This window comes from Ruania albidiflava DSM 18029 (assembly GCF_000421225.1).
In the GTDB taxonomy this organism is placed as follows: domain Bacteria; phylum Actinomycetota; class Actinomycetes; order Actinomycetales; family Beutenbergiaceae; genus Ruania; species Ruania albidiflava.
Genome location: NZ_ATWL01000005.1, coordinates 1 through 113,058, shown reverse-complemented (window position 1 = coordinate 113,058; position 113,058 = coordinate 1). Strand labels below are relative to the sequence as shown.

The window sequence follows — 113,058 nt, the reverse complement described above, 5'->3', positions numbered from 1 at the left end:
ACCCAGGCAGTGCTCCGTGGTGGAGGCCATCACCAGGGTGCGCATCGGCCGTCCGGCCGAGTCCACGTGCCAGGTCATCGCGAACTCGCGGGCCACCGGCTCCAGCGCCTGGCGCAGCGTGTCCTCGGTGGCCCGGGCCTGCACCTGCACCCGCATGAAGAACAGGCCGGTCTGCGGATCGCCGAACTGCTGCGACTCGGTGATGTTGCCGCCGGTGGCAGCGATCGCACCGGCCACCGCGTGCACGATGCCGGGCCGGTCGGGACAGGAGAGGGTGAGCACCCAGTGCGGGGCGTCGTCGAGCTCGTTCGTCACCCTGGTGAGGGTAGCCGCAACGGTGACCGCCGCGTTTCGTGTGCACCGCCGCGCCCCAGGATGGGAAGATGGAGTCATGGAAGAGCTGAGGATCGACGTCGTCGATGCCACGGGGGCCGGCGAGCTGCTGACCGTGCGCCGGGCCGCGTTCGTGACCGAGGCGCAGCTCTACGGTGATCCGAACATCCCGGCGCTCACCCAGACCCTGGACGAGCTGGTCGAGGACATCGGCCGCCCCGACGTGGTCACCATCGGCGCCTGGATCGGGCCCCGGCTGGTCGGCTCCATCCGGGTGGGCCTGGAGGCCAACCGTGCGCTCCTCGGCCGTCTCGCCGTGGTGCCGGACCAGCAGGGTCAGGGCATCGGCACCAAGCTGATCATGGCCGTGCTGCAGTACCTGCCGGAGCAGACCGAAGAGGTCTGGGTGTTCACCGGGCAGGACTCCAAGCAGAACCTCTCCCTGTACGCCAAGCACGGGTTCGAGCACCAGTACGACCAGAACGCCGGCGACCTCACCTACGCCTACCTGCGCAAGATCCTGGGCGACATGGGTGAGGTAGGCGAGGCTCCGCCGTCCCCGGCCGACGACGGCGCCTCCGCCTGACCCGACCGCCCCACGCAGCCCCACACGCCCCTCGAGGGTGCACCTATGGTTGCGATCTGCCCGATCTACAACCACAACGGCACCCTCGTCGACGGCGGGGCCTCCGGGGTCTGGTCAGGTTCCGGTGCGGTGTTGCTAGGCTGGTGCCTATCGCGACTGGCGCAGGTGGATCACCACCGGGGAGCGATGCAGCACACGTACCTCGCGGTCGCCCGCCTGGGCCACGAGGATCACCCGATGATGCATCGCCCAGTGGAGGATCCATGACCCAGCCAACGACCGACGTGAACATCCAGGACCAGCCCCTGGCCGACGTCGACCCAGAGATCGCCGCCGTGCTCGAGGGGGAGCTTGGCCGCCAGCGAGACACCCTGGAGATGATCGCCAGCGAGAACTTCGTGCCCCGCGCCGTGCTCCAGGCCGCCGGCTCGGTGCTGACGAACAAGTACGCCGAGGGCTACCCGGGCAAGCGCTACTACGGCGGCTGCGAGCAGGTGGACATCGCCGAGAACCTGGCCATCGACCGGGCCAAGTCCCTGTTCGGCGCCGCCTACGCCAACGTGCAGCCGCACTCCGGTGCCACCGCGAACGCGGCCGTGCTGCACGCGTTGGCCACCCCAGGGGACACCATCCTGGGCCTGCAGCTTGCCCACGGCGGGCACCTCACCCACGGGATGAAGATCAACTTCTCCGGCAAGCTGTACGACGTCGCCGCCTATGGCGTGGACGAGACCACCCACCGGATCGACATGGACACCGTCCGGGCTGCTGCGTTGGAGCATCGGCCCAAGGTGATCATCGCCGGCTGGTCGGCCTACCCGCGCCAGCTGGACTTCGCCGCGTTCCGCGAGATCGCCGACGAGGTCGGTGCCTACCTGTGGACCGACATGGCGCACTTCGCCGGCCTGGTCGCCGCCGGGCTGCACCCCAGCCCGGTGCCGCACTCCGACGTGGTCTCCACTACGGTGCACAAGACCCTCGGCGGGCCCCGGTCCGGGCTGCTCCTCTCCCGCGATGCGGAGACGCTCGGCAAGAAGCTCAACTCCGCAGTGTTCCCCGGCCAGCAGGGTGGGCCGCTGATGCACGTCGTGGCCGCCAAGGCGGTGGCGCTGAAGGTCGCCGCCAGCGAGGGGTTCGCCGACCGGCAACGCCGCACCATCGAGGGCGCCCAGATCATCGCCGAACGGCTCACCGCTGCCGATGTGCGCGAGGCGGGGGTCTCGGTGCTCACCGGCGGCACCGACGTGCACCTGGTGCTGGTGGACCTGCGCCACTCCACCCTGGACGGCCAGCAGGCCGAGGACCTGCTGCACGAGGCGGACATCACCGTCAACCGCAACGCGGTGCCGTTCGACCCGCGCCCGCCGCGGGTCACCTCCGGCCTGCGGATCGGCACCCCGGCGCTGGCCACCCGCGGCTTCGGCGCCGCCGAGTTCACCGAGGTCGCCGACATCATCGCCGGACTGCTGGTCGACGGCTCCGGCGCCGATGTGCAGGCGGCGCGTGCCCGGGTGCAGGCGCTGACCGAGTCCTTCCCGCTCTACCCGGGCCTGCAGCAGTGACCGCGCGGATGCTGCCGGGCAAGCCGGTCGCCGAGGCGGTGCTGGCCGACCTGGCACCCCGGATCGAGGCGCTGGTGGCTGCCGGGCACACACCCGGTCTGGGCACCATCCTGGTCGGCGACGATTCCGCCTCGGCCGGTTACATCCGGATGAAGCAGGAGAAGGCCGCCGAGCTCGGTTTCACCTCCCCGCACATCCACCTGGGGCAGGACGCCACCCAGGCGGACGTGCTGGCCGCAGTGGCGGAGATGAACGCGGCGGACGACGTGGACGCCGTGCTGATCCAGCACCCGACCCCGCCGCAGATCGACTTCGACGCCGCCCTGCTCGCCCTGGACCCGGACAAGGACGTGGACGGGCTGCACCCGGTGAACATGGGCCGCCTGGCGCTGGGCATGCCCGGCCCGGTCCCCTGCACCCCGGCCGGGATCGAGGCGCTGCTGGCGCACTACGAGATCCCGATCGCCGGCCGCGAGGTGTGCATCCTCGGCCGGGGCACCACCCTCGGTCGCCCGCTGGCGCTGCTGCTGAGCCAGAAGCGGCCGACGGCGAACGCCGCGGTGACCGTGGTGCACACCGGGGTCCCGGACTGGGCGACCTACACCCGCCGCGCCGAGGTGGTCATCGCCGCCGCCGGGGTGCCCGGCATCCTGCAGCCCGAGCACCTCACCCCGGGCGTCACGGTGATCGGCGGGGGAGTGCGCTACGAGGGCCGCAAGCTGCTGCCGGACGTGGACACCTCCTGCGAGGCCGTGGCCGGGGCGATCACCCCACGGATCGGGGGCGTCGGCCCGACCACGATCGCCATGCTGTTCCGCAACGCGGTCGAAGCAGCCGAGCGCCGCGCCGGTCTGGCCGCGCGCTGACTCACCGCCACCAACCCCGACCCGGCCCAGCCCGGGTTGAACCGATGCATGCGATACTTCCTGCGCCGAATCGTGCTCTGCGGTATCGCCCCGGCGCAGGAAGTGCCGACCTCGGCGCGGGTGGCCTTGGGCCCGGCGGCGGAGCTGCTCAGCCGAGGAACCGGAGCAGCAGCCCGCGCAGGTCGGCCAGCTCGGCGTCGCTGAGGTCGTGGCCCACCAGGGAGTCGATCGCGTCGCGCAGGTTCAGCTCGCGCAGCGCCCGCCGGCCGGTCGCCGTGATCTGCACGGTGTGCCGCCGTCGGTCAGCGGTGTCGCGAGACCGTTGTACATACCCGCTGCGCTCCAACCCCGCCACCATCCGGCTCATGCTCTGCTCGGTCACCCCCAGGTGGGCGGCGATCTCCCGCTGCGACAGCTCACCACCGACCAGCACCGCCAGCACCGGCAGCGACGCGTGGCTCAGCGACCAGCGCGCCAGGTAGGCGTCCCAGGCGCGCTCCACCCGCCGGGCCGCCGCGGACAGCAACCGCCCGGTGGGCCAGTCCTCCGGCGCGTCGCCCACACCCGGACCTGTCGCCCGCATCGCTCCGCCTGGGCTGGTAGGGGCCGGTGACGGCGAAACATCCGCTGGTCGGACCCGCTCGCGTGCCGGTGCGGGTCGGGCAGGCGAGGACGCGCTGCCCGCTGAAGCTCCGCCATCGCCATGATCTGCCACCACAGCGCACATCGTGGCACGACCAACCGCGCCCGGGGGAGGTCCACGCTGCCGAGTTGCGCTCACCATGGCAACAGCCCGAAAATACTCAACGTGCTGAGTAAACACTCTGCGGGCCGCGCCCGCACGATCCCGCGCGCGATCCTGGTCGCACTCGCGCTGCTCGCCTGGCTGGCGGTCGGCGGGTTCGGTGGCATCGCCCAGGGGAAGCTGTCCCAGGTGCAGGAGAACGACCAGGCCGCGTTCCTGCCCAGTAGCGCCGAGTCCACCCAGGCCAGCCAGGTGATCGAGCAGTTCTCCGTGGACGATGCGCTGCCCGCGCTGCTGGTGGTCACCGCCGATGACGGCGGGCAGCTCACCCAGGAGCAGATCGGCGCGGTCGGGCAGTGGGCCGAGGGAGTCCCGGACCTGGAGCTGCCCGGCGGCACCCCGATGACCGAGGTGCTCAGCAGCGAGGAGGTACCGGTCATCCCCAGCGAGGACGGGCTAGCAGTGCTGGTACCGGTGTCCCTGGCCGCGGACCAGGCGGACGAGCAGGTTGGCGGGGAACGGGCCGCGCTCGCCCTGGTGGACACGCTCCGCGAGCAGGCCGAGGCACCGCTGGCCGACGCCGGCCTGACCGGGTGGGTCACCGGCCCGGCCGCGGGGGTGGCGGACCTTGTCTCCGCGTTCGCCGGGATCGACGGCATCCTGCTCGCCGTGGCGCTCGTGGTGGTGCTGATCATCCTGGCCGTGGTCTACCGGTCTCCGATCCTGCCGATCGTGGTGATCGCCACCGCCCTGTTCGCCCTCTGCCTGGCCGCGCTGGTGATCGTGCCCCTGGCCGGCTCGGGGACGCTGCTGCTGAACGGGCAGAGCCAGGGCATCTTGTCCATCCTGGTGATCGGCGCCGCCACCGACTACTCGCTGCTGCTGGTGGCCCGTTACCGCGAGGAGCTCGGCAGGCACGAGCATCCCGCCGCGGCGATGCGGGTGGCCTGGCGGGCCACGCTGGAGCCGATCGCGGCCAGCGCCGGGACCGTGATCGTCGGCCTGCTCTGCCTGCTGCTCTCGGACCTACGGTCGAACTCCAGCCTCGGCCCGGTCGCCGCGATCGGCATCGCCTCGGCGCTGCTCGGTGCGCTGACCTTCCTCCCGGCGGTGCTGCTGGTCGCCGGCCGGCGCTCCCGGGCGATGTTCTGGCCCAGCCGGCCGAAGTACCAGGTCGCGCAGACCGATGCCGAGCCGGCCCGGCGGGGTCTGTGGCACCGGGTCGCCGACCTGGTCACCCGCCGCGCGCGTCCGGTGTGGGTCAGCACGGCGATCGTGCTCGCCATCGTCGCCGGGTTCGCCACCACGCTGCAGGCGCACGGCACCAGCGACAACGACGTGTTCCTCGGTGAGGTCGAGTCGGTGGACGGGCAGGAGGTGCTCGCCGAGCACTTCGACGTGGGCACGGTGGAACCGGTGGAGATCGTCACCACTGCCGAGGCCGGCGAGGACGTGGTCGCGGCCGCCGAGGACGTGCCCGGGGTGACCTCTGCCTCGCTGGTCACCGACGATGACGACCAGGTGCGTGAGGTCGACGGTCACGTGCTGGTGGAGGCGATCACCGCGGACGCCGCAGAGAGCCAGGAGGTGCTCAGCGTGGTCACCGACCTGCGTGAGACGGTCCGCGAGGTGGACCCCGGCGCGCTGGTCGGCGGCACCGCCGCAGAACGCCTGGACACCCAGGACACTGCCGCCCGCGACCTGCGGGTGATCGTGCCGGTGGTGCTGATCGTGATCGCGCTGATGCTCATGCTGCTGCTGCGCGCCCTGGTCGCGCCGCTGGTGCTGCTGGCCGCGAACGTGCTCTCCTTCGCCACTGCGATGGGGCTGAGCGCCATCATGTTCAACCACGTGTTCGGCTTCCCCGGTGCGGACGCGACCGTGCCGCTGTACGGGTTCGTGTTCCTCGTGGCCCTCGGGATCGACTACTCGATCTTCCTGATGACCCGGGTGCGGGAGGAGTCGCTGCGCCTGGGCACCCGCCCCGGGGTGGGCCACGGCCTGGCCACCACCGGTGGCGTGATCACCTCCGCCGGGCTGGTGCTGGCTGCCACGTTCTCGGCGCTGTGGGTGATCCCGCTGCTGTTCCTGGCCCAGCTCGCGTTCATCGTGGCCGCCGGTGTGCTCATCGACACCTTCATCGTGCGCAGCCTGCTGGTACCCGGGATCGTGCACGACCTGGGCCGGCGCACCTGGTGGCCCTGGGCGCGGCGCATCCCACAGGACAGCTGACCGGCCCAGCGTCCAGTGACCTGACACCCCAAGCCGTCCTGGGCAAGGATGGTCCGATGCGCAGCACTGCTTCCCGACGGCGTTCCTCGCCTCGGGAGCACCCGTTGCCCTGGGCAGTGCTCGCGGTGGTGCTGGTGGTGGCCGGGGTGCTGGCCGCTCCGCCGCGGCCGCAGCCGGTCACCGACCCGTGGGGATATGTCCCGACCCTGGGGGACGAGCCGGAGGAAGCGTGGGCCCTGCCCGGGTCGTTCGAAAACCTGTGGGTGTTCGCCCGGGCTGTCGTGGTTGCTGGACCTGGTGGGATCACCGCGCCAGCAACCCACTCCGGCCGGGAGCTGTGGACCATCGAGGCGGACGAGCCGCGCTGCACCTCCGGCGGCCTCCAGCTCACCTGCGTCACGGGCGCCGATCTGGTGCAGACCATCGACCCGCGTACCGGCAGCACCGAGGACTGGAGCGTGCCGACAGCGGTGGCCGCAGCAGCGGTCGGCGGTGGCCTGGTCGCAGTCACCGCCCGCGACATCCGCCGGATCGCCGCCGATGGCCAGGTGCAGTGGGCCTCGGAGGCGGTCTTCGCCCGCACGCTCCAGGCCGGCCCGGCCGTGCTCGACGGCGCTGTGCTCGCCTCGGCCATCGGCCAGTCCGCGCCCGGGGTTCTCCTGGACGCGGACACCGGCGCGGAGCTCGTACCAGAGGGGGCACGGGCCGCAGTGACACCTGTACGAGAGGGCCTTTGGCGCGCACAGCACGCCGACACCACCCGGCTCTACAGCCGCGGCCAGGACGTCCGCTCCGTCCGCGGTCCTGTCTCCTGGATGGTGACTGCCGCCGACCCCGATGACATCCGCGAGCTCGAACCCAAAGAAGACCGACGCTGGCTCCCGTTCGCGTTCCTGCCGAGTGCGACCCTCGGGTTCGAAGCCAGCCGGGAGCACGGACCGGGCGTGCTGATCGCCGAAGATCCTGCGTCGCGAGCCGAGCAGTGGCGCCTGGCCGACGTGCAGCTGTTCGGCGCCCCGATTCTTGGACCGCACACGCTGCTGTACTCCGACACCACGCAGCTGCGCGCGGTGGACCTGGACACCGGCCGTCTCGCGTGGGCGATCGACCCCGGCGCCCCGATCCTGAAGCTCACCAGCGACGGTGACCGGCTCTACCTGCTCACCGAGAACGGGATCAGCACCTGGACCTGGTGACCACCGACGCTACGGCCCACGCTGTCGGTGGGCTGAGGCAGGATGGAAGCATGTTCAGCATCGCCACCGTCAACGTCAACGGCATCCGGGCCGCCTTCCGCCGCGGCATGGATGCCTGGATCACCGAGCAGCAGCCGGACGTGATCCTGCTGCAGGAGGTCCGCGCCAACGACGACATCCTGAACGGCTTCTTCGACTCCGACTGGCACCTGGTGCACGAGGAGGGCGCCGCCAAGGGTCGTGCTGGGGTGGCGATCGCCTCCCGGCTGCCACTGCAGGGCGTGCGCATCGGCATCGGCCCGGAGGCAGGCCGCGCCGAGGACCAGATCGGCCGTTGGGTGGAGGCCGACCTGGACGTGGCGGGCACACCGCTGACCGTGGTGAGCACCTACATCCACTCCGGCACTGCCGGCACGCCCTCGATGGACCTGAAGTACGCGTTCCTGGACCAGGTGACCACCCGGCTGGGTGAGCTCAGAGACCAGGGGGGCTGTGCCGTCGTCGGCGGGGACGTGAACATCGCACACCGCGAGCTGGACATCAAGAACTGGAAGGGGAACCGGAAGAACTCCGGTTTCCTGCCGGAGGAGCGGGCCTACCTGGACCGCTGGCTCGGCGAGCTCGGCTGGGTGGACCTGGCCCGCCACTTCGCCGGTGAGGTGGACGGCCCCTACACCTGGTGGTCCTGGCGCGGGAAGGCGTTCGACAACGACTCTGGCTGGCGCATCGACTACCAGCTCGCCACCGCTGAGCTCGCCGAGCGGGCCAAGGACGCGGTGGTGGACCGTGCGCCAGCCTACGACCAGCGGTTCTCCGACCACGCCCCGCTGCGGGTCACCTACGACCTGTGAGCTGTCGCTGACCCGCAGACCGGCTACCGGGCGGTGGCCCGCTTCCCGGTGATCGCCGTGTACACGAACAGCACGATGATCGACCCGGCCAGCGCCAGCAGCCACGTCTTGATGTCCCAGAAGCTGCCCAGCTCGGCATCCAGCAGCACGCCACCGAGCCAGCCACCGACGAACGCGCCGATCACCCCGATGATCAGGCTGGCCAGCCAGCCACCGACCGCACGGTCCTTGAGGATGGCCTTGGCGATGGTGCCGCAGATCAGGCCGACGATGAGGAATCCGAGGAAGCCCATGGGTCAACTCCTTGTCCGGTGAATTGCGCAGGATGCTGCGCACGGACCATTGAACCGGTTCTGGCCGATCCTGCCACTCGAGAGCCACGCTGCCGGGCTCTGCCACACTGGCCCGGTGACCAGCGATGCCACCTCCTTCGGCCAGGCGGTCGACCACTACGACCGGGCGCGTCCCGGCTACCCGAGCGACGCCGTCGAGCTGGTGCTCACCCACCAGCCCCGCCAGGTGGTGGACGTGGGTGCCGGCACCGGCAAGCTGACCGCGGCGCTGCTCGGCGCCGGCCGCGAGGTGGTTGCCGTGGACCCGGACGAAGCGATGCTGGCCCGGTTGCAGCAGCGGCTCCCCGGCGTGCGCACGCTGGTCGGCACTGGTGAGTCGGTCCCGCTGCCGGACGCCAACGCGGACCTGGTCACCTTCGGCCAGTCCTGGCACTGGGTGGACGTACCCGCGGCGTCGGCCGAGGTGGCCCGCGTGCTGCGGCCCGGGGGAGTGCTCGGTCTGGTCTGGAACGTGCGCGACACCAGCCAGCCGTGGGTGGCCGAGCTGGGCGAGATCATGGGCGCCAGCAACGCTGAGCGGCTCATCGAGGCTGACGCCGTCCGGCTGGAGGGGCCGTTCGGTCCGCTCGCCGAGCACGTGGTCACCTGGCAGTACCCGCTCGACGGCGAAAGGTTGGTGGCGTTGGCCGCCTCCCGGTCCTACGTGATCACTGCCGCACCGCAGCGGCGGGAGGAGATCCTCACCCAGGTCCGCGAGCTCGCCGCACGTGTGGCCGACCCGGACGGGCAGATCAGCATGCCGTACCGCACGCACACCTTCCAGGCTGTGCGAGACTGACCCGCTGTGGACTTCCAGACCCGGTTCGCCGCCTACGGCCTGATGATCGACGACCGCGACCGCATCCTGCTCGCCCTGTGGAACGAGGCCTCCCGGCCCCGCTGGACCATGCCCGGTGGGGGAGCCGAGCTCACCGAGACCCCCGAGCAGACGATGGTCCGGGAGGTGGCCGAGGAGACCGGCTACACCACGGAACCGGTCCGCCTGCTCGGGCTGGACACGCTCTGGATCCCGGCCGAGGACCGGCTCAGCGGAACGGGCCCGATGAAGGCGGTGCGCGCGGTCTACCAGGCGAGGATCACCGGCGGGGCGCTGCGCGCCGAGACCGACGGCTCCACCGACGAGGCCCGCTGGATCCCGCTGGCCGACGTGCCCACCCTGGACCGGGTGGAGCTGGTGGACGCCGCGATCGGCATGTGGCGGGTGGCTAGAAACCCAACCCGGTCAACCAGCTGAGCAGCTCGCCCTCCCGGTCCCGGGCGGTGGCCGGGCGCCACGGGCCGAGCGTGCGTTCGGCGTCCAGGCGCCCGTCGCGCAGGTAGACCACCCGCTCCGCCCGCGCGGCACAGGTCGGGTCGTGGGTGACCAGCACCAGGGTGGTGCCATCGGCGTGCACCTCGGTGAGCGCATCCATCACCTCCCGGGTCGTCTGGCTGTTCAACGACCCGGTCGGCTCGTCGGCGAACACGATCTCCGGCTCGCAGACCAGCGCCCGGCAGATGGAGGCCCGCTGCAGCTGGCCGCCGGAGACCTCGGTGATCGCCCGGTCGGCGAGGTCAGCGATCCCGAACCGGGCCATCAGCGCCTCCACCCGGGCCAGCACCTGCACCTTCCGCCGCGGGGTGGCCTTCAGCGCGGGCAGCAGGATGTTGTCCCGGATGCTCAGGTTGCGCAGGAAGTACGCCTGCTGGAAGACGAAGCCGATCGTGGTCAGCCGCAGCCGGCTGGCCTGGTCATCACCCAGTGCAGTGAGGTCGTGCCCGCTGATCTGCACCTGCCCGCCGGTGGGGTGGTCCATCCCGCTGATCACCTGCAGCAACGTGGACTTCCCCGACCCGGAAGCGCCCATCACCGCGAGGAACTCCCGGGCTGCGACCTGCAGGTCCACCCCGGTGATGCCCGGTGTGGGCGGATCGGTGCTCGGGTACTCCTTCGTCACGTTGCTGGCCTGCAGCACAGTGTCGGTCGCGGTCATCATCGCTCCTCATCCTCGTAACCATCTGCTCATCTGGGCACTGCGTATCCGGGCGGTGGTCAGCACGGACACGCCGAGCCCGACCCCGACCAGGAGCGCCGGGTACACGCCGTAGACCAACCACGCCTGGGGGAAGAGCCGCAGCTCGGTGATGCCCAGCCCGGCGGCCACCAGCACCCCGTCGACCAGGTGCTGGCCGCCGGCCGCGGCCGCCACCGTGCCGCCGAGCACGCCGACGGCGACCGCCGCTAGTGCCTTCGTCCGCATCTGCGTGACGATCTCTCGCCGGGAGAAGCCGACGGCGAAGAGCACACCCATGCGTTGCCGCTCCCGCTTGAGCTGCAGGGAGAGGAACAGGGCGCTGATCAGCGCGGCCACCACCAGGGCGAACGCCAGTGCCAGCCCGGCGGCGACCCGGAAGCTGCTGGTCACGAAGGACATCGTCTGGTCCAGGTACTCCGCCATCTGGATCACCGAGGCGGTCGGGTAGCGGTCGGCATACTCGGCGGCCAGGTCGGCAGGGTCGGTGGCTTCGGTCACACGGGCGTAGATCGCATAGCCGGCGGCCCGGGGGTTCGGCTCGCCGGGCAGCTTCGCGGTGTAGCCGCCCATCGTCAGGTCCTGGTAGACACCGCTCACGACGGCGGGACTCGCCTGGTCTGTGGAGCTCACCGGGCCGGCGGGGCGCACCGGGAGCGTGTCGCCGACGGCGAGCTGGTAGCGCTGGGCGTTCAGCACGGACAGGGCGACCTGCCCCGGGCCGGGCGGGCGGCCGTGCAGGTACTGCACCGCAGCGTCGTGGTGGTCGCCGACCTGGACCCGTAGCGTCTCCCAGCCGTCTTCTCCCGGGACCTCCCGCAGCTCGGTGGCCAGCACGCTCACCTCGGTCACCCGGTCGTCCCTCTCCAGGTCGGCGAGGAGTCCGGTCCGGGTGTCTTCGAGGTCCGGCGAGAACTGAAGGTCAACCAGCAGATCTGCCTCCGGAGCGCCCATCGCAGTGCCGAACCGGGGGCTCTGGAACGTGCTGAGCAGGTTCATCGGCAGGATCATCAGCACGCTGAGCAGCGCGAACACCACCGGGACCAGGGCCCACTGCCGCAGATCGGCGCGCAGGTCCAGCCGGGCCAGGAACGTATTGACGCGGGTGCCGGAGTAGGCCGCCAGGCGGTGCCGCCGCGCCCGGGCTGCTCCGCGGCGTGCGCGGCGGGCGGTCTGCCGCTCGCTGAGCATGCTGCCACCCACCAGGGCACCGACCACCGGCGCTTTCCCCACCCGGCGCAACGCCTGCCGGCAGAGCAGCAGGACCAGCGTGCCCAACAGGCCGAGCGCGGCCACGGGCACCAGCACGGTGGCCGCCCCGGCCGGGGCGGCGGCATAGTTCACCTGCATCGCCTGGGTCAGCCCCGCGGTGGCAGGTACCGCCAGGGCCCCACCGGCCGCGCAGGCCAGGAGGGTCAGGGTCGCGTACTTGCCCAGGTAGAGCGCGCTGATCTGCCGGTGGCTGATGCCGATCGCGCGCAGCGCGCCGATCTCACGGACCTCGTCCTCGAGGGTGCCCCGGACCACGAACCGTAGGTTGATCACTGCGACCGCCACCAGGACCAGGCTGCCCAGCACCAGGGCCACGGCCACCAGGCCGTCACCGAGCGCGTTCAGCAGGCGGATCATCCCGATGGTGACCGCTTGTCCGTTCTTCGGCAGGTCCGGGTCCGCCTCGTAGGCCCGCTGCAGGTCCCCGGCCGAGGCGCCGTCGGTGAGCCGGTACTCCAGGATGTGCTCCGGCGCGCCGCCGCCAGCGGCCTCCAGGTCCTCGAAGTCCTGCTCGGAGACGAGGAACCGGGTGGCCGAGGACATCGACGAGGCCATCTGGGCATCCCGGACGAACCCGGCCACCTGCAGCTGGTGTGGGCCGGTGTCCGTGCGAACGGTGAGCCGGTCCCCGACCGCCAGGTCGTAGCTCTGCTGGTAGGCCACCGGCACGTACACCTGCCCCGGAGCGGGCTGCGGGACCGCGCCCTCGGCGTCCAGGAGGAAGTCGAACTCCTGGTTCTGGGTGACGAACAGGTTGTCCATCACGCTGTCGGCGAGGTCTCCGCTCGCCCCGGTGGCGGCGTGCTGCCAGCCCACGGCGGCGCCGTCGAACCCGAGCATCTCCTCGATCAGCCACGCCTCGATCTCCGGGTGCTCGGCGGCGAAGGCGTCCAGTGCCGCGTGGTCGAGGTCTCCGCGGTGCATCTGCAGGAAGTCCGGCGGCTCGGCGATCTCGAACAGCCGGTCGATGGAGCCCACCAGCCGCTCGGCGACCATCGCCCCGGTGGCCATCAGGAACGCACTGAGCAGCAGCAGCGCGGTCAGCGCGAGGTGCGCACCCGGGTTGGTGTGCAGGTCGCTGCGCACGTACCGGACAGCCAGGCCTGCGTTGGACATGACCAGCAACGTAGGGCCGACTCAGCCGCGGTCACATCGGGGGACCCCCTGGTTCTTCCCCGGAGCCAGCCCCTGAGCGGGCCCTTGCCGGCCCCTGAGCGGGCACCGGCGGGGCTACCCGTTCGGCAGCTCCTCCGTGGGGGCGATACCGCAGAGCACGACCTCGCGTGCCAGGTATCGCCTGAATTGATTCAACAGCGGGGTGGGTGGTGGGTCAGTGCGCGGGCGGACCGGCTGTCGCGACCAGGAACACCGGCGCGGTGAACCCCTCGGCGGCGAACGCGCCCGTGACCGCCTCGGCCACTGCCGGGCTAGCGCCGGCGGGCACCAGCGCGATCGCCGACCCGCCGAAACCGCCGCCGGTCATCCGGGCCCCGAGCGCCCCGGCCTGCCGGGCAGCACGCACTGCTACGTCCAGCTCAGCGGCCGAGACCTCGTAGTCTCCTGCCAGCGAGGTGTGCGAGGCATCCATCAGCGGACCCACCTCCCTGAGCCGGCCAGCGCGCAGCAGGTCCACGAACTGCTCCACCCGGGCGATCTCGGTAACCACGTGCCGCACCCGCCGGCGCGGCTCGTCACCGTCCAGCTGCGCCAGCGCGGCGTCCAGACCGGACGGGGTGATCTCCCGCAGCGTGGGCACCTCGAGCGCGGCAGCGGCCGCCTCACAGGTGGCCCGCCGCTGGGCGTACTGCCCGTCCACCAGGGCGTGCTCGGCGCGGGTGTCGATCACCAGCAGCTCGAGCCCCGCCTCGGTCAGGTCGAACGGGATGTGCTCCACGTGCCCGTCCCGGGTGTCCAGCAGCAGAGCGCGCCCGGCGCGGCTGCGCAACGAGGCTGCCTGGTCCATCCCGCCGGTGTTCGCCCCGGCGATCTCGTTCTCCGCGCGCACGCACGCGGCGGCCAGCGCGGCCCGGCCCGCATCGGTGCCCGGGTCGGGGCCGGCCCAGCCCGGCGCTGCGGTGAAAGCCATGGCGAACGCACACTCCAGCGCGGCCGAGGAGCTCAGCCCGGCACCGTAGGGCACGCAGGAGACGACGGCGGCGTCGAACCCGCCGGTCGGGTGGCCGAGCTGGTCGAGCGCCCAGGCGACCCCGGCCGGGTAGGCGCCCCAGCCGGAGACCGCCCCCGGTGCGACATCGGCCAGCGCGGTCTGCCAGCTGCTGCCCTCCCGCTCGGAGACCAGGTGCACCCGGTCGTCCGGCCGCCGCCGCAGCGCCACGAAGGTGCGGTGCTCGAGGGCGATCGGCAGGCACAGCCCGCCGTTGTAGTCCGTGTGCTCGCCGATGAGGTTCACCCGGCCGGGTGCGGACCACACCCCGTCCGGTGCGCCGTCGAACGTCTCGGCGAACAGGGCGCGGGCACGGCGGGTGCCCTCAGTCTCGTCCCAGGCCTCCAGCATGGGCACAGCGGTCACGGTGCCTCCACCTCGTTCAGCCGGTCGGCGATCTGCTCCGGGCTGGTGTCGGAGATCCAGGCTCCCATCCCGGACTCCGACCCGGCCAGGTACTTCAGCTTGCCCGGTGCGCGCCGGATGGAGAACAGCTGCAGGTGCAGCCGCAGGTCGTCCCGGCCGGTACGCACCGGTGCCTGGTGCCAGCCGGAGATGTACGGCAACGGCATCGGGCTGCCGTCGGCGGCCACGAAGAAGCGGTCCAGCCGGCGCAGCAGGCTCAGGTACAGCTCGGCGAAGTCGGTGCGTTCGGCGTCGGTGGTGGCCGGCAGGTCCGCTACGTCCCGGCGCGGGGCCACGTGCACCTCGACCGGCCAGCGGGCCGCAGCCGGTACGTAGGCCACCCAGTGCTCGGACTGCCCGACGATCCGCCGCCCGGAGGCCAGCTCGGCCTCGAGCACGTCCCGCAGCAGGTTGCGCCCGGTGTGCTGCCGGTGCGCGACTGCCTGGCGGAGCATCTGCTCGGTGCGCGGGGTGACCATCGGGTAGGCGTAGATCTGCCCGTGGGGGTGGTGCAGCGTCACCCCGATCTCCTCGCCCCGGTTCTCGAAGCAGTACACCTGCTCCACACCAGGGATGCTGCCCAGTGCGCGGGTCCGGTCCGCCCACGCCTCCACGATCGTGCGCATCCGCTGCGGGGTGACCGTGCTCAACGAGGCGGCGGGGTCCGGGGAGAAGCAGATCACCTCGCACCGCCCGACGGCGGGTCGCACCGGCCACAGCTCGGTGTCGTCGACGTAGCCGGTCACCTCCTCGGTCCCGGGCACCCGCAGCAGCGAGGGGAACCGGTTCTCGAACACCACCACGTCGTAGTCGGTGTCCGGGATCTCCCCGTCGGTGTAGGCGCTGCCCGGCCGGGCCGGTGCGAGGGGGTTGGTGTCCGGACCGGGCAGGAACGTGCGGTTCATCCGGTGCGTGGCCATCGGGATCCATTCCCCGGTGAGCACGTCGTAGCGCATCTGCGGCCCGGTGACCGGCTGCTCGGTGCCGTCGGCGGCGGTCACCGGGGCGAACCGGTCCGGCAGCGGGCGCGGGTCGTCCAGCCGGCGGGTGGCCCCGCCGGAGACGTACGGCTCGGAGTCGTCGTAGTAGAACAGCTCTCGACCGTCGGCCAGGTGGGTGCGGGTGCGTCGCACAGCGTGGGTGGTCAGCTCAGTCTCGTCAGACACCACGCCAGTATGTCACAACTTCGCACGTAAACGATCAGTTCTTAACAGTGGGAGCGTACCCAGAAGAGCCGGTGGTGAGGCACAATACGACGATGGAGTACCCGCAGACCCAGGCGCGTGGCCGAGGGTGCCGATGACCCAGCTGCGGCAGGGGGCCGTCCGTACCCAGCGCGAGACCGGGGGCGCTGTGCTCGTCGGCGTCTCCATCCCGATCCCGGAGCCATATGCGGCTCGACTCACCCGTGCCCGGGTGGAGGCCGGTGACCCGCTCGCGCACGCCGTGCCCCCGCACATCACCCTGCTGCCGCCCACCGAGGTCCGCGACCAGGACGTCGCCCGGGTCGAGGCGCACCTCGGTGAGGTCGCGGCGGCACACAGCCCGTTCATCATCGAGCTCGCCGGCACCGACTCCTTCCGCCCGGTCTCCCCGGTGGTCTTCGTCCGGCTGCAGGCCGGGGCGCAGGACTGCAGCCGTCTGCAGCGTGCCGTCAACGACGACGTCCTCGCCCAGGAGCTGCGCTTCCCCTACCACCCGCACGTGACCATCGCCCACGAGCTGGACGAGGACACCCTGGACCGCGCGGCACGGTCGATGGACGACTTCGACGCCGTGTTCCCGGTAGTGCACTTCTCCCTGTACTTCCGCGGCGCCGACGGGGTGTGGCGAGACACCGTGGACTTCGCGCTCACCTCCTGAAGACGCGCCGGTGACGTGCGCTCCGGGCCCGGTTTCGACATATTGGAGGCCATGGGAGACCGGATCAAAGCACTGATGGACTGGTGGAAACGCACCCGGGTGGCCCGCATGCTCGCCCGCTACGGGGTGGCCAACGGTGCCATGCTCTCCGGCGGCATCGCGTTCTCCGCGCTGTTCTCCATCTTCGCGGCCCTGGTGATCGGGTTCTCCGCGTTCATGCTGGTGATCGGGAACAACCTCGAGCTGCGCGACCAGGTGATCGACACCATCAACGGCGCCATGCCGATGGACCTGATCGGCGACGGCCCCGGTGAGATCCCGCCGGAGAAGCTCAAGCCCACCGGTGGCACGGGCATCGCCGGGATCCTCGCCGTGCTGGTGCTGCTGAACACCGCCACCCGGGTACCGCGCAACCTGCGCAACGCGGTGCGGGCGATGTTCGGTCTGCTGGCTCCGGACGTGAGCCCGGTGATGGGCAAGGTGCGCGACTTCCTCGGCTTCATCGGCCTGGCGATCTCCGTGCTGCTGACCACAGTGCTCGGGGTGGCCGCCGGCACCGCAGGGGAGTGGGTGCTGTCCCTGGTCGACCTGGACAACAGCACCGGCGGTCGATGGTTGCTGCGCATCCTCGGGCTGCTGGTCGCCCTGGCCGTGGACACGCTGGTGTTCGTGTGGATCTACCGGGTGCTCAGCGGGGTGCGCCCGCCGAGCCGGGACCTCTGGCTGGGAGCCCTGCTGGCCGGGATCGGGTCCGGTGTGCTGCGCTACCTGGGTACCAGCGCTGTCGGCAGCGTCTCGGACAACCCGCTGTTCCAAGGATCGGCCGCGCTCGGCGTGCTGCTGCTCTGGGTGAACTTCCTGGTGCGGATCGCGCTGATGACGGCGGCCTGGATCGCCAACCCGCCGGGTCGCCCGGTGGTGGCCGAGGACTGGATCACGCACAGCGACGAGACGCCGAACTACGTGACCCTCTCCGAACCGGAGACCCTGGACTGGCAGCACGACCCGATCACCGGTCAGGTGCAGCCGGAGGAACCACCGCCACCGCCGCCGTACTGGGGCGGGCTGATCGGTTGGGTCCGTCGCAAGTGGGTCGGTGCCCGGGAGGCCTGACCTGGCCCCGCAGCAGCAGCGGGCTGGCTACGCTGGCCCGATGCAGCAGTCCTTCTACGCCGTGATCCCCGCCGGTGGCGCCGGCACCCGGCTGTGGCCCCTGTCCCGGCGCAGCTCGCCCAAGTTCCTGCACGACCTCACCGGTCGCGGCCGCACCCTGCTGCAGGACACCTGGGAGCGGCTGGCCGGCCTGACCGATGACCAGCTGGTGGTCACCGGCACCGCGCACGCCGCCGCCGTGGTCGACCAGCTGCCGGACCTGGGGCGTGCGAACCTGCTCACGGAACCCTCTCCGCGGGACTCGATGGCAGCCATCGGCCTGGCTGCTGCCGTGCTCGAGACCAGGCACCCGGACCAGGACGTGGTGATCGGCTCCTTCGCCGCCGACCACGTGATCACCCGCACCGACGCGTTCGCCACCGCAGTGCGCACCGCAGTGCAGGTCGCCCGCGCCGACTACGTGGCCACCATCGGCATCGAGCCCACGGGCCCCGCCACCGCGTTCGGCTACATCCACCAGGGCGAGGAGCTGGCCGGTGTTCCCGGCGCGCACCAGGTGCTCGGCTTCACCGAGAAGCCCGACGGCGAGACCGCTGCGGCGTACCTGGCCACCGGCGCCTACCGGTGGAACGCAGGCATGTTCGTGGTCCGTACCCGGGTGCTGCTCGCACACCTGGACCACCTGCAGCCGGCGCTGGCCACCGGGCTGCGCACCATCGCCGCCGCCTGGGACACTCCCGACCGGGCGGAGGTGCTGGACCGGGAGTGGCCGGCACTGACCCGGATCGCCATCGACCACGCGATCGCCGAACCGGTCGCCGCGGCCGGCGGGGTCGCCGTGGTGCCTGCGGACCTCGGCTGGGACGACGTGGGCGACTGGCGTTCCCTGGCCCAGCTGCTGCCGGTCGCACCCGGCCAGGAGCCGGACGGCGCCCGCGTGCTCGGCGAGCAGGAGCTCGCCCTGGTCACCGGCTCGCCCGGGGCGCTCGTGGTGACCGGCACGGCCCGGCGCGTGGTGCTGCTCGGGCTGCCCGGCGCCGTCGTCGTGGACACCCCGGACGCGCTGCTGGTGACCAGCACCGAGTCCGCCCAGCAGGTCAAGGACGTGGTGGCGGCACTGGCTGACGACCCAGACGGCGCCCACCTGCTCTGATGCCTCGGCCTCCACCAGCCTGAGGCGCTGCTGGTGCACCGAGGTGAGACAAGAACACCTCCATGCACCACGAGTGCCTCGATCGATGCGTGGCGGGCCCTACGCCGTCGGCGAAAAACGATGGCCGATCCCGTGCAGACCGTGTTCTGCTAGTTCCCTGCTGCCGCGCACTCCTGCCGCGGCACGGCCCCACCGACCACGCCGCCGGAGAGGACCACGCATGGGCGTGCCCGAGATCGCCATCGAGACTTCAGGACTGGTGAAGACCTTCGGGTCCACCCGCGCCGTCGACGGGGTGGACCTGACCGTGCGCCGCGGCGGCATCTACGGCTTCCTCGGCCCTAACGGCGCCGGGAAGACGACCGTCATCCGGATGCTGGCCACGCTGCTGCGCCCGGACGCCGGCGAGGCACACGTGCTCGGCCACGACGTGCTCACCGAGGCGAAGGTGATCCGGGAGAAGATCGCCCTCACCGGCCAGTTCGCCTCCCTGGACGAGGACCTCACCGGCATCGAGAACCTCATCATGCTCGGTCGGCTGCTCGGGCTCTCCTCGCGTGCGGCACGCTCCCGCGGCCTGGACCTGCTCGCGGCGTTCGGGCTGTCGGAGGCCGCAGAGAAGCAGGTGAAGAAGTACTCCGGCGGGATGCGCCGCCGGCTGGACATCGCCGGCTCGCTGATCGTCACCCCGGAGCTGATGTTCCTGGACGAGCCGACCACCGGGATCGACCCACGCAGCCGGAACCAGGTGTGGGACATCATCCGCACCCTGGTGTCCGGCGGCACCACCATCCTGCTCACCACGCAGTACCTGGAGGAGGCCGACCAGCTGGCCGACCGGCTCGCCGTGATCGACCACGGCACCGTGATCGCCGAGGGCACCCCGGGTCAGCTCAAGGCCCAGGTCGGGTCCGGAGCACTGACCGTGCGGGTGCTCGACGAAGCCGACCGCGAGGACGCCGCCCGGGTGCTCGGTGAAGTGATCGGCGCCGATGTGCACCGGGAGTCCGACCCGACCGCGCTGACCGTCCGGGTCGACCAGACCGCCCGGGCAGCGGCTGCGTTGACCGCCCTGGAGGCCGAGGACCTGGGCATCGAGACGTTCTCCCTGGGTCAGCCCAGCCTGGACGAGGTGTTCCTCACCCTTACCGGCAGCCCCGCCGACGACAGTGCCCAAGGCACCCCGGACGAGACGAAAGCAGGTGCCCGATGAGCGCCGTGGAGACCACTGAGGAACCGGGTGGCACCGCCGCAGTGCACACCGACAAGATCGCTGGCGTGTTGATGCCGACCGGGGCGCGCCCGCGCCGGGCCGGTCCGCTGTCGGCGTCGTTGACCTACGGGTGGCGGGCGCTGCTGAAGATCAAGCACGTCCCCGAGCAGCTCTTCGACGTGACCGTCTTCCCGATCATGATGACGGTGATGTTCACCTACATCTTCGGCGGCGCGATCGCCGGCAGCGTGGACGGGTACGTACAGTGGCTGATCCCCGGGATCTTCGTGCAGACGCTGATCATGATCACCATGTACACCGGTCTGACGCTGAACCGGGACATCTCCAAGGGCGTCTTCGACCGGTTCCGGTCCCTGCCCACCTGGCGGCCGGCGCAGCTGGTCGGCGCGCTGCTGGGGGATCAGGTGCGGTACACCCTGGCCGGGGTGATCATCCTGACCGTCGGGTTCGTGATGGGCTTCCGGCCGGACGGCGGAGCCTTGGGTGTGCTGGTCGCATTCGCCCTGCTCCTGGTGTTCAGCTTCAGCCTGTCCTGGGTGTGGACGGTGATCTCCCTGGCGGTACGTACCGAGCAGGCCGCGATGGGCATCTCCATGTTCATCCTGATGCCGCTGACGTTCGCCTCGAACATCTTCGTCGACCCGCGGACGATGCCGAGCTGGCTGGAGCCGGCGGTGGACGTGAACCCGGTCTCGGTGGTGGTCACCAGCATCCGCGAGCTGATGGCCGGCTCCTTCCAGGCCGGCTCGGTGGCCACGGTGCTGCTGTACTGCGTGGTGCTGGTGGCGCTGTTCGGACCGATCTCGATGTTCATCTACAACCGGAAGAGCTGACCTCGCCGCGGCGGTGCCGCGGCCAGCGGTAACCTCACAGGGTGCTCACCTCCTCCGCCCTGACCGACCAGATCCACACGCTGACCGACGGCCTGCTCGCCGAGCTGGTCGACTTCCGGCGGGACCTGCACGCCCATCCGGAGCTGGGTTTCAACGAGCACCGCACCACGGCCAAGGTCGCCGAACGGCTGGAGGCCGCAGGTCTGAAGGTGCGCCGGTTCTCCCCGACCGGGCTGGCCGCCGACATCGACCCGGCCACCGAGCCGGGCCCGGCCACCCGCCGGCTGCGCCGGGTGGCGCTGCGTGCCGACCTGGACGCCCTGCCGCTGCAGGAGGACACCGGGCTGCCGTTCTCCTCCACCGTGCCAGGGGTGAGCCACGCCTGCGGGCACGACGTGCACACCACCGTGGTGCTGGGCGCCGGGCTGGTGCTGGCCGAGCTCGCCCGCCAGGGCGCCTTGCACTCGGCGGTGCGATTGATCTTCCAGCCGGCCGAGGAGATCCAGCCCGGTGGGGCGCTGGACCTGCTGGACACCGGGGTGCTGGAGGACGTCGACCGCATCTTCGCCGTGCACTGCGACCCGAAGGTGCCGGTCGGGCAGGTGGGGACCCGGATCGGGCCGATCACCTCCGCATCCGACACTGTCACCGTCACGTTGACCTCAGACGGCGGGCACACCTCCCGCCCGCACCTGACCGGTGACGTCGTGTACGCGCTCGGTCTGGTGGCCACCACCACGCCGGCGCTGCTCGGCCGCCGGCTGGACCCGCGCGCCGGGGTGAACCTCACCTGGGGCAGCGTGCGTGCCGGGTCCGCGCCGAACGCGATACCGACCACCGGCACCATCACCGGCACGCTGCGCTGCCTGGACGCGCGCACCCGGGAGAAGGCGGAGAACCTGCTGCAGGAGCTGATCACCCAGGTGGTCGCCCCCACCGGGGTGGAGACCGAGGTCAGCCTGGTGCGCGGGGTGCCGCCGGTGGACAACGACGAGGTCTGCACTCGGATCCTGGACGAGGCGGCCCGTGCGGTCCTCGGGCCGGACGCGCTCGTGCTCACCGAGCAGTCCCTCGGTGGGGAGGACTTCGGCTGGTACCTGACCGCCGCCGTCGGGGCGATGGCCCGGCTCGGGGTGCGCACCCCGGGTGGGCGCGCCTACGACCTGCACCGCCCGGACCTGGTCGTCGACGAGGACGCCATCGGGGTCGGTGCACGGTTCCTCGCCCAGGTCGCCGCCGGCGCCGGCCGCGACCTGCATACCTGAGAACTGCGGCCGACGTACCAGCCAGGTACCAGTTCGGTAACAACTCGCGCGTCTGTCTCAGCATGCGACACAGACGGGGCGAGGAAGGTTTAGTGTCACTGTCAGCCGACGACGGCACCAAGACCTGAGGAGTGCGACGTGAAGAAGTCGATCCCCGCGGCCCTCGTGGCCGCAGCAGCACTGACACTGGCAGCGTGCGGATCTGCGCCCGACGAGGAGCCTGCCGACTCCGGTGCCCAGACCGGTGCGGAGGGCAGCGCCGAGGGGGGCGACAACAGCGACTTCCTCGCCTGCATGGTCTCCGACGAGGGCGGCTGGGACGACGCCTCCTTCAACGAGTCCGGATACAACGGGCTGATGCGGGCCAAGGACGAGCTGGGCATCTCCGAACGGGACGCGGAGTCCACCGACCCCGGCCAGTACACCGGCAACGTGGACGCGATGGTGCAGGCGGGCTGCTCGCTGACCATCGGGGTGGGCTTCAACCTGGAGGACACCATCCAGGCCGCTGCCGAGGACAACCCGGACATGCACTTCGCCCTCATCGACTCCGCATTCACCGACGCCGACTTCAGCCCGGTGACCTACGACAACGCCAAGCCGCTGCTGTTCAACACCCAGGAGGCTGCGTTCCTCGCCGGGTACCTCGCCGCCGGGATGACCGAGACCGGAACGGTAGCCACCTACGGCGGCCAGGCGCTGCCGTCGGTGACGATCTTCATGGACGGGTTCGTCGACGGCGTCGCCGCCTACAACGACGCCCACGACGCCGACGTGGAGGCACTCGGCTGGGACAAGGACGCCCAGGACGGATCCTTCACCGGTGACTTCTCCAACACCGAGGCCGGCTACAGCACCAGCCAGCAGTTCATCGCCGACGGTGCGGACATCATCCTGCCCGTCGCTGGTCCGGTCGGGGCCGGGTCGCTGCGCGCCGCCTCGGAGAACGACGGTGTGTCGGTCATCTGGGTGGACTCCGACGGGTACGAGCAGCCGGCGAACGACGAGTTCAAGGACCTGATCCTCACCTCGGTGATGAAGGGCATCGCGAACTCCGTGTTCGACACCATCGAGGCCTCCGTGAACGGGGAGTTCACCTCCGACCCGTACGTGGGCACCCTGGAGAACGGCGGTGTGTCCCTGGCGCCGTACCACGACTTCGAGGACGAGGTGCCGGACGAGCTGAACAGCGAGATCGAGGACCTGCAGGCGCAGATCATCGCCGGCGACCTGGTCGTCGACTCGCCCAGCGCGAACTGACCGAGCGCAGTGAAGCTCGAGCTACGCGGAATCACCAAGCGGTTCGGTGACCTGGTCGCGAACGACCGGATCGACCTGCTCGTCGAACCCGGCCGCATCCACGCGCTGCTCGGGGAGAACGGGGCCGGCAAGTCCACGTTGATGAACGTGCTCTACGGCCTGTACACCCCGGACGAGGGCCAGATCCTCATCGACGACACCGCGGTGGAGTTCACCGGGCCGGGTGAGGCGATGGCCGCCGGGATCGGCATGGTGCACCAGCACTTCATGCTCGTGCCGGTGTTCACCGTGGCGGAGAACGTGGTGCTCGGGCACGAACCGGCCGGGCCGCTGGGCATCATCAACCTCAGCCAGGCACGCGAGCTGGTGCGCTCCCTGTCGGAGAAGTTCGGCTTCGACGTGGACCCGGACGCCCGGGTGGAGGACCTGCCCGTGGGCGTGCAGCAGCGGGTGGAGATCATCAAGGCCCTCTCCCGGCAGGCCGAGGTGCTCATCCTGGACGAGCCGACGGCGGTGCTCACCCCGCAGGAGACCGACGAGCTGATGACCATCATGCGCAGCCTCGCCGAGGCAGGCACCGCCGTCGTGTTCATCACGCACAAGCTCCGCGAGGTGCAGGCCGTGGCGGACGAGATCACCGTGATCCGCCGCGGGAAGGTGGTCGCCACTGCGGAGCCGACCGCCTCCCAGGCCGAGCTCGCCTCGCTGATGGTCGGCCGGGACGTGGTGCTCGGCGTGCAGAAGAACCCCGCCGAACCGAACGAGCACCGCCTCGAGGTCAACGGCCTGACCGTGCTGGACGCCGCCGGCACCAAGGTGGTCGACGACGTCAGCCTCACCGTCCGCGGTGGGGAGGTGCTCGCCATCGCCGGGGTGCAGGGCAACGGCCAGTCCGAGCTCGCCGAGGCGATCCTCGGGCTGCGGGAGGTGGGCACCGGATCGGTGCAGCTGGACGGCACCGAGCTGGTCGGGCGCAGCGTGCGGGACGTGCTCGGCGCCGGGGTGGGCTTCGTCCCGGAGGACCGCAGCAAGGACGGGCTGATCTCCTCCTTCACCATCCTGGAGAACTTCCTCCTGGACCAGCACGACCGGCCTCCGTACGCCCGCGGCCTCGCCCTGCAGCTCGACCACGCCCGCGCCAAGGCGGAAGAGTTCGCCGGTGCCTTCGACGTGCGCGCCACCTCGGTGGACACCCTCGCCGGCAACCTCTCCGGCGGGAATCAGCAGAAGGTGGTGCTCGCCCGGGAGATGTCCCGCTCGCTGCGGCTGCTGATCGCCTCCCAGCCCACCCGCGGGCTGGACGTGGGCTCGATCGAGTTCGTGCACCGGCGGATCATCGAGGAACGCGACGCCGGCATCCCGGTGCTCATCGTCTCCACCGAGCTGGACGAGGTGATGGGGCTGGCCGACCGGATCGCGGTGATGTACCGCGGGCAGGTGGTCGGCATCGTCGACGCCGACACCGACCGGGACACCCTGGGGATGATGATGGCCGGCGTCACTGATGACCCTGGCGAGGAGGCAGGCGATGACTGACACCCCGCAGCGGCCCACCGAGACTCCGACCCGGCCCCGGATCACCTGGGACGAGATCGCCCGCTCCTCTGCGCTGCTGACCTTCCTGGCCATCCTCGCCGCCCTGGTGATCTCCGCGATCCTCATCGTCGCCGCAGACCCGCAGGTGCGCGGCAGCGTCAGCTACTTCTTCGAGCGCCCCGGGGACACCCTCGGTGCCGCGTGGAGCGCGGTCTCCGGCGCCTACACCAGCCTGTTCCGCGGCGCGATCTTCGACTACGAGGCGTCCGGCGCCCGGACGATCCGACCGATCACCGAGACGATGGTCGCTGCCACCCCGCTGCTGTTCGCAGCGCTGGGCCTGGGTATCGGCTTCCGCGCCGGCCTGTTCAACATCGGTGCTCAGGGGCAGGTGCTGATGGGCGGTGCGATGGCCGCGTGGATCGGTTTCGCGCTGGAACTGCCGATCGTGCTGCACGTGATCGTCGCGTTGCTGGGCGCTGCCGTGGTCGGCGGACTGTGGGCCGCGATCGCCGGTGTGCTCAAGGCCCGCACCGGTGCCAACGAGGTGATCGTGACGATCATGCTCAACTGGATCGCCACCTGGCTGATCACCTGGCTGCTGACCACCAGCATCCTCGCCCGGGCCCCGAACCGGCCGATCAGCCCGGAGGTGGACCCCAGCGCGAGGCTGCCGCTGATGCTCGGGTCGCAGTTCCGGCTGCACTGGGGCTTCGTGCTGGCGCTGCTGGCCGCCGTGGGCGTGTGGTGGCTGATGGAACGCTCCACCATCGGCTTCAAGTTCCGGGCGGTGGGCGCGAACATGGACGCCGCCCGCACTGCGGGCATCAACGTCAACCTGGTGTTCGTCATGGTGATGGTCACCGCTGGGCTCCTCGCTGGCCTGGGCGGTGCCGCGCAGATCCTCGGCGCCGACCACACGCTGCGTGCCAGCTCGGCCGGCTCGATCGGCTTCGACGCGATCACCGTGGCGCTGCTCGGCCGGAACCGGCCCGCCGGGATCGTCGGCGCCTCCGTGCTGTTCGGGGCGCTGCGCGCCGGATCTCCGCTGATGCAGACCGCCTCGCAGACCCCGATCGACATCGTACTGGTGATCCAGGCGGTGATCGTGCTGTTCATCGCCGCCCCGCCGTTGGTGCGCACCATGTTCCACCTGCCCGGCAGACCCGGCAGCCGACGCGCTGTGGAGGTGGCCTCATGACGGCCCCGATGATGGCCGGCACCCCGGGTCCGGTCGAACCGGGTGCGACGCTGCGCGCGGACGTGCTCGGCACCGTCTCCTGGCGCACCCCGATCACCCTGGCGGTGATCAGCATCGCCGCCCTGTTCGCGTTCGTGCTGTTCACCCCCTCGACGGCACTCGCCCAGTTCGCGTTCACCGAACCGGACGCGTCCTGGCAGTGGCCGGTGTGGCACGCACCCGCCCGACTGGTGCTCATCCTGTGCGCCGTCGGCACCTTCGCGCTGACCGCCGCTGCCTTCATCGCCGCAGCGGCGCGCAAGCCGCGCCGCTGGTACCTGGTGGTCTTCGGTGCCTTGGTGCTGGTGATGTTCCTGGTCTGGGTGATGTCCGCCAGCACCGGCACCCTGCGGCTGCCGTTCCTGCTCGGGCTGACGATGACCTGGGCGGTGCCGCTGGTCTTCGGTGCCTTCGCCGGGGTGCTGTGCGAACGCGCCGGCGTGATCAACATCGCCATCGAGGGCCAGCTGCTCGGCGGTGCGTTCCTGTGCGCCATCGCCGCCTCGATCACCGGGAGCCCCTACATCGGCCTTGTGGCCGCCCCGATCGCCGGTGCCCTGGTCGGGCTGATCCTTGCCGTCTTCTCCATCACCTACAAGGTGGACCAGATCATCGTCGGCGTGGTGGTCAACGTGCTGGTCCTCGGTCTGACGAACTACCTGTTCTCCACCGTGCTCAGCGAGAACCCGCAGGAGTTCAACTCCCCGCCGCCGCTGCCCACCTGGCGCATCCCCGTCCTGGCGGACATCCCGGTGCTCGGTGACGCCCTGTTCAACCAGACGGTGATCGTCTACGCCATGTACGTGGCCGTGTTCGTGCTGCAGTACATGCTCTTCCGCAGCCGGTGGGGGCTGCGGCTGCGGTCCGTAGGTGAGCACCCGAAGGCCGCCGACACTGTCGGCATCAAGGTGAACCGCACCCGGTACCGGGCCGTGGTGCTCGGTTCGGCCGTGGCCGGTTTCGGTGGCGCCTCGTTCCTGGCCGCCGGGTTGGCGTTCACCAAGGAGGTCTCCGTCGGGCGCGGGTACATCGCCCTGGCCGCGATGATCCTTGGCCGCTGGTCGCCCAGGGGAGCGCTCGCTGCCGCGGTGCTGTTCGGCTTCACCGACGCGCTGAACCGGGTGCTGCGCAACATCGGCTCCCCGGTGGACTACGAGCTGATGTCGATGCTGCCGTACCTGGCCACCATCTTCGCCGTTGCCGGACTGGTCGGGCGGGTCCGGCCCCCGGCCGCTGACGGCAAACCGTACCCATGAGCCTGACCTACCCGTGAGACGGTGGTGCGATGAGCAACCCCACCCCGCCCTCCGCCGTCGACTGGACCACGCTGCGCACCGCAGCGACGGACGCGATGGGCAACGCCTACGTGCCCTACTCCCACTACCCCGTGGGGGCGGCCGCGCTGACCGACCGCGGGGACGTCGTCGTCGGCTGCAACGTGGAGAACGCCTCCTACGGGGTGACCCTGTGCGCGGAGTGCTCGCTGGTCTCGGCGCTGATCGGCTCCGGCGGCGGGCGCCTGGTCGCCTTCACCTGCTGCGACGGCCAGGGCCAGGTGCTGATGCCGTGCGGACGGTGCCGGCAGCTGCTCTGGGAGCACGGTGGCCCCACGCTGCTGGTGGAGACCCCGCAGGGAGTGCTGCCGATGACCGAGGTGCTCCCGCAGGCGTTCGGCCCGGACAACCTGCCCGGTTAGTGTGGGCAGCATGAGCGAAGCCTTCGACGCCACGGACGTCATCATCGCCAAGCGTGACGGCGCCGCCCTCACCCCGGAGCAGATCGACTGGGTCGTGGACGCCTACACCCGCGGGGTGGTGGCCGAGGAGCAGATGTCTGCCCTGGCGATGGCGATCCTGCTGCGCGGTATGGACCGGGCGGAGATCTCCCGGTGGACCGCAGCGATGATCGCCTCCGGGGAACGGATGGACTTCTCCGACCTGGGCCGCCCCAGCGTGGACAAGCACTCGACCGGCGGGGTGGGGGACAAGATCACCCTGCCGCTGGCTCCTCTGGTCGCCTCCTTCGGGCTCGCTGTGCCGCAGCTCTCCGGCCGCGGCCTGGGGCACACCGGCGGCACCCTGGACAAGCTGGAGTCCATCCCCGGGTGGCGGGCCGCGCTCAGCAACGCCGAGATGCGAGAGCAGCTGCAGACCGTGGGCGCGGTGATCTGCCAGGCGGGGTCGGGCCTCGCCCCGGCAGACCGCAAGCTGTACGCGCTGCGGGACGTGACCGGCACCGTGGAGTCCATCCCGATGATCGCCGCCTCGATCATGAGCAAGAAGATCGCTGAAGGCACCGGGGCGCTGGTGCTGGACGTGAAGGTCGGGTCGGGTGCGTTCATGAAGGAGATCGACGACGCCCGCGAGCTGGCCCGCACCATGGTCGACCTGGGCAGTGATGCCGGGTTGCGTACCACCGCCCTGATCACGGATATGTCCACCCCGCTCGGTCTGACCGCCGGGAACGCCCTGGAGGTGGCCGAGTCCCTCGAGGTGCTCGCCGGTGGTGGACCACCGGACGTGGTGGAGCTGACCGTCGCGCTGGCCGCGGAGATGCTCGCCGCAGGAGGGCTCACCGACGTGGACCCGGCCGAGCACCTGACCGGTGGCCAGGCGATGGACACCTGGAAGGCGATGATCCGAGCCCAGGACGGCGACCCGGACGCCCCGTTGCCCACCGCCAGGCACACCGACGAGGTGCTCGCACCGGCAGACGGTGTGCTGGTCGGTCTGGACGCCTACGCGGTGGGGCTGGCCGCCTGGCGCCTCGGTGCCGGCCGCACCCGACGCGACGAGCCGGTGCAGGCCGGTGCCGGGGTGCAGCTGCACGCCAAGCCGGGCGCCCCGGTGCGCGCCGGACAGGTGCTGATGACGTTGCACACCGACACCCCGGACCGGTTCGAGCGGGCCCGCGAGGCGCTCGCCGATGCGGTGACCATCGCCCCCGAGGGTGCCCGGCCGGCCACCGGGTCGGTGCTGCTGGACCGGGTGGAGGCCCGGTGAGCGAGGCCGCAGAAGCACCCCAGGGGGAGGAGCGGCGGCCACGTTCGGTGTACGGGGTCGGTACCGAACCGGACGCCCGGTTCTCCCTGGCGAACGAACGCACCGCCCTGGCCTGGTTGCGCACCGGGCTGGCGCTGGTAGCCGGCGGGGTGGCGCTGACCACGCTGGCCTCCTTCGGTGCCGGCAACATGTTCCTGGACCTGGTCGCCGCCCTGGCGTGCGTCGGTGGTGGTGTGCTCGCGCTCGCCGCCCTGTCCGGATGGCGCCGCCGGGAACGGGCGCTGCGGCTGGGTGAACCGTTGCCCGCACCCCGCATCCTGCCCGCGCTGGTGGTCGCCGTCGCACTGTTCGCGCTGCTGATGGTCGCGTACGTGATCGTGCAGCTGGTCACCGGCTAGACGAGCGATGACCACCGGCCTCGACGGCGACCCCGGCGCACAGCCGCAGCGCACCATGCTCTCCTGGCACCGCACCGTGCTCGCGGTGACGATGGGTGCGCTGGTCGCCTCGATGACCGCGCAACGGCTGGGTCACCCGGTGCTCTCCGGTCTGGCGGCGCTCGCAGCCGTAGCGGGTCTCGGTGGGGCGTTGCGCAGGCTGCGGTACTGGCAGCCGACCGCCGCCTCCCGCTGGTCGGTGCTGCGGCAGGCGGCCACCGCCGTGGTGGCGCTGGCCGTGATCGGTGCGGCGCTCGCCGTGGCGAACATCCTCGATACGCTGAATCCATGAGCCTGACCCGCGAGACGATCGCCGCGCTGCCCAAGGTCCTGCTGCACGACCACCTCGACGGTGGCCTCCGGCCGGCCACGATCATCGAGCTGGCCGCCCAGGTGGACCACCAGCTGCCGGCCACGGAGCCGGAGGCGCTCGGGGAGTGGTTCGTCGCCGCCGCAGACTCCGGCTCCCTGGAGCGCTACCTGGAGACCTTCGAGCACACGATCGCAGTGATGCAGACCACCGACGCGCTCGCCCGGGTGGCCCGTGAGGCGGTGGTCGACCTGGCCGCGGACGGGGTGGTCTACGCCGAGCTGCGCTATGCCCCCGAGCAGCACCAGCGCCACGGGCTGACCCTGCAGCAGGTGGTGGACGCCGTGCACGCCGGCATCGCCGAGGGCAAGGCCGAGGCTGCCCGCGCCGGGCACACCATCGAGGCTGGCACGTTGCTGTCCGCGATGCGGCAGAACGACCGCGCCGACGAGATCGCCGAGCTCACCCTGGCCAACCGGGACCGGGGCGCGGTCGGCTTCGACATCGCCGGCCCGGAGGACGGGTTCCCGCCCAGCCGGCAGCGGACCGCGTTCCAGACGCTGCGAGAGGCGAACTTCCCCTACACGATCCACGCCGGGGAGGCGGCCGGTCCGGAGAGCATCTGGGAGGCGCTGCAGCTGTGCGGGGCGCTCCGGCTCGGGCACGGCGTGCGGATCATCGAGGACATCGAGCTGGGCCCCGCCGGTGACGCCGCGGGAGCAGGCACCCAGGCCACCTTCGGCCGGCTGGCCTCCTGGGTGCTGGACCGGCAGGTCCCGCTCGAGGTGTGCCCCTGCTCCAACCTGCAGACCGGGATCGCCGCCAGCGTCGCGAACCACCCGATCAGCACCCTGTGGCACCTGGGTTTCGCGGTGACGATCAACACCGACAACCGGCTGATGTCCGGCACGTCGATGAGTCGCGAGATGGAGCTGCTGGTCACCGAGGCCGGGTGGACGCTGGACGACCTGGAGGAGGCCACCCTGCTGGCGGCGTGGAACTCCTTCGCCCCGCACCACATCAAGCAGCAGATCGTCACCCGGCAGGTGGAACCGGGCTTCGCCGCCGCCCGGGCCTGAAGCACAGCGCTTCCGCGGAAGCGCCCCTATCGTGGAGCCGTGACCAGGTATGCGGTGGTCGGCGGTGGCATCCTCGGCTGCGCTGTGGCGCGCGAGCTCCAGCGCAGCCGTCCTGGTGCTCAGGTCACCCTCGTGGAGAAGGAGGACCACCTCGCCGCTCACCAGTCCGGGCACAGCTCCGGGGTGGTGCACGCCGGCCTGTACTACACGCCCGGTTCGCTGAAGGCTCGGCTGTGCCGGCGCGGGGTGCAGCTGCTGGGCGAGTACTGCGCCGACCGCGCCCTGCCCTACCTGCAGTGCGGCAAGGTGCTCATCGCCCGCGACCAGGCCGAGCACACCCGGCTGCGGGACATCGCCGATCGGGCCCGCGCGAACGGGGTGCCCGGGGTGCGGCTGGTCGGCCCGGCCGGGCTCGCAGAGGTGGAACCGGAGGCGGTCGGCGTGGCCGCCCTGGTCTCCCCGGGCACAGCAGTGGTGGACTACGCGGCCATCACCCGCGCCTTGGCGCAGGATGTGCAGGCCGCCGGCGGTCGGGTGCTGCTCGGTCACCGGGTGCGCACCCTGGTGCCGCTGGCCCGTGGGGTGCGGGTGGTGGCGGAGCCGCAACCGCACTCCGCCTGGGGCGCCGCGGAGCTGACCGACCTGTTCGACGCGGTCGTGGTCTGCGCGGGTCTGTCCTCCGATCGGCTCGCCCGCGCCTCCGGCGGCAGCGCGGATCCGGCGATCATCCCGTTCTTCGGCCAGTACTACCGGATCGACGACGCGCACGCTGGCCTCACCCGGGGGCTGGTCTACCCGGTGCCGGACCCGCGCTACCCGTTCCTCGGGATGCACCTGACCCGCCGGGTGGACGGGACCCTGACCATCGGGCCGAACGCGTTCCTGTCCGCGGCCCGGGAGGGGTACCGCGGGCAGGTGCGCCTGCGTGACCTCATCGAGGTCGCCTGCTGGCCCGGGTTCTGGCGGTTTGCCGCCCGCAACGTGCCGACGGCGGTACGTGAGCTGGCTGGGGTGCTCTCACCCGGGCAGTTCCTCACCGAGGCGCGCAGCTATGTGCCAGCGCTGGAGGGAGCCCGGCTCACCCCGGTAGGCCGGGGCATCCGCGCCCAGGCGATGACCCGCGACGGCCGGCTGCTGGACGACTTCGCGATCGAACGCCGTGGTCCGGTGACCCTGGTGCGCAACGCCCCCTCACCTGGGGCGACCGCCTCGTTGGCGATCGCCGAGCACATCGTCGCCGCAGTCGCCTGAGCACCTCCTACGCCGCCTGATCGTCCTGCTCGGCGGCGAGCTCCCGCCGTCGGGCCCAGTTCGTGACCACGGTGGACACGGCATAGTCCAGGTGCAGCGGACCGCCGTCGGCCGCGGCCAACGACCGCCCGTCTGCGTGGGCCGCGACACCGGAGGCGGTGTCTCCTGGGGCAGCGCGCTCCGGTTCGTCCCAGCTGCGCAGCACTGGCACCGGTGCCCCGTGGTCATCGAACACCTCGAGAGTGCCGTCGGGACTGCGACGCATCCGGTAGCCGCCCTCGTGCAGCCGCCGATGGTGCTCGCCGCAGAGCAGCACCATGTTGTCCAGGTCGGTGCGCCCGCCGAAGACCCAGTGCACGAGGTGATGACCGTGCAGGTATCGGCGGCGGCCACAGCCGGGGAAGACGCAGCCGTGGTCGCGGTCCCACATCGCCCGGAACAGTGCGGAGCTGGGGAGTCGTCGCCGTCGGCCCAGGTCCACGGTGCGGCCCGGGCGCGGGTTCGGCCGGACCCAGTCGGCCGCCGGCGCGGCGCCGTCCTCGTGCAGGTGCACCACCAGGCCCGAGTCGCACGCCAGCCGGCGCGCCGTCTCGGGGTGCAGCGCCGCTCCGGACTCCAACCGCGGTCCGATCAATGCGTGCGGGTCGCCGGTGCAAGGCTCGTCGTCCACGCCATGCTCCGGTTCGGTCGTGCCCACCACTGGGGTGGTCGCCAGGTCCTCCAGCGTGGTGTGCAGCACCGTCTCCGCGCGCCGGGACCCGCGGGTCCGACTGGCCTCGGCCCGGGAGGTGCTGCGCTCTGTTCCGGTGCCGGTCTCGGACTGTTCACAGACCAGCACGAGCGCATCCAGCAGGGAACAGCCAGCCTCGGCTTCGTCAGCGGCGGTGCGTCTCAGGTACTCCTGGACCTCCTGCAACCGGTCGACGATGATCGCGCCCTGCTCCGGAGAGCACCGCACGGATACGCCGATCGACCCGTCGGCCAAGGTCCGGTGCACCAGCGAGCCGCGCTCGTTCCGCTCGTTCACCTCGGTCAACGACCCGGCAGCAGCACGCACCCCGGCGCAGAACCGCTGCACCTGGTCCGCCGTCCCTGCCCTGGCGACCTGCAGCAGCTCTTCTTCGTTGTCAGCTGCCGCCACGCGCGTCAGGGCCCGCACCTTGGAATAGCTGAGTCGCCCCGCTGCAAACGCGGCGGTGATCGAGGGCAGAGAGCGCAGTGCTCGCGCCACCCGGACCTGTTCTCGTGCGGTCACGCGTGCGACGCCGCACTGCCAGGAGAGCCAGTGCGTCGTGGACGTGACGCCGACATAGTGCCCCCACCCCTCGCGTGCGTCGAACTCCCCGAGCAGCACGAGGAACCGGCACGTGCTCGCTGCGATCCCCGCTGCCAGCGAACCTAGCTCCGCCGCCAGGTCCCAGACCGTGCGGCCGGCCAGGTCCGGTGCATCCTCGATGCTGCCGCTCGTACCCACTGTGCTCGTCGTCATCGCCCATCACCGTCCTCGTCGCATCTTTGTGCGACAGTACGATCGATCACTGACACCTGCCCGGTGCCGGCCCGCCCAGACCGCTTCAGCGGAAGCGCTCCGCCGCGCCAGGCGCCCCGCCGGTCGGCCGTGTGAGTCCGATCACCTCTGTGTCGCGCCAGGGCCGACCGCTCGAGCAGTGCTTTACAGTTCAGGTAACGATCACTGTCCCCGGAAAGGTCCAGACCGTGCGCCGTCGTGCCCTGCTCCTGACTACCACTGCGCTGGCGCTGGCGCTGACCGCCTGCTCCAGCCCGGACGAGTCCGGCACCGATGCCGACCAGCCGAGCACGGCAACGACTGCCAGCTGCGAGCCGGGTGCCCTGGACACTCTCACCGACGGCACGCTCACCGTCGGCACCTCCACACCGTACGAGCCCTGGTACGTGGGCGAGGACCCCAGCGCCGGTGAGGGCTTCGAGTCCGCGCTGGTGTACGCCGTCGCCGAGCAGCTCGGCTACGCCGAGGACGCGGTGACCTGGGAGAACGTCACCTTCGAGCAGATCATCGCACCGAACATCAAGCCGTTCGACTTCGCCGCCTACCAGACCACCATCACCTCCGAGCGCGCGGAGGTGGTGGACTTTTCCGCCCCCTACCTGGACACCTACCAGGGGGTGGTGGTCGCCGACTCCGGCGACTACTCCGGTGCCACGGCGCTCGCCGACTTCGAGGGTGCCCGGATCGGCGTGACAGCCGGGCAGACCTCCTTGCCGGATTCCGAGGCTGCCTGGGAGGACGCTGTCGAGCTGGTGCCCTATGACGACGCCGGGATGGCGATGCAGGCGCTGAGCAGCGGGCAGGTCGACGCGGTGGTGATGGACGTCAGCCAAGCGGTGGCCGCCTCCACGGTGTACTTCCCGGACACCTCCGTGGTCGGCACCCTGCCCGCCTCCGGTGAGGTGGCACAGCTCGGGTTCGTGCTGGACAAGGACTCACCGCTCACAGACTGCGTCTCCGATGCCGTGGAGGCGCTGCGGGTTGACGGCACGTTGGACGAGCTCGCGTCGGAGTGGCTGAACACCGACGGAATCCCCGAGCTGGTCTGACCGGGGCGCCGATGGTCGCCGAGCCGAACGCGGTACCAGACCAGAGACCCTGGCAGCCCAGCGAGAAGGCGCTCGCCCGCACCGTCTACCGGGCTCGCCGTCGGCGCCGCTCGTTCCTGGTGGCACTGGCCTCCACGGTGGTGGTGGCGGGGCTGGCCTGGTGGGTGCTGGTCAGCTCACCGGGGTGGGAGCGTACTCGGGAAGCGTTCTTCGACCCGGCCCGGTTCGTGGAGATGCTGCCCGCGCTGGCCGGAGGGTTGTGGCTGAACCTGCGGGTGTGGGTGATCGCCGGCCTGGTCTCGCTGGTGCTGGGGCTGCTGCTGGCGATCGCGCGCACCACCACTGCTCCGGCGCTGTTCCCGCTGCGCGCGGCCGTGGTGGTGTTCGTGGACGTCTTCCGCGGCGTGCCGGTGCTGCTGGTGCTGCTGCTGGTCGGCTTCGGCCTGCCGGCGCTGCGCCTGTCCTGGCTGCCGGTCCAGGCCGCGTTCCTGGGGACCCTCGCCCTGGTGCTCACCTACAGCGCCTACCTGGCGGAGATCTTCCGCGCCGGTATCGAGGCGGTGCACCCGGCGCAGGTGGCCGCGGCCCGCGCGCTCGGTCTGACCCGGGCGCAGACCACCCGCCGGATCGTGGTGCCGCAGGCGGTGCGCAACGTGGTGCCGGCGCTGCTGAACATCGTGGTGGCGCTGCAGAAGGACTCCGGGCTGATCTCCATCCTCGGTGCGGTGGACGCGATCCGGGTGGCGCAGATCTCGGTGACCGGCGACTACAACTTCACCCCGTACGTGGCGGCCGGGTTCCTGTTCCTGGTGGTCTCCATCCCGCTGACCCGCGCAGTGGATGCCTACAACGCCCGCCGCGGCTGGCGGGGTACCCGCGGTGTCGGGGGAGCGATCCGATGACGGCGGAGCTCACCTCGGGCAGTCCTCTCGCCCCGCTGCTGGCCTTGCGTGGGGTGCGCAAGTCCTTCGGGGAGCACCTGGTGCTGGGCGGTGTCGATCTGGAGGTGGCCGAGCACTCCTGCGTGGTGCTGATCGGCGCGTCGGGGTCGGGCAAGTCCACGTTGCTGCGTGCGGTGGACCTGCTCGAGGACATCGACGACGGGTCGATCCAGCTGCGCGGGGTGGACATCGCCGACCCGTGGGTGGACGCGGACGCGGTGCGCGCCCGGCTGGGCATGGTGTTCCAGGCCTACAACCTGTTCGCGCACCTGCGCGTGCTGGACAACCTCACCCTCGCCCAGCGGCTGGTGCACAAGCAGGGCAAGGACGAGGCCGAGGCGGCCGCGATCGAGATGCTCGCCCGGGTCGGCCTGGCGGACAAGGCCACCGCCTACCCGGACCAGCTCTCCGGCGGCCAGGCGCAGCGGGCCGCGATCGCCCGCGCGCTGGTGAACGAACCCGAGCTGCTGCTGCTGGACGAGGTGACCTCGGCCCTGGACCCAGAGCTGGTCGGGGAGGTGCTCGACCTGCTGGTGGGTCTGCGCGAGGAGGGGATGACGATGCTGGTGGCCACGCACGAGATGGGCTTCGCCCGCCGGGTGGCCGACCAGGTGTGCTTCCTCGACGGTGGCCGGGTGCTGGAGGCGGGGACGCCGGAGCAGGTGCTCGAGGATCCGCAGCAGCCCCGCACCAGGGAGTTCCTCGCCCGTCTGCAGGTGTGACACGCGCAGTCGGCTGCAGGTATCGCCGTCATGCGGATCGGGCGCTCAGGGCCCGAGGCATCCGATCGGGATGACGTGGACGCCGTCGTCACGAAGGCCGCCCGCTCCGGTGCTGGTGATGACGCCGAGGCATGATGGCTCGCCGTGCCGGGAGGTATCCACGCTCTTCGCGAAGCGGAGCAAGGACGCTGCCGCCTGGTCTACCGCGTCGGGGTTGAGCTTGATCTCAAAGGCGCCCCATGTGTTCGGGCCGGCGGAGACGATCGCGTCAACCTCGTTGCCGTTGGCGTCGCGCCATGAGGTGACTTGGGCGTCCAGCGGCTGGCTGTAGATCCGAAGGTCCCGGACGACGAGGGCTTCAAAGTGAAAGCCGGTAGCGTTGAGATCCGACAACAGGTCGCGGCTGCCTACACCGAGGGACGCCGTGCCGAGGGACGGATCTACGAAATAGCGCACCGGTGCCGAGCGTAACCGCGTCCGCGAGCGCATGTGCGGGAGCCAAGCCTCGGAATCGTCGATCAGGTGAAGCCGGCTGAGCGCACTCAGGTAGGCGGCCAATGTGTCCCGGGCGATGGGACCATCCGCGCCGCCAACGTCCCTCGCCAGCTCACTGCCCTTGGTTGCCTGGCCGACGGAACGCCCCAGGGCCTCCAGAAGTCGTCGCAGGTTGCGGGGGTCACGACGGGTACCAAGCTTGTGGATGTCTACCTCGACAATGTTGGTGAGGTAGTCGCGTAGCCATCGGCGGGCCTCAGTCTCCTTGGCGTTGACGAGCTCTGGCCAGCCTCCGATCACGATCCGTTGGAGAAGTTCGTTGAACGTCAGGTGCGTTCCAAGCCCATCCTGTCGCTCGCCCTGGAGAAGGGTGGCGAGCGACATCTCACCAGTCGATTGACCCGACTCGAAGAGACTCATGGGGCGCATCTTCATGACTGAGAACCGTCCGGCTCCGGAGTGCCGTGAAGCGTCGTCGGTCGGAGTCGCTGAGCCGGTGAGGATGAAGAGTCCCTTGCCGTCGCGATCGTCCACCTGACGACGAACCTTGTTCCAGATCGTCGGCTCGACCTGCCACTCGTCGAAGAGGATCGGGGTGGGATGTGCGAATAGCCGGTCGGGCGAGAGTCGGATGAGGCTCCGTGCATTGTCGTCTTCGTCCACGCGAAACGTGGACCTGGCATGCCGGGAAGCAGTCACCGTCTTGCCGCAGGCCTTCGGTCCTTCGACCAAGACTGCCCCGATGTAACCGAGACGGCGCTCAAGTTCTCGGTCAGCGATCCGGTGCAGGTAGGTGGGCACGGACTCGACTCTACCCTTTGCCTAAGCAAAGATCGACGTTTTGCCTAGACCACAGTCGCTATATTGCCTACGAGAAGCGGGGGTACAGCGATTCAGATTTGTGCGCGCGCACTCGGCTCTCCCTATCCACAGGTGCGGGACAGACGCAGCGATGGCCCCGAACTAGTGCGACTGAACCTCGGTGTGCCAGTTCGTATGGCACGCTCTCACCATGGCATGGACGGTGGCGACGTCGTGCGCGTCCTGATCACCGGGGCGACGGGCACACTCGGCTCGGCTCTCTGCTCAGCGGGTCGGCGCTTCGGCCACGACATGCTGGGTGTGTCCCGGACCAAGCCGCCAGGCTTCAAGGAGTGTGAATGGCGGCCTCTCGATGTTCGAGACGGGGAGTCTGTCGATCGTCTGATCGCAGAGGTCCGCCCAGACCTTGTCATCAACTCTGCAGCCGTGGTCGGAGACTGGAAGGTGACCGCGGGCGGGGCCGTGAATGTGGCCGTGGCTTGTGCTGAGCGGGGAGTGCGGCAGCTGCTGATGTCGACGGATGCTGTCTTCGTCAGTCGCGACGAGGGGTATCGGGAGGAGGAGCCACCGTCGCCGGTCACTCCTTACGGCGCCGCCAAAGCTGCGGCGGAGACCGCGGTGTCTGCCATCGACCCGGGCGCGGCGATCGTGCGCACGTCGCTGATCGTCGGCGGCGCTGTGTGGGAGATCGCCACGTCGGGGCGGTCTGGAGTGCATCACGTGGCTGGGCCGGAGTCGCTCAGCCAGTACGAGCTGGCGGTCCTGATCGCGCGCCGTGACGGTCTCGATCCCCACCGGCTCGCACCGGTGCTGCGTGGCGCCAGACCAGGCGCTGCTGTGATCCGGCTGGACTGCACCCAGACCCAGACTGCGCTACGAACTACGCTCCGCGGCGCATCCGAGTTCCTTACCGAGGGTGTGGCAGGAGGTTGAAGCCCGTTTTCCACAGACCAGCGAACATGTGCTGCACATGAAACGCTGGAGACATGAAGATGCTTCAGGTACGCAACCTCCCGGACGGGCTGCACGCGGCTCTGAAGGAGCGTGCTCGGAGCGAAGGGATGACCATGTCGGACTATGTGGCCAAGGTGCTGCAGCGCGATCTGGCCAAGCCCACGATGGCGGAGTGGATCGCCGAGCAGACGCGACGCAACGAGCCTCGACGGGAGATCGATACGATCTCCGCCCTTGACGCGGCGCGTGAGGAATATGACCCCGACGAGCGCTTCCCGTCCCGGTGAGGGTCGTTCTCGACGCGAGTGCCGGCGTCGACTCGGTGCTCGCCGGCTATCGCGGTACCCGGGTGCTGGATGCCATGTGTGGGAAAGAGTCCTGGGCTCCGAGTCTCGTCGACTCTGAGGTGCTCTCCGCGTTGGCGCGGCTCGAACGTGCCGGTGTGCTCACCGGAGCAGAGGCCACCCATGCGCTCGGTGCCTGGTCCCGGGTGCCGTGTCAGCGAGTCCCCAGCGAGTTCTCCTGCAGGACGCGTGGTCGCGCCGGGCTGCGCTCCGGGTCTCCGACGCCCAGTACGTGGCGCTCGCAGACCGGCTCGGGGCGCCGCTGCTCACCTGCGACGCCCGGCTGGCACGCGCACCGGTCGGGCAGGTGAAGGTCCAGCTGATCGAGTGAGCACCCGGGCTGGGCGAGCGCTCACATCCCCTTCGGGTGCCAGACCGTCTTCGTCTCGGTGAACGCCAGGATCGCCTCCAGCGACTGGGTATCGAGCCAGTCGCCCTCGGTCTCGCCCGCCGGGCGGCGCACCCGCTTGAGGTTCTCCGCCGCATCGGCCTCCAGCTCGCCCCAGGTGATCCCGTCGGCGCCGAGCGCGCCGGCCAGGTCGATCGCGTTCACGTCCATGTGCGCCGCCAGGTGCGGTGCCACCTCCGCAGTGCGGCCGGTGAGCACGTTCACCACGCCACCGGGCACGTCCGAGGTAGCCAGCACCTCCGACAGCGTGACCGCCGGCAACGGGCGGTCCTGCGAGGACAGCACCACCACGCTGTTCCCACTCACCAGCACCGGCGCCAGCACCGACACCAACCCCAACAACGAGGAGGCCTGCGGCGCCAGCACGGCCACCACCCCGGTCGGCTCCGGCACGGAGAGGTTGAAGTACGGGCCAGCCACCGGGTTGGCGTTCCCGGCCACCTGCGCCACCTTGTCCGTCCAGCCCGCGTACCAGACCCACCGGTCGATCGCGGCGGAGACCAGCTCCTCGGCCTTCTTCGCCGAGACGCCTTCACCGGCGGCGACATCCCCCACGAACTGCGCCCGCCGCCCCTCGAGCAGCTCGGCCACCCGGTAGAGCACCTGCCCCCGGTTGTACGCCGTCGCTCCGGCCCACCCGGGCTGAGCGGCGCGCGCAGCGCGCACCGCGTCTCGCGCATCTTTCCGCGAGGCCAGGGCGGCGTTCGCAGCAAAGGTGCCCTCAGCCGTCGTGATCTCATAGGTGCGCCCGGACTCGCTCCGCGGGAACTTCCCCCCGACGAACAGTTTGTAGGTCTTGCGCACATCGAGCCTGGGTGTGGTCGTCGAGCTCATCGCACCGTCCCTTCCACGAGGTAGGGCGCCAGCCCGTGCCGGCCACCTTCCCGGCCGTACCCGGACTCCTTGTACCCGCCGAACGGGCTGGTCGGGTCGAACCTGTTGAACGTGTTCGCCCACACCACCCCGGCGCGCATCGCATCGGCCATCGCCAGGATCCGCGACCCCTTCTCCGTCCAGATGCCCGCCGAGAGCCCGTAGGGGATGGTGTTCGCCTTCGCGATCGCTTCGGCCGGGGTGCGGAACGTCAGCACGCTCAGCACCGGCCCGAAGATCTCCTCCCGGGCGATCCGGTGCGCGGACGACACGTCGGTGAACACCGTCGGGGCGAACCAGTACCCGGTCTCCGGCAGCGGGCAGTCGCTGGTCCACCGGGTGGCGCCCTCGGCCTGGCCGGCCTGGGTGAGCGTGGTGATCCGCTCCAGCTGCGCTGCGGAGTTGATCGCGCCGACGTCGGTGTTCTTGTCCATCGGGTCGCCCACCCGCAACGTGGAGAGCCGGCCCTTGAGCCGCTCGGTGACCTCCTCGGCGATGGACTCCTGCACCAGCAGCCGGGACCCGGCGCAGCACACCTGCCCCTGGTTGAAGTAGATGCCGTTGACGATGCCTTCGATCGCCTGGTCGACCGGGGCGTCGTCGAAGACGATGTTCGCGGCCTTGCCGCCCAGCTCCAGGGTGGCGTGCTTGCGGGTGCCGGCGATCTGCTTCGCGATCTGCTTGCCGACGGCGGTCGAGCCGGTGAAGGCCACCTTGTCCACTCCCGCATGCCGCACCAGGGCAGAGCCCGTAGGGCCCGCGCCGGTGATGATGTTCACCACCCCCGGGGGCAGCTCGGCCTGGCGGAGCAGGTCGGCGAACAGCAGCGCGGTCAGCGGCGTGGTCTCCGCCGGTTTGAGCACCACGGTGTTCCCGGTGGCCAGTGCCGGGGCGATCTTCCACGCCAGCATCAGCAGCGGGAAGTTCCACGGGATCACCTGCCCGGCGACCCCGTGCGGGCGCGGTTCGCTTCCGTACCCGGCGTAGGAGAGCTTGTCCGCCCAGCCGGCGTAGTAGAAGAAGTGCGCGGCCGCGGTGGGCACGTCCACGTCGCGGGACTCCCGGATCGGCTTGCCGTTGTCCAGGGTCTCCAGCACCGCGAACTCCCGGGAGCGTTCGGCCAGCAACCGGGCGATCCGGAACAGGTACTTGGCCCGCTCCGCCCCGGGCATCGGGCCCCACACCTGCTCCTGGGCGCGGCGGGCAGCGGCCACCGCCCGGTCCACGTCCGCCTCGTCGGCGACGGCGACGTCCGCCAGCACCTCCTCGGTGGCCGGGTTCACGGTCTTCATCGCCGCGCCGGAGCCCTCGACGAACTCCCCGTCGATGAACAGCCCGTAGGAGGAGTCGATGTCCACCACGGAGGCGGACTCCGGTGCCGGCGCGTACTCGAACTTGCTCATCGCTCTAGCCTCAGTCGATCGTCACGTAGTCGGTGCCGGAGTAGACCCCGCTGGTCAGCTTCAGGCGCTGCAGCAGCACGTCGTTGAGCAGCGAGGAGGCGCCGAACCGGAAGAACTCCGGGTCCAGCCACGCCTCGCCGGCCACCTCGTTGACCGCCACCAGGTACTTCAGCGCGTCCTTCGCCGAGCGGATGCCGCCGGCGGGCTTGACCCCCACCTGCACCCCGGTGGCGGCGAGGAAGTCGCGCACCGCCTCCAGCATCAGCACGGTCACCGGCAGCGTGGCGGCGGGGGAGACCTTCCCGGTGGAGGTCTTGATGAAGTCCGCCCCGGCGAGCATCGCCAGCCAGGACGCACGGCGCACGTTGTCGTTCGTGGCCAGCTCCCCGGTCTCCAGGATCACCTTCAGGTGCGCCGGCTCCGCCCGGGACTGGCACACCTCGCGCACGGCCACGATGTCGTCGTACACCTTGCGGTAGTCCCCGGCCAGGAACGCACCCCGGTCGATCACCATGTCGATCTCGTCCGCCCCGGCGTCCACCGCATCCTGGGTGTCCGCCAGCCGCGCCGCCGTCCCGGCCCGGCCGGCCGGGAACCCGGTCGCCACTGCGGCCACCGCGATCGGTGCCCCGCCGAGGGCCTCCTTGGCGATCTGCACCCGGTCCCCGTACACGCAGACGGCGGCCGGTCGCGGGCAGGAGGCATCGCCCGGTTGCGGGGTGAGTGCCTTGGCGACGAGGGAACGTACCTTGCCGGGGGTGTCGGCACCCTCCAGAGTGGTCAGGTCGATCATCGAGATCACCGTGTCCAGCCCCCAGGCCTTCGCGGTCGTCTTGATCGACCGGGAGCCAAGCTGAGCGGCCCGGCCTGCCAGGCCGACCGCATCCACCCCCGGCAGCCCGTGCAGGAAGGTGCGCAGGGCGGCGTTGCTCAGCTGGTCCGAGCCGACGACGCCGCTCGCGTCGGCGCTCACCTGCTGGGCGGATCGGGTGGCCGGGTGGGTGCCGCCGGTGCTCGAGGGCGCCGGTGCGGTCGTGGTGGTGGCCATGGGACGAGTCTAGGCCGGGGAGCCTGGTCAGACGTGGCTGTTCCGCCCGAACGAGGTCAGGTAGCTGGCCCCACCCGCAGCCAGCTCTGCCTCGAAGTCCCGCGCCCAGGCGGCGTAAGGACGGGCAGCGAGGTGCTCGTTGCCGAACCGGGTGTCCTCGGAGACCTCGGTGACGCAGAAGTCCGGGATCACCAGGTCGGTGACCGGTCCGCCGCGTTCGCACTCGGCCACGATCAGCGGTGCGTTCGCCCCGAGGAACTCGTCCAGCACCCAGCCGTCCTCACCGAGCCAGACGGCGTGCCGGAGCTTGAGCACCTTCGCCCCACCACGGCGGACCATCTCCTCGGCCACCAGCGGGTCCAGCTCCCGCTCGGCCTCGTACCGGGTGCCGCCCACCGCCGGACCCTTCGCAGTCAGCGTGCACACCGACCACTCGCCCGCTACCGCGGTGAGGATCCCGGCGATGTCCGCCGACCGACGGAACGGCTCCTGGGGTGCCGGAGCCTGCAGCCGCACCCGCAGTGCGTACCCTTCGCTGGCCAGGTAGTAGCTCTGCACGATCACATCGGGGGTGGCACCGACGAGCAGGTCCGTCGGCAGGGCGCGGACCAGGAACTTGCGCTCGAACTCGAAGTCGCCGTACCCGGGCTCGCTCATGCGGGGAGTTTACCTGCGGGACCGGCCCAGGAGTGGGACCTGGGCCGGTCCCGCAAGCGCGATCAGTCCAGGCCCGCCGACCCGGCAGCCGCCGCCTGCTCCTGAGCGGCGGCGGAGCGCTCGGCGATCCGGTCCTGGATGGACTCGGCGTGGTCGGCTCCGGAGGCCTGCTCGCTGAAGGCCTGCACGGAGAGCTCAGCGGGGGAGTCGTGGTCCCCGATCACCTCTCCGCGGACTCGCACGTTGTCGCCGAGCACCGCCACCGGCTCGTTGTCCTGCAGGCGGAGGTCGCCGTTCACGATCGAGTCGTCGACCACGACCCCGGCGGTGTTGGTGTCGATGCGCAGCGTGTCGCCCCAGTAGCTGGCACCCAGGTCGCAGTCAGCGATCGGGCCGTCCGACCCGATCTGCACCGGGCCGGCGTTCTCCGCCAGCCGGCTGGTGCCCTGCACGGTCACCCCGCAGAGGATGGCTCCCTCCGCGCTGTCGCGCAGCACGAGCCGACCGTCGATGAACGTCCCGAAGATGTCCGTGTAGAGGGTGCCCTGGGAGTTGACCGTGCCGGCGATGCTGCTGTTCTCCACGTAGACCTCTCCGGAGCGGGCCACCAGGTTCGCGCCGAGCGCGGAGTCGAGCGTGTAGACAAAGCTGGCGATCTCCTCCTCGCCGGCCCGGGAGAGGACCCGGTCGGAGACGGTGCTCTCCTCCAGCACAGCCCCGTAGGCACCGTTGAGCGTGACCGCGCCGGCGACCTCGCTGCCGACCAGGTCGAGGTAGGCGTCGGCGGCACCGACGATGTCGCCGGTGACGGTCACGTCCTCGCCGATCAGGTCCGCACCGGCGCGTACCCGCACGTCGCCGTCGACGGTGGTACCGGTCAGGTCGCAGGTCTGCCCCGCTGGGACCACCAGGTCCCCGGGAACGGTGACGTCCCCGGCCGTCCCGCTGCAGCGGGTGACCAGGTCGGCGCTCGCTGACGTGGCGGTGAGCATCCCCGCGGCCGCCACCCCCGCGATCGCCAGTACACCTGTGATGGACTTCCTCATCGAATCTCTCCCATTGTTGTCGCTGATCGCACCTCGAGCAGACAACCGTCCCCCGACGTGCTGGGCACCTACACTATGGGTACTGGCTCCGGAACGACAGCCCCTGTCCAGAAGTCAGGCGAAGAACCGGAACAGCGGGGAGTCCGGTGGGATCGGCTGGTAGCTGAGCCCGGAGGCGTCCATCCGCTCCAGCAGCGGCTGGTAGTCGTCCGCCTTGCCCAGCGTCAGCCCCACGAACGCCGGCCCGGTCTCCCGGCTGGACCGCTTGGTGTACTCGAACAGGGAGATGTCGTCGTCCGGGCCGAGCACAGAGTCCAGGAAGCGGCGCAGCGCGCCAGGCTCCTGGGGGAAGTCGATCACGAAGTAGTGCCGCAGGCCGGTATGCACCAGCGCCCGCTCCTCCACCTCCGCATACCGGGAGATGTCGTTGTTCCCGCCGGAGAGGATGCACACCACCGTGCTGCCCGGGCCCACCTCCACGGTCGCCCCAGAGCCGACCGGTCCGACCGCCGCCAACGCCAGCGCGCCGGCCGGCTCGGCGATGATTCCCTCCACCTGGTACAGGTCCAGCATCTCGGCGCAGATGCGGCCCTCCGCCACCGCCAGCATCGGCACCCCCAGGCGCTGGACCAGCTCGTAGGAACCGTCCCCGACCCGGCGCACCGCCGCGCCGTCCACGAACGTGTCCATCTCGGTGAGGGTCACCGGCTCCCCGGCGGCCAGTGCCGCCGCCATGCTCGCCGCCCCGGCCGGTTCCACCCCGACCACCCGGGTGGAGGGGCACGCCTCGGCGAAGTACGCGGCCATCCCGGCCACCAGACCGCCGCCCCCGACCGGCACCACCACCACGTCCGGCGGTGCGCCGAGCTGGTCGTGCACCTCCTTGGCGACAGTGCCCTGCCCGATGATCGTGCGCGGGTCGTCGAACGGGTGCACCATCACCGCCCCATCGGTCTCGGCGAACGACCGGGCGGCCGCCGAGGCCTCGTCGTAGGTGGAACCCACCTTCACGATCGTCACCTGGTGCCGGCCCAACGTCGCGATCCGGTCCAGCTTCTGCCTCGGCGTGGTGCGCGGCACGAAGATCCGCCCGGCGATACCCAGCTCTGCGCACGCCAGCGCCACCCCCTGGGCGTGGTTCCCTGCGCTGGCGCACACCACTCCGCGCGCCTGCTCCGCCTCGTCCAGCCGCAGCATCAGGTTGAACGCGCCGCGCACCTTGTAGGAGCGCACCGGTTCCAGGTCCTCGCGCTTGATGTGCACCCGGGCGCCGGTGGCTGCGCTCACCCTGGCCCAGGATTGTAGCGGGGTGCGGGTGACCGCGTGCTGGATACGCTGGGCCGCCTCCCGGACGGCGGTCGCGCTGACCTGGCTGGTGTCAAAGCCCATGAGCGGAAGTGTAGGAGCGTGTGTGACAGTGGAGGACATGGAGATCTGGCCCGTGCTGAGATGGATCATCGCCGCAGCGTCCGCAGCAGTCGGTGCACTCCTGGTGCTGCTGGTCGCCAACATCGCCCTGACCAGGGTGGGTCGGCGGCTGCCCCCCGTGCAGCAGGGTTGGCTGAGGCTGCGCCGCCCGCTGGGGGCGCTGCTGCTCAGCGTGGCGTTGCGGATCGCGTTCGCGCAGACCGCCCAGCCGGGCACGTTCCGGGACGTGGGCATGCACGTGCTGCTGATCGCGGTGATCGTCTCGGCAGTGTGGTTGGTCGCCCGACTGGTGCTCGCCTGGCTCATGCACACCCAGCGCCGACTGGTCGCCCGGATGCGCGACGACGACCGTGCCCGCCGCCGGGTGCAGACCCAGATGCTGCTCATCCGCCGGGTGGTCAACGCCGTGTTCGTGGTGATCGGCGGTGCGATGGTGCTGCTCACCTTCCCCGGGGTGGAGCAGATCGGGACGACGATCCTCGCCTCCGCCGGTCTGCTGTCGGTGGTCCTCGGTATCGCCGCACAGTCCTCGTTGGGCAACCTGTTCGCCGGGTTGCAGCTGGCGTTCACCGACGCGATCCGGATCGGGGACATCGTCGAGGTGGACGACACCTGGGCCACCGTGGAGGACATCACCCTCTCCTACGTGGTGGTGAGCATCTGGACCGAGCAGCACAAGGTGCTCCCGTCCACGTACTTCACCACCACCCCGTTCATCAACTGGAGCCGGACCGGTGAGTCGGTGATCGGGCTGATCTACTTCACCCTGGACTGGCGGGTGGACATGGCCGGCTTCCGGGCGGAGTTCGAACGCCTGGTGGATGCCAGCGGGCTGTGGGACGGACGCTCCCGCGCAGTGCGCGTCACCGACTCCACCGGCGACCGGCTCACCGTCCGCGCCCAGGTGAGCACGGCGAACACCGACGACGACTGGTTCCTGCGCTGCGACGTGCGCGAGGGCCTGGCTACCTGGTTGCGCGAGCACAACCCGGAGGCGTTGCCGTTGCAGCGGGTCACCCTCACCGAACCGGTCGAACCGCCGATCACCGCCCCCGGTCTGCTGCACAGCGCCCGCAGCGACAGCGAGGTGCCCGAGGGGCCCGCCGGCGGCGACCACTAGCCGGTCACAGCCCGAGCGCGGCCCCCACCTCGGCGCGCAGCCGGTCCAGCCGGTCGGCGGCACGCTGCCGGCGCGGACCCAGGTCGGCGGCAGCGGGGACCGGTTCGACCACCTCCAGGTAGCACTTCAGCTTCGGTTCGGTGCCGCTGGGGCGCACGATCACCCGGTCCCCGGCCTCGGTGGTCCACACCAGGGCGTCGGTGGGCGGCAGGTCCGCCGTGCCCTCGCTGAGGTCCTCTCGGCCGGTGACGGCGGAGCCCGCCAGGGTCTGCGGCGGTGCGTGGCGTAGGTGGTCCATCAGGCGGGGGATGTCCGCCAGGTCCTCCACCCGCACCGTGACCGGGGCGGTGGCGTGCACCCCGTGCTGGACGGCCAGCTCGTCCAGCAGGGCCTGCAGCGAGCCGCCGTCGGCTTTCACCCGGGCGGCCAGGCGCGCCAGCGCGACCGCCGCGGAGATGCCGTCCTTGTCCCGCACCGCCTCCGGGTCGGTGCAGTAGCCCAGCGCCTCCTCGTACCCGAACGCCAGGTGCGGTACCCGGCTGATCCACTTGAACCCGGTGAGCGTGACCTGGTGCTCCAGACCGTGCGCCGCGGCGATCGCGCCGAGCAGCCGCGAGGAGACGACCGAGCTGGCCAGCACTGTGCGGGCGTCGGTCGGTGTGCTGCCGATGGACAGCTGTCGGGCGGTGTCCTCGCCGAGCAGAGCACCCACCTCGTCCCCGGTGAGCTGCCGCCAGCCGCCCTCGGCCGCCGGGTCCGGGATCGCCGCCGAGCAGCGGTCCGCATCCGGGTCGTTGGCGATCACCAGGTCGGCCGAGACCTGCTGGGCCAGGTGCAGCGCCAGGTCCAGGGCACCGGGCTCCTCCGGGTTCGGGAAGGTCACCGTGGGGAAGTCCGGGTCCGGGTCAGCCTGCTCGGGCACCGGGTGCACATCCGGGAAGCCGGCCCGGCGCAGCGCTTCCAGCGCCACCGCACTGCCGACACCGTGCATCGCGGTGTGCACGATCCGCAGGTCCGCTGCTGCGGCCCCCTGACCGGCCGCGCGGGCCAGGTAGCCCTCGATGATCTCCTCGTCCAGGACCGTACGTACCCCCCTGGAACCTTCCGCGTCCGCGGCCGAACGCGGCACCGCGGCCACCGACTCCACGGCGGCGATCCGGGCGGCGATCTGCTCGTCGTGCGGCGGCACGATCTGCGCGCCCTGCCCGGCGTCGGTGACCACCCGGCCACCCAGGTACACCTTGTACCCGTTGTCCGCGGCCGGGTTGTGCGAGGCGGTGACCATCACCCCGGCGTCGGCGTTCATCACCCGCAGCGCATAGGCGAGCACCGGGGTGGGCAGCGGGCCGGGCAGCAGCCACGCGCGGCCACCGGCCGCGGCGACCACGTCCGCCGTGTCACTGGCGAACTCGGCCGAGCGGTACCGGGCGTCGTAGCCGATCACCACCACCGGCGCCACCCCCTCGCCGAGCACGTCGGTGAGGTAGCGGAGGAGTCCGGCGGCCGCGCGGATGACCACCGCCCGGTTCATCCGGTGCGGTCCGCCGCCCAGCCGGCCGCGCAGCCCGGCGGTGCCGAACGTCAACGGGCCGGAGAACCGGTCCGCGAGCTCGCTGCGGGCCTCCCCGGCCGCCTGCTCGTCGGTGCCGGTGGCGGCCTGCAGCAGCTCGGTGAGCTCAGCGGCGGTGCGCGGGTCCGGGTCGTCGTCGATCCAGGTGCGCACCTGACCCAGCAGGTCAGCCATCGGAGAGCTCCCTGCGGACGATCTCGGCCAGCAGAGCGCTGATCCGCGGCCCGGCGGACTGACCTGCCTCGATCACCTCGGCGTGCGAGAGCGGTTCCGGGGAGATCCCGGCAGCCAGGTTCGTCACCAGCGAGATACCCAGCACCTCCAGGCCCGCGTGCCGGGCGGCGATCGCCTCCAGCGTGGTGGACATGCCCACCAGGTCCCCACCGAGGCGCCGCACCATCTGCACCTCCGCCGGAGTCTCGTAGTGCGGTCCGGGGAGCTGGGTGTACACCCCCTCGGGAAGGTTAGGGTCCACCTGCCGGGCCAGCGCCCGCAGCCGCGGTGAGTACAGGTCGGTCAGGTCCACGAACGTGGCCCCCTCCAGCGGGGAGGTGCCGGTGAGGTTGAGGTGGTCGCCGATCAGCACCGGTGTGCCGGCCGGCCACTCGGTGCGCAGCCCGCCGCAGCCGTTGGTGAGCACCACGACCCCGGCGCCGGCAGCGGCAGCGGTGCGCACCCCGTGCGCGACCGCGCGCACGCCCTTGCCCTCGTAGTAGTGCGTCCGGGCGCCGATGATCAGCGCATGGCGAGCTCCGCCGTCGACCTCGATCCGGATCGACCGGAGCGTACCCGCATGACCAGGAACACCGGAGGCACTGAACCCGGGCACATCGTCGGCGGGTAGCTGCCCCACCTGCTCACCGAGCAGGTCGGCCGCCCCACCCCAGCCGGAGCCGAGCACCAGGGCGATGTCGTGCCGGGGCACACCGGTGCGCTCTGCGATGGTCGCGGCGGCCGCGCGGGCAGCGTCGAACGGGTCAGCAGGAGCATCGAGCAATGTGTTCACACCCGCGAACCTACCTCTGGACTCGCTGCGATGTGGACGGGACCGGCACAATGGCAGCCGTGACCAGCACTCCTTCAGTTCCGGTGACCGCAGACCAGCACACGACCGTCGGCGCTTCCAGCACCCGCGGCGGCTCCCGCGTGGTGATCATCGGCGGCGGGCCCGGCGGGTACGAAGCCGCTCTGGTCGCCGCCCAGCTCGGTGCCGCCGTCACTGTGGTGGAGCGGCAAGGCGTGGGCGGCTCCGCGGTGCTCACCGATGTGGTGCCGTCCAAGACGCTGATCGCCACCGCCGAGTGGATGACGCTCACGGAGAGCGCCGGCGACCTGGGCATCCGGCCCCGTGGGGAGTCCGACGCCTCCTTCGAGGCCGACTTCGCCACGGTCGACGCGCGGGTGCTGCGCCTGGCCCGGGCGCAGAGCCGGGACATCCATGCCAAGCTGGAGCGCGAAGGGGTGCAGGTGATCGACGGCACCGGCCGGCTGGCCAGCCCCGCGCAGGTGGCCGTGCAGACCGCTGACGGCCAGCAGCTGACGCTGGACGCGGACGTGGTGCTGCTGGCCACCGGCGCCCGCCCGCGGGTGATCCCCACCGCCCAGCCGGACGGTGAACGCATCCTGAACTGGACCCAGCTGTATGAGCTGACCGAGATCCCGGAACGTCTGATCGTGGTCGGATCCGGGGTGACCGGGGCGGAGTTCGCCGGCGCCTACCGCGGCCTGGGTGCCGAGGTCGTGCTGGTCTCCAGCCGGGACCGGGTGCTGCCCGGGGAGGACTCCGACGCCGCCGACCTGATCGAAGCAGTGTTCAAGCGCCGCGGCATGCAGGTGCTCTCCCGCTCCCGGGCGGCAGCGGCCCGCCGCACCGAGACCGGGGTGGAGGTCGAGCTCACCGACGGGCGGGTGGTCACCGGCTCGCACTGCCTGATCGCGGTCGGTGGGGTGCCGAACACCGAGGACCTCGGCCTGGCCGAGGCCGGGGTGGCCACCACGGAGTCCGGGCACATCCACACCGACCGGGTCTCCCGCACCACCGTGCGCGGGGTGTACGCCGCCGGCGACTGCACCGGGGTGCACGCACTCGCCTCCGTGGCCGCGATGCAGGGCCGGATCGCGATGTGGCACGCCCTGGGTGACGCGGTCGCCCCGCTGGACCTGAGCCAGGTGTCGGCGAACGTGTTCACCGCCCCGGAGATCGCCACAGTGGGCATCTCGGAGCAACAGATCACCTCCGGGGAGGTGCGCGGTGAGGTCGTCACCCTGCCGCTGGCGCGGAACCCGCGGGCGAAGATGCTCGGCATCCGGGAGGGGTTCATCAAGCTGTTCTCCCACCGCGCCTCCGGGGTGGTGCTCGGTGGGGTGGTGGTGGCCCCGCGCGCCAGCGAGCTGATCTTCCCGATCACCCTGGCGATCAGCAACCGGCTGACCGTGGACCAGGTGTCGAACGCGTTCACCGTGTACCCGTCGCTGTCCGGGTCGATCGCCGAAGCCTCCCGGTTGCTGCACGATGCCCGCGGCTGAACACCCCTTCCCGTGGCCGGTACCGGTGCTCGGGCTGCTCGGCGTGGCCGGTCTGGTGGTCGGCTGGCTGCACGGTGTGGTGCCGTGGTACCTCGGTGCTGTGCTGGTCGGCCTGGCGGGGCTGGTCGCTGCGGCGCGGTGGAGCCGGTGGCTGTACCCGGTGGTGCTCGTGCTGGTGGTGGCGCTCGCGGCGGTGCCCACGTTGCTGGTCCCCCAGTCCGACGCCGGACCGCAGCTGGCTACCGGTGATGTGCGGGTGAGCGTCTCCGACGAGGCACTGGTGACCCTGGAGCAGGACCGGGGTGAGAGCACCCTGACCGCTTGGTCGCGCAGTGACGGACAGCAGCTCTGGACGCTCACCGAGGAGGCCGCCGAGCCCACCGACAGCTCCTTCCCGCTGCCGCTGGTGCTCGACGAGCTGGTGATCGTCGGGGACCTGCGCGCACCCAACCGGGTGGACGGCTGGCCCACGCTGGGGGCGGTGGACCTGACCACCGGGGCACAGCTGTGGCGCTCGGAGGTGACCGGTCAGGTGCTCGGCCACCACGCCGGTGTGCTGGTGGTGGCCACACCGGAGCAGATGATGGACGAGCTGGGCCCGGGCACGGTCCGTGGCCTGGACGCCCGCACCGGGGAGGTGCTCTGGACCGAGGAGGGGGTGCTGCCCACGGCGGGGGTGCCGATGGTCGCCACCGGCTCCGACGGGTTCCGCTGGGGCGCCTACGTCGAGGTGGCGGACCTTCCGCTGCTCGCCCTGCGCGAGGTCACCGACGACGGTCCCGAGCGGGGTGCGCAGCTGCTCGACCCGACCACCGGGGCACGGCTCGCGCAGCTGCCGGTCGCCGCTGCCGGTCGAGTCATGGTGCTGGCCGACCAGGTGGTGCTCGTCCACGACCAGGCGGACAGCTACCAGGTGACCGGTCACGACACCACCGGCCAGCAGCTCTGGCGTACCGAGGTGGACGGTGACGCCCCGGACCTGAGGGGGCTGGATGCCCACCTGTCCGGAGCGGTGCTCACCGCGGGGGAGCGGGTGCTGCTGGACCACGCCGGTGCCGCCCTGGACCTGCGCACCGGCGAGATCGTCGACTACCCGGTGCGGGCGGTACCTGCCAGCACCGAAGACATCCTGGTCGGCGCGCACTACGCGGTGACCACCGCCGTCACCGACTCCGGCTACTTCGCCGTGCTGGACCTGGCCGCCGGGCAGGTGCAGGCGGTGCCGCCGGAGCTGGGCGGCAGCGACCGCCCGGACGCGTTCTACGGCGGCGAGGACGGCGTGCTGCTGTACACCGACGTGCTGGAGCGACCGTTCGGGCGCACCGAGTGCCGGGTGCGGGCACTGGCGGTGAGCACGATGGCGATCACCGAGCACCGGCTGGGCGAGTGCACCGATCCGGCCCCGGTCACGTTCTGGGGCGATGTGCCGATGGTCAGGACCGAGGCCGGCTGGCTGCTGCTCGGCGACCTGTAGGGCGCTCAGCGCAGCCGTGCGGCCAGCTACCCTCTAAGGATGCCCCGACCCCCGACGCTGCCTGACCCGCGTGCGGTGGACGTCGTCGCCCTCACCCGGGCACTGTGCGACCAGCCCAGCGTCAGCGGGCAGGAGCGCACGCTGGCCGACGCGATGGAGGCGCTGCTGCGCAGCGCCGAGCACCTGCAGGTGCACCGGGACGGGGACACGGTGCTGGCGCGCACCGAGCTCGGCCGGGACCGTCGGGTGGTGGTCGCCGGACACCTGGACACGGTGCCGGTGACCGGCAACCTGCCCACCCGGCTGCGCACCGAGGAGCACGGCGAGGTGCTGTGCGGCCGGGGCACCGTGGACATGAAGGGCGGGGTGGCGATGGCGTTGCACACCGCCATCACCCTGCCCGACCCGGCCGTGGACGTCACCTGGGTGTACTACGACAACGAGGAGGTCGAGGCGGACAAGAACGGCCTGGGCCGTATCGCCCGGAACCATCCGGACTGGCTCGCCGGCGACTTCGCCGTGCTCGGTGAACCCACCGCCGGGGGGATCGAGGGCGGCTGCAACGGCACCCTGCGCGCCGAGGTACGCACCTGCGGCACCACCGCCCACTCCGCCCGCGCCTGGATGGGGCACAACGCCATCCACGACGCCGCCGAGGTGCTCACCCGGCTCGCCGGCTACGTCCCCGCCGAGGTGCACGTGGACGGCCTCGGCTACCGCGAGGGGCTGAACGCTGTAGGCATCACCGGCGGGATCGCCACCAACATGATCCCCGACGAGTGCGTGGTCACCGTGAACTACCGGTTCGCCCCCTCGGTCAGCGTGGCCGAGGCGCTGGCGCACGTGCGCGAGGTGTGCCACGGCTTCGACGTCACCCTCATCGACTCCGCTGCCGGCGCCCGGCCCGGGCTGGACGACCCGCTCGCCCAGGAGTTCTCTGCCGCCGTCACCGCGGTGACCGGCGGTCGGCCGGGCCCCAAGTACGGGTGGACCGACGTGGCCCGGTTCGCCGAGCTGGGCATCCCGGCGGTGAACTTCGGCCCCGGCGACCCGTCCCTGGCGCACGCCGACGACGAACGCGTCCCCACCGCACAGATCCGCTCCTGCACGACAGCCCTGCGTGCCTGGCTGGCCGGAGCACGTCCGCAGGCACCCACCGAGGAAGGCGAACGCGATGACCGCTGACGAGAACGGCCGGCCGCCAGCCCGGCGCACCGACTACCTGCGCGGACCGGTGCGCCTGCGCGGCAAGCTCATCCCGGACAAGACCACCGACGAGCAGCTTCTGGAGCCCGGGCAGGCGGCCGACTGGCTGCACTCCGACCCGTGGCGGGTACTGCGCATCCAGTCGGAGTTCGTCGAAGGCTTCGGCGCCCTGGCCGAGCTCGGCCGGGCGATCAGCGTGTTCGGCTCGGCCCGGATCACCGCCGGCGAGCCGGAGTACGAGCAGGCCGTGCAGGTCGCCCGGCACATCGTCGCCCGCGACCACGCGGTGATCACCGGTGGCGGACCGGGCATCATGGAGGCAGCGAACAAGGGGGCCGCCGAGGGCGGCGGGGTGTCCGTGGGCCTGGGCATCGAGCTGCCGTTCGAGCAGGGCATGAACGAGTACGTGGACCTGGGCGTCAACTTCCGTTACTTCTTCGCCCGGAAGACGATGTTCGTCAAGTACGCCCAGGGGTTCATCGTGCTGCCCGGCGGGTACGGCACCCTGGACGAGCTGTTCGAGGCGCTCACCCTGGTGCAGACCCGGAAGGTGAAGGAGTTCCCGATCGTGCTGCTGGGCACCGAGTTCTGGGGCGGCCTGCTGGACTGGCTGCGCAGCACGCTCGCCGGTCGTGGCACCATCTCACCGCACGACCTGGACCTGGTGCACCTGACCGACGACCCGGCCGAGGCGGTGCAGGTGGTCATCGAGGCCAACCGGTCCCGACGTCGGGAGGAGATGGCTGCCGCTGCCGATGCCGCCGCCGAGGCTGGGCGCGGAGGACCGGAGTAGACCGGTGGGCTGGGTCACCGAAGTCACCTGGATGCTGCTCGCGGTGGTGGCCGGTGTGCTGCTGGTCGCCGGCCTGGTCTCCACCGGCCGCATCAGCGCTCATCTGCCACCACCCAGCCGCGCTCGGGCGCGGCGGGAGGAGGCGACTTTGGAACCCTCGCGCGGCTCTGGCATAGAATGGGGCGAGCAGAGCGTCTCAACCGAACAGATCAGGGAGCATGCCCATGGCCGCCATGAAGCCCAGGACGGGTGACGGACCCCTCGAGGTCACCAAGGAGGGCCGTGGGATCATCATGCGCGTGCCGCTCGAAGGTGGCGGACGACTGGTCGTCGAGCTGAACCCGAACGAGGCGAGCGAGCTGAGCACTGCACTGAACGCCGTCGCCGGCTGACCGGCCGCCGGACCGGCTCACATCAGGGACGAGGTCAACCGCATCAGGTTGTCCAACCACTGTTCCCGGCGGGGCCGGTCCAGCCACTCCTGCAGACCGAGCAGCCGGGAGGAGGCACGGTAGTCGTCCTCCACCCGGCGCAGGTCGTCCACGAGCGACCGCCCGACCACCAGCACCATCAGCTCCATGTGCAGGCTCAAGGAGCGCACGTCCATGTTGCTGGTGCCGATGATCGCCACGTCCTCGTCCAGGCTCAGGTGCTTGGCGTGCAGCACCGTGGGTGCCCGGTACAGGTAGATCTTCACCCCGGCACGCAGCAGCTCCTCGTAGTAGGAACGCTGCGCGTGGTAGACCATGAGCTGGTCGCTGGCCTCGGCCACGAACAGCTCCACGTCCAGCCCCCGGGACGCGGCCGTGACCAGCGCCTTCTGCACGGTCTCGTCCGGCACGTAGTACGGGCTGGTCACGCTCACCCGGCGGCGGGCGTTGTGGATCGCCGCGGTGAACAGCTTGAGGTTGTTGTCGTTCTCGAAGCTCGGCCCGCTGGGCAGCACCTGCGCGTCCAACAGGCCGTCGGCCGGTGCGGGCACCGCCGGCGGGGCCAGGCTGAGGAGCTCGTCGGTCTCGCTGTACCAGTCGGTGACGAACACAGCGTCCAGCTCCCGCACCACCGGCCCTTGCACCCGCATCATCAGCTCCCGCCAGTGCAACCCCTGCCGCAGCGCCTTGCGCTTGTGGTAGTGCTCGGCGATCAGGTTCATCGACCCGGTGTGCCCGATCCGCCCGTCCACCACGACCAGCTTGCGGTGGTTGCGCAGGTCTAGCCGCCGACCGGCGCGGACCGGGCTGAGCGGCAGCATGGCGCGCAGCTCGGCACCCATCTGCGCCAGCACGGCGGCCGTCTCCCGGCGGCGCGGGTAGGTGAGCTGGGACAGGTGGTCGACCAGCACCCGGACGGTCACCCCCCGCTGGCGGGCCCGGGCCAGGGCGGCGAAGAACGGGGCGGTGGTCTCGTCGTGCACCAGGATGAAGAACTCCACGTGCACGTAGCTGTGGGCCCGGTCCACGTCAGCGGCCATCCGGGCGATCATCTCCTCGTAGGAGAGCAGCAGCTCGACGGTGTTTCCCGGCACCATCGGCAACGCCCCCAGCTGCCGGTTCATCCGCACCAGCGTGGGCAACCAACCCGGCCAGCTGTCCCGGTCCGGTACGGCGGCCAGGTCCTTGCGGTCGAGCAGGTGGTCGGTGACGAACTGCTGCTTGGCCCGGCGGTCGGCGGGCAGCCGGGCGGTGCCGATCAGCAGGTAGGCCACCACCCCCAGCAGCGGCACGAAGATCATCACCAGCAACCACGCCAGCGCCGCCGTCGGCTTGCGGCCTACAGAGACGGACACCGCCATCGCCGCGACCAGCACCACGTGCACGAGGTACAGCGCGGCGAGGGCGACGTCGGCAGCTGACATCGCCGGTCAGCGGGTGATGGCCACCAGCAGCCCGCCGCCCACCGGTAGCAGCGACGGCACCAGGTTCTCGTCCTCGCGCACGCTGCGGCCCAGCTCGCGCATGGCCACGGTGAGCTCGTCCCGGCGCGCGGGATCGGCCACCCGGTCGTGCCAGAGCGCCTCGGCGACCACCAGCATCCCACCACGGCGCAGCATCCGCACCGCCTGCTCGGCGTAGTCGCTGGTCTCGCTCGGCTCGGCGTCCAGGAACACCAGGTCGTAGGCGGAGTCGGCCAGCCGCGGCAGCACGTCCAGCGCTCGACCGGAGATGGTGCGCGTGCGGGTGGAACGGATCCCTGCGTCGGCGAACGCCTCCTTCGCCGCCCGCTGGTGCTCCACCTCCACGTCGATCGTGGTGAGCACCCCGTCGGGGGCCATCCCCTCCAGCAGCCACAGCGCGGAGACGCCGGTGCCGGTGCCGACCTCGGCCACCGCCCGGGCGTTGCTCGCGGCGGTGAGCATCCGCAGTGCGGCACCCACACCGACCGAGACAGCATCGATGCCGAACTCCTCGGCGCGGGCACGGGCGGTGCGCAGGGCGTCCGGTTCGGTGAGGAACTCTTCGGTGTACGCCCAGCTCAGGGCCTTGTCGGCAGCGATGGTGGGCCTCCAGGTCGGCTCGCAGACGGCGGGACTGCTCCGATGCTAGCGCCCAGGGCGCCGCACCGGGGGCAGGAGAGGTCGCACGACTCCCAGCAACCTCCCAGGTGCGCCGCCTACGATGAAGACCTGATGACTACCTCTGCCGCTGCGAACCACCCGTCTGCCGCCCCGACCTCGGCCGGGGATCCGGTCGCGGGCGACCGGGACTGGCAGCCGCCCAGCTGGGAGCAGATCGTCCGGGAGAACACCGACCGGGTGTACCGGCTCGCCTACCGTCTCACCGGCAACCGGGCCGATGCTGAGGACCTCACCCAGGAGGTGTTCGTGCGGGTGTTCCGATCTTTGGACTCCTACAGCCCGGGCACGTTCGCCGGCTGGTTGCACCGGATCACCACCAACCTGTTCCTGGACGGGCAGCGGCGGAAGAAGCGGATCCGGTTCGACGCGCTCGGCCCGGCGGTGGAACGGATCGCGGCCACCACCGACACCAGCTCCCCGGAGCGGCGCTACGAGCACGACAACCTGGACCGGGACATCCAGGAGGCGCTGGACTCGCTCAAGCCGCAGTACCGGGCCGCTGTGGTGCTCTGCGACATCGAGGGCCTCTCGTACGAGGAGATCGCCGAGGTGCTCGGCATCTCGATGGGCACTGTGCGCTCCCGCATCCACCGCGGGCGGGCCCAGCTGCGCACCAGGCTGGCGCACCGTTCCCCGCGGGTCATCGAGGCCCGCGGGTCCGCCGCCGCGTCTGCGGAGGTCGCCGGGTGAGCCATCTCGGACCGCTCGTCTCCCCGCTCGTGGACGGCCACCTGTCGCCGGCCAAGGCTGAGCGTGCCCGTGCTCACCTGGTGCACTGTGCCGGGTGCCGTGCCCAGGTGCAGGCCGAGCGGGCGCTGCGGGCCGCCGCTGCCCGGTCCACCGGGCAGGTGCGCGCCAGCGATGACCTCACCCGCCGGCTGCTTGCGCTGAACATGCCGGGCCAGTCCTCCGGGCCGCTGTCCAGCGGCTACCTGCCAGAGGAGACCACCCGGCCCCGCCCGCTGCGCAGCACCCGGTTGCGGGTGCTCTCCGGGGCGGTGGCCTCGATGGGGGTGTTCGCCGTGGCGCTGTTCGTGCTCGGTGGGCAGCAGCGCGAGGTGGACGACCTCACCCCGCTGGTCGCTCTCGGTGGGACGGCGGAGGGTGCGGTCGCCCCCAGTGCGGTGATCACCCCGGCATCCACCGGTGGTGAGGACCTCTCCGCGACCGTGCTGGACTGGATGAGCAGCAGCGGCTGGACTGCCCCGGCGCAGCTGCCCGCCGGGTTGTCCGTGCGGGACGTGCTGGTGCTGGACGACCCCGCAGGCCCGATCCTGCAGGTCGACCTGGCCGGCAGCAGCGGCAGCGTGCAGGTGATGGAGGCCCACGGCGTGCTGGACGAGTCGACCACTGCCCCGTTGGAGGCGGTGCGGGTCGCCGGGCACGATGTGTACCGGGTGGCCGACCACTGGTGGGTGTCCCAGTGCGGCACCTCGGTGGTCGCCGTCTCCTCCGGTGCGGATCCCACGGCGGCGCACGAGCTGATCGCCCAGATGCCGGCCGGGGTGGAGGACGGCGTGGTGGACCGGTTCGCGCACGGCCTGGACGTGCTCCTCGGTGGCGGCTGAGGAGGCTGGTAGCGCAGTGAGTACTCCGACCGACCCGGGCCAGGGCCCGTTCGCCCCGCCCTACCAGGTACCCAGCCACCCGCCTCAGGTGAGCGCACCTGCCCAGGAGGCTGCGCCGTCGCCGGACGGTGGAACCCACCCGGGCAGCACCCCTCCCGTGCCCGGTCCGGCCGGCCAGGTGCACCAGACCGGCCGGGAACCACGCCGCATCCTGCTTGCCGTGGCCGTGCCACTGATGGTGGTGTGCCTGCTGGCCGGGCTGCTGCTCGGGGTGCTCGGCTCGCCGTTGCTCACCACGGACCGGTCCGCCGAGCTGCCGCCCACCCAGGTCAGCCCCGGACCGGGCGGCTCCGCCGGGGCGGACCTGGATGAGGACTCGGTGGCGGCGATCGCGGCGGACGTGCTGCCCAGCACTGTCTACATCGAGGTGGCCGCCGGCCAGCAGAGCGGCAGCGGGAGCGGCTTCGTGCTCCGCGAGGACGGCTACATCGTCACCAACCAGCACGTGATCGCCGCTGCGCGCGGCAATGGTGGGCAGATCACTGTGGTGCTGGCCGACGGCAGCGAGGTGGAGGCGGAGGTCGTCGGCGCCAGCATGGACTACGACCTGGCCGTGCTGAAGGTGGACGCCGACGGGCTGCGCCCGCTGGTGCTCGGCGACTCCGACGGCCTGGTCGTCGGTGAACCAGTGGTGGCGATCGGTGCCCCGCTCGGCCTGGAGGGAACCGTCACCTCCGGGATCGTCAGCGCCCTGAACCGGCCGGTGAGCATCCCGGACCAGGCCGGCAGCACCTTCATCAACGCCATCCAGACCGATGCGGCGATCAACCCCGGCAACTCCGGCGGCCCGCTCGTGAACGCGGCCGGCGAGGTGATCGGCGTGAACTCCGCGATCGCCAGCCTCGCCACCGCCGGGCAGGCCGGCAGCGTGGGGCTGGGGTTCGCGATCCCGAGCAGCCAGGTGCGCCGCACCAGCGAGCAGCTGATCGAGACCGGTCAGGCCACCTATCCGGTGATCGGTGCGCTGTTGGACGGCAGCTACACCGGAGAAGGGGTGCAGGTGGTCACCGCGGACGACGCCACCGACACCCCGGCGATCACCCCGGGAGGCCCGGCCGAGGCGGCCGGCCTGCAACCGGGGGACGTGATCGTGGCGATCGACGGTGACCCGGTCACCAACCCGGACGAGCTGATCGTGCGGATCCGGGCCCACTCACCGGGGGACGTGGTCACGTTGACCGTGCGGGACGGGGACGAGGACACCGACGTGCCGGTCACCCTGGGGGAGTCCGAGAGCCGGTGACGGTCCCCGGCACACCCCGGCTCAGATTAGGCTGGGGCGCATGAACGGCGCTGAGATCATCATCATCCTGGTGCTGATCACCATCGTCGTCGGTCCGCAGCGGCTGCCCGAGTACGCCGAACAGCTGGCCCGGCTGGTGCGCACCCTGCGGGACATGGCCCGCGGCGCCACCCAGACGATCAAGGACGAGCTCGGCCCGGAGGCTGCCGACCTGGACTTCTCCAAGCTGGACCCGCGCCAGTACGACCCGCGCCGCATCGTGCGCGACGCGCTCATGGAAGACCTGTCCCCGACGAGCAAGTCCGCCGGTTCTTCCAGACGCAGCAGCAGCACGAAGACCAGCAGCAGCGCCTCGGGTGCGGGTGCCGTCGGTGCCGCAGCGGCCGGTACTGCTGCCGCAGCCGCCTCCGGGCAGACGAGCGGTGCGCAGGATGTAGCGGCCAGCGCGGAGGACACGCCAGCCATCGAGGAGGACCCGCTGGCCCACGGCGCCCCGTTCGACGACGAGGCCACCTGAGGCTCCGCCGTCGAACCGGCGCCGGTGCGGCGGCGCCGCTCAGCCGACCGGGGAGATCGCCAGCTTCTTGCCCGCCAGCCCGCGGGACCGGTGGCCGAGCGTGCTGGCCACCGAACGCAGCACCCGCGCCGCCTCCGAGGTCTCGTCGGCCGTGCTGACCAGCGGCTCACCGGCGTCCGAACCCTCGCGCAGCGCCACCTCCAGCGGCACCTGCCCGAGCAGCGGCACCGGGGTACCCAGCGCCTCGGTGAGAGCATCGGCCACCCGCTGCCCGCCGCCGGAGCCGAACAGCTCCAGCCGGGACCCGTCCGGCTGGGTGAGCCAGGACATGTTCTCGATCACCCCGGCGACCTTCTGGTTCGTGGCCTTGGACATCGACCCGGCCCGCTCGGCCACCTCGGCGGCCGCCAGCTGCGGGGTGGTGACCACCAGCAGCTCCGCGTCCGGGAGCATCTGCGCCACGGAGATCGCGATGTCCCCGGTGCCCGGCGGCAGGTCCAGCAGCAGCACGTCCAGGTCGCCCCAGAACACGTCGGCGAGGAACTGCTGCAGCGCGCGGTGCAGCATCGGTCCCCGCCACACCACAGCCCGGCCCGGATCGGTGAACATCCCGATAGAGATCACCTTCACCTCACCGGCGACCGGCGGGAGGATCATGTCGTCCACCTTGGTCGGCGGCAGGGTGACCCCGAGCATCCGGGGCAGGGAGAAGCCGTACACGTCCGCGTCCACCACACCGACCTTCAGACCGTCGGCGGCCATCGCCGCGGCCAGGTTCGCGGTGACGCTGGACTTGCCCACACCCCCCTTGCCGGAGGCGACGGCGAACACCCGGGTGAGGTTGTCCGGCTGGGTGAACGGGATCACCGGTTCGGCGATGCCGCCGCGCAGCTTGGTGCGCAGCGCTGTACGCTCCTCATCGGTCATCACCGTCATCGAGACTGACGCGCGGGCCACTCCCTCGACCCCCTCGGCGGCCTTGGTCACGTCCCGGGTGATCGTGTCCTTCAACGGACAGCCAGCAGTGGTCAGGGCGATGTTCACGGTCACCACGGCGCCGTCCGGAGAGTCGGCGGCCTCCACACCGCGGACCATGTCCAGGTCGGTGATCGGCCGCCTGATCTCCGGGTCGAGCACTGCGGTCAGCGCTTCGTGCACACGATCGATCAACTCAGCCATGTTCCGAGTCTAAGCCGAGCGGCCAGGCGCGGGCCGGGCGGGGGTTGTGGCCTCGGACACCTACGACTGGCTGGTCGTGGTGGCCGGCTCCTCCGCCCGGTCGGCCTGCAGCTCCTCCAGCAGGGACCGCAGCTCGCTGCGCACGAAGTCGCGGGTGGCCACGTCCCCGATCGCCAACCGTAGCGCCGCGACCTCCCGGGCCAGGTACTCGGTGTCGGCGAGGTTGCGCTCCGCCCGCTGCCGGTCCTGCTCGGCCGCCACCCGGTCCCGGTCGGCCTGCCGGTCCTGGGCGAGCAGGATCAGCGGTGCCGAGTAGGACGCCTGCAGCGACAGCATCAACGTGAGCAACGTGAAGTTCAGCGCCCGCGGGTCGAACTGCACCTCCTGAGGGGCGAGCGTGTTCCAGGCGAGCCAGACGGCGCAGAAGATGGTCATGTAGATGAGGAACCGGGGCGTGCCGATGAACCGGGCGATCGCCTCGGCGAGCTTGCCGAAGGCATCCTTGTTCCTCGGCCTGCGGGGCAGCCATCGGCGGCGGCTGCGCAGGGGGGTGTCGAGCCGGTCAGACACGCTGTGCTCCCATCGCCTGGTCGGTCACCTCGTCGTCCGCCTCCCGCCAGTCCTCCGGCAGCAGGTGGTCGAGCACGTCGTCCACGCTCACCGCCCCCAGCAGCCGGCGCTCGGTGTCCACCACCGGCAGCGCGGTGAGGTTGTAGGTGGCCAGCAGCCGGGTGACCTTGCCGATCACGTCGTGCGGGTCCACTGGTTCCACACCGGAGTCCAGCAGCGTGCCGATCGCCTCGTGCGGTGGTTCGCGCAGCATCCGCTGCAGGTGCACCACACCCAGCAACCGGCCGGTGGGGGTCTCCAGCGGTGGGCGCACCACGAACACCATCGCCGCGAGCGCCGGGGTCACGTCCTTGCGCCGGGCGTGCGCCAGTGCGGTGGCCACCGTGGCCTCCGGCGGCAGGATGACCGGTTCGGTGGTCATCAGCCCGCCGGCGGTGTGCTCGTCGTAGACCAGCAGCCGGCGCACGTCCTCGGCCTCCTCCGGCTCCATCTGCGCGAGCAGCTCGGAGGCCCGCTGCACCGGTAGCTCGGAGACCAGGTCGGCGGCGTCGTCCGGCTGCATCACGTCCAGCACCCGCGCGGCCCGCTCGGTGTCCAGCGAGGAGACGATCATCACCCGGTCCTCCTCACCGAGCTCCTCGAGCACGTCGGCCAGGCGTTCGTCCCGCAGCGCAGCCGCCACCTCCACCCGTCGTTGGGCGGGCAGGTCGTGCAGCACGTCGGCCAGGTCCGCCGGTTTCAGGTCGGTCATCGTGGCCAGCAGCGCGGTCGCTCCCTGTTGGGCGGTGGTCGGTGCCAACCCGAGCGCCTCGCTGACGTCGATGGTCAGGTGCTCGCCGCGGCGCAGCAGCCCGGCACGGGTGCCGGTGCGGCGCACGAACAGCTTGGTCACCAACCAGTCCCGGTTGCGCTGCTGCTCCAGCGCGACGTCCTGGATCGTCGCTGTGCTGCCGTCCTCCCGCAACCGGACCTCCCGGTCCAGCAGCTCGCCGAGCACCAGCGTCTCGGCGGCCCGCTGGGAGAACCGGCGGATGTTCATCAGACCGGTGGTGATCACCGCACCGGCGTCGATCGACGTCACCCGGGACAGCGGCAGGAACACCCGGCGCCGGCCCGGTACCTCCACCACCAGGCCCACAGCCCGTGGTGCCTGCCGCACCCGGAGCAGCACCACCACGTCGTGCACCCGGCCCACCTGGTCACCGAGCGGGTCGAAGACCCCGGTGCCGGCGAGGCGGGCCACGTAGATCCGGCCGGTCGCAGAGCTCACCTGGTCAGCCTATGCCAGCAGCCCGGCCCGCACCCGGGCACCGGGCGGCGGGATGACACCACCCCAGCGGTAGGCAAGAATGGAGCCATGTCAGCGATGCGCCCGACCGACCCGCGCGCGGGGCTGCAGCCCCGCGGTGATGAGATCGCCTCCTACCGCACCTACCTGGAGGCGCAGCGTGCGGTGGACTTCCTCGCCGACAAGGAGTTCGAGGTGAACGCCGTGACCATCGTGGGGACCGAGCTGAAGATGGTGGAACGGATCACCGGTCGGCGCACCTATCCCAGCGTCGCCGGTCGCGGCGCGGCCTCCGGGGCCTATTTCGGGTTCTTCATCGGGCTGCTGCTGTTCCTGATGGGCGGCACGCTGCTCGAGGTGCTGCTGCCGGCGCTGCTCGTCGGTGCTGGCGCCGGCATGCTGTTCGCGGTGATCGCCTATGCGATGAGCGGCGGCAAGCGGGACTTCACCTCCACCTCCCAGGTGGTGGCCGGGGCTTTCTCCGTGCTCTGCCTGACCGAGAAGGCCGACGAGGCCCGGCGGTTGCTCACCGAGCTGCCGGGCGGCCCGAGCCAGCCGGAGGGCTCCGGCGGCTTCGGCGGGTTCGGCCGCTGATCCCGGTCAGCCGGTCCGTTCGGCCACGGCGAACCCGTCCTCGTCGAGCACCTCGATGAACTGTGCTCCGGGGAACTTGTCCGTTGCGTAGTCGACCACGTCCTGTGGCGGGTTCCCGCCGTACACACCAGAGTGGCGGTTGACCACCACGTAGTCCGGGACCGGGTTGCCCTCGTTGCCCACCCAGTACACCTGCGCCCGCGGTGCCAGGTACGCCATCAACGTGATGTCCGTGGCGACCACCCCGCCCTCGGGGACGAGGGCCAACGCCGCGTGCGCTCCGCCGTCCTGCGCGGACGGACGATAGCTGCGCGCCTCGGCCAGGTCCGCCAGCGGGAAGTGCGTGCTCACCGCGAGACTCGTCGCGACCAGACCGGCGGCCACCCAACGCGACCGCGCCCGCAGGACCGGCAGCAGCCGCAGTGCGTCCACGAGCGCGAGGAACACCACCGGCATCAGTACGGCTGAGTAGTGCCACTGCAGCGACCAGTGGTAGGGCACGTCCGAGGTGAGCCGCCAGGCGAACGTGGGCACGGTGATCAGCTCGATCGGGCTGCGCAGCGCGAGGAACCCGGTGATCGCAAGCACCGCCAGCACCAGCAGCAGCTTCGCCCCGGCCCCGGCGAGCAGCACGTTCACCGCCTGTCCCGGGTCGCTGAGCAGCACAGCCAGGATCGAGTCGTCCGCGTACGCCCACACCCCGTCCGGGTTCAACGCCGGCAGGATGACGTTCGTGGTGAGCCAGAAAGCGACCAGCCCACCGGCTACCAGGCTGCCGCCGAGCCGCCGGCTGCCGCGGACCAGCAGCACCACCCCGACGGCGGCGACGGTCAGCCCCATCGTCTCCTTGACCAACACGGTCGGTGCCACCCACAGTGCCGCTGCCCGGTGGTCGTGGCGCACCAGCGCAGCACAGCAGGCGGCCAGCAGCGGCACCGCCAGCGCAACCTCGTGGAACTGCGCGGCCACCGCCGACTGCAACCCCCAGGACAGCCCGTACGCCAGCCCGATGCCCGCCCCGGTGACCGTACTCAGGTGCCGGGCCGCGCAGGCGGTCACGATCACCACGCTGATGCCCACCAGCACGTCCTGGACCACCAGCAGGGTCAGCCCCGAGGGAAACAGCCGGTACACCGGCGCCAGCACCGCCAGCAGCGGGTGGAAGTGGTCGCCGAGGATCATGAAGCCCTCGCCCTTGATCGTCACCACCGGCGCCTGCAGCTCGGAGTACCTGCGCAGCACCTGGGTGAAGATGCCCAGGTCCCAGGACGGCACCTCGAACCGGTGCCACTGCCGCAGCGAGAACACCGTGTACAGGGCGGTCACCAGCGCCCCGACCGCACCAGCGACCACCAGCCGGGTGCGCCGGTCCCCCTCAGGTGCTTGCCACCCAGCGGCCGCAGACCCGACGGTCGGTGACCCGGACCGGGTCACCGGAGCGAGGCCATCCACGCCTCCACGTCCTCCGGGCGGCGGGGGAGTGCAGCCGACAGGTTCTCCACCCCGGTCGCGGTGACCAGCACGTCGTCCTCGATCCGTACCCCGATGCCCCGGTACTCCTCCGGTACGGCCAGGTCGTCGGCCTTGAAGTACAGGCCTGGCTCGATGGTGAACACCATCCCGGGCACCAGCTCGGCGTCCAGGTACATCTCCCGGCGCGCCTGGGCGCAGTCGTGCACGTCCAGGCCGAGGTGGTGGCTGGTGCCGTGCGGCATCCACCGGCGGTGCTGCTGTCCCTCGGGGGAGACCGCCTCCTCGACGCTCACCGGCAGCAGCCCCCAGGAGTGCAACCGCTCGGCGAGCACCCGCAGCGCTGTGGTGTGCACCTCCCGGAACCGCACGCCCGGGCGGGCGAAGGCGAATGCGGCGTCGGCGGCGTCCAGCACGGCGGTGTACACCCGCCGCTGCACCTCGGTGAACGTGCCGTCGACCGGCAGGGTGCGGGTGACGTCCGCGGTGTACAGCGAGTCCACCTCCACCCCGGCGTCCAGCAGCACCAGCTCACCGCGGTGCACCTGCCCGTCGTTGCGGATCCAGTGCAGCGTGGTGGCGTGGTCGCCGGCAGCGGCGATGGTGTCGTAGCCGATGCCATTGCCCTCCTCCCGGGCGCGGGCGCCGAACGCTCCCTCGATCACGCGTTCTCCCCGGGGATGGTCGGCGGCGCGGTCCAGCTCGCGCACGACGTCGGCGAACCCGGCGATCGTGGCCGCCACCGCCTCCCGCAGCTGGGCCACCTCCCAGTCGTCCTTCACCAGGCGCAGCTCCGAGAGGGCCTCGGCCAGGGCTGCGTCCTCCTCCTCGCGGGCACCCTGGCGGATCTCGTCCACGACGGCGCAGATCGCCTCGTCCGCCTCCCGCACCACCCGTAGGGGAACCTGGGGAGCGTCCTTGGCGAGCTCGTCGCGCAGCGAGTCGATGTGCGCACAGCGCAGCCCGGTGCGGGTCTCGATCTCCTCCAGCGTGGGTCGGGCGCCCACCCAGAACTCCCCGTACCGGGCGTCGGCGTAGAACTCCTCGGTGTCCCGGCCGGCCAGGGGCCGGAAGTACAGCACTGCCTCGTGCCCGCCGTCCTCGACCGGGTGCAGCACCAGCACCGCGTCCGGCTCCTCGTCGGTACCCAGCCCGGTCAGGTGAGCGAACGCCGAGTGCGGGCGGAACCGGTAGTCGGTGTCGTTGGAACGCACCTTCAGCGGACCCGCCGGGACCACCAGCCGCTCCCCGGCGAAAGCGGCGCTGATCGCGGCCCGGCGGCGCTCGGTGTGGTCGGCGACCGGCTCACGGGTGGCTGCTGGGCCGCTGCGCGGGGCCCAGTCGGCGGCGATGAAGTCCCGGAACGCCTGGGAGTCCGGGCGCTGGGAGCGGTTCGAACCGCGGTCGGCCAGGTCCTGGGTGTCCTCGGCACCTCCGGCCGCGCCGGCGGCGGGATCGCGGGGTGCAGGAGGCTCAGATGCAGTGGTCACCATGGTCCTATCGTCTCAAACGCTGATCGTCTCAGGAACCGGACACTGCCCGATACCCTGGGTGATCGTGCGCATCGACCTGCACACGCACTCGCGCGTGTCCGACGGAACCCAGACGCCGGCCGAGCTGGTGGCCGAGGCACGCCGCGCGGGCCTGGACGTGCTGGCCCTCACCGACCACGACACCACCGCCGGCTGGGCAGAGGCGGCGGCCGCTGCCCGCAGCGAGGGTGTGGCGCTGGTGCGCGGCACCGAGGTGTCCTGCACCGCCAGCGGGATCAGCGTGCACCTGCTCAGCTATCTGCACGACCCCCACGATGCTGCCCTGGCGGAGCTGCTCACCCGGTCGCGGACCTCCCGGGACGGGCGTGCCCGGGCGATGGTGGACCGGCTGGCGGTCGACTTCGACGTCACCTGGGCGGAGGTCGCTGCGCAGGCCGGTGCGGGGGCCACGATCGGGCGCCCGCACATCGCCGACGTGCTGGTGGCCCGCGGGTACGCCGCAGACCGGGCGGGTGCGTTCGCCACCATGCTCGCCCCTACCGGGCCCTACTACGTGCGCTACCACGCCCCGGAGGTGGCCGAGGCGGTGGGACTGGTGCTGGCTGCCGGCGGAGTGCCGGTGTTCGCGCACCCGCGCGCCAGCTCCCGGGGCCGGGTGGTCAGCGAGCAGGTGATCCGTGACCTGGCCGACGCTGGGCTGGTCGGCCTGGAGGTGGACCACCGGGACCACACCGAGGCGGACAAGGCCTGGCTGCGGGACCTGGCGGCCGGGCTCGGGCTGCTGGTCACCGGCTCCAGCGACTATCACGGTGCCGGCAAGCCGAACCGGCTCGGGGAATACACCACCACGCCGGAGGTGCTGGCCGAGATCGCCGACCGGGGTCGGATCGAGGTGGTGCGCTGATGGCGGCGGTGATCGACGGCACCCTGTTCCTGACCACGTTCCTCACCTTGTTCGTGATCATGGATCCGGCAGGCACGGTACCGGTGTTCCTGGCGCTGACCTCCACGATGACCGCCAAGCAGCGGGCCCGGGCGGCGATCCAGGCGGTCGCGGTGGCGTTCGGGGTGATCGTCGCCTTCGTGCTGTTCGGGAAGTACATCCTGACCTTCCTCGGCATCTCCGTACCGGCGCTGCAGGCCTCCGGCGGTCTGCTCCTGCTGCTGGTGGCCATGGACCTGCTCACCGGCAAGGCCGAAGAGCCCTCCGCGAGCGGGAAGGTGAACGTGGCGCTGGTACCGCTGGGCACACCGCTGCTCGCCGGGCCAGGTGCGATCGTGGCCGCGATGCTCGCCGTGCAGTCCTCCGGCGGCACCGTGGCGGGCTGGGTGGCGATCATCCTGGCGATCGTGGCGGTGCACGTGTGCCTGTTCCTGGCGATGCGGTTCTCGGTGATCGTGCACCGGGTGCTCGGGGAGGGTGGCACCACGCTGGTCACCCGGATCGCTGGTCTGCTGCTGGCTGCGATCGCGGTGCAGCTCATCGCCGACGCGGTGCGCGCCTTCATCCTCGGCGGCTGAGGCGCACCGCACCGCACCGGCAGAGGCCTGTCTGAGGTCGGCGGCGCGGTCTGAGGGCCTCAGCGACAGCCGAGCCCACTGCTCAGAACGCCTGCGCTACCTGAGATGATCGTGCCGCTGCGGTCACTCGCTGCTGGGGCGCTCCACCGGCCTGCCGCCACGGGTGCGGCGACGCCGCCGGCGACGGCGCTGACCGCCGCCCTCGCCGCCCTGTGCGCGGGAGCCAGACCGCTCGCCGGCATCGCGGCCACCGCTGCTGCGACCCCCACCAGCACCGCCGCGGCCACCACGGCCACGGCGTCCGCCACCAGCACCGCCGCGGCCAGCGCGACCACCACCGGTGGATCGCTGCCCGGTCTCGCCGATGTCCTCGATCTCCTCAGCGTCCAGCCCAGCGCGGGTGCGCTCGGACCGGGGCAGCCGACCGGTGACGTTCTCGGCGATGTTCAGGTCCGAGTACACGTGCGGGGAGGAGGAGTAGGTCTCTGCCGGCTCGCCCAGACCGAGGTCCAGGGTGCGGTCGATGAGCAGCCAGCGGGGGACGTCGTCCCAGTCGACGAAGGTGATCGCGGTGCCGGTGTTGCCGGCGCGGCCGGTGCGCCCGATGCGGTGCACGTAGGTCTTCTCGTCCTCCGGGCACTGGTAGTTGATCACGTGCGTGACGTCGTCGATGTCGATGCCGCGGGCGGCGACGTCAGTAGCCACCAGCACGTCCACCTTGCCGTGCCGGAACGCGCGCAACGCTTGCTCTCGAGCCCCTTGACCGAGGTCTCCGTGGATCGCCGCTGCGGCGAACCCGCGATCGTTCAGCTCATCGGCGACCTTCGCGCAGGTGCGCTTGGTACGGGCGAACACGATGGTCAGCCCGCGCCCTGCGGCCTGCAGGATCCGGGAGAGCAGCTCCACCTTGTCCATCGCGTGCGCGCGGTAGGCGAGCTGGCGGGTGGTGGCCAGGGTGGCACCGTCGTCGCCGGGGTCCTGGGCGCGGATGTGGGTGGGCCGGGACATGTAGCGGCGCGCCATCGCTACGACCGGACCCGGCATCGTCGCCGAGAACAGCATCGTGTTCCGACTGCCCGGGGTGGCCGCGAGCAAGGTCTCCACGTCCGGGAGGAACCCGAGGTCGAGCATCTCGTCGGCCTCGTCGAGCACCACGGTGCGCACGTGCCGCAGCTGCAGGTGCCCCTGCTTGAGCAGGTCGATCATCCGACCTGGAGTCCCGACCACGACCTCCACACCGCGCTCCAGCGCTTCGATCTGCGGCTCGTAGGCGCGTCCGCCGTACACCTGCAGCACGCGGACGTTGCGCCGACGGGAGGCGGTGGCCAGGTCCCCAGCCACCTGCACGGCCAGCTCTCGGGTGGGCACCACCACCAGCGCCTGCGGCTTGCCGGCGGTGGGGAAGGCGTCCCAGCCCTCTTCCCCGGGGGCGATGATCTCCTGCAGCAGCGGGATGCCGAAGCCGAGCGTCTTCCCGGTGCCGGTCTTCGCCTGGCCGATGATGTCCCGGCCCTGCAAGGCTACCGGCAGGGTGAGCGCCTGGATCGGGAACGGGTGGGTGATGCCCACGTCTGCCAAGGACTGCACGGTCTCGGCGCGGACTCCGAAGTCCGCGAACGACTGCGGCTCCTCGGCGCGCAGGTCGTCCACCGGTCCGGAGTCGACGGTGTCGGCGACGACGTCGTCGAGCTTCTCGGCAGTAGTCTGTGTCGATTCGGTCACTGAATCCCTGTTCGGTTGCGGCGATGCTGCCGTGCGGCTCCCGCGCACGCGGAGCGGGGCAGGACAGCTCGCCTGGTCGTGGTAGCCGATCGCAGAGATGTCGTTGCCGGCGCGAGCCGACGAGTACCGCGTGATCTACCGTTCCTTCGGGCGACCGGGCAACCGTGTACGGGTCGAGTCTAGCGGGTCCACTGCCACAGACCCGCTAGGACGAGGTGCGGATGCTCAGATCGTGCCGAAGCCCACGGGCCGGGGCGTCTGTGCTCCGATCTCCACGTACGCCAGCGCTGCGGCCGGGACCACCACCTGGCGGCCCTTCTCGTCGGTGAGCGCGAGCACGGCAGCGCCGTTGCCCTTCGCCTGCTCTGCCAGCGCCTCGGTGACCGCCTTGTGCACGGCCTCCGCTTCGCCGTCGAACTCCAGGCTCAGCTCTCGGCTGACGTGCTTCACCCCGATGGTGATCTCCACTACTGCTCCTCAGGTCGGAACCGGTACCGACGACCATCGGTACCGCTGCTGTGTCCCATCGTATGTCCCTGGAGTGACACGATGGACCCATGCGTCGGTTCTTGCTCGCCGTGGCAGCAGTAGGCCTAGGAGTGCTGCTCGGGGTCCTGCTCGCCCCGCTCGTGCTGTCCTCCGAGACCGGAGAACCCCGCCCTACGGCCGTCGACGCCCGCAGCCAGGACGCGGTCAGCCGGAACTCCGAGCGCGACGCGGGCGGCACGGCGGACGCCACCGCTGCGGCAGCACCGGAGGATGCCAGCGCGATGGCTGCCGAGGAGCCCGCAGACGAGGCCACCGAGGAGTCCACCCAGGACCCCACCGAAGAACCGACGGAGGAACCGACGCTGTCCCCGGCAGAGCGTGCCGACGCCCGCGCCGGTGTACGCGACCGGGACATCCCGGACGCCGCGGACGGCACACTGACCGTCGTCCCTGGCGAGCAGGACGCCCCGGCCCCCGACGCCGACCAGGTCCTGCAGATCCGGGTGGAGGTCGAGGACGGGTTGCCCATCGACACCGACGAGTTCACCACATTCGTGATGGAGACCCTCAACGACCGCCGCGGCTGGGGCCACGACGGCTCGGTCTCCTTCGCCCGTACCGACGCCGAGGCGGACATCCGGGTGGTGCTCGCCTCCCCGGACCAGGTGGACGAGATGTGTGCCCCGTTGCGCACCCTGGGGCTGTACTCCTGCGGCTGGAACGGGCACGCTGTGCTGAACGCGATGCGCTATGCGCAGGCGACCGACGAGTTCCTCGAACAGGGTTCGATCACCGCCTACCGGCAGTACCTGATCAACCATGAGGTGGGCCACCTGCTGGGTCACCACCACCGGGAGTGCCCAGGTCCTGGTGAGGTGGCCCCGGTGATGCAGCAGCAGACGATCTCCTTGGACCGCTGCACCCCGAACGGCTGGCCGCTGCACTGACCGTGCGGCCCGTGCGCTCCTCGATGTCGGTGTGGGATGGTGAGATCGGCACATGAGCACCCCGCAGGACGTCTCACGCGCCGTGCAGGACGCGATCCTGGCCGGTGGGCACCACGTGGTGCACGGTGCGCCCGGCACGGGCAAGAGCACGACGGCGGTCCTCACCTTCACCCGCTGGCTCACCGCCACCGGTGGTGCTGGGGTGCTGCTCGTGCCCACCCGCCGCCGGGCTGCCGTGGTGCGTGACCAGGTGGCCGCACAGCTGGCACGGACCACCTCCTCGGTGCTGGTGCGTACCCCCGCGTCGCTCGCCTTCGCCGTGCTGCGGCTCCGGGCGACGCTGCGCGGGGAACCACCACCGACCCTGGTGAGCGGACCGGAGCAGGACCAGATCTTGGCCGAGCTGCTCGCCGGTCATGCGGCTGGGGAGGGGGTGGTGATCGACTGGCCAGCCACGGTACCTGCGCAAGCACTGAGCCTGCGGGCGTTCCGGGACGAGCTGCGGGACCTGCACATGCGCGCGGCCGAAGCCGGTCTGGACGGACAGGGCCTGGCTGCGTGGGGGGAGCGTCACCACCGGCCGGAGTGGGTGGCCGCCGGTGCGCTGCTGACCGAGTACACCCAGGTGATGGCGCTGAGCCAGACCACCCCAGACCGTGGCGCCCGCTACGACGCCGCCACGATCGTCGATGAGGCCACCCACGCCCTGCACAGCTGGGAGCAGGACGTCCCGGGCACTGAGCGGCCCCGCTGGGACCTGGTGCTGCACGACGACTACCAGGACGCCACCCTGGCCACGGCCCGGTTGCTGGATGCGCTGGCCGGTGACGGTGCCCGGCTGGCAGTCTTCGGGGACGCGGACGTGGCGGTCCAGCAGTTCCGCGGCGGGCTCCCCGCCCTGCTGCACACTGCCTCCCTCCCACCCGGGCAGGCCGGCGCCTGGGGGGCCCGCACGCACGTGCTCACCCGCGTGTGGCGGCACGGCCCTGGGCTGCGCGGACCGGTCGCCGAGCTCAGCGGCGGGCTGCCGACGCTGCAGGAGGCCCGGCGCCGGCGGGCTGAGCCGGTGGCCGAGGAGTCGCAGCTGCGCACTGCGCTGCTGGCCAGCGATGCGCAGCAGGTGGCTTACGTTGCGCGGTACCTGCGCGAGCAGCACGTGCACGAGCAGGTGCCCTGGTCGCAGATGGCGGTGGTGGTGCGTTCCGGCGGGTTGGCCGGGGCGATCCGCCGCGGGCTGCGCAGCGCCGGTGTGCCGCTGGAGATGGCGTTGCCGGACCGTCCGCTGCGGGAAGAGCCGGCGGTGGCGGCTCTGCTGCTCGCCCTGCGGGCGGTGCTGGCTGACCGGCTGGATCCCGAGGACGCGGTGGCGCTGCTGTGCTCACCGGTGGGTGGGATGGATGCGGTGACCGTGCGGGCGCTGCGCCGTCGGCTGCGGCAGGCGGAGCGGGACGCCGGTGGCACGCGGCGCTCCGAGGAGCTGCTCGCTGCTCTGCTCTCCGGTGCTGCGGAGCTGGCCGAGGTGGAGCTGCCCGGTCGTCTGGCTCGCGGGGTGCACCAGCTGCTGGCGGTGCTGGCCGCCGGTCGGGAGGCGCTAGCCGCGCAGGCCGCCACAGTGGAGACGGTGCTTTGGGCGATCTGGTCGGCCACCGGCCTGGCCGGGGCCTGGCAGCGGCGGGCGCTGGCCGGTGGTGTCGGCGCCGACCGGGCTGATGAGGACCTGGACGCGGTGATGGCGCTGTTCCGCGCAGCCGAGCAGTTCACCGACCGAGCCACGATGGCCTCTCCGGAGGGGTTCCTGGCCCACCTGGAGGCGCAGGACTTCCCGGCGGACACCCTCGCCGAGCAGGGCCGCCTCGGTGATGCGGTCGCGGTGCACACGCCGGCCGGAGCTGCCGGTGGCGAGTGGGAGGTGGTGGTGGTGGCCGGTGTGCAGGAGGAGGTCTGGCCGGACCTGCGCATCCGGGACTCGCTGCTCGGCGCCGCCGAGCTGGCCGACATCGCCACCGCCCGGCACGTGGCCACCTCCCGCGACCAGGCCGGTGCCGAGACCGACCGGTTCCGTCGAGCCCGGCGGGAGGTGTACGAGGGGGAGCTGCGTGCTTTTGTGGCCGCGTGCTCCCGCGCCCGCCGGGAGGTGCTGGTCACCGCGGTGCTGAACACGGACGCCCGCCCGTCGGTGTTCGTGGAGATGCTGCTGCCCGAGGGGCAGGAGGCGCCCACGATCGCGCAGGTGTCGCACCCGCTGGACCTGCGCGGGCTCGTCGGCCGGCTACGCGCCCAGCTCCGCCCGGTGCTGCAGGACCGACCGGTGCCCGCTGAGGAGCTGGCGCTGGCGTCCGAGGCCGCAGCGCTGCTGACCTACCTGGCCGAGCGGGACGTCCCCGGGGCGGACGCGAGCCAGTGGCCGCCGCTGCTGCCAGCCACCAGCACAGCCATGCTCGCCGGACCGCAGGAGCAGGTGGTGGTGAGCCCGTCCACGATGGAGCTGGTCGCCACCTGCCCGCTGCGCTGGATGCTCACCCGCTCCGGTGGCCGACCCGCGGACAGCGCTGCGCAGAGCCTGGGCAACCTGATCCACGAGATCGCCGCTAGCCACCCGCACGGCACGCGCGAGCAGCTGCGTGCGGACCTGGACGCGCGCTGGCACGAGCTCGACCTGCCCGCCGGCTGGGTGGGTGCGGTGCAGCGCCGCCGCGCCGAGGAGATGGTGGACAAGCTCGCCAGCTATCTCGCTGCCCACCCCGGGCCGGTGGCCACTGAGGTGCCCTTCGAGGTGGACCTGGGCCGGGCGGTGCTCCGCGGCCGGGTGGACCGGGTGGAGCTCACCTCCGAGGGCGTGCGCGTGGTGGACCTGAAGACCGGCACCACGCCGGTCAGCACGGCGGACGCCGCGCGGCACCCGCAGCTGGGCAGCTACCAGGTGGCCGCAGAGCGGGGCGGGTTCGCCGCCGCGTTCGATGCTGGAGAGGCCGGCGGAGAGCGGCTGGACCGCAGCGGTGGCGCCGCTCTGCTCTATGTGGGTACCAAAGCGAAGAACGCCGCGCAGCGCGACCAGCTGCCTCTGGCCGAGGACGCCGCACCCACCTGGGCCGAGGAGCTCGTCCAGGACGGGGCGCAGACGATGGCTGCAGACCACTTCGAGGCCCGGCCGAACGAGACCTGCCGCACCTGCCCGGTGCGCACCTCCTGCCCGGCGCAGCCCGAGGGTGCGCGGGTGGCCCGATGAGCACGAGGAGCGAAGAGACTGCCGGGAGACCGGCGACCACCACCTGGAGCGCGGACGCCATCGCCGACGCCCTCGGCCAGCCCCGCCCCACCCCGGAGCAGACCGCGGTGATCGAGGCGGACCTGGAGCCGATGCTCGTGGTGGCTGGTGCCGGCTCGGGCAAGACCGAGACGATGGCCGCCCGGGTGGTCTACCTGGTCGCCAACCAGCTGGTCCGCCCCAGCGAGATCCTCGGCCTGACGTTCACCCGGAAGGCAGCCTCGGAGCTGTCCGTACGGATCCGCTCCCGGCTGCGCCGGCTTGCCCGCGCCGGGGTGAGCAGACCGGACGCTGTCGAGGACCAGCCCCGGATCGCCACCTACAACTCCTATGCCGCCGGCATCGTCACCGACCACGCCCTGCGCATCGGCGTCGACCCGGATGCCACCCTGATCGGGGACGCCGGCCGTTACCAGCTCGCCGATGACGTGGTCCGCACCTGGCCGGACGACCTGGACACGACCGCCGCGGTGAGCACAGTGGTGGACGCCGTCGCCGCTCTGGCTGCTGAGCTCTCCGAGCACGGCCGCAGCCCCGGGGAGGCGGCCGCTGAGATCGACCGGCTGATCCGCTCGCTGACCGAGAAGGAGGACGAACCGGGGAAGAAGCCCGGGATGCGCGCCGCGGTGCGCCGGGTGGTCGAGTCGCTGAGCACGCGACGCGCGCTGATGGACCTGGTCGCGGCGTTCACCGCCCGCAAGCAGACCGACGGGGTGGTGGACTTCGGCGACCAGGTGCGCCTGGCCGCCACGATCGCCGCCCAGGTGGACGACGTCGGTGCGGGGGAGCAGACCCGGTACCGGGCGGTGCTGCTGGACGAGTACCAGGACACCTCGATCGCCCAGGTGCAGATGCTGCGCGCCCTGTTCGGCGACGGCCACCCGGTGACCGCGGTCGGTGACCCGAACCAGGCGATCTACGGCTGGCGCGGTGCCGCCGCCGGCACCCTGCTGGACTTCCCGGACGCCTTCCCCGGACCCGACGGACCGGCACGCACTGTGAACCTGAGCACCGCCTGGCGCAACGACCTGGCGATCCTGCGAGCCGCGAACCACCTGGCCGCGCCGCTGCGCACCGAGGCGGTCGCGGAGCTGGCTGCGCGTCCGGACGCCGGCGGCGGCAGCGTGCAGGCGCGGTACACCGAGACCCACCTGGAGGAGGCCGAGCAGATCGCCGTCTACCTCGGTCAGCGGTGGGCCAGCGGCGCCTCTGCGGCGGTGCTGTGCCGCAGGCGTGCCCAGTTCGTCGCGATCGAGCAGGCGCTGACCGCTGCCGGCCTGCCCTGCCAGGTGGTCGGGCTGGCCGGGCTGCTGTCCACCCCAGAGGTGGCCGACGTGCGTGCCGCGCTGCAGGTGGCGCACGACCCCTCCCGCGGCGATGCGATGATGCGGCTGCTCACCGGTCCGAGCGTGCACCTGGGCGCGGTGGACCTGCAGGTGCTCGCCGACTGGTCCCGCACCCAGGCCAGCGCCTGGACCCGCCCAGGGGCAGACGAGAGCACGGCGAACCGCGAGGACGCCGAGGGCTCCGGCGCCGAGGAGCTTCCCCAGGTCCGGGAGGCGGTGGAGGAGGCCAGCCTCGTCGAAGCCGTCGACCGGTTGCCCCGGCCAGAGTGGCACAGCCCCCGCGGCCGCTCCCTCAGCGAGGCGGCACGTGCCCGGCTGCAGCGCCTCGCCGAGGCCATCCGCACGGTCCGCGCACTGACCCACCTGTCCGTACCCGAGCTGATCACCGCCACCGAGCAGGCGCTCGAGCTGGACATCGAGGTGCTCGCCGCCACCCCCGGCAGCGCCGGGCACGCCCGCCGGCACCTCGATGCTTTCACCGCCGCAGGCGCCGACTTCGCCGACGGCTCCGGTGCCCCCACGCTCGGCGCGTTCCTGGCCTACCTGGACGTCGCCGAGGACGAGGAACGTGGCCTGGAGGTGCTCGAGGCCGAACCGGACCCGCAGGCGATCCAGATCATGACCGTGCACGCCGCGAAGGGGCTGGAGTGGGACTGCGTGGTGGTGGCAGGGCTGAACATGGGCGACTTCCCGGCCCTGCAGCACACTCCCGCCGAGGACAAGCCTGTGACCAGCGGCGGCTGGCTCACCCCGATCGGTACCCTGCCCTACCCGCTGCGCGGCGACGCCGCCTCCCTGCCGGAGCTGCAGGCCGAAGAAGCAGCGACCCACACCGAGATGGAGTCCGCCCTGGCGCAGTTCCGTCTCGAGGAGGGACAGCGGCTGCTGCAGGAAGAACGCCGCCTCGCCTACGTGGCGCTCACCCGAGCGCGGCACGAGCTGCTGCTCACCGGCTCCTTCTGGGCCGCGCAGACCCGCCCGAAGCGGCCCTCCCCGTTCCTGACCGAGCTGGTCCGCGCCGACCTGGTGGAGACCGCCGGGCTCCCGGACGCCTCCGAGCACGAGCAGAACCCCGCCGGGCCGGCCGGGCAGAACGCCACCTGGCCAGAACCAGCAGCGGCGGTCGGGCAGCAGTGGGACCGGGTCTGGCAGGACGCCGGTGCCGGTGTGCTTCCCGGGGTCAGCGCCCAGGCGCAGCAGTGGTGGCAGGACGCCGAGCTGCTGCTCGCCGAACGTGACCGGGCCGCAGCGCAGACCACGGACCGACCCGCGCACCTGTCCGCCTCCGCTGTGGTCGCCCTGGCCGAGGACCCGGCCGCGTTCCGCAGGAACCGGCGCCGACCGGTGCCACGCCAGCCCAGTGTGCAGGCCCGCCGCGGCACCCGGTTCCACGCCTGGCTGGAGCAGTACTTCGGTTCGCGTGCCCTGCTGGACTGGGAGGCACTGCCCGGTGCGGACGATGACCTGGCCGGGGAGGACGCCGCTCTGGCCGAGCTGCAGCAGGCGTTCCTGGCCAGCGAGTGGGCCCACGCCCACCCGATCGGGGTGGAGGTGGACATCGAGACCCCGGTGCGCTCGGTGATGGTCCGCTGCCGCATCGACGCGGTGTTCGCCACCGACGACGGGGTGCACATCGTCGACTGGAAGACCGGCGCGCCGCCGCAGGACGCTCGCACGCTGCGCAGCCGGCGGATGCAGCTCGCGCTCTACCGGCTCGCCTGGTCCCGGCTGCACCAGGTGCCGCTGGAGAACATCCAGGCCTCGTTCGTCTACGTCGGCGCGAGGGAGACGATCAGCTCCGGGGAGATCACCGAGGCCGAGATCGACGAGGTGCTCGCCACGGTGACCGTCGGTGCTCGGTGAGCTCCGCCGTCGGGCTCGGGATGGGCTGACCGTGACGCAGAACACACCGGCGCACGGAAGATAGTTGAAAACTTGATGGTTCTTTAGGTCATGAGCATCGACACTCTCGCCCATGACCTGCAGATCGCCCCAGAGGTCGCGGACCGGCTGTTCCGCACCGCTCGGACCGCACGTGAGTTCACCGACGAAAGCGTGGACGTGGCCCAGATCGAAGCGGTCTACGACCTGATCAAGTGGGGTCCGACGGCGATGAACATCCTCCCGCTGCGGCTGCTCGTGCTGCGCCGCGGCGAGGCCCGGGACCGGCTGGTGCCGCTGATGGCCGAGGGGAACCAGGAACGGGTCGCTACCGCACCGCTGAGCCTCGTCCTCGCCTACGACCCGGACTTCCACCAACACCTGGGCACGCTGTTCCCGCACGCTCCGCAGATCAAGGAGCAGCTCGGCCGGTCGCCGGAGGCTCGCGACCCGATGGCCCGGACCAACGCGCTGATCCAGGCCGGATACCTGATCGTCGGACTGCGCGCCGCTGGCCTGGGCGCGGGGCCGATGAACGGGATGGACTTCGCGGCCGTGGACGCCGAGTTCTTCGCGGAGTGCGGCTGGCGTTCGCTGATGGTGGTCAACGTCGGGCATGTCGTGGGTGCTGGCACGCCGCTGCCGCGGCTGCCCCGGCTGGAGTTCGCCGACGCCGCAACCGTTCTCTGAGGCGGTCGCTGCGCCGCCGCGGAGGCTGCTCGGTCAGGACTCCAGCAGCCGCCGTGGCCCCGGGCCGCGGGCAGCCAGCGCGTCCCGCGGGTTGGCCAGGCCGCACCGGTCGATGGACAGGCAGCCGCAGCCGATGCAGTCGGTGAAGCTGTCCCGCAGCTGCTGCAGCCGGTGGATCCGCTCGTCCAGCTCCGCCCGCCAGCGCTCGGAGAGCTGCTGCCAGTCCCGCCGGGTCGGGGTGCGCCCGTCCGGCAGCCCCGCCAGGGCACTGCGGATGTCCGCCAACGGGATCCCCACCCGCTGCGCGACCCGGATCAGCGCCACCCGGCGCAGTACGTCCCGCCGGTACCGACGCTGGTTCCCCGAGGTGCGTCGGGCAGCGATCAACCCGCTGCGCTCGTAGAAGTGCAGTGCGGAGACGCTCACCCCGCTGCGCGCGGCCACCTCCCCGACCGTCAGCTCGCCCTGGTGCCAGGCCGGTGTGACAGGCATCTCTCCACCCTCCGTTGACCTCAACCATTGTTGAGGTACAAGGGTGGGTCGGGCAAGAGGCACTTCGACCCAGGAGCAGCGCGATGAGCATGGAATCTGTGGCGTGGCACTCGATGTACACGTCGATGCAGGCCGACGCCGATCGGCGCCCGTTCTCCAGGCGCACGCTGCGCCGGATCGGCGCCTTCGCCCGCCCGCACCGGCGGCGCATCACCGTGTTCGTGAGCGTGGGCGTGGCCGTAGCCGTGGTCACCGTCGCCACCCCGCTGCTCGCCGGGCGGGTGGTGGACGCCATCGTCGGTGGCGCCGCTGCGCGGGTGGTGCTCACTCTGGCCGGGGTGATCGCCCTGGTCGCGCTTGCCGAGGCGGGGTTGAGCCTGGTGCAGCGGTGGTTGTCCGCCACGATCGGCGAGGGCCTCATCCTCGACCTGCGCACCAGCGTCTTCGACCATGTGCAGCAGATGCCGGTGGCATTCTTCAACCGCACCCGCACCGGAGCGCTGGTCAGCCGGCTGAACAGTGACGTGCTCGGTGCCCAGCGCGCGTTCAGCGACACCCTCTCCGGAGTGGTGAGCAATTCCGTGACGCTGCTGCTGGCGTTCCTGGCGATGGTCAGCCTGTCCTGGCAGGTGACGCTGCTGACACTGGTGCTGCTGCCGGTGTTCGTGCTGCCCGCCCGGCTGCTCGGCGCCCGGCTGGCCCGGCTGCGCCGAGAGGCGGCCAACCACAACGCCACGATGACCTCCCGGATGACCGAACGGTTCTCCGCACCGGGGGCCACGCTGGTGAAGCTGTTCGGCCGCCCGGAGCAGGAGTCGGCGGAGTTCGCCGAACGGGCCGCGCGGGTACGGGACATCGGCATCCGCAGCGCGATGCTGCAGCAGGTGTTCCTGATCGCCCTCACCCTGGTCTCGGCGCTCGCGCTGGCGGTCGTGTACGGGGTCGGTGGTGTGCTCGCCCTCAGTGGTGGCCTGGCCGCCGGAGATGTGGTCGCCCTTGCCCTGCTGCTCACCCGGCTGTACGCCCCGCTGACCGCACTGGCCAATGCTCGGGTGGAGGTGATGAGCGCGATGGTCAGCTTCGAGCGGGTCTTCGAGGTCCTCGACCTGCAGCCGCTGGTGGCCGAGCCAGCCGAGGCCCGCGAGCTGCCCGCCGGGCCGCTCTCGGTGGAGCTGGACCAGGTCACCTTCGCCTACCCGGCTGCCGACCGGGTATCGCTGGCATCCCTGGAAGAGGTCGCCACCCTGGACGACCGCGGCGGGGTGGACGTGCTGCACGAGGTGTCCTTCCGCGCCGAACCCGGGCAGATGGTGGCCCTGGTCGGGTCCTCTGGTGCCGGCAAGTCCACCATCGCAGCCCTGTTGCCGCGGTTGTACGACGTGGACGTCGGTGCGGTGCGCCTCGGCGGTGTGGACGTGCGGGAGCTGAGCAGCGCCACGCTGCGCTCCGCCGTCGGGATGGTCACCCAGGACGGTCACCTGTTCCACGACACGATCCGGGCGAACCTGCTGCTGGCCCGGCCGGACGCGAGCGACGAGCAGCTCTGGGACGCCCTCGGCCGGGCGCGGCTGGCAGACCTGGTCCGCGGACTGCCGGACGGGTTGGACACGGTGGCCGGGGAGCGAGGCTACCGCCTCTCCGGTGGCGAGCGGCAGCGGCTGACCATCGCCCGCGTGCTGCTCGCAGCCTCCCCCGTGATCATCCTGGACGAGGCCACCGCGCACCTGGACTCCACCTCGGAGACCGCAGTGCAGGAGGCACTGAGCGAGGCACTGGCCGGACGCACCGCGATAGTCATCGCCCACCGGCTGTCCACTGTGCGTGCCGCCGATACCATCCTGGTGGTCGAGGACGGCCGGATCGTGGAGTCCGGGTCGCACGCGAAGCTGCGTGCCGCAGGTGGACGCTACGCAGAGCTGTACCGGTCGCAGTTCGCCGGTGCGGCGGCCTGAGCGTGACCTCCCCGGGGTCGACGGCGTAGCCCCGTCCGGGCAAGGATGCCGCCAGCGGGTCAGTTCTCCTCGGGGGACTGGGGTGGCAGCTGCACCGTCGGGGTGTCGTCGTGCCCGCGGGGCACGGCACGACGCTGGTAGTCCGGGACGCGCAGCTCGTCGGCACGCAGCTCGGCGGCACGCAGCTCGGCAGTGTCGGAGTCGTCGCCCGGGATGGACTGGGTTGCACCGCCGGTGCTGGCCCGCTGGTCCCGGACACCGTCCGTGGTCGGGTCGTCCGCACCATCGGGGTCGTCCTCGACGTAGACCTCTGCGTAGTCCTCGGCAGCACCCACTGGTTCCACCACCGGTTCCACGTGCCCGATCGGGGTGGCCCCGGCCAGGTCTACCTCGAGCTGGCCCAGCATGGCGATCGCATCGTCGATGATCTGCCCGTCCCGGGCACGTACCCCGTGCATCAGCCACCGCGCCAGCGCCAGCTCTCCGGCCAGCAGCGCCCGGTCGCCGAGGTGGTCGTCCGTGCTCTCTGTGCGGGCCAGGGCGTAGGCCTCCAGGATCGACTCCAGCGCCTCGTCCCCGGCCTCGGCGAACAGCCAGGACAGGTCGTCGGCGGGGTCTGCCACCCGCGCCTCGGACCAGTCCAGGATCGCGGCCACGTCCCCGTCCTCGACCAAGACGTGCTCAGCTGCCAGGTCGCCGTGCACCGGGGTGGCGCCGAAGCGCCACAGTGCCACGTTCTCCAGCGCGTGCTCCCAGCGGCGCAGCAGTCCCGCCGGCACGTGCCCGGTGCGGGCCGCCTCGTCCACCTCGGTCAGCCGCCGCTGCCGGTAGGACTCCGCGTCATACGTCGGCAGCCCGGCGTCGGCCACCAGACCCGGGTCCAGCTCGTGCACCGAGGCCAGTGCCCGGCCCAGCCGCGCCGCCAGGCCCGGGCCGGGCTGCAGGCTGCCCACCTGCACCGGTGTGCCGGGCAGCTCCCGGTAGACCATCGCCCGCCCGCCCTCCGGCAGCGGGGCGAAGCCGCCCGGGCGAGGGACCTGGAACCGGAGAGCTCCGCCGTCCACCTCCCTGCCGAGCACCTCCAGCAGGGCGACCTCACCCTCCAGTGCGGCACCGGCTGCCGCGGTGCGTGGCGCTCGGACGATCCATCGGCGCCGCTCGGCGTCCATCACCCCGACCACGTCGAAGTCGGTCCCGGGCTGGCGCGGGGGTCGGGTGGCGATCACGTCCAGACCGCGGATCGCGACCGTGGCCAGCGCGGCCAGGGCGAGAGGGGAACGGGTGTTCTCGGGCACGACCCCACGGTAGGCCAGGGTGGTGGCAGGGGTGCGGCGCAGGTTGCGGCGCGTCTGATCTACGGTGGAGCAGTGAACTCGGACGATCTGCCCCTCTCCCGCCTGGGCCTGGACCGGGACACTGCGCGGCGGACCGAACCGGGCCTGCTCCAGGAGCTGGCCGCCGACCCGGCCACCCGGGTGCTGAGCGTGCGTGGTGGACGGGTGCTCGCCGACTTCTCCGAGGGGCACCCCGCGCTGGTCACCACAGCTGCCGCCGAGGCCGAGGCCGCAGCTGCCGCAGGCACCGCCTCCGGTGCCCCCATCTGGGCCTACCTGGGCACTGCTGACGGGCAGCCCTACCTGGCAGTCCTGCAGCCCGAGGTCGGTGCCGGTGAGGACTCCGGGCAGCGCTGGCCCGCCGGAGACGGACCCGCCGACCTGAGCACCGACGGGCTGCGAGCGGTCAACCTGCGGGACATCGGCGCCCTGCTCGGTGAGGTGGACGCCGGGCTGGCCACCGGGGCGCTCGCACTGGCGAACTGGCACCACGGGCACACGCACTGTCCCCGGTGCGGTGCGATCACCGAGGTGGAGGCCGCCGGCTGGGTGCGCCGGTGCCCGGTGGACCGGTCCCAGCACTTCCCGCGTACCGACCCGGCGGTGATCATGGCGATCACCGACCCGCAGGACCGGCTGCTGATCGCCCGTTCGGCACGCTGGCCGAGCAACCAGTACTCGGTCCCGGCCGGGTTCGTCGAACCGGGGGAGTCCCTGGAGGCGGCGGTACGCCGCGAGGTCCTCGAGGAGACCCGGGTGCGGGTCGGTGAGGTGCGCTACGGCGCGAGCCAGCCCTGGCCCTTCCCGGCCTCGCTGATGTGCGCCTTCACCGGCCGTACCGCGGACCGGCACCCGGTGCCGGACGGCGACGAGGTGGTCGATGCGCGGTTCGTGGACCGGGAGCAGATCGCTGCGGCGTGGGCTGACGGCAGCATCCGCCCACCGCGGCCCACGTCCGTGGCCCGGGCGCTGATCGAGGACTGGTTCGCCCGGCCGCTGCCGCTGCCACGCTGAACCGCTCCCACTGCCGACCTGGTGTGGAAGCGTACTGGTGCTATCACCCCAGTGGACCGCCACACCAGCGTTGCGGCTGCTCAGCCGGCGAGGCGCTCCTGTACCTGGGCGAGCGAGGGATTGGTCGCCGCGGACCCGTCGGGGAACAGCAGCGTGGGCACCGTCTGGTTGCCGTCGTTGACCTGCGCCACGAACATCGCGGCCCCCGGAACCTCCTCGATGTTCACCTCGGTGAACGGGATCCCGGCTCTGGTCAGCTGGGTCTTCAACCGGCGGCAGTACCCGCACCAGGTGGTGCTGTACATGACGACGCTGCCAGCCTCAGGTGCCTCGGCGCTGCTCACAGGTGCCCTCCGTCCTGGGGCGCGACCAGCGTGGCCGCCCCACTCATCTCTCTCCAGCGGAAACGGTGTCCGCTGGTCAGAAACGGTGTCCGCTGGTGGGGTATTCCGCGCTGGCCGAGGCCCCGGGGTGCGTCGTGCACAGCCGGGCACCGCACTGTCAGCGGTCCCTGCGAGAATCGTCAGACGATGACCACTCCAGCACCGCCCGATGCCGACGCCCTCCTGGCTGCCCTGGACGAGGACCAGCGCGCTGTCGCTGAGCAGCTCACCGGACCGGTGTGCGTGCTCGCCGGCGCCGGTACCGGCAAGACCCGCGCGATCACCTACCGGATCGCCCACGGTGTGGCCGCCGGGGTGTACAACCCGACCACCGTGCTCGCGGTCACCTTCACCGCCCGCGCCGCCGGGGAGATGCGCTCGCGGCTGCGCGACCTGGGCGTGGGCGGGGTGCAGGCACGCACCTTCCACGCCGCGGCACTGCGCCAGCTGTCCTACTTCTGGCCGACCACCATCGGCGGCAACGTGCCCCGGATCATGGAGCACAAGGCACCGCTGATCGGGGAGGCCGCCGGCCGGCTCGGCATGTCCGTGGACCGGTTGGCCATCCGGGACCTGGCTGCCGAGGTGGAGTGGGCCAAGGTCTCCCTCATCACCCCGGACGACTACGCCCGCGCCAGCGCCCGCTCCGGCCGGGAGGGGGTCGCCGGGTTCGACGCCACCACCATCGCCCGGTTGCTGTCGGTCTACGAGGACGTCAAGACCGACCGGCACGTGATCGACTTCGAGGACGTGCTGCTGCTGATGGTGGGCATCCTCGCCGAACGTGACGACGTGGCAGACACGGTACGCCGCCAGTACCGGCACTTCGTGGTGGACGAGTTCCAGGACGTCTCCCCGCTGCAGCACCGTCTGCTGTCCCTGTGGCTGGGGGACCGCAAGGAGCTGTGCGTGGTCGGGGACGCCGCCCAGACCATCTACTCCTTCACCGGCGCCACCTCCCGCTACCTGACCACCTTTTCCCGCAGCTACCCGGAGGCACCGGTGATCCACCTGGTGCGCGACTACCGGTCCACCCCGCAGGTGGTGTCCCTGGCCAACGCGGTGCTCGCTCGCGCCGGTCGGCACCGGTCTGCCTCGACCGTCGAGCTGCAGGCGCAACGTCCCTCCGGACCAGCAGCCGCCTACACCGCCTACGACGACGACCAGGCCGAGGCCACCGGAGTAGCGGCCCAGGCGCGGCGACTGATCGACAGCGGTGTGCCGGCCAGCGAGATCGCCGTGCTCTACCGCACCAACGCCCAGTCCGAAGGGTTCGAGCAGGCGCTCAGCGCCGCAGGTATCGGCTACCTGGTGCGCGGCGGGGAGCGGTTCTTCTCCCGCAAGGAGGTCAAGGACGCGGTGGTGCTGCTCCGTGGTGCCGCGCGCAGCCAGGCCGACGTACCACTGCCGGATGCAGTCCGGGACGTGCTCACCGGCGCCGGCTGGGCGCCCGAACCACCTGCGGCACGTGGCGCGGTCCGGGAACGCTGGGAGTCGCTGAACGCGCTCGTCCAGCTCGCCGACGACCTGCACGCCAGCCGCGGGGCGCAGCTGCCCGACCTGGTCGCCGAGCTCCTCGAGCGTGCCTCCGCCCAGCACGCGCCCACGGTCGACGGCGTCACCCTCGCCTCCCTGCATGCCGCCAAGGGCCTGGAGTGGGACGCGGTGTTCCTGGTCGGGGTGAGCGACGGGCTGCTGCCGATCTCGATGGCAGAGACCGACGAGGCGATCGCCGAGGAACGACGCCTGCTGTACGTGGGTATCACCCGTGCCCGGGAGCACCTGCACCTGTCCTACGCCCGTGCCCGCAACGTCGGTGGTCGCGGTACCCGCCGCCACTCCCGGTTCCTCGACGGCCTGTGGCCGGTGGAGCACACGCCCACCCCGCAGCGCCGTCGGTCCCGGGCCGGCCGCGCTGACGCCCTGGCCGCCGCACTCACCGACAACGATGCCGACCCAGAGGTGTTCGAACGGTTGCGTGCCTGGCGGGCCGCCACCGCCCAGCAGATCGACAAGCCGGCCTTCACCGTGCTGCACGACTCCACCCTGGTGGCGATCGCCGCCGCCCAGCCCACCCAGCTGCGCCAGCTGGCCCTGCTGCGCGGCATCGGCCCGACGAAGCTCGAGGCCTACGGACCGCAGATCCTCGCCGTCGTGCGGGGCGAAGAACCGGACCTCGCGGCGAACTGACCGGGGCACCGGTGCAGCGGCCCCACCGCTGAGGCCGGTGCACCGAGGGGAGCGTCCGGACCGACCAGCGCACCGCCGTCGACAGTACGACTTTTCCGCAACATCACGCCGAAAAGGGACGTCAGAGGAAGAAACCGAAAAATAATCCGGAAAAAGACTTGGGTATCCGCGGCGTGCACCCATAAGGTAGGTGACGTTCCTGTTCGGTACGAGCCGTGCCTAGCCAGCGCCAGCGGTTCGATGAGTGATGAGGAGGTGAGCACTGTGGAGATGAACACGATCAGCCTGTCGAGGACCGGCATGCGTGAGCGTGCTGCCCGGGTGTTCACCTACCCGCGCATCGTTCGCACCGCCGGTCTGGGGCGCGCCACCGCTACCAGCGGCACCGGTGTGCCCACCGGCACTCTCGCACCGGGTTCCGAACCTGGACTGCTCTGAGCAGATCACCTCTGCTGCACAGCGGCCACGGAACCCCACGGGTCCGTGGCCTTCTTCATCCCGGGAAGCATCCCCGGCGGCACGGGCTCACCTGGCAGACCATCCAGAACTCGCACCAGGAGCACGTCGTGCAGTACACCTCCGTACTCGATCAGCTGTCCCGCGGAGGCTCGGCCACCAGCTGGACCTTCCCGGCACTGCCGGAGCCGGCTGACACCCTCGAGACCCAGCTGCCATGTCAGGACACCAGCACCCAGGACCTCTGGTTCGCCGAACGCACCGACGAGGTCGAGGCGGCCAAGGCGCTCTGCGCCTCCTGCCCGCTGAAGGCCGAGTGCCTCGCCGGCGCCGTCGAGCGTCGCGAACCATGGGGCGTCTGGGGCGGTGAGGTGTTCGTCGACGGCGCAGTGGTCGCCCGCAAGCGCGGTCGCGGCCGGCCCCGCAAGGACGACCCGTACGCACCGGCCCCCTCACGCAGCCGCGGAGCTGCGTGAGGGTGGCCGTGCCCGGCGCCGGTGCGCCGAGCTGCACTCGCAGTCCGGGTGCGGTGACCAGCTGGTGCGGGTCGGCACCTCCTGCCACCCGGTGAGCTCCAGCGTCGCGGAGCGGGTCGCTACCGCACGTCCGTCCACCTGCGCCAGCAGCTGCTGCGACGCGGCGACCGCACCCCACCACACCAGGCTGGTCTCCACCGCCGCCGGTGGGCGGAGCGCAGCCTGCGCTGCCACCGCAGGCCAGCGGTCATCCTTCTCCCTGCGGTAGTGCTCCAGGCAGGTGGTGCAGGCACCACCCGGGGTGACCATCGGGCCGACCCGCACCGCCACCTCCGTCGCCAGCACGCTCAGGTGCGGGCGACGCTCGCGCCGCAGCCGCCGTACCGGCACCGGGTCCACCACGTGGTGGTCGACCAGCAGCAGTACGTCCGGCGACGTGCCAGTCGGCACGCTGGTGCGCAGGTGCGGTGCCACCGCGCGGAGCAGCCCGAGCGCTGCCCGCTGCCGGGGTTCACCGACGTCGTCCCCGCGGTACGGCCCAGCCACCACGTCCGTGGCCAGCACCGGCCCCGGGTCGTTGACCACGATCGCGCCCACACCCGCCTGCGCCAGCAGCAGCCCGGTGCGCAGGCCGATCGGGTCCGCACGGCAGATCTCCACCACCGCCCGGCTGCGATCCCGAGGACGCTTCGCCCCGGCGACGTGCGCCAGCCGCCAGTACTGGTCGTCCGGGCCCGTGGCCGCGGCGACCGGCAGGTCGACCAGCACGCCGGCCCGAGCCAGTCGACGCTGCAACCTCCGCACCTGCGCCGGGCGCATGCCCAGCTCGTTCCCGCGCGCCTGCAACCAGTCGACATCCATCATCTGCGGCAGCTCGGCCAACAGCTGCTGCTCCGCGTCGCTCAAGTCGTCCAGCACCACGGCACACCGCGGGTCGACGCCGATCTGGGTCGACCCGGGGCCGCGCCAGTACACCTCGTAGCCAGGACGTAACCGCATCATCGCTCCCTCCTGCAGCGAGGCTGGCACATCCGGTCCGCCCGTGCTCACCACCGGTGCAGGCTGTGGATAACTGCTGTGCGGTGTGCCAGGCTGGCCGGGTGAGGACAGGCGACTCCCAGCGTCGGGTGGACGGTCAGCGGGTGGTGGTCCGGCGCAGCAGCCGCCGCCGCAAGACCGTGTCCGCCTACCGGGAGGCTGGTCGTACCGTCGTGGCCATCCCGAGCGGGTTCAGCCGAGCCGAAGAGGACACCTGGGTGCGCCGGATGCTCACCCGGCTGGCGGACTCAGACCGGCGCCGCAGCCCCGACGGGACCGAGCTGGCCCGCCGGGCGGAGCGGTTGGCTCGCCAGTACCTGGACGAGCGGGCGATACCGGTCTCCATCCGGTGGACCGCGGACCAGAACACGCGCTGGGGGTCGTGCACCCCGGGGCGTGGGACAGTGCGCATCTCCGACCGGGTGCAGGGGATGCCCGGCTGGGTGATCGACTACGTGCTGCTGCACGAGCTCGCGCACCTGATCGAACCTGGACACGGCGAGGACTTCTGGGCGCTGCTGGCCGCCTACCCGCACACCGAGCGGGCCCGCGGCTTCCTCCTCGGTGTCAGCCACGCCTGGGACAGCTGAGCCGGGAGCTGGGGGTCAGTGCGGCTGGCGGTCGGGGTCGTCGCCGCCGGGTCCCGGATCCTCGTCCGTCCCGGTGCTGCCGCCCTCCTCCGGGCTCGGTGCGCTCTCGGTGGCGTCGGGGCCGTCCGCCGGTGAGGTTTCGGTACCCAGGGTGCCGTCCAGCAGCGCCTCCAGGGCGGCGTCGATCTCCGAGGTCTCCTCGGCGCTCGCCGCCCGCCGCTGCAGGAAGTCGGTGGGGGAGTCCAGGTCTGCGGTGCTGGGGAACACGTCCGGGTGCGACCAGAGTGCGTCCCGGGCCTCCGACCCCTGCTTGGTGCCCACCAGCGCCCACAACGTCGCCGCGTCCCGGGCGCGCCGGGGGCGCAGCTCCAGGCCCACCAGGGTGCGGAAGGTGTCCTCGGCCGGGCCGCCGGCGGCCCGCCGGCGGCGCAACATCTCCCGCAGCGGCACTGCGTGCGGCAGGTGCGGGGCAACTGCGCGGGCGGTGACCTCCTCCACCCAGCCCTCCACGAGCGCCAGAGCCGTCTCCAACCGGGTCAGCGCCCGGGTCTGCGCCTCCGTGTGGTGCGGGGCGAAGATGCCCCCGGCCATCGCCGAGCGCAGCTGGTCCATGTTCGTGGGGTCGATGCCGCGCATCGACTCCTCCATCTGCCCCAGGTCGATCTCGATGCCGCGCGCGTAGTCCTCCACCGCACCGAGCAGGTGCGCTCGCAGCCACGGCACGTGCGTGAACAGCCGGGCGTGGGCGGCCTCGCGCACCGCGAGGAAGTGCCACACCTCCTCGGCCGGGGCGTCCAGCCCCTCGGCGAACTCCGCCACGTTCGCCGGCACCAGCAGCAGCGCCGGCTCCGCGAGCAGCGGCAGGCCTACGTCGGTACCGCCGAACACCTCCCGGGAGAGGGTGCCGGCCGCCTGGCCCACCTGCATCGCGAAGCTCAGCGAGCCCATGGTGCGCATCATCGAGCCGATGTCCAGACCGGCCAGCATCGGTATCTCCGGCACGTTCAGGCCCTGCTCGGCCAGCTGCTCGGGGTCGACGAGCTCGGAGAGCGCCTCGGCCACGGAGGACCCCACCGGTTCGGCCACTGTGCGCCAGGTGGGTAGCGTGCGCTCCACCCACTCCGCCCGGGAGACCGCCAGGTGCTGCCCGCCAGAGGGGGGCAGCTCGGTGGCAGCATCCAGCCACAGGTCGGCCACGGACAGGATCGAGCGGGCCCGATCCGCCTCCGCGGCGGTCACCGACGGGTCGCCGCCGCTGTGGGCCACCTGGCGGGCCACGTCATGGGCCATCCGCCAGCGGGACTCGTCGTCATCACCGGCGGCCATCACCTGTCGCATCTGCGCCATCGCTGCCTGCAGCTGCTCCGGGTTGACCGGCATCCCAGCAGATGACCAGGCGGCAGGGTCCATCCCGCTGGCCTCCAGGGCGCGCAACGCCTCCTCGGCCGCCTCGGGGCCGAGCATCTGCTCCAGCATCCGGCGCATCTGCTCGCGCGGGTCGTCCTCGGTCATGCTTCACGGTAACCACACCGACCTGGTGGGACCAGCAGCTGCAGGCCGCTTTCGCTCTCGGCGCACCGGCAGCAGCCGGTGCGCCGCGACAGGATTGACCTCAGCACAGCGCCAGGCGCGCGATGATGGAGCCATGACGTCCGAGCACAGCGTGCCCCAGCCACCCACCTCCCGGTGGCAGCGGGTCCGGCAGCGGTACCGCATCAGCACCCGGGCGATCACGATGACCGCTGCCGGCCTGGTCTCCTTCGGGCTGCTGGTGCCCATGCTGCTGGTCCCGGTGCCGTACGCTGTCGAGGCCTCGGGGCCGACGTTCAACACCCTCGGCGAGGTCGCCGACCACCCGCTGATCACCATCGACGGGGCGGACACCTACCCGGACGACGAGGGTGAGCTCAGGTTGACCACGGTGACCACCGCCGGGGGCCCCGGGTTCCCGGTCACCGCCGGGAGCGTGATCCGTGGCTGGCTGTCCGGCCACATGCTGGTGCAGCCGGCGGAGGCCGTGTTCCGCCCGGACGTGACCGAAGAGCAACGCAGCGAGGTCGCCGCCCAGCAGATGGCCTCCTCGCAGCAGAACGCCACTGTGGCGGCGCTGACCCAGCAGGGGTACGAAGTGCCGGCCACGCTGACCGTGGCGGGTGCGGTCCCGGACAGCGACGCCGACGGGGTGGTCGAGGCCGAGGACGTGGTCACCGCGCTGACCACTCCCAGCGGTGCGCACCAGATCGAGACCTACCAGGACCTGTCGGACGCACTGGCCGCCACCGCGCCGGGGAGCACTGTCACGCTCACCGTGGACCGGGACGGTGTCGCTACCGACCTGGAGATCACCACCGGCCCCGACGGCAGCGGCGGTAGCGTCCTCGGCGTCTTCCTCAGCGCCGAGTACGACTACCCGATCGACGTGCACATCGAGATCGACAACGTCGGCGGTCCCAGCGCCGGCACCATGTTCGCCCTCGGCATCCTCGACCTGCTCAACCCGGAACCGCTGGCCGGCGGGCACGTGGTCGCCGGTACCGGAACGATCAGCCCGGACGGCCAGGTCGGCCCGATCGGCGGCGTCCGGCTGAAGATGCTCGGTGCGCAGCGTGACGGCGCCGAGTACTTCCTCGCCCCGGCCGCCAACTGCGGGGAAGTCGTCGGGCACGTGCCGGACGGGCTCCAGGTGATCCAGGTGGCCACGCTCGACGAGGCCGAGCAGGCGATGCACGCGATCGCCGATGGCACCGCAGCCGACCTGCCCAGCTGCGCCGACTGACCCACACACAGTCGCGAACGCCCTGCTTCGCGGCGACACGCCGGTCGGCGGCCGCGAAACAGGGTGTTCGCGGGCCCTCAGCGCAGGGTGGCGGCCAGCGCGTCGACCAGGCCGGGCACGGCTTCCGGTCCGCCGCCGACGGCGTCGTCGGTGTCGTTGGTGCGGGAACGTAGCGCGCACCAGGACTCACCGCTGCGCAGCACCCCGGCGGCGATCCGCACGTCCTGCCGGTCCGGGTGGCTCATCAGGTACTCGACGGCGGCATCGGAGTCCGTGGGCATGCCCGCCTCCGCCTCCGGTGGCACCACGATGCGCTCCACCACGATCGCAGTGCCGTCCACGGTCTGCGGCCAGGCGAGCTGGGCGAGCAGGTCCTCGAGCGTGTCCGCCTCCGGCAGCCCCTCCTGGATGATCGCGGTGAGGTGCTCAGGATCGGTGGCTGCGTCGTCGGGGAGCTCGGCAGCCATCTCTGGGCTGGACGCGAGCAGGTCAGCCGAGCGGACCAACGCATAGACCACGACCGGACCGTCCCAGCCCTGGGCGGACACGTGCCGCTCCACCTCCCGGACGACCTCGGACAGAGCAGCAGTGCGTGCGGAGAGCTCGGAGTCCATGCGTCTATGGTCGCAGGCGCCCCCGGGTGTGCGAAACTTTCCTGTAGGCCCATGCGTTGTGGCAGTAGAGCCCCGGCGAGTGCCGGGCCTGTCACGTTCCGACCACATTCCCACCGAGGTGCTTTTTCGTGTCATTCGCCGCCAGCCGACCAGCATCAGGCCCGACTGGGCGCCGACGCCGGGGTCCGCTGCTGCCCACCCTGCTGGTGATCGGTGGGCTGGTCGTCTTGTTCCTGATCATGTCCCGGTTCTGGACCGAGTGGCTCTGGTACTCCCAGATCGGATACACGCAGGTGATCCGCACCGAGTGGATCACCCGTGCGGTGCTGTTCGTGCTCGGTGCCGCGGTGATGGGCGGGGCGGTCTGGTTGAACCTGCACCTGGCGTACCGGAACCGGCCGATGTACGTGCCCACCACCACGCAGCAGCAGGACCTGGACCGGTACCGGGAGGCGTTCGAGCCGCTGCGCCGTGCGGTGTTCATCGGTGCGCCGATCGTGGCCGCCTTCTTCGCCGGCTCCACAGCCACCGCGCAGTGGCAGAATGCCCTCCTGGCGCTGCACGGGGAGCACTGGGGAGAGACCGACCCGCAGTTCGGCATCGACCTGTCCTTCTTCATGTTCACCCTGCCGTTCCTGCGGTTCGTGGTGTCCTTCCTGATGGCCACCGCGATCCTGAGCGCGGTGGCGGCGGTGTTCACCCACTACCTCTACGGGGCGCTGCAGCCGATGAACCAGGGGCAGCGGATCTCCCGCGCCGCCCGGGTGCACACGGCGATCCTGGCGGCCCTGATCACCTTGCTGATCGCCGTCAACTACTGGCTGGACCGGTACTCGTTGCTCTCCCAGGTGGGTGACCGGTTCGACGGCGCCTCGTACACCGACGTGAACGCGGTGCTGCCCGCCAAGGCGATCCTCGCCGTCATCGGGGTGTTCGTGGCCCTGCTGTTCGTGTGGACCGGTGCGCGTGGCAACTGGCGCCTGCCGGCGGTCGGAGTGGCTCTGATGGTGGTCTCGGCGATCCTGGTCGGCGGGGCGTACCCGGCGATCGTGCAGGCAGTGCGGGTGAACCCGAACGCCCAGGCGCTGGAGGCCGAGTTCATCCAACGGAACATCGACGCCACCTATGACGCCTACGGCCTGAACCGGGTGGAGGTGGAACGCTACGAGGCGGAGACGGTCGCCGAGGAGGGCGCGCTGCAGGCGGACGCACGGTCCACGGCCAGCATCCGGCTGCTCGACCCGAACATCGTCTCGCCCACCTTCCGCCAGCTGCAGCAGAACAAGCAGTACTACACCTTCCCGAACACGCTGGCAGTGGACCGCTACGACATCGACGGGCAGAGCACCGACACGGTGGTCGCGGTGCGCGAGCTGGACCTGAGCGGCTCCGGTGAGCGCAGCTGGGTCAACGACCACACCGTGTTCACCCACGGGTTCGGCGTGGTCGCCGCACGCGGCAACACTGTCACCGCCGACGGCCGCCCGCAGTTCATCGAGCGGGGCATCCCCAGTGTCGGCGACCTGGGCGACTACGAGCCACGGATCTACTTCAGCCCGAACGCCCCGGACTACTCGATCGTCGGTGCTCCGGAGGGCACCGAGCCGTGGGAGCTGGACTACCCGGACGACAGCGCCCCGAACGGCGTGGTGAACAACACCTACACCGGTGACGGCGGTCCTTCTGTGGGCAACTGGTGGAACCAGCTGCTGTACGCGGCCAGGTTCGGCAGCGAGCAGATCATCTTCTCCGACCGGGTCACCGACGAGTCGCAGATCCTGTACTACCGCGACCCGATCGAGCGGGTGAACCGGGTGGCACCGTTCCTGACCACCGACGGCACCAGCTACCCGGCCGTGGTGGACACCGACGGGGACGGCACCAAGGAGGTCGTCTGGGTGGTGGACGCCTACACCACCTCCAACGAGTACCCGTACTCCGCGCGGCAGGAGCTGGAGTCGGCGATCATCGACTCGCTGTCCAACGGCCAGCAGCAAATCGCCGAGCTGCCGGAGTACATCAACTACATCCGCAACTCGGTCAAGGCCGTGGTGAACGCCTACGACGGCTCGGTCACCCTGTACGCCTGGGGCCAGGGGAGCAGCGAGGGGGAGGAGTTCATCCCCGAGGACCCGGTGCTGCAGACCTGGATGGACGTCTATCCCGACACGGTCCGTCCGGTCTCGGAGATCAGCGGCGACCTGATGAGCCACCTGCGCTACCCCGAGGACCTGTTCAAGGTGCAGCGTGAGCTGCTCAGCAAGTACCACGTCACCGACGCGGCCACGTTCTACACCACCAGTGACTTCTGGCGGGTGCCGAACGATCCGACGTCGTCCAACCCGGTGCCGCAGCCGCCGTACTACCTGTCTCTGGCGATGCCGGGGAACGAGGAGGACGTGAACTTCTCGCTGACCTCCCAGTTCATCCTGGACGACGACACCCGGAACGTGCTCACCGGCTACATGTCGGTGAACGCCGAACCGGGGGACCAAGCGGGCCAGATCTCCGAGGACTACGGCACGATCACTCTGCTCGAGCTGCCCCGGGACATCACTGTGCCCGGACCCGGTCAGGTGCAGAACAACTTCGACTCCGACACCGATGCGGCCAACGAGCTGAACATCCTCGCCCGCGGCGGTTCGACAGTGGTGCCCGGGAACCTGCTGACCCTGCCGGCCGGCAGTGGTGTGCTGTACGTGCAACCGGTGTACGTGCAGTCCTCCGGCAGCACCCAGTTCCCGCTGCTGCGGCGGGTGCTGGTGGCCTTCGGTGACGAGATCGGCTTCGCGCACACCCTGGACGAGGCTCTCGACCAGGTGTTCCAGGGTGACTCCGGTGCCAATGCCGGGGACGCCGGGAACGAACCGGCTGACGACGAGGGCACCGACGACGGTGAAGGCACCGATGACTCTGCGGACAGCGGGGACACCGGCTCCGCCGACGCCGATGCCCAGCAGCAGCTGAACGAGGCTCTGCAGGAGGCGTCGGCGGCGATGGAGGACTCCTCGCAGGCGATGGCAGACGGCGACTGGGCCGCCTACGGGGAGGCGCAGGAGCGCCTGAACGCAGCACTGGCCAGAGCGTTGGAGGCTGAGTCCGAGCTGACCGGGGAGCCGGTGGCCGGTGCGGGCGATGGTGCCGACGGTGGCTCCGGTGACGGTGCGACCGAGGAGCCGACCGACGGCTGAGCCACTGCTGAGGGTCCCGGGGCGATCACCGCCCCGGGACCGTCAGCCGGTCGGCACCTGCCCGCCGAGAACGGTGCCTCGCAGAGTGTGACTGGAGCCACCGACAGTGGATTTGCTCCAGCGGGGCGCGTTCCGTAGAGTAGTGGCTACCGACGCGGGGTGGAGCAGTTCGGTAGCTCGCCGGGCTCATAACCCGGAGGTCGAGGGTTCAAATCCCTCCCCCGCCACCAAGGAACGGCGCGATTCCAACGAAAAGTTGGGGTCGCGCCGTTCGTCATTTCGGGCCCTATTCTGTCGGCCCCACGGAAACTCACCTGAAACGATCACGACTCACCCACGGCAATGAGGCTCGTGTGCCTGGCTGCTGCGGTCCTGGTCAGCCGAAGTCCAGGCCGAGCAGTGCGTTCTCGGTGACCTCCGGCAGCGCCGGGTGGATCCAGTACTGCTGCGTGGCGACCTCGCGCACGTCCAGCCCGAAGGTCAGCACAGTGATCATCTGCTGGATCAGTGTGGCCGCCTGCGGACCCAGGTAGTGCGCCCCGAGCAGCTGGCCGGTGGACCGGTCGGCGACCAGCTTGCAGATACCGGTCTCCTCCTCCATCGCCCAGCCGTAGGCGACGTCCCCGTAGGCCTGCACCTTCACCGTGACTTCGTGGCCGTGGGCCCGCGCCTCTGCCTCGGTCAGTCCGACTGTGGCGATCTGCGGGTGGGTGAACACCGCCGACGGCACGTGCTCGTGCGGCAGTGCCCGCAGGTCCTGCGGATGCAGCAGGTTGTGCTTGATCGTGCGCATCTCGGCGTTGGCCACGTGCTTGAGCATGTACGGGGAGGACACGTCACCCAGCGCCCACACGCCCTCCGCGCTGGTCGAGCGCCCGTAGCGGTCCACAGCGACGCGACCGTCCTCGGTCATCTCGATCCCGGCCGAGCCCAGGTCCAGCCGGTCACCGTTCGGCACCCGGCCGGTGGCCACCAGCAGCACCTCACCGGTCGCGGTCGACCCGTCGTCGAGCCGGACGGTCACCCCGTCCTCGTCCTCCTCAGCGCCGATGGCTGTGCGGCCCTCGCGCACGTCGAAACGTTCGACGGCGAGGGTGTTGAACCGTTCGTGCAGGTCGGCATCGAGCCGGCGCAGCAGCGAGGAGCGGGACACGATGGTGACCTCGGTGCCCAGCGCGTCGAAGACGTGTGCGAACTCCATCGCGATGAACCCACCGCCCACGATCACGATCGACCGGGGCTGCGTGGGCAGCCGCATGATGTCCTCGTTGGTGTGGTACCGCACCCCGGAGGCTGTGATCGCCTCCGGCACGAACGGGCGCGACCCGGCCGCGATCACCACCTCGTCGGCGGAGATGATCGCCTGCCGGTCGCCCTGGCCGGTGCGCAGCGTACGCTCGGCGACGAACACCGCGTGCTGATCGTATACGTCGATATTCGGGGTCTCCGGTCCGCGCCGGTAGGCCTCACCGCCCTCGGCGATGGGGTCGATGCGGCGTTCGAAGATGCGGGAGACGATGCCCGGCCAGTCGACGGCGTCCACGTGGGCGTCCAGACCCAGTCGCCCGGACCGGGCGGTCTCCAGCGCCACGTCAGCGGCGTAGACGTACATCTTCGTCGGGATGCAGCCGACGTTCAGGCAGGTGCCACCGAACGTGCCCGCCTCGATGATCGCGATCGACTTTTCGTCCAGCTCCGGGCCGGGGATCGAGTTGCCCGACCCGGTGCCGATGATGATCAGGTCATAGTGCCGGTCCACCGCGACCTCGTGGGCAGGGCTGTGCATCCGAGCTCCTCTCCGCCGGCGGGGACTGCCGTCTGGCGCCACCGGCGTGGCGCGGCCCCGCCGCGACAGTACGAGGTTACCGGGCAGCGGCGGTGCGTCGGCGCCGGGACCGCACCAGGGTGATCGTCACCATCGCGATGAACATCAGCAGCGCAACTTCGTTGAGCACCCCACCCCACTGCCAGAGCACCAGGTGCTGCCCGGCCACCCCGCCGACCAGACGCAGCAGCAGGGAGCTGTGCAGCAGTAGCAACGGCAGGTAGAAGGCCGGCCGGTAGGGGAGCGGGCGACCGAGCACGGCGGGGATGACCACCGGCGCGTGCGCGAAGATCATCGAGATCACGAACCCGAGGAAGAGCGCGTGCAGCATCGCGTCGTACGGCTGGTGCGGACCGCCCTCGTGCAGACGCCCGATCCACAGCCACAGCACCCCGGTGACCGCCATCCACAGGTAGCCGGCGAGCAGCGCCACCGCCATGTACCGGGCCGCACCGGTCATCCGCACCGTGCGGCGGGCCACATCGTTGCGGGCCAACCACACCGCCAGCCCCAGCAGCGCAGCGCCGGTTGTGCGGATCCCCACAGGCGGCGCCACGGCGGCGAGCACCAGCCCGACCAGCAGCACTGCGACGATCGCCACGAACACCGCCCGCGACCGCCCGGTGGCACCGACCAGCCGGGAGAGCTCGAGGCGTTCCCCGGCGATGGTGAGTACCAGGAACCCGGCCAGGTGCGGGACGAACCGCTCCACGTCCCAGCCCGCCAGCCACAGCCCGCCGGCGGCGATCCAGCACAGCGCCCCGGCAGCCATCACCGCGTTGTGCACCGACGGCTGGATCCGGTGCACCGCCACGAACACCGCCAGGAGCACCACACCCGCCACGGTCAGTAGCACCGGGCCGATCGACGACGGGCCACCGACCAGCACCGCCACTCCGCCCAGGCCGGCTGTGGCCGGACCCAGATAGGCCCACGCCCGGCCGAGCGCGACCGCCCGCTCCAGGGTGATCACCGTGCCGAGGAAGCCCAGGATCATCATCGGCCCGTGCCCCTCGTGCAGGCTCGTGCCCCCTTCGGGCAGCGGGAGCCCCAGGTGCACCAGCCCCGACCAGAGCGCACCGATCACCACGGCAGCGGCGCACGCCATCAGCGGTGGCGTCCACCGGGTGCGCCGCCCACGCGGGGTGCCCAAGGAGATCGGGCGCTGGGTCACCATCCCAAGGCCTTCTTCGCCGCTGCGCTCATCATCGACGGCTCCCACCGCGGCTCCCAGACGATCTGCAGATCCACGCGTTCCACCCCGGGAGCGCCCCACAGGCACTCGGCGATGGTGTCCTCGAAGTAGGCGCTCAACGGGCAGCCGGGCGTGGTGAGCGTCATCACCACACGAGCGGTGCCGTCGGTCACGGTCACCTCGTACACCAGGCCCAGGTCGACGATGTTCAGGCCGAGCTCGGGATCGATCACCTCGCGCAGCAGGTCACCGACCACCTCTTCGCTGCCGATGCCGTCGGTGAGCCAGCCCGCCAGGGGCAGCAACGGGTCGGACGTGGTGCTCACCCCTTTCCGTCAGCGCCCTGGGGCGGTGCGGGATGCCCGGTGACCGGCGCGGAGTCCGGCCTGCGGGCCAGGTAGTGCATCGTGCCGTTGATCCGTTCTGCCTGCTCCGGGTGCGCGGCCCGCAGCCGGGACCAGGCGGTAGCCGCGAGCGGCAGCGCCTGGTCCGGCTGCCCGGCCTGACCGAGGGCGCGCAGCGTCTTCACCAGCACTGTGGTCAGGTCGCCGACCAGTACCGGGTCGGCGTGGCCAGCCTGTCCGGCCGGTCCAGCCTGTCCGGCCTGGTTCTCGGTCGTAGCAGACATGCTCAGGCCGACGGCGCGGCGGTGCGGCCGATGCGCACGCTCCACACCTCGGGGCCCTGGTCCACCGGCTCCCAGCTGAACTGCCCCTCGTGCTCTGCGGCGAACTGGTAGTACAGCGGCTTCGGGTCATGGTCGTTGACCAGCAGGAACGACTCCCCGGCGGCCAGAGCGAAGTAGTGCTCGAAGATCAGCTCGTGCCGACGCTTCGGGATCTCGTTGCGGACGTCCAGAGTCTGCTCGTCGGTCATCAGATGGCCTCTTTCGGTAGGTGATCGGACACCTAATTGTTACCAGTTCACTGTGAATAAACCCATCGGCGGCCACACCGGCACCGGTTTGCCGGTTCTCTCGCTGTTCGTCGGCCCACTCCCGCGCCCCTGGGCGTACTCTCGCCGTCACGCAGCCACGTCGTTACCGTGGTGGCATGGCCGAGCCCGGAGGACAGACCACCTTCCTGCGCGCCGCACCTGCGCTGCCCGGGATGGTCGCCTCCGTGGTCGGCTACCACTCCACCGGCCGGACCCCGGGCGTGCACCGCGGCCTGCCCTCGCCCTACCTCACGTTCATCCTGTCCCTGGACGAACCGATCACCACCGGACGTAGCCCTGAGCACCTGGCGTCGACGGCCGCGCACTGCAACGACGTGCTGGTGGCCGGTCTGCACAGCGCACCCGCCTACGTGCACCAACCCGTCCACGAGGCCGGTATCCAGGTCGCAGTGCACCCGCTGGCCGCACCGGCACTGTTCGGAGTCCCGGCCCGCGAGCTGGACCTGCTCACCATCGAGGGTGCGGATCTGCTCGGACCAGCGGTCGACCACCTGCGCGAGCGTCTGCTGGAGGAACCCGACTGGCAGCGCAGGTTCGCGCTGCTCGAGGCCTACCTGCGCTGCCGCGCCCAGCGAGCCGAGACTGCGGTGCGCCCGGAGCTCACCGAGGCCTGGCGGTGGCTTGCCCGCCGGCGCGGCGCCGGCACGGTCGGCGGGCTCGCGGAGCACGTAGCGCTCAGTGAGCGCCAGCTGCGCACCCTCTTCGACCGGGAGCTGGGTCTGGGTCCCAAGGGCGTGGCTCGGTTGATGCGGTTCCAGCACGCCTCCGCGCAGATTGCCGCCGGGGTGCGCACCGGCCAGGAGCAGTCGCTCGCGCAGGTCGCACAGCAGTGCGGCTACTACGACCAGCCGCACCTGGTGCGCGAGTTCCACGACCTTGCCGGTATCGCCCCCAGCGGATGGGTCGCCGAGGAGCGCCGAAACATCCAAGCCGGCGGGCACCGGAACGGGCCAGAGTGACAGCTATGGACACCAACACCCCCGCGCCCACTGTCTGGCCCACTCTGCAAGCCCGGGACTGCCCGGCCCTGATCGCCTTCCTCGTCGAGGCGTTCGGTTTCGTCAAGACCGCGGTGTACCGCGACGGCGACCGGATCGCCCACGCCCAGCTCGACTGGCCCGAGGGTGGCGGCATCATGCTCGGCTCGCACAAGCCGGACGGGCAGTGGTCCCGCCAGCCCGGCACCTTCGGCGGCTACGTGGTCACCGACCACGTCGACGAGATCTACCAGCGTGCCCGCACCGCCGGGGCGACGATCGTGTGTGAACCGGCACAGCAGGACTACGGCAACTACGAGTTCGTCGCCGCCGACCCGGAGGGCAACCTCTGGTCGTTCGGGGCCTACCGTGGTGAGCCGAGGACGTGAGGCCCTTGCACCTCACGCGACGTCAGGTCCTAGCGTCCATGACGCCGGCCGCACCGGGCGGTCGGTGAAGTCGACGGAGGGACACTCGTGACCAGCGACGAGGAAGCCTGGAAGGTCGGTGAGCTCGCCCGAGCCACCGGGCTGACCGTGCGCACCCTGCACCACTGGGACGACCTCGGCCTGGTCTCGCCGACCCGGGACCCCTTCTCCGGGCACCGCTACTACACCGGCTCCGACGTGGAGCAGGTGTACCGGGTGCTGGCGCTGCGCCGTCTCGGCGTGCCGCTGGCGACCATCGGGCAGGTCCTGGCCGAGGAGGTACCGCTGCGGCCGGTGCTCACCCAGCACCTGACCGCAGTGCAGGCCCAGCTCACCGAGCTGGACCGGCTGCGGGCCAGCCTGCAGGCCACCCTGGAGGCGGCCGAGGACCGCACTCCCGCCGACTTCTTGACCCTGATCAGAAAGGTGATCGTCGTGGACAAGACCGTCGAGAAGTACTTCACCCCCGAACAGCTCGCCGAGCTGGCGCAACGGCAGGAGGCCGAGGCGGACCAGATCGCCCAGGTGCAGAATGCCTGGCCGGACCTGATCGGTCGAGTGAGCTCCGCCGTCGAGAACGGGGTGGACCCCACCAGCACGGAGGGTCGCGCTCTGGGCCGGGAGTGGCAGGAGCTGCTCGCTCAGTTCCACCGCGGTGACGAGGGCCTGCGCGAGTCGCTGTACGCGATGCAGGCGGACAACGCCGAGCAGATCCAGCGTGAGCACGGCGGCCCCAGCCCCGAACAGCTCGACTTCATCCGGCAGGCGACCGCCTGAGCGCTCCCCGTGGGAGGGAGGCCCGATCTCCCCCTACGGGGGATCCGCTCGCCGGAGCCACGGGCATAACCTGCACCCATGGACGAGGAGAACCACGAGCCGGGACCCCGACCACGCGAGCTGTTCTCCATCCCGTGGATCGTCTTCGGGGCGACGATCGGCGTGGGCATCGGCATCGCGCTGGACAACATCGTGACTGGGATCGGCATCGGGGTGGCCATCGGGATCTCGCTGGGCCTGGCCCTCGGTGGCGAGTCCGGCGGCCTCGGCTGCCGCCGTCGCTGACCGCGGCGCAGTCACCAGCACAGCGAGACCGACCGGCTACTCGCAGCCCACACCGTCCCCGTCGCCGTCGAACCGGGGACTCCAGCCCGGGTCTCCCGCACGGATCGGCGCGGCACCAGCGGCCCGCACCTCAGTGCAGTTCGCGTAGTACGGCTCACCGGGTACCTCAGCGCCCGGGGAGGAGGGTGACGGCGGAGCCTGGGTGGCAGGCTCGGCCGGCGGTGGCGTCGGCACGTTCGTGGCAGGTGGTTGGCCGGGCTCGCTCCCGCTGGGCAGTGGCTGCTCCGGGCAGGAAGCCAGCACGCGGGCCATCGCATCGTGCTCGGCCTTGGTGACCCACAGGTCGTAGGCGTGCTTGACCGCGACCTGGCGGGCCACGTAGGGGCACCAGTAGGACCGGTCCGGTGGCAGCCAGGTGGCCGCATCGCCATCCCCCTTCTGTGCGTTCAGCGGCCCGGAGACAGCAAGCAGGTTCAGCGGGTCGTTCCCGAACTGTGCCAGGGTGGCCGCATCCCACCCCTGCGCCCCCTTCTGCCACGCGTCCGAGAGCGCCACCACATGGTCGATCTGCACCTCGCTGGAGGTGCCGGTACCACGCACGAAGGCGATCCACTCCCCGCTGTAGGGGTCGGCCAGCATGCCCGTGAGCACCACGCAGCCGCCGGTGCCCGACCGGTGGGTGCGGGCCTGCAGGTCGCGATTCAGCACGTCGTTGCGGGTGTCGCAGCCGTTGCGGTCCACATCCACCTCACGGTAGGCGAAGGCGTCCCGGTCGTAGCCGGTCTTCGCTGCCCGGCCCTTGACCTCCAGCAGCGCCAGCACGTCGACGGCGGAGCGGGCCTCGTCGGGGGCGTCCTCGCCCCGGTCGGGGCTTGGCGCGGCGGAGGGAGAGTCGCTGGCGGCGCTCGCCGAGGGGGACGTCTCGGTGGCGGGGGACGGCGACTCCTGGGTCTGCTCGGTCGGGCTCGGGGTGGCCGCAGTGGGGGCTGCGGCAGACGGGGTCGCAGCCGGGGCGGTGGTGCTCGCCGCGGGCGGTTGCTCGGCTGGCGCATCGAGCACCGCACCGCCGACCAGCAGCGCCACCAGCGCAGTGGCCACCATCCCGGCGCCGCGGCGGCGCTGGCTGCGCCAGAAGAGCAGAGCGATCCCGAGCACGCCGGTGACCAGGGCGAGCGCGACCAGCACACCACCCTGGTCGAGACCGGCCAGCAGCAGCACGAGGATGCCGGCGACGATCCACGGACCCCAGCCGCGCCGCCCGGGCCTGCGATTGTTCACAAGTACAAGTATGGCCTGCCGCAGCCGGTGGTCCGAGCCGCGCGGCGCTCGGCCAGGTTGCGGGTGGCAGCGTGCTGGTCAGCTGGCTGCCGGCAGCCAGTCGAAGCCTCGGCGCAGCGTCCGGTTCCAGCGGTTCGCCGGCAGCCGCGGATCCAGCAGCGCCAGGCCGGCGCAGTACTTGCTCAGCGCCACCGGGCGGTGCCCGAGCCGCCAGAGGATCGCGTCCACCCGTCCAGCGGCACCGACCGTCTTGGACTCCACCAGCACCAGGCCGCCCGGGCCGGTGAGCCGGCGGGAGTCGTCGCTGAAGGCCAGGTCCACGTCGCAGGTCATCCGACTACGGGTGTGGGTGTCCACGATCGTGGTGCGCGAGTACCGGGTGACCAACGAGGTCTGCAACCGCTGGGCCAGCGGCCGGCTCCCGACCGCAGTGCCGACCAGCTCCCGGGCACTGCGATCCAGGTCGTACCGCTGGGCGGCGGCATAGGGGTGGCGGTCCTTGACCGTCTCGCCGCGGCCACCCTCGGTCTTGATCTCCAGTGCGCACTGGCCCGAGTTCAGGTAGGTGCGGGTGCGGACCTTGAACCGGCGGCGCCGACCCCGGGCGTGGGCATGGTAGGCGAGCAGCTCGGGGGTGTCGAAGTACACCGACTCGTAGTCGAATGTGCGCCTGCCCTCGATCTCGAGCACCGCCAGGGTGCCGTCCAGCTCCCGGGTGAGCGCCAGGAAGTCTGCTGCCGGTACCAGGTACTTGCGGTCGGTGCGGGTCTGCAGATCAGCCGCGGCGGTGACCTCGGCGAGGTCCAGGGTGGGCATCAGCCCCAATGCGCGGTCCACCGCCTCCCGCGCCGAGGTGAGTGTGCTGGTCGTCATCGCTGCCCACCTGCGTAGCTGTTCGAGGGATCCATCGCTGGTGCGGTCGGGTTGCTCACTGCTGGACCGACCCGGTCGGCCACCGGGCGGGCCGGGCTCGGCCAGCTCGGGGCCGACTGGCCGGCAGCAGCACCGGCCGGCCACTGCTGCCACTGGTCGGTCGCAGCAGCCGAAGTCGCTGCGGTGGTCTCCTGCTCCGGACGCCGCCGGAACCGCACGTCCACCACGGTCACGTCGCGGACGAAGTCGACCTCCTCGACGATCAGGTGCTTCACGTCCACGTCCAGCCGCTGCTCGATCAGCGCGCGCAGCTCGGACTCAGCCGGGACGGCGCGGTCCAAGGTGAGCAGCTGACGGCGGGCACGCGGCAGCACCCGCGGGTGGTCGACGGTCAGCATCGCCACCACGAGCAGCGCGGACAGCGCGGGGGTCACCCACAGCGGCCCGGGGTGCAGCCCGGCTAGCAGGCCGAGCGCCAGGGCCACGAAGTAGTAGGCGATCTCCTCCTGGGTGATCGAGTCCGACCGCAGCCGGATGATCGACAGGATGCCGAACAGGCCCAGCCCCAGACCCGCACCCACCGGTGCCGAGGAGAGCATCATCGTCACCGCCAGCACGCCGATGTTCAGTGCGACATAGGCGAGCACCAGGTCACGGCGCTGGTGTCGACGGAAGTAGGCCGCGACAACGAGCGTGATGGCGACCAGGTCTGCCAGGAGCGGCAAGGCGATGTTCCACATGACGTCCTCTTTCTCTTTCGGGGTATGACCCAAGAGTCTGCGTGGCGGTCATGATGTGGCGGTGAGAGGTCGATGAGAGAACGCTCATCTGCGCCGCCGGGCCCGCAGCGCTCAGTTGCGGGAGCGCCCGTACTGGGAAGACGAGGACGCCCGGGCGGCTCAGCGCGGCAGCACTGTGCGCTGCAGGAAGGTGTTGTGGAACTTGCCGCCGGAGTCGTAGCGGCGGGCCAGGTCACGAAAGTCCTCGATCCGCGGGTAGAGCTCGACGAGCCGGTCTGCGCCGACGGTGAACCACTTGCCCCAGTGCGGGCGTGCCTGGAAGCGATGCAGCGTCTCCTCCAGCAGCGGCAGCAGTGCGCGGACCTCCTCCGGGCGACGGTCGAAGGTGAAGTGCAGGGCGACCGTGTCCTGCCCCTGGGCCATCGACAGCCACAGCTCGTCCGCAGCGATCGTGCGCACCTCGCACACCTGCAGCAGCGGTGCGAGCTGCGCCGCAACCCCGCGCAGCGCGTCGATCGCAGCCACGGCATGCTTGCGTGGTACCAGGTACTCGGCCTGGATCTCCTCACCCGCGCTCGGGGTGAACTGCAGCCGGAAGTGCGGCAGCCGGTCGAACCACGGCCCGGCCACACCTAGCTGGTCGGTGGCGAACGTGGGGTCGATCCCACGGATCGGGTGCTGCGCGGCCGTGGCGGCCACCCCGACCGGCAGGCTCACCTGCCCGGTGCGGCTCTTCAACCACACCTGGTCCACCACGTCCGCGTCCCACCGGGTGAACAGGCTCACGCTGTAGGCAGCCGCGGTGAGCTCGTCGAAGTGGCCGAGCGCGTGCTCCCAGGGCACGTCGTTGATCACATACTGGGCCACCTGGTAGCTCGGCTCGATGCGCAGCCGCACCCGGGTGACCACGCCGAGCGCGCCCAGGTGCACAACTGCCCCGGGCAGGTCCGGGTGGTCTTCGTCGAGCGTGAGGAGATCCCCCTCCGCGGAGATCAGCTCCAGGCCGACGACGGCGCTCGCCAGGTTCCCCACCCGGTCACCTGAGCCGTGGGTCGCCGTGGCGATCGCGCCGGCCACGGCGATGTGCGGGAGCGAGGCCATCGCGGCCAGGGCCCAGCCGGACCGGTCCAGTGCAGCGGCCAGGTCGCCGTAGCGCACCCCGCCGGCCACGCTGACCACCTGGGCGTCGGCGTCTACATGGATGTCCGCGGGCAGCGCCGCCAGGCTGATCAGGTCTCCGTCGGAGTCGGCCAGGTCGTTGAAGGAGTGCCGGGAGCCCAACGCCCGGATCCGGGTCGCCTCAGCGATGATCCGTTGGGCTGCAGACACGGTGTCCGGCTGGTGCAGGCGCTGCGCGGTGTAGGTGTAGCAGCCGGCCCAGTTCGTCTCCGTCATCGCCTGATCCTTCTGTCGTGGTGGGCAACAATCTAGTGCCCGAGCTCCTCGATGCGCCGCGATCGATGCTTCCGGCCCCGCAGAGGGCGCGGTGCGAGATCGATACCGCGGACGTCGGGGCGATACCGCAGAGCACGACTCCACGGGCCACGTATCGCCAGAATCGATTCAGCGCGTGGAGGGGTGGGGGGTGCGGGGTCAGTTGGGGTCGTGGGGGCGCAGTGCCTTCAGGCCGACCCAGACCAGCGCGACCAGGGCGGCCAGGGCCACCACCGCCAGCCAGGTCAGCCCGACCTGGGTGCCGCCGGCCAGGGCCACCAGCACCCCGAGCAGCTGCACGAACGCCTGGATCGCCAGGGCCGCCGGCCAGCCCGCCGCCAGCGCGGCCAGCTCGATCCGGGCGCCGTGGCCCAGCTCGGTCACCTTCCGGCTGAGGAACACCATCAGCTGCAGCAGCACCAGCAGAGCAGCGGTGACCACCGGGTCGGCAGAGACAGTCAGCAGGCCCGGTTCTCCGGGCGGGTGGGTGACCATCGCCACCAGCAGCAGCGCCACGCTCGCTCCCGGCATCGCGCCGCTGCGGCTCACTGCCACTGCCACCGCCAGCACCCCGGCCGCCACCAGCTGCACCACACCGGTGGCCACCAGTGCACCCGCGGCCAGCACGAGCAGCCCGGCCACCACCCGCACCAGCCAGGCCGGAACGGACCGACCGACCTGCAGCCCCACCTGCGGCATCCGCCGGGGCCGCGGTGTGGACACGTCCCAGTCGCCCCACATGGACCGGATCTGCTCGCGCACCCCAGGCGCGCGGCCCGGGTCGCCGTAGGACTCGCTCATCGCTGCTCCTCCCCTCCGGCTGTGCGGCAGCTGTGCGCACGCGGGCCGACCCCCATCACCTGACCCCCGCTCCCGGTCGCCCCGGCACCCCGGTGCCTCGATGTCGATGGCCGCGGGTGAGCAGCCGCCAGGCCACGTTGACCGCACCGGCCCCGTTGGGGGAGTCCGGGTCGATCCAGCGCAGCACCTCCACACCGGAGCGGCGCAGCTGGTCCAAGCGCACCTGCCGCTCCAGCTTCACCACCTGGTAGGCGAAGTCCCCGAGAGAGTCCAGCCCGGTGGTGCGCACCGGCGGCAGGGTGTCCACGGCGATCACCCGGTGCCCCTGTCCCCGCCAGGTCCGGGCCATCCGGGCCGCCTCGTCGTCCAGGAACGTGGAGAACACCACCAGCAGTGCGCTCGTGGGAACTTGTGGGGCACGTTTGCGGGGGCTCGGGAAGCTGTCCGGGGACAGCGCTGCCAGCCGCCGGGAGATCCGCTCGAACTGGCCGCGCCCCGCCGCGGGCGCCACCGGCCGGCGCCGCAGCCCCAGGTCGTCCAGCCCGACCCGGTCGCCGGCGGCGAGCACCACGTGCGCGATCGCCGTGGCCGCTTCCCGCGCGAGGTCCAGGGAGATCGGCTCGTCCACCGCCGCGGCTTGACCGCCACCCCAGCTGGCCACGTCCGGCCCGACGGCATCCCGGGAGTCGACCACGAGCATCACAGTGGCGTCCGCTGTGGCGTACGTGCGGCGCACGTACAGCTCGGTCAGCCGCCTGGTGCGCACGTCCAAGGACCGCCGGGCACTGACCCGCCAGTCGATCCGGCGCAACCGGTCCCCGGGGGTGAACAGGTGCACGTCCCGGAACGCGGTGCCATCGCCCACCCGGCGGGAGGTGTGGTTCCCGGTCAGCCCGGCCAGCTGCGGCGGCACCGGGGTGCCCTGCAACGTCACCAACGGCGGGTGCACCGTCACCTGCAGCGGCCCGGTCCTCGCCACCGGGGACAGCACCGCGGAGTCGAACGAGGCGCTCAGGTGGTCCAGCCGGAACATGTCCTGCACACCGGTGCGGGCCGTGGCCAGCTCGGTGGGCAGCACCCGCTCGGTCCGCGCATCCACCAGCCCCTCCACCGGGCGGAACCCGGCCGAGGAGACCCGCAGGCGCACGGTCTCCACCCCGGCGATCGGCGGCACGTGCACCTCGGCGGCCACCGCGCCCGCCCGGGCCCGGGCCGAGGTGCGGCGCACGACCACCCCAGGCTGCGCCGTCGGGCGGGTGATCCAGCCCCAGGCGAAGGTGAGCACGAAGACCGAACCGATCAGCGCCACGTCCGGACGGGAGAACAGCGCCCCCACGGCGAGGGCGAGCACACCGACCACGGCCAGGGTCAGCGACTCCAGCCCGATGTACCAGCGCGGTGAGGTCACTGCTGCCGGGCACCTGCGCTCGCGGTGGTCGCCGGTCCGGGCACCTCGTCCAGCAGCTGGGCGACGACCGCTTCCGGTGTGGTGCCCTGTGCCCAGGCGGCCGGGGTGAGCACCAGCCGGTGCGCCAGCGCCGGTACCGCGATCGCCTTCACGTCCTCCGGGGTGACGAACTCCCGGCCGTCCAGCACCGCCCGCGCGCGGGCGACCAGCAGCAGCGCCTGCGACCCACGCGGGGAGGCGCCGACCTCCACCGCCGGGTGCGAACGGGTGGCCACCGCCAGGTCCACGCAGTAGCGCGCCACGTCCGGGTCGGCGTCCACCGCCTCCACCCCGGCCTGTATCGCCCGCAGCGTGTGCGCATCGGTGACCTGGGCGACCGTGGCTGCCTCCTGCCGCCGGGCGATGCGCCGCAGCAGCACGTCGGTCTCCCCGGAGGCGTCCGGGTAGCCGACGGACAGGCGCACCATGAACCGGTCCAGCTGGGCCTCCGGCAACGGGTAGGTGCCCTCGTACTCCACCGGGTTGGAGGTGGCCAGCACGTGGAACGGCCGCGGCAGCACATAGCTGGTGCCCTCCACGGTCACCTGCCGCTCGGCCATCGCCTCCAGCAGCGCTGACTGTGTCTTCGGCGGGGTGCGGTTGATCTCGTCGGCGAGGAACAACCCGGTGAACACCGGTCCGGGTCGGAAGGTGAACTCCGAGGCGGTCGGGTCGTAGACGAACGAGCCGGTGATGTCTGCCGGCAGCAGGTCCGGGGTGCACTGCAGCCGCCGGAACTCCAGCCCCAGTGCTGTGGACAGGCACCGGGCGGCGAGCGTCTTGCCCAGCCCGGGCACGTCCTCGAACAGCACGTGCCCGCTGGCGCAGATCGCAGCCAGCGCCGTGCGCAGCGGCTCGGTCATGCCCACGACGACGGAGCTCACCTCGGTCAGCACCTGCTCGCCCAGTCGGGCGACCTCGGCGGCGGGCAGCGGGGCGATGGAGGAGTCTGTCACAGGGTGCCTTTCGTGTGGTCGGTCTCCTGCACGCGGGCGATGATGCGCCGCACCGCGCGCGGGTCGGGGGCAGGTGCCTCAGGGTCGGTGAGCCAGCGTGCCACGTCCGCGCCCACCAGGGTGCTGGCCCGCTCTCGCCCGGTCGTGGTGGTCAGGTCGGTGCCGCGCAGCTCCAGGGCAGCGGTGAGCACGGCACGCAGCCGCTTCTGTCCGGTGGAGGAGATCTGCCCGCCGCGGTCGATCATCGTCCAGGTGAGGGAGGAGACGTCCCGCCGGGCGCCGTCCCGCCGGCCGTAGGGCAGCACCGGCCAGGTGGCGCGGGATCCGAACGGGAGTGCCCGGACCACCAGCGTCGCCGTGGCCAGCGTGCCGCCGATGAGCAGAGCGTGCGGCAGGTCCGTGCCCACCAGCAGCGCCAGCCCAGGGCCAGCGACCGCCGCCAGCAGCGGGGACCAGCGGTGGGCGAAGCCGCTGGTGCGGGCCTGGCGGAACTGGGGCGGGTGGCTCATCCGGACGCGGTCCCTTCTCCGGTGCCCGGGCCGTGGGCGAGCTCGGGCCAGGAGGCGGCCAGCTCTTCCAGGGCGGCGGCAGCGTCCTCCACGTCGGCCGGCTGCGGGTCCTGGGTGGAGAACCGCGCCCGGTGGTACAGGTGCAGCAGCCGCTCGGTGGCGCGCCGATCAGCCGCGGTGCGGTCGAGCACGGCCGTGGCGTGCTCGGTCGGCGTCTGCGCGGGTCTGCGCGGTACCCCGGACCGGTTCGCGGCATCCTCCATCGCCAACCAAGCAGCGACGATCGCGTCCCGCGGCGGGCCGACCGCCCGCAGCTGCTCCACTGCGGTGCGCACCCCGTCCCGCAGCACCGGCAGGTCCGGTTCAGGCTCTACCTCACCGTAGTCTGCGGTGGTACCGGGTTCGTCCGGCTCCTTCTCCCGCGGCCGGCGCAGGTAGGCGAGCACCCGGAGCAGCACCAGCACCACTGCCGCCGCTCCGATCACCGTGATCACGATCGCCAGCCAGGACAGGTCCGGGCCGGGGACGTCCTCCCACTCCATCTGCTCACCCGGGGTGACGGTGGAGCTGGCGGTACCGGTAGCCGGTGGCGGGGTCACGTCGGTGGTAGGTGGTGCCTCCAGCTCGAACGGCGGGTTCACCTGCCACGGGCCGATCACGTTGGCAGCCACGACGACCAGCAGCAGCACGAAACCGACCGCCACGATCTGGGTGATCGCCTGCAGCTGGTCCCGGCGGGCAGCGCCGTGGGTCTGCGGCTCCTCCGGCCTCGACGGATCTTCAGGCGGCACTACGGTCAACGCCTCCGGTAGGTGACGATCCGGAACCGCAGCCCGCTGGCGGCCTCCTGCCAGTCGGTGACCTCAGCGCGCACCCACTCCGAGGTGATCGGCGGGGCGTAGGTGTCCCCGGGCACCGTCAGGTCGATCTCGGTGACCACCAGGACGTCCGCATACGGCAGCGCCTCCTCGTACACCTGGCCGCCGCCGCAGATCCAGGCGTCCTCCTCGGCCACCAGCGCCAACGCGTCCGCCAGGCAGGAGACCACCTCGGCACCGGGGGCCTCGTAGTCCGGGTTGCGGGTGAGCACCACGTTGCGGCGGCCTGGCAGCGGGCGCACCTTCGGGGGCAACGACTCCCACTGCCTGCGGCCCATCACCACAGCGTCCCCTGCGGTGGTGGTGCGGAAGTGCTTGAGGTCCTCCGGCAGGTGCCAGGGCAGGTCGTTGTCCCGCCCGATCACCCGGTCGTGGGCCTGCGCCCAGATCATTCCCAACATCTCAGACGGCCACCGGTGCCTTGATCCCGGGGTGGTGGGTGTAGCCGAGCACCTGCACGTCGGGGTAGTCGTAGGAGAACAGGTCCGCCGCCCTGCGCAGCTCGAGCGTCGGGAAGGCATACGGTTCGCGTTCCAGCTGGGTGCGCACCTGGTCGGTGTGGTTGTCGTAGATGTGGCAGTCGCCGCCGGTCCAGATGAAGTCGCCCACCTCCAGGTCGGTCTGCTGGGCGACCATGTGGGTGAGCAGCGCGTAGGAAGCGATGTTGAACGGCACCCCCAGGAACAGGTCGGCGCTGCGCTGGTAGAGCTGGCAGGACAGCCGGCCTTCGGCCACGTAGAACTGGAAGAACGCGTGGCAGGGGGCCAGGGCCATCTGGTCCAGCTCGGCCACGTTCCAGGCCGAGACCAGGATCCGGCGCGAGTCCGGCTGCTCCCGCAGCTGGCGCAGCACCCCGGCGAGCTGGTCGATGTGCCCACCGTCCGGAGTGGGCCAGGAGCGCCACTGCACCCCGTACACCGGTCCGAGGTCACCGTCGGCATCGGCCCACTCGTCCCAGATCCGTACCCCGTGCTCGCGCAGGTAGCTGATGTTGGACTCCCCGCGCAGGAACCACAGCAGCTCGTAGACGATCGACTTCAGGTGCACCCGCTTGGTGGTGATCAGCGGGAAACCCTGCCGGAGGTCGTAGCGCAGCTGGTGGCCGAACACCGACCGGGTGCCCGTGCCGGTCCGGTCGGACTTCGGCGTGCCGTGGGCGAGCACGCGGGCGAGCAGGTCTTCGTACTGAGCGTCCGGCATACCGTGCAGTGTAGGTCGAGAGCACCTCTCCATCGGGTCAGCTGCCCGGTCAACGCGCGTCCGGGTCGTCGGTGCGGGACGCGATCAGCTCGCCGGCATGGGCGAAGAGGTCGCCCTCGAGCTCTGCTGGCGCCGGCGGGTCACCGATCGCGGGCGGGAACGTCACCGGCGGTGCGCCGAACGCCTGGTTCAGCCCGAGGATGAGGTTCTTACCCATCGCCCGGGAGCCGGCGAACCCGACCACGGCGCCGATCCCGAACGGCAGCAGCCGGCCGATGAACACGGTCGAGCCCTTGGTGAGGACCACCTTGGTCATCCGGTGCCGCAGCGTGCGGTTCACGGTCTTGACCGTGGCCACCGGCAGTCGGGTGAGCAGCACCTTGGCCCAGGTGGCCGAGGTCAGGCCGAGCTGTTGTTCCAGCAGCTGTGGTCCGCGCTCCCCGAGCAGGGTGGTCAGCAGCAGTGCGCGCCGGCGGGTGGCGTCGTCGGTGGCGATGCCGTGCACCTCGGCCACTGCCAGGCACAGCACGCTGGAGGCAGCCACGAACGTGGCGACCTGACCAGCGGTGAGAGCCAGCGCGGCGGTGGTGCCCACCACCGGGAACGCTGCGGCCGCGCCGACCGCACCGCCGGAACCGGAGACGGCCCACAGGTACCGGCTGGCCAGGATCTCGATGATCTCCTCCGGGTCCGCGTCTGGGTGGTCACGGCGCAGGGAGTCGACGTAGCCGCGGATCCGTGGGCTCGGGATGGTCACCGCAGCATCGATCAGCTGCTCGGTGCGGGAACGCTGACGCGGCACAGCTCATCCTTCTCCCTCGTGCTTCTCAGCACGGATCGTCAGGCTGACCTCCAGCCCGGCTTCGAGGGTACGTGCCACGGTGCAGCCGCGCCCGATGGCGCGGCGCATCACCGGCTCTAGGTGTACCCGGCCAGGACGTTGGTGACACTCGCGGTGGTTCGTTGACGTGAGGAGGACCTCCGGGTGAGGTGTGGCTTGTCGAAGAGTCACT

Annotated in this window: 109 protein-coding genes, 1 tRNA gene and 1 riboswitch (1 of these 111 only partly in view); of the genes, 61 read left to right on the top strand and 49 right to left on the bottom strand. The window is 71.4% G+C overall.

Annotated features, from left to right (window positions below; genetic code table 11):
- Positions 1-315, bottom strand: the start of a protein-coding gene (purU, locus tag K338_RS0108060) for a formyltetrahydrofolate deformylase (protein ID WP_022917668.1). 549 nt of this gene lie to the left of the window's left edge; only the first 315 of its 864 coding nucleotides appear in the window; its start codon is at positions 313-315; the stop codon falls past the left edge of the window.
- A 76-nt stretch (positions 316-391) separates the two neighbouring features.
- Here purU and K338_RS0108055 point away from each other — a divergent pair, with 76 nt between their 5' ends.
- The 3 genes from K338_RS0108055 to K338_RS0108040 all read left to right on the top strand — a co-directional run bounded on the left by K338_RS0108055 (position 392) and on the right by K338_RS0108040 (position 3,347).
- Positions 392-919 carry a GNAT family N-acetyltransferase gene (locus K338_RS0108055; RefSeq protein ID WP_022917667.1) on the top strand — a complete coding sequence of 176 codons (528 nt, stop codon included), beginning with the start codon at positions 392-394 and terminating at the stop codon, positions 917-919.
- Between the two features lie 142 nt (positions 920-1,061).
- Positions 1,062-1,148: riboswitch (ZMP/ZTP riboswitch) on the top strand.
- 34 nt (positions 1,149-1,182) lie between these two features.
- A complete protein-coding gene (gene glyA / locus K338_RS0108045) occupies positions 1,183-2,481 on the top strand; it encodes a serine hydroxymethyltransferase (protein WP_022917665.1) in 1,299 nt (432 codons plus the stop codon).
- Positions 2,478-3,347, top strand: a complete 870-nt coding sequence (locus tag K338_RS0108040; protein WP_022917664.1) for a bifunctional 5,10-methylenetetrahydrofolate dehydrogenase/5,10-methenyltetrahydrofolate cyclohydrolase — start codon at positions 2,478-2,480, stop codon at positions 3,345-3,347. The genes glyA and K338_RS0108040 overlap by 4 nt, the downstream gene beginning before the upstream one ends.
- 148 nt (positions 3,348-3,495) lie before the next feature.
- Here the strand turns inward: K338_RS0108040 and K338_RS0108035 are convergent, their stop codons facing one another.
- Positions 3,496-3,909: a MarR family winged helix-turn-helix transcriptional regulator gene (locus K338_RS0108035; protein WP_022917663.1), complete on the bottom strand. Its 414-nt coding sequence runs from the start codon at positions 3,907-3,909 to the stop codon at positions 3,496-3,498.
- Positions 3,910-4,155: 246 nt separating this feature from the next.
- Between K338_RS0108035 and K338_RS21280 the strand changes: the two genes are divergently transcribed.
- The 3 genes from K338_RS21280 to xth are packed head-to-tail and all read left to right on the top strand — an operon-like array spanning position 4,156 to position 8,371.
- On the top strand, positions 4,156-6,324 hold the full coding sequence (locus K338_RS21280) for an MMPL family transporter (protein ID WP_022917662.1): 2,169 nt from the start codon (positions 4,156-4,158) through the stop codon (positions 6,322-6,324).
- A 56-nt stretch (positions 6,325-6,380) separates the two neighbouring features.
- Complete coding sequence (locus tag K338_RS0108025; RefSeq protein WP_022917661.1) at positions 6,381-7,520, top strand: PQQ-binding-like beta-propeller repeat protein; 1,140 nt, start codon at positions 6,381-6,383, stop codon at positions 7,518-7,520.
- Between the two features lie 50 nt (positions 7,521-7,570).
- Positions 7,571-8,371, top strand: coding sequence for an exodeoxyribonuclease III (gene xth, locus K338_RS0108020; protein WP_022917660.1), 801 nt, complete (start codon positions 7,571-7,573; stop codon positions 8,369-8,371).
- A 23-nt stretch (positions 8,372-8,394) separates the two neighbouring features.
- Here the strand turns inward: xth and K338_RS0108015 are convergent, their stop codons facing one another.
- Positions 8,395-8,664, bottom strand: coding sequence for a GlsB/YeaQ/YmgE family stress response membrane protein (locus tag K338_RS0108015; RefSeq protein ID WP_022917659.1), 270 nt, complete (start codon positions 8,662-8,664; stop codon positions 8,395-8,397).
- A 115-nt stretch (positions 8,665-8,779) separates the two neighbouring features.
- Between K338_RS0108015 and K338_RS0108010 the strand changes: the two genes are divergently transcribed.
- Entirely contained in the window at positions 8,780-9,502 is a 723-nt protein-coding gene (locus tag K338_RS0108010; RefSeq protein ID WP_027286588.1) for a class I SAM-dependent methyltransferase, read from the top strand.
- A gap of 6 nt (positions 9,503-9,508) precedes the next feature.
- Entirely contained in the window at positions 9,509-9,958 is a 450-nt protein-coding gene (locus tag K338_RS0108005; RefSeq protein WP_022917657.1) for an NUDIX hydrolase, read from the top strand.
- Here K338_RS0108005 and K338_RS0108000 read toward each other — a convergent pair.
- The 4 genes from K338_RS0108000 to galT all read right to left on the bottom strand — a co-directional run bounded on the left by K338_RS0108000 (position 9,930) and on the right by galT (position 15,743).
- Positions 9,930-10,697 carry an ABC transporter ATP-binding protein gene (locus K338_RS0108000; protein WP_245542920.1) on the bottom strand — a complete coding sequence of 256 codons (768 nt, stop codon included), beginning with the start codon at positions 10,695-10,697 and terminating at the stop codon, positions 9,930-9,932. The two genes, K338_RS0108005 and K338_RS0108000, sit on opposite strands and share 29 nt — an antisense overlap.
- Positions 10,698-10,706: 9 nt before the next feature.
- The gene (locus tag K338_RS0107995) at positions 10,707-13,124 is read right to left on the bottom strand and encodes an FtsX-like permease family protein (protein ID WP_022917655.1); all 2,418 of its coding nucleotides are present in this window, start codon (positions 13,122-13,124) and stop codon (positions 10,707-10,709) included.
- 214 nt (positions 13,125-13,338) lie between these two features.
- Entirely contained in the window at positions 13,339-14,538 is a 1,200-nt protein-coding gene (galK, locus tag K338_RS0107990; RefSeq protein WP_022917654.1) for a galactokinase, read from the bottom strand.
- Entirely contained in the window at positions 14,535-15,743 is a 1,209-nt protein-coding gene (galT, locus tag K338_RS0107985) for a galactose-1-phosphate uridylyltransferase (protein ID WP_245542919.1), read from the bottom strand. Before galT ends, galK begins: the two co-directional genes overlap by 4 nt.
- A gap of 133 nt (positions 15,744-15,876) precedes the next feature.
- Here galT and K338_RS0107980 point away from each other — a divergent pair, with 133 nt between their 5' ends.
- The 16 genes from K338_RS0107980 to lhgO all read left to right on the top strand — a co-directional run bounded on the left by K338_RS0107980 (position 15,877) and on the right by lhgO (position 32,153).
- The gene (locus K338_RS0107980; protein WP_051154720.1) at positions 15,877-16,440 is read left to right on the top strand and encodes a 2'-5' RNA ligase family protein; all 564 of its coding nucleotides are present in this window, start codon (positions 15,877-15,879) and stop codon (positions 16,438-16,440) included.
- Between the two features lie 51 nt (positions 16,441-16,491).
- A complete protein-coding gene (locus K338_RS21275) occupies positions 16,492-17,553 on the top strand; it encodes a YihY/virulence factor BrkB family protein (RefSeq protein WP_022917651.1) in 1,062 nt (353 codons plus the stop codon).
- Between the two features lie 40 nt (positions 17,554-17,593).
- Complete coding sequence (locus tag K338_RS0107970) at positions 17,594-18,706, top strand: mannose-1-phosphate guanylyltransferase (protein WP_022917650.1); 1,113 nt, start codon at positions 17,594-17,596, stop codon at positions 18,704-18,706.
- A 220-nt stretch (positions 18,707-18,926) separates the two neighbouring features.
- Complete coding sequence (locus K338_RS0107965) at positions 18,927-19,919, top strand: daunorubicin resistance protein DrrA family ABC transporter ATP-binding protein (protein WP_022917649.1); 993 nt, start codon at positions 18,927-18,929, stop codon at positions 19,917-19,919.
- Entirely contained in the window at positions 19,916-20,773 is an 858-nt protein-coding gene (locus tag K338_RS0107960) for an ABC transporter permease (RefSeq protein ID WP_022917648.1), read from the top strand. Before K338_RS0107965 ends, K338_RS0107960 begins: the two co-directional genes overlap by 4 nt.
- 41 nt (positions 20,774-20,814) lie before the next feature.
- The gene (locus K338_RS0107955; protein ID WP_022917647.1) at positions 20,815-22,038 is read left to right on the top strand and encodes an amidohydrolase; all 1,224 of its coding nucleotides are present in this window, start codon (positions 20,815-20,817) and stop codon (positions 22,036-22,038) included.
- 138 nt (positions 22,039-22,176) lie between these two features.
- Positions 22,177-23,298, top strand: coding sequence for a BMP family lipoprotein (locus K338_RS0107950; RefSeq protein WP_022917646.1), 1,122 nt, complete (start codon positions 22,177-22,179; stop codon positions 23,296-23,298).
- A 9-nt stretch (positions 23,299-23,307) separates the two neighbouring features.
- A complete protein-coding gene (locus tag K338_RS21270; protein ID WP_022917645.1) occupies positions 23,308-24,834 on the top strand; it encodes an ABC transporter ATP-binding protein in 1,527 nt (508 codons plus the stop codon).
- Positions 24,827-26,035 (top strand): ABC transporter permease, encoded by a 1,209-nt coding sequence (locus K338_RS21265; RefSeq protein WP_022917644.1) that lies wholly within the window; start codon positions 24,827-24,829, stop codon positions 26,033-26,035. The genes K338_RS21270 and K338_RS21265 overlap by 8 nt, the downstream gene beginning before the upstream one ends.
- Positions 26,032-27,330, top strand: coding sequence for an ABC transporter permease (locus K338_RS0107935; RefSeq protein WP_022917643.1), 1,299 nt, complete (start codon positions 26,032-26,034; stop codon positions 27,328-27,330). The genes K338_RS21265 and K338_RS0107935 overlap by 4 nt, the downstream gene beginning before the upstream one ends.
- 29 nt (positions 27,331-27,359) lie before the next feature.
- Positions 27,360-27,770, top strand: a complete 411-nt coding sequence (locus K338_RS0107930) for a cytidine deaminase (RefSeq protein WP_022917642.1) — start codon at positions 27,360-27,362, stop codon at positions 27,768-27,770.
- A gap of 10 nt (positions 27,771-27,780) precedes the next feature.
- Positions 27,781-29,076, top strand: coding sequence for a thymidine phosphorylase (locus K338_RS0107925; RefSeq protein ID WP_022917641.1), 1,296 nt, complete (start codon positions 27,781-27,783; stop codon positions 29,074-29,076).
- Complete coding sequence (locus K338_RS0107920; RefSeq protein ID WP_022917640.1) at positions 29,073-29,474, top strand: YidH family protein; 402 nt, start codon at positions 29,073-29,075, stop codon at positions 29,472-29,474. Before K338_RS0107925 ends, K338_RS0107920 begins: the two co-directional genes overlap by 4 nt.
- Positions 29,475-29,481: 7 nt before the next feature.
- Positions 29,482-29,805 (top strand): DUF202 domain-containing protein, encoded by a 324-nt coding sequence (locus K338_RS21260; RefSeq protein ID WP_022917639.1) that lies wholly within the window; start codon positions 29,482-29,484, stop codon positions 29,803-29,805.
- On the top strand, positions 29,802-30,902 hold the full coding sequence (locus tag K338_RS0107910) for an adenosine deaminase (protein WP_022917638.1): 1,101 nt from the start codon (positions 29,802-29,804) through the stop codon (positions 30,900-30,902). Before K338_RS21260 ends, K338_RS0107910 begins: the two co-directional genes overlap by 4 nt.
- Before the next feature lie 39 nt (positions 30,903-30,941).
- Positions 30,942-32,153 (top strand): L-2-hydroxyglutarate oxidase, encoded by a 1,212-nt coding sequence (gene lhgO / locus K338_RS0107905; protein WP_022917637.1) that lies wholly within the window; start codon positions 30,942-30,944, stop codon positions 32,151-32,153.
- A gap of 7 nt (positions 32,154-32,160) precedes the next feature.
- On the opposite strand, the gene K338_RS0107900 is transcribed toward lhgO, so the two are convergent.
- Positions 32,161-33,642, bottom strand: coding sequence for an HNH endonuclease signature motif containing protein (locus tag K338_RS0107900; protein ID WP_022917636.1), 1,482 nt, complete (start codon positions 33,640-33,642; stop codon positions 32,161-32,163).
- Between the two features lie 227 nt (positions 33,643-33,869).
- Here K338_RS0107900 and K338_RS0107895 point away from each other — a divergent pair, with 227 nt between their 5' ends.
- The 3 genes from K338_RS0107895 to K338_RS0107885 are packed head-to-tail and all read left to right on the top strand — an operon-like array spanning position 33,870 to position 36,393.
- Positions 33,870-34,730: an ABC transporter substrate-binding protein gene (locus K338_RS0107895; protein ID WP_022917635.1), complete on the top strand. Its 861-nt coding sequence runs from the start codon at positions 33,870-33,872 to the stop codon at positions 34,728-34,730.
- Positions 34,731-34,741: 11 nt separating this feature from the next.
- Positions 34,742-35,632, top strand: coding sequence for an ABC transporter permease subunit (locus tag K338_RS0107890; RefSeq protein ID WP_022917634.1), 891 nt, complete (start codon positions 34,742-34,744; stop codon positions 35,630-35,632).
- A complete protein-coding gene (locus tag K338_RS0107885; protein WP_022917633.1) occupies positions 35,629-36,393 on the top strand; it encodes an amino acid ABC transporter ATP-binding protein in 765 nt (254 codons plus the stop codon). The genes K338_RS0107890 and K338_RS0107885 overlap by 4 nt, the downstream gene beginning before the upstream one ends.
- Positions 36,394-36,438: 45 nt before the next feature.
- Here K338_RS0107885 and K338_RS0107880 read toward each other — a convergent pair whose 3' ends face one another.
- On the bottom strand, positions 36,439-37,689 hold the full coding sequence (locus K338_RS0107880) for an ATP-binding protein (protein WP_022917632.1): 1,251 nt from the start codon (positions 37,687-37,689) through the stop codon (positions 36,439-36,441).
- A 216-nt stretch (positions 37,690-37,905) separates the two neighbouring features.
- On the opposite strand from K338_RS0107880, the gene K338_RS21255 reads away from it, so the two are divergent.
- From K338_RS21255 to K338_RS24385, 3 genes are all read left to right on the top strand, one after another.
- Complete coding sequence (locus K338_RS21255) at positions 37,906-38,643, top strand: SDR family oxidoreductase (RefSeq protein ID WP_022917631.1); 738 nt, start codon at positions 37,906-37,908, stop codon at positions 38,641-38,643.
- A gap of 53 nt (positions 38,644-38,696) precedes the next feature.
- Positions 38,697-38,951, top strand: a complete 255-nt coding sequence (locus tag K338_RS0107870; protein WP_022917630.1) for a FitA-like ribbon-helix-helix domain-containing protein — start codon at positions 38,697-38,699, stop codon at positions 38,949-38,951.
- Positions 38,952-39,159: 208 nt separating this feature from the next.
- Complete coding sequence (locus tag K338_RS24385; protein WP_027286580.1) at positions 39,160-39,339, top strand: PIN domain-containing protein; 180 nt, start codon at positions 39,160-39,162, stop codon at positions 39,337-39,339.
- A 21-nt stretch (positions 39,340-39,360) separates the two neighbouring features.
- On the opposite strand, the gene K338_RS0107860 is transcribed toward K338_RS24385, so the two are convergent.
- The 6 genes from K338_RS0107860 to ilvA all read right to left on the bottom strand — a co-directional run bounded on the left by K338_RS0107860 (position 39,361) and on the right by ilvA (position 45,833).
- On the bottom strand, positions 39,361-40,251 hold the full coding sequence (locus K338_RS0107860; RefSeq protein WP_022917629.1) for an aldehyde dehydrogenase family protein: 891 nt from the start codon (positions 40,249-40,251) through the stop codon (positions 39,361-39,363).
- Positions 40,248-41,693, bottom strand: a complete 1,446-nt coding sequence (locus K338_RS0107855; RefSeq protein WP_022917628.1) for an aldehyde dehydrogenase family protein — start codon at positions 41,691-41,693, stop codon at positions 40,248-40,250. Before K338_RS0107855 ends, K338_RS0107860 begins: the two co-directional genes overlap by 4 nt.
- Positions 41,694-41,703: 10 nt before the next feature.
- Positions 41,704-42,741, bottom strand: a complete 1,038-nt coding sequence (gene deoC / locus K338_RS0107850; RefSeq protein WP_022917627.1) for a deoxyribose-phosphate aldolase — start codon at positions 42,739-42,741, stop codon at positions 41,704-41,706.
- Positions 42,742-42,768: 27 nt separating this feature from the next.
- On the bottom strand, positions 42,769-43,398 hold the full coding sequence (locus tag K338_RS0107845) for a CYTH domain-containing protein (protein ID WP_022917626.1): 630 nt from the start codon (positions 43,396-43,398) through the stop codon (positions 42,769-42,771).
- Positions 43,399-43,460: 62 nt separating this feature from the next.
- On the bottom strand, positions 43,461-44,444 hold the full coding sequence (locus K338_RS21245) for a hypothetical protein (protein WP_022917625.1): 984 nt from the start codon (positions 44,442-44,444) through the stop codon (positions 43,461-43,463).
- Between the two features lie 114 nt (positions 44,445-44,558).
- Positions 44,559-45,833 (bottom strand): threonine ammonia-lyase IlvA, encoded by a 1,275-nt coding sequence (gene ilvA, locus K338_RS0107835; protein WP_022917624.1) that lies wholly within the window; start codon positions 45,831-45,833, stop codon positions 44,559-44,561.
- 37 nt (positions 45,834-45,870) lie between these two features.
- On the opposite strand from ilvA, the gene K338_RS21240 reads away from it, so the two are divergent.
- Positions 45,871-46,992, top strand: coding sequence for a mechanosensitive ion channel family protein (locus K338_RS21240; RefSeq protein ID WP_169579530.1), 1,122 nt, complete (start codon positions 45,871-45,873; stop codon positions 46,990-46,992).
- 4 nt (positions 46,993-46,996) lie between these two features.
- On the opposite strand, the gene K338_RS0107825 is transcribed toward K338_RS21240, so the two are convergent.
- Both K338_RS0107825 and K338_RS21235 read right to left on the bottom strand, forming a co-directional pair.
- Positions 46,997-48,736 carry a phospho-sugar mutase gene (locus tag K338_RS0107825; RefSeq protein WP_022917622.1) on the bottom strand — a complete coding sequence of 580 codons (1,740 nt, stop codon included), beginning with the start codon at positions 48,734-48,736 and terminating at the stop codon, positions 46,997-46,999.
- Positions 48,729-49,568 carry a purine-nucleoside phosphorylase gene (locus tag K338_RS21235; protein ID WP_022917621.1) on the bottom strand — a complete coding sequence of 280 codons (840 nt, stop codon included), beginning with the start codon at positions 49,566-49,568 and terminating at the stop codon, positions 48,729-48,731. The genes K338_RS0107825 and K338_RS21235 overlap by 8 nt, the downstream gene beginning before the upstream one ends.
- Positions 49,569-49,618: 50 nt before the next feature.
- Between K338_RS21235 and K338_RS21230 the strand changes: the two genes are divergently transcribed.
- The 6 genes from K338_RS21230 to K338_RS25055 are packed head-to-tail and all read left to right on the top strand — an operon-like array spanning position 49,619 to position 54,953.
- Positions 49,619-51,088: an NAD(P)H-quinone dehydrogenase gene (locus K338_RS21230; protein WP_040653323.1), complete on the top strand. Its 1,470-nt coding sequence runs from the start codon at positions 49,619-49,621 to the stop codon at positions 51,086-51,088.
- Positions 51,075-52,562: an outer membrane protein assembly factor BamB family protein gene (locus tag K338_RS0107810; RefSeq protein ID WP_022917619.1), complete on the top strand. Its 1,488-nt coding sequence runs from the start codon at positions 51,075-51,077 to the stop codon at positions 52,560-52,562. Before K338_RS21230 ends, K338_RS0107810 begins: the two co-directional genes overlap by 14 nt.
- 39 nt (positions 52,563-52,601) lie before the next feature.
- Positions 52,602-53,747 carry a succinyl-diaminopimelate desuccinylase gene (dapE, locus tag K338_RS21225; protein ID WP_051154710.1) on the top strand — a complete coding sequence of 382 codons (1,146 nt, stop codon included), beginning with the start codon at positions 52,602-52,604 and terminating at the stop codon, positions 53,745-53,747.
- Positions 53,737-54,561: an LOG family protein gene (locus K338_RS0107800; RefSeq protein ID WP_022917617.1), complete on the top strand. Its 825-nt coding sequence runs from the start codon at positions 53,737-53,739 to the stop codon at positions 54,559-54,561. The genes dapE and K338_RS0107800 overlap by 11 nt, the downstream gene beginning before the upstream one ends.
- 4 nt (positions 54,562-54,565) lie before the next feature.
- Positions 54,566-54,814, top strand: a complete 249-nt coding sequence (locus K338_RS0107795; RefSeq protein WP_157612312.1) for a hypothetical protein — start codon at positions 54,566-54,568, stop codon at positions 54,812-54,814.
- A complete protein-coding gene (locus tag K338_RS25055) occupies positions 54,786-54,953 on the top strand; it encodes a DUF3117 domain-containing protein (RefSeq protein ID WP_022917615.1) in 168 nt (55 codons plus the stop codon). The genes K338_RS0107795 and K338_RS25055 overlap by 29 nt, the downstream gene beginning before the upstream one ends.
- A gap of 17 nt (positions 54,954-54,970) precedes the next feature.
- On the opposite strand, the gene cls is transcribed toward K338_RS25055, so the two are convergent.
- Together cls and K338_RS0107780 are read right to left on the bottom strand one after the other, a co-directional pair.
- Complete coding sequence (gene cls, locus K338_RS0107785) at positions 54,971-56,416, bottom strand: cardiolipin synthase (RefSeq protein WP_022917614.1); 1,446 nt, start codon at positions 56,414-56,416, stop codon at positions 54,971-54,973.
- Positions 56,417-56,422: 6 nt separating this feature from the next.
- Positions 56,423-56,992 carry an O-methyltransferase gene (locus tag K338_RS0107780; protein WP_425413829.1) on the bottom strand — a complete coding sequence of 190 codons (570 nt, stop codon included), beginning with the start codon at positions 56,990-56,992 and terminating at the stop codon, positions 56,423-56,425.
- A 195-nt stretch (positions 56,993-57,187) separates the two neighbouring features.
- Between K338_RS0107780 and sigE the strand changes: the two genes are divergently transcribed.
- From sigE to K338_RS0107755, 4 genes are read left to right on the top strand one after another with little or no spacing between them, the layout of a single operon-like run.
- On the top strand, positions 57,188-57,826 hold the full coding sequence (gene sigE / locus K338_RS0107770) for an RNA polymerase sigma factor SigE (protein WP_022917612.1): 639 nt from the start codon (positions 57,188-57,190) through the stop codon (positions 57,824-57,826).
- Complete coding sequence (locus K338_RS25965) at positions 57,823-58,704, top strand: zf-HC2 domain-containing protein (RefSeq protein ID WP_022917611.1); 882 nt, start codon at positions 57,823-57,825, stop codon at positions 58,702-58,704. Before sigE ends, K338_RS25965 begins: the two co-directional genes overlap by 4 nt.
- Before the next feature lie 16 nt (positions 58,705-58,720).
- A complete protein-coding gene (locus K338_RS21215; protein ID WP_245542918.1) occupies positions 58,721-60,007 on the top strand; it encodes a S1C family serine protease in 1,287 nt (428 codons plus the stop codon).
- 40 nt (positions 60,008-60,047) lie between these two features.
- Entirely contained in the window at positions 60,048-60,524 is a 477-nt protein-coding gene (locus K338_RS0107755) for a twin-arginine translocase TatA/TatE family subunit (RefSeq protein ID WP_022917609.1), read from the top strand.
- A 39-nt stretch (positions 60,525-60,563) separates the two neighbouring features.
- On the opposite strand, the gene K338_RS0107750 is transcribed toward K338_RS0107755, so the two are convergent.
- The 3 genes from K338_RS0107750 to K338_RS0107740 are packed head-to-tail and all read right to left on the bottom strand — an operon-like array spanning position 60,564 to position 63,543.
- On the bottom strand, positions 60,564-61,703 hold the full coding sequence (locus tag K338_RS0107750; protein WP_027286574.1) for a P-loop NTPase: 1,140 nt from the start codon (positions 61,701-61,703) through the stop codon (positions 60,564-60,566).
- Between the two features lie 60 nt (positions 61,704-61,763).
- Entirely contained in the window at positions 61,764-62,273 is a 510-nt protein-coding gene (locus tag K338_RS21210; protein ID WP_022917607.1) for a DUF1003 domain-containing protein, read from the bottom strand.
- Positions 62,266-63,543 carry a magnesium transporter MgtE N-terminal domain-containing protein gene (locus tag K338_RS0107740; protein ID WP_022917606.1) on the bottom strand — a complete coding sequence of 426 codons (1,278 nt, stop codon included), beginning with the start codon at positions 63,541-63,543 and terminating at the stop codon, positions 62,266-62,268. Before K338_RS0107740 ends, K338_RS21210 begins: the two co-directional genes overlap by 8 nt.
- 87 nt (positions 63,544-63,630) lie before the next feature.
- Here K338_RS0107740 and K338_RS21205 point away from each other — a divergent pair, with 87 nt between their 5' ends.
- On the top strand, positions 63,631-64,155 hold the full coding sequence (locus K338_RS21205; protein ID WP_022917605.1) for a YflT domain-containing protein: 525 nt from the start codon (positions 63,631-63,633) through the stop codon (positions 64,153-64,155).
- 6 nt (positions 64,156-64,161) lie between these two features.
- Here K338_RS21205 and K338_RS21200 read toward each other — a convergent pair whose 3' ends face one another.
- Positions 64,162-65,607, bottom strand: a complete 1,446-nt coding sequence (locus tag K338_RS21200) for a DUF2079 domain-containing protein (protein ID WP_022917604.1) — start codon at positions 65,605-65,607, stop codon at positions 64,162-64,164.
- Complete coding sequence (locus K338_RS21195; RefSeq protein WP_022917603.1) at positions 65,586-67,118, bottom strand: aminopeptidase P family protein; 1,533 nt, start codon at positions 67,116-67,118, stop codon at positions 65,586-65,588. Before K338_RS21195 ends, K338_RS21200 begins: the two co-directional genes overlap by 22 nt.
- Before the next feature lie 64 nt (positions 67,119-67,182).
- Between K338_RS21195 and K338_RS0107720 the strand changes: the two genes are divergently transcribed.
- Both K338_RS0107720 and K338_RS0107715 read left to right on the top strand, forming a co-directional pair.
- Entirely contained in the window at positions 67,183-68,022 is an 840-nt protein-coding gene (locus K338_RS0107720) for a PHP domain-containing protein (protein WP_027286573.1), read from the top strand.
- On the top strand, positions 68,022-68,639 hold the full coding sequence (locus K338_RS0107715) for a MarC family protein (RefSeq protein WP_022917601.1): 618 nt from the start codon (positions 68,022-68,024) through the stop codon (positions 68,637-68,639). Before K338_RS0107720 ends, K338_RS0107715 begins: the two co-directional genes overlap by 1 nt.
- 123 nt (positions 68,640-68,762) lie before the next feature.
- Here K338_RS0107715 and K338_RS21190 read toward each other — a convergent pair whose 3' ends face one another.
- A complete protein-coding gene (locus K338_RS21190; protein WP_022917600.1) occupies positions 68,763-70,361 on the bottom strand; it encodes a DEAD/DEAH box helicase in 1,599 nt (532 codons plus the stop codon).
- A gap of 225 nt (positions 70,362-70,586) precedes the next feature.
- A complete protein-coding gene (locus K338_RS0107705; RefSeq protein ID WP_022917599.1) occupies positions 70,587-70,829 on the bottom strand; it encodes a DUF3107 domain-containing protein in 243 nt (80 codons plus the stop codon).
- Between the two features lie 89 nt (positions 70,830-70,918).
- On the opposite strand from K338_RS0107705, the gene K338_RS21185 reads away from it, so the two are divergent.
- The 4 genes from K338_RS21185 (at position 70,919) to K338_RS0107685 (ending at position 78,979) form a co-directional block, all read left to right on the top strand.
- The gene (locus K338_RS21185; RefSeq protein ID WP_040653321.1) at positions 70,919-71,797 is read left to right on the top strand and encodes a DUF3152 domain-containing protein; all 879 of its coding nucleotides are present in this window, start codon (positions 70,919-70,921) and stop codon (positions 71,795-71,797) included.
- A gap of 52 nt (positions 71,798-71,849) precedes the next feature.
- The gene (locus K338_RS0107695; protein WP_022917597.1) at positions 71,850-75,023 is read left to right on the top strand and encodes a UrvD/REP family ATP-dependent DNA helicase; all 3,174 of its coding nucleotides are present in this window, start codon (positions 71,850-71,852) and stop codon (positions 75,021-75,023) included.
- Complete coding sequence (locus K338_RS0107690; protein WP_022917596.1) at positions 75,020-78,271, top strand: ATP-dependent helicase; 3,252 nt, start codon at positions 75,020-75,022, stop codon at positions 78,269-78,271. The genes K338_RS0107695 and K338_RS0107690 overlap by 4 nt, the downstream gene beginning before the upstream one ends.
- 90 nt (positions 78,272-78,361) lie before the next feature.
- Positions 78,362-78,979 (top strand): malonic semialdehyde reductase, encoded by a 618-nt coding sequence (locus K338_RS0107685; protein WP_022917595.1) that lies wholly within the window; start codon positions 78,362-78,364, stop codon positions 78,977-78,979.
- Between the two features lie 33 nt (positions 78,980-79,012).
- Here the strand turns inward: K338_RS0107685 and soxR are convergent, their stop codons facing one another.
- Positions 79,013-79,471, bottom strand: a complete 459-nt coding sequence (gene soxR, locus K338_RS0107680; protein WP_027286571.1) for a redox-sensitive transcriptional activator SoxR — start codon at positions 79,469-79,471, stop codon at positions 79,013-79,015.
- 83 nt (positions 79,472-79,554) lie between these two features.
- Between soxR and K338_RS0107675 the strand changes: the two genes are divergently transcribed.
- Positions 79,555-81,423, top strand: a complete 1,869-nt coding sequence (locus K338_RS0107675) for an ABC transporter ATP-binding protein (RefSeq protein ID WP_022917593.1) — start codon at positions 79,555-79,557, stop codon at positions 81,421-81,423.
- A 59-nt stretch (positions 81,424-81,482) separates the two neighbouring features.
- Here K338_RS0107675 and K338_RS21180 read toward each other — a convergent pair whose 3' ends face one another.
- Positions 81,483-82,718: a macrolide 2'-phosphotransferase gene (locus K338_RS21180; protein ID WP_084480745.1), complete on the bottom strand. Its 1,236-nt coding sequence runs from the start codon at positions 82,716-82,718 to the stop codon at positions 81,483-81,485.
- 72 nt (positions 82,719-82,790) lie between these two features.
- Between K338_RS21180 and nudC the strand changes: the two genes are divergently transcribed.
- Positions 82,791-83,771 carry an NAD(+) diphosphatase gene (gene nudC, locus K338_RS0107660; RefSeq protein WP_027286613.1) on the top strand — a complete coding sequence of 327 codons (981 nt, stop codon included), beginning with the start codon at positions 82,791-82,793 and terminating at the stop codon, positions 83,769-83,771.
- A gap of 80 nt (positions 83,772-83,851) precedes the next feature.
- Here nudC and K338_RS0107655 read toward each other — a convergent pair whose 3' ends face one another.
- Complete coding sequence (locus K338_RS0107655; protein WP_051154718.1) at positions 83,852-84,076, bottom strand: mycoredoxin; 225 nt, start codon at positions 84,074-84,076, stop codon at positions 83,852-83,854.
- Positions 84,077-84,301: 225 nt separating this feature from the next.
- Here K338_RS0107655 and K338_RS0107650 point away from each other — a divergent pair, with 225 nt between their 5' ends.
- The 3 genes from K338_RS0107650 to K338_RS0107640 all read left to right on the top strand — a co-directional run bounded on the left by K338_RS0107650 (position 84,302) and on the right by K338_RS0107640 (position 87,276).
- Positions 84,302-86,344 carry an ATP-dependent helicase gene (locus K338_RS0107650; RefSeq protein ID WP_022917590.1) on the top strand — a complete coding sequence of 681 codons (2,043 nt, stop codon included), beginning with the start codon at positions 84,302-84,304 and terminating at the stop codon, positions 86,342-86,344.
- 240 nt (positions 86,345-86,584) lie between these two features.
- A complete protein-coding gene (locus K338_RS0107645; RefSeq protein ID WP_022917589.1) occupies positions 86,585-86,782 on the top strand; it encodes a hypothetical protein in 198 nt (65 codons plus the stop codon).
- 128 nt (positions 86,783-86,910) lie between these two features.
- Positions 86,911-87,276, top strand: coding sequence for a WhiB family transcriptional regulator (locus K338_RS0107640; RefSeq protein WP_022917588.1), 366 nt, complete (start codon positions 86,911-86,913; stop codon positions 87,274-87,276).
- On the opposite strand, the gene K338_RS0107635 is transcribed toward K338_RS0107640, so the two are convergent.
- Positions 87,253-88,275 (bottom strand): hypothetical protein, encoded by a 1,023-nt coding sequence (locus K338_RS0107635; protein ID WP_157612308.1) that lies wholly within the window; start codon positions 88,273-88,275, stop codon positions 87,253-87,255. The genes K338_RS0107640 and K338_RS0107635 overlap by 24 nt on opposite strands.
- A 101-nt stretch (positions 88,276-88,376) precedes the next feature.
- Between K338_RS0107635 and K338_RS21175 the strand changes: the two genes are divergently transcribed.
- Positions 88,377-88,904 carry a YgjP-like metallopeptidase domain-containing protein gene (locus K338_RS21175; RefSeq protein ID WP_040653318.1) on the top strand — a complete coding sequence of 176 codons (528 nt, stop codon included), beginning with the start codon at positions 88,377-88,379 and terminating at the stop codon, positions 88,902-88,904.
- Positions 88,905-88,919: 15 nt separating this feature from the next.
- Here K338_RS21175 and K338_RS21170 read toward each other — a convergent pair whose 3' ends face one another.
- Positions 88,920-90,416, bottom strand: a complete 1,497-nt coding sequence (locus K338_RS21170) for a zinc-dependent metalloprotease (RefSeq protein ID WP_022917585.1) — start codon at positions 90,414-90,416, stop codon at positions 88,920-88,922.
- A gap of 133 nt (positions 90,417-90,549) precedes the next feature.
- On the opposite strand from K338_RS21170, the gene K338_RS0107620 reads away from it, so the two are divergent.
- Positions 90,550-91,680: a YlbL family protein gene (locus tag K338_RS0107620; RefSeq protein WP_022917584.1), complete on the top strand. Its 1,131-nt coding sequence runs from the start codon at positions 90,550-90,552 to the stop codon at positions 91,678-91,680.
- A 77-nt stretch (positions 91,681-91,757) separates the two neighbouring features.
- On the opposite strand, the gene K338_RS0107615 is transcribed toward K338_RS0107620, so the two are convergent.
- Positions 91,758-92,294 (bottom strand): PPA1309 family protein, encoded by a 537-nt coding sequence (locus K338_RS0107615; RefSeq protein WP_022917583.1) that lies wholly within the window; start codon positions 92,292-92,294, stop codon positions 91,758-91,760.
- Positions 92,295-92,422: 128 nt separating this feature from the next.
- Here K338_RS0107615 and K338_RS21165 point away from each other — a divergent pair, with 128 nt between their 5' ends.
- Positions 92,423-95,485, top strand: coding sequence for a UPF0182 family membrane protein (locus tag K338_RS21165; RefSeq protein WP_022917582.1), 3,063 nt, complete (start codon positions 92,423-92,425; stop codon positions 95,483-95,485).
- 153 nt (positions 95,486-95,638) lie between these two features.
- Positions 95,639-95,715, top strand: a tRNA-Met gene (locus K338_RS0107605).
- A 146-nt stretch (positions 95,716-95,861) separates the two neighbouring features.
- On the opposite strand, the gene mtr is transcribed toward K338_RS0107605, so the two are convergent.
- The 5 genes from mtr to K338_RS0107580 all read right to left on the bottom strand — a co-directional run bounded on the left by mtr (position 95,862) and on the right by K338_RS0107580 (position 99,381).
- Entirely contained in the window at positions 95,862-97,271 is a 1,410-nt protein-coding gene (gene mtr, locus K338_RS0107600; RefSeq protein WP_022917581.1) for a mycothione reductase, read from the bottom strand.
- A gap of 76 nt (positions 97,272-97,347) precedes the next feature.
- Complete coding sequence (locus K338_RS0107595) at positions 97,348-98,487, bottom strand: hypothetical protein (protein WP_022917580.1); 1,140 nt, start codon at positions 98,485-98,487, stop codon at positions 97,348-97,350.
- Entirely contained in the window at positions 98,481-98,831 is a 351-nt protein-coding gene (locus K338_RS0107590; RefSeq protein WP_022917579.1) for a metal-sulfur cluster assembly factor, read from the bottom strand. The genes K338_RS0107595 and K338_RS0107590 overlap by 7 nt, the downstream gene beginning before the upstream one ends.
- Positions 98,828-99,133 carry a hypothetical protein gene (locus K338_RS0107585; protein ID WP_040653315.1) on the bottom strand — a complete coding sequence of 102 codons (306 nt, stop codon included), beginning with the start codon at positions 99,131-99,133 and terminating at the stop codon, positions 98,828-98,830. Before K338_RS0107585 ends, K338_RS0107590 begins: the two co-directional genes overlap by 4 nt.
- 2 nt (positions 99,134-99,135) lie before the next feature.
- Positions 99,136-99,381 (bottom strand): DUF2249 domain-containing protein, encoded by a 246-nt coding sequence (locus K338_RS0107580; protein WP_022917577.1) that lies wholly within the window; start codon positions 99,379-99,381, stop codon positions 99,136-99,138.
- A 176-nt stretch (positions 99,382-99,557) separates the two neighbouring features.
- Between K338_RS0107580 and K338_RS0107575 the strand changes: the two genes are divergently transcribed.
- The 4 genes from K338_RS0107575 (at position 99,558) to K338_RS21160 (ending at position 101,929) form a co-directional block, all read left to right on the top strand.
- The gene (locus K338_RS0107575) at positions 99,558-100,421 is read left to right on the top strand and encodes a helix-turn-helix transcriptional regulator (RefSeq protein WP_022917576.1); all 864 of its coding nucleotides are present in this window, start codon (positions 99,558-99,560) and stop codon (positions 100,419-100,421) included.
- Positions 100,422-100,426: 5 nt separating this feature from the next.
- On the top strand, positions 100,427-100,828 hold the full coding sequence (locus K338_RS0107570; RefSeq protein WP_022917575.1) for a VOC family protein: 402 nt from the start codon (positions 100,427-100,429) through the stop codon (positions 100,826-100,828).
- A gap of 87 nt (positions 100,829-100,915) precedes the next feature.
- Complete coding sequence (locus tag K338_RS0107565; RefSeq protein WP_022917574.1) at positions 100,916-101,644, top strand: MerR family transcriptional regulator; 729 nt, start codon at positions 100,916-100,918, stop codon at positions 101,642-101,644.
- Between the two features lie 78 nt (positions 101,645-101,722).
- Positions 101,723-101,929, top strand: coding sequence for a hypothetical protein (locus K338_RS21160; RefSeq protein WP_022917573.1), 207 nt, complete (start codon positions 101,723-101,725; stop codon positions 101,927-101,929).
- Positions 101,930-101,965: 36 nt separating this feature from the next.
- Here K338_RS21160 and K338_RS0107555 read toward each other — a convergent pair whose 3' ends face one another.
- From K338_RS0107555 to K338_RS21140, 12 genes are all read right to left on the bottom strand, one after another.
- Positions 101,966-103,207 carry a GmrSD restriction endonuclease domain-containing protein gene (locus K338_RS0107555; protein WP_245542917.1) on the bottom strand — a complete coding sequence of 414 codons (1,242 nt, stop codon included), beginning with the start codon at positions 103,205-103,207 and terminating at the stop codon, positions 101,966-101,968.
- Positions 103,208-103,285: 78 nt separating this feature from the next.
- A complete protein-coding gene (locus K338_RS0107550) occupies positions 103,286-104,080 on the bottom strand; it encodes a polyphosphate polymerase domain-containing protein (RefSeq protein WP_022917571.1) in 795 nt (264 codons plus the stop codon).
- Positions 104,077-104,820 (bottom strand): DUF4956 domain-containing protein, encoded by a 744-nt coding sequence (locus tag K338_RS21155; protein WP_022917570.1) that lies wholly within the window; start codon positions 104,818-104,820, stop codon positions 104,077-104,079. Before K338_RS21155 ends, K338_RS0107550 begins: the two co-directional genes overlap by 4 nt.
- Positions 104,821-104,979: 159 nt before the next feature.
- Complete coding sequence (locus tag K338_RS0107540) at positions 104,980-106,215, bottom strand: D-arabinono-1,4-lactone oxidase (RefSeq protein ID WP_022917569.1); 1,236 nt, start codon at positions 106,213-106,215, stop codon at positions 104,980-104,982.
- 198 nt (positions 106,216-106,413) lie between these two features.
- A complete protein-coding gene (locus tag K338_RS0107535) occupies positions 106,414-107,055 on the bottom strand; it encodes a hypothetical protein (protein ID WP_022917568.1) in 642 nt (213 codons plus the stop codon).
- Between the two features lie 55 nt (positions 107,056-107,110).
- Positions 107,111-108,463, bottom strand: a complete 1,353-nt coding sequence (locus tag K338_RS21150; RefSeq protein ID WP_022917567.1) for a DUF58 domain-containing protein — start codon at positions 108,461-108,463, stop codon at positions 107,111-107,113.
- Positions 108,460-109,458 (bottom strand): AAA family ATPase, encoded by a 999-nt coding sequence (locus K338_RS0107525; protein WP_022917566.1) that lies wholly within the window; start codon positions 109,456-109,458, stop codon positions 108,460-108,462. Before K338_RS0107525 ends, K338_RS21150 begins: the two co-directional genes overlap by 4 nt.
- A complete protein-coding gene (locus K338_RS0107520; protein ID WP_022917565.1) occupies positions 109,455-109,967 on the bottom strand; it encodes a hypothetical protein in 513 nt (170 codons plus the stop codon). Before K338_RS0107520 ends, K338_RS0107525 begins: the two co-directional genes overlap by 4 nt.
- The gene (locus tag K338_RS24380; protein WP_022917564.1) at positions 109,964-110,758 is read right to left on the bottom strand and encodes a DUF4129 domain-containing protein; all 795 of its coding nucleotides are present in this window, start codon (positions 110,756-110,758) and stop codon (positions 109,964-109,966) included. The genes K338_RS0107520 and K338_RS24380 overlap by 4 nt, the downstream gene beginning before the upstream one ends.
- 5 nt (positions 110,759-110,763) lie before the next feature.
- Positions 110,764-111,237 (bottom strand): dihydrofolate reductase, encoded by a 474-nt coding sequence (locus K338_RS0107510; protein WP_342662711.1) that lies wholly within the window; start codon positions 111,235-111,237, stop codon positions 110,764-110,766.
- A 10-nt stretch (positions 111,238-111,247) separates the two neighbouring features.
- A complete protein-coding gene (locus tag K338_RS0107505; RefSeq protein WP_022917562.1) occupies positions 111,248-112,045 on the bottom strand; it encodes a thymidylate synthase in 798 nt (265 codons plus the stop codon).
- Between the two features lie 49 nt (positions 112,046-112,094).
- Positions 112,095-112,847 carry a hypothetical protein gene (locus K338_RS21140; protein WP_022917561.1) on the bottom strand — a complete coding sequence of 251 codons (753 nt, stop codon included), beginning with the start codon at positions 112,845-112,847 and terminating at the stop codon, positions 112,095-112,097.
- Positions 112,848-113,058: the final 211 nt, after the last annotated feature.

Excerpts from the sequence above, each read along its gene's own strand:
- K338_RS0108055 (WP_022917667.1), top strand. The coding sequence starts at position 392 with ATGGAAGAGCTGAGGATCGACGTCGTCGATGCCACGGGGGCCGGCGAG.
- glyA (WP_022917665.1), top strand. The coding sequence starts at position 1,183 with ATGACCCAGCCAACGACCGACGTGAACATCCAGGACCAGCCCCTGGCC.
- K338_RS0108025 (WP_022917661.1), top strand. The coding sequence starts at position 6,381 with ATGCGCAGCACTGCTTCCCGACGGCGTTCCTCGCCTCGGGAGCACCCG.
- xth (WP_022917660.1), top strand. The coding sequence starts at position 7,571 with ATGTTCAGCATCGCCACCGTCAACGTCAACGGCATCCGGGCCGCCTTC.
- K338_RS0108015 (WP_022917659.1), bottom strand. The coding sequence starts at position 8,664 with ATGGGCTTCCTCGGATTCCTCATCGTCGGCCTGATCTGCGGCACCATC.
- K338_RS0108000 (WP_245542920.1), bottom strand. The coding sequence starts at position 10,697 with ATGACCGCGACCGACACTGTGCTGCAGGCCAGCAACGTGACGAAGGAG.
- K338_RS0107995 (WP_022917655.1), bottom strand. The coding sequence starts at position 13,124 with ATGTCCAACGCAGGCCTGGCTGTCCGGTACGTGCGCAGCGACCTGCAC.
- K338_RS0107980 (WP_051154720.1), top strand. The coding sequence starts at position 15,877 with ATGACCCAGCTGCGGCAGGGGGCCGTCCGTACCCAGCGCGAGACCGGG.
- K338_RS21275 (WP_022917651.1), top strand. The coding sequence starts at position 16,492 with ATGGGAGACCGGATCAAAGCACTGATGGACTGGTGGAAACGCACCCGG.
- K338_RS0107970 (WP_022917650.1), top strand. The coding sequence starts at position 17,594 with ATGCAGCAGTCCTTCTACGCCGTGATCCCCGCCGGTGGCGCCGGCACC.
- K338_RS0107965 (WP_022917649.1), top strand. The coding sequence starts at position 18,927 with ATGGGCGTGCCCGAGATCGCCATCGAGACTTCAGGACTGGTGAAGACC.
- K338_RS0107960 (WP_022917648.1), top strand. The coding sequence starts at position 19,916 with ATGAGCGCCGTGGAGACCACTGAGGAACCGGGTGGCACCGCCGCAGTG.
- K338_RS21265 (WP_022917644.1), top strand. The coding sequence starts at position 24,827 with ATGACTGACACCCCGCAGCGGCCCACCGAGACTCCGACCCGGCCCCGG.
- K338_RS0107935 (WP_022917643.1), top strand. The coding sequence starts at position 26,032 with ATGACGGCCCCGATGATGGCCGGCACCCCGGGTCCGGTCGAACCGGGT.
- K338_RS0107930 (WP_022917642.1), top strand. The coding sequence starts at position 27,360 with ATGAGCAACCCCACCCCGCCCTCCGCCGTCGACTGGACCACGCTGCGC.
- K338_RS0107925 (WP_022917641.1), top strand. The coding sequence starts at position 27,781 with ATGAGCGAAGCCTTCGACGCCACGGACGTCATCATCGCCAAGCGTGAC.
- K338_RS21260 (WP_022917639.1), top strand. The coding sequence starts at position 29,482 with ATGACCACCGGCCTCGACGGCGACCCCGGCGCACAGCCGCAGCGCACC.
- K338_RS0107910 (WP_022917638.1), top strand. The coding sequence starts at position 29,802 with ATGAGCCTGACCCGCGAGACGATCGCCGCGCTGCCCAAGGTCCTGCTG.
- K338_RS0107900 (WP_022917636.1), bottom strand. The coding sequence starts at position 33,642 with ATGACGACGAGCACAGTGGGTACGAGCGGCAGCATCGAGGATGCACCG.
- K338_RS0107890 (WP_022917634.1), top strand. The coding sequence starts at position 34,742 with ATGGTCGCCGAGCCGAACGCGGTACCAGACCAGAGACCCTGGCAGCCC.
- K338_RS0107885 (WP_022917633.1), top strand. The coding sequence starts at position 35,629 with ATGACGGCGGAGCTCACCTCGGGCAGTCCTCTCGCCCCGCTGCTGGCC.
- K338_RS21255 (WP_022917631.1), top strand. The coding sequence starts at position 37,906 with ATGGACGGTGGCGACGTCGTGCGCGTCCTGATCACCGGGGCGACGGGC.
- K338_RS0107870 (WP_022917630.1), top strand. The coding sequence starts at position 38,697 with ATGAAGATGCTTCAGGTACGCAACCTCCCGGACGGGCTGCACGCGGCT.
- K338_RS0107860 (WP_022917629.1), bottom strand. The coding sequence starts at position 40,251 with ATGAGCTCGACGACCACACCCAGGCTCGATGTGCGCAAGACCTACAAA.
- K338_RS0107855 (WP_022917628.1), bottom strand. The coding sequence starts at position 41,693 with ATGAGCAAGTTCGAGTACGCGCCGGCACCGGAGTCCGCCTCCGTGGTG.
- deoC (WP_022917627.1), bottom strand. The coding sequence starts at position 42,741 with ATGGCCACCACCACGACCGCACCGGCGCCCTCGAGCACCGGCGGCACC.
- K338_RS0107845 (WP_022917626.1), bottom strand. The coding sequence starts at position 43,398 with ATGAGCGAGCCCGGGTACGGCGACTTCGAGTTCGAGCGCAAGTTCCTG.
- K338_RS21245 (WP_022917625.1), bottom strand. The coding sequence starts at position 44,444 with ATGAGGAAGTCCATCACAGGTGTACTGGCGATCGCGGGGGTGGCGGCC.
- ilvA (WP_022917624.1), bottom strand. The coding sequence starts at position 45,833 with ATGGGCTTTGACACCAGCCAGGTCAGCGCGACCGCCGTCCGGGAGGCG.
- K338_RS21240 (WP_169579530.1), top strand. The coding sequence starts at position 45,871 with ATGGAGATCTGGCCCGTGCTGAGATGGATCATCGCCGCAGCGTCCGCA.
- K338_RS0107825 (WP_022917622.1), bottom strand. The coding sequence starts at position 48,736 with ATGGCTGACCTGCTGGGTCAGGTGCGCACCTGGATCGACGACGACCCG.
- K338_RS21230 (WP_040653323.1), top strand. The coding sequence starts at position 49,619 with ATGGCAGCCGTGACCAGCACTCCTTCAGTTCCGGTGACCGCAGACCAG.
- K338_RS0107810 (WP_022917619.1), top strand. The coding sequence starts at position 51,075 with ATGCCCGCGGCTGAACACCCCTTCCCGTGGCCGGTACCGGTGCTCGGG.
- dapE (WP_051154710.1), top strand. The coding sequence starts at position 52,602 with ATGCCCCGACCCCCGACGCTGCCTGACCCGCGTGCGGTGGACGTCGTC.
- K338_RS0107800 (WP_022917617.1), top strand. The coding sequence starts at position 53,737 with ATGACCGCTGACGAGAACGGCCGGCCGCCAGCCCGGCGCACCGACTAC.
- K338_RS25055 (WP_022917615.1), top strand. The coding sequence starts at position 54,786 with ATGGCCGCCATGAAGCCCAGGACGGGTGACGGACCCCTCGAGGTCACC.
- cls (WP_022917614.1), bottom strand. The coding sequence starts at position 56,416 with ATGTCAGCTGCCGACGTCGCCCTCGCCGCGCTGTACCTCGTGCACGTG.
- sigE (WP_022917612.1), top strand. The coding sequence starts at position 57,188 with ATGACTACCTCTGCCGCTGCGAACCACCCGTCTGCCGCCCCGACCTCG.
- K338_RS0107755 (WP_022917609.1), top strand. The coding sequence starts at position 60,048 with ATGAACGGCGCTGAGATCATCATCATCCTGGTGCTGATCACCATCGTC.
- K338_RS0107750 (WP_027286574.1), bottom strand. The coding sequence starts at position 61,703 with ATGGCTGAGTTGATCGATCGTGTGCACGAAGCGCTGACCGCAGTGCTC.
- K338_RS21205 (WP_022917605.1), top strand. The coding sequence starts at position 63,631 with ATGTCAGCGATGCGCCCGACCGACCCGCGCGCGGGGCTGCAGCCCCGC.
- K338_RS21195 (WP_022917603.1), bottom strand. The coding sequence starts at position 67,118 with ATGGTGACCACTGCATCTGAGCCTCCTGCACCCCGCGATCCCGCCGCC.
- K338_RS0107715 (WP_022917601.1), top strand. The coding sequence starts at position 68,022 with ATGGCGGCGGTGATCGACGGCACCCTGTTCCTGACCACGTTCCTCACC.
- K338_RS21185 (WP_040653321.1), top strand. The coding sequence starts at position 70,919 with ATGCGTCGGTTCTTGCTCGCCGTGGCAGCAGTAGGCCTAGGAGTGCTG.
- K338_RS0107695 (WP_022917597.1), top strand. The coding sequence starts at position 71,850 with ATGAGCACCCCGCAGGACGTCTCACGCGCCGTGCAGGACGCGATCCTG.
- K338_RS0107690 (WP_022917596.1), top strand. The coding sequence starts at position 75,020 with ATGAGCACGAGGAGCGAAGAGACTGCCGGGAGACCGGCGACCACCACC.
- K338_RS0107685 (WP_022917595.1), top strand. The coding sequence starts at position 78,362 with ATGAGCATCGACACTCTCGCCCATGACCTGCAGATCGCCCCAGAGGTC.
- soxR (WP_027286571.1), bottom strand. The coding sequence starts at position 79,471 with ATGCCTGTCACACCGGCCTGGCACCAGGGCGAGCTGACGGTCGGGGAG.
- K338_RS0107675 (WP_022917593.1), top strand. The coding sequence starts at position 79,555 with ATGAGCATGGAATCTGTGGCGTGGCACTCGATGTACACGTCGATGCAG.
- K338_RS0107655 (WP_051154718.1), bottom strand. The coding sequence starts at position 84,076 with ATGTACAGCACCACCTGGTGCGGGTACTGCCGCCGGTTGAAGACCCAG.
- K338_RS0107650 (WP_022917590.1), top strand. The coding sequence starts at position 84,302 with ATGACCACTCCAGCACCGCCCGATGCCGACGCCCTCCTGGCTGCCCTG.
- K338_RS0107645 (WP_022917589.1), top strand. The coding sequence starts at position 86,585 with ATGAGTGATGAGGAGGTGAGCACTGTGGAGATGAACACGATCAGCCTG.
- K338_RS0107635 (WP_157612308.1), bottom strand. The coding sequence starts at position 88,275 with ATGCGGTTACGTCCTGGCTACGAGGTGTACTGGCGCGGCCCCGGGTCG.
- K338_RS21170 (WP_022917585.1), bottom strand. The coding sequence starts at position 90,416 with ATGACCGAGGACGACCCGCGCGAGCAGATGCGCCGGATGCTGGAGCAG.
- K338_RS0107620 (WP_022917584.1), top strand. The coding sequence starts at position 90,550 with ATGACGTCCGAGCACAGCGTGCCCCAGCCACCCACCTCCCGGTGGCAG.
- K338_RS0107615 (WP_022917583.1), bottom strand. The coding sequence starts at position 92,294 with ATGGACTCCGAGCTCTCCGCACGCACTGCTGCTCTGTCCGAGGTCGTC.
- mtr (WP_022917581.1), bottom strand. The coding sequence starts at position 97,271 with ATGCACAGCCCTGCCCACGAGGTCGCGGTGGACCGGCACTATGACCTG.
- K338_RS0107595 (WP_022917580.1), bottom strand. The coding sequence starts at position 98,487 with ATGGTGACCCAGCGCCCGATCTCCTTGGGCACCCCGCGTGGGCGGCGC.
- K338_RS0107585 (WP_040653315.1), bottom strand. The coding sequence starts at position 99,133 with ATGTCTGCTACGACCGAGAACCAGGCCGGACAGGCTGGACCGGCCGGA.
- K338_RS0107580 (WP_022917577.1), bottom strand. The coding sequence starts at position 99,381 with ATGACCGACGAGCAGACTCTGGACGTCCGCAACGAGATCCCGAAGCGT.
- K338_RS0107575 (WP_022917576.1), top strand. The coding sequence starts at position 99,558 with ATGGCCGAGCCCGGAGGACAGACCACCTTCCTGCGCGCCGCACCTGCG.
- K338_RS0107570 (WP_022917575.1), top strand. The coding sequence starts at position 100,427 with ATGGACACCAACACCCCCGCGCCCACTGTCTGGCCCACTCTGCAAGCC.
- K338_RS21160 (WP_022917573.1), top strand. The coding sequence starts at position 101,723 with ATGGACGAGGAGAACCACGAGCCGGGACCCCGACCACGCGAGCTGTTC.
- K338_RS0107550 (WP_022917571.1), bottom strand. The coding sequence starts at position 104,080 with ATGACGACCAGCACACTCACCTCGGCGCGGGAGGCGGTGGACCGCGCA.
- K338_RS21155 (WP_022917570.1), bottom strand. The coding sequence starts at position 104,820 with ATGTGGAACATCGCCTTGCCGCTCCTGGCAGACCTGGTCGCCATCACG.
- K338_RS0107540 (WP_022917569.1), bottom strand. The coding sequence starts at position 106,215 with ATGACGGAGACGAACTGGGCCGGCTGCTACACCTACACCGCGCAGCGC.
- K338_RS0107535 (WP_022917568.1), bottom strand. The coding sequence starts at position 107,055 with ATGAGCGAGTCCTACGGCGACCCGGGCCGCGCGCCTGGGGTGCGCGAG.
- K338_RS0107520 (WP_022917565.1), bottom strand. The coding sequence starts at position 109,967 with ATGAGCCACCCGCCCCAGTTCCGCCAGGCCCGCACCAGCGGCTTCGCC.
- K338_RS0107510 (WP_342662711.1), bottom strand. The coding sequence starts at position 111,237 with ATGATCTGGGCGCAGGCCCACGACCGGGTGATCGGGCGGGACAACGAC.
- K338_RS0107505 (WP_022917562.1), bottom strand. The coding sequence starts at position 112,045 with ATGCCGGACGCTCAGTACGAAGACCTGCTCGCCCGCGTGCTCGCCCAC.